Annotated in this window: 108 protein-coding genes, 1 tRNA gene and 2 other RNA genes (1 of these 111 only partly in view); 55 read left to right on the top strand and 56 right to left on the bottom strand. The window is 59.4% G+C overall.

The window, feature by feature from the left end; all coding sequences use genetic code 11:
* Positions 1 to 66 precede the first annotated feature (66 nt).
* Positions 67 to 1,320 carry an NADH:flavin oxidoreductase/NADH oxidase family protein gene (locus tag Q668_RS03765; protein ID WP_036219202.1) on the bottom strand — a complete coding sequence of 418 codons (1,254 nt, stop codon included), beginning with the start codon at positions 1,318 to 1,320 and terminating at the stop codon, positions 67 to 69.
* A gap of 282 nt (positions 1,321 to 1,602) precedes the next feature.
* Here Q668_RS03765 and Q668_RS03770 point away from each other — a divergent pair, with 282 nt between their 5' ends.
* Both Q668_RS03770 and Q668_RS03775 read left to right on the top strand, forming a co-directional pair.
* Positions 1,603 to 1,875, top strand: a complete 273-nt coding sequence (locus Q668_RS03770; protein WP_022988271.1) for a type II toxin-antitoxin system Phd/YefM family antitoxin — start codon at positions 1,603 to 1,605, stop codon at positions 1,873 to 1,875.
* Positions 1,856 to 2,128: a Txe/YoeB family addiction module toxin gene (locus tag Q668_RS03775; protein WP_036219119.1), complete on the top strand. Its 273-nt coding sequence runs from the start codon at positions 1,856 to 1,858 to the stop codon at positions 2,126 to 2,128. Before Q668_RS03770 ends, Q668_RS03775 begins: the two co-directional genes overlap by 20 nt.
* A 92-nt stretch (positions 2,129 to 2,220) precedes the next feature.
* Here the strand turns inward: Q668_RS03775 and aceF are convergent, their stop codons facing one another.
* Positions 2,221 to 3,870: a dihydrolipoyllysine-residue acetyltransferase gene (gene aceF / locus Q668_RS03780; protein WP_022988273.1), complete on the bottom strand. Its 1,650-nt coding sequence runs from the start codon at positions 3,868 to 3,870 to the stop codon at positions 2,221 to 2,223.
* 10 nt (positions 3,871 to 3,880) lie between these two features.
* Positions 3,881 to 6,544, bottom strand: a complete 2,664-nt coding sequence (aceE, locus tag Q668_RS03785) for a pyruvate dehydrogenase (acetyl-transferring), homodimeric type (protein ID WP_022988274.1) — start codon at positions 6,542 to 6,544, stop codon at positions 3,881 to 3,883.
* 488 nt (positions 6,545 to 7,032) lie between these two features.
* Between aceE and Q668_RS03790 the strand changes: the two genes are divergently transcribed.
* Positions 7,033 to 8,397 (top strand): KamA family radical SAM protein, encoded by a 1,365-nt coding sequence (locus tag Q668_RS03790; RefSeq protein WP_022988275.1) that lies wholly within the window; start codon positions 7,033 to 7,035, stop codon positions 8,395 to 8,397.
* 78 nt (positions 8,398 to 8,475) lie between these two features.
* On the opposite strand, the gene Q668_RS03795 is transcribed toward Q668_RS03790, so the two are convergent.
* Together Q668_RS03795 and trxA are read right to left on the bottom strand one after the other, a co-directional pair.
* Positions 8,476 to 8,793 carry a hypothetical protein gene (locus Q668_RS03795; protein WP_036219121.1) on the bottom strand — a complete coding sequence of 106 codons (318 nt, stop codon included), beginning with the start codon at positions 8,791 to 8,793 and terminating at the stop codon, positions 8,476 to 8,478.
* 63 nt (positions 8,794 to 8,856) lie between these two features.
* A complete protein-coding gene (gene trxA / locus Q668_RS03800; protein WP_022988278.1) occupies positions 8,857 to 9,720 on the bottom strand; it encodes a thioredoxin in 864 nt (287 codons plus the stop codon).
* 137 nt (positions 9,721 to 9,857) lie between these two features.
* On the opposite strand from trxA, the gene lon reads away from it, so the two are divergent.
* Complete coding sequence (gene lon / locus Q668_RS03805; protein WP_022988279.1) at positions 9,858 to 12,308, top strand: endopeptidase La; 2,451 nt, start codon at positions 9,858 to 9,860, stop codon at positions 12,306 to 12,308.
* Between the two features lie 253 nt (positions 12,309 to 12,561).
* Here lon and Q668_RS03810 read toward each other — a convergent pair whose 3' ends face one another.
* Positions 12,562 to 13,056, bottom strand: a complete 495-nt coding sequence (locus Q668_RS03810) for a MarR family winged helix-turn-helix transcriptional regulator (RefSeq protein ID WP_022988280.1) — start codon at positions 13,054 to 13,056, stop codon at positions 12,562 to 12,564.
* 203 nt (positions 13,057 to 13,259) lie between these two features.
* Here Q668_RS03810 and Q668_RS03815 point away from each other — a divergent pair, with 203 nt between their 5' ends.
* The 6 genes from Q668_RS03815 (at position 13,260) to Q668_RS03840 (ending at position 19,211) form a co-directional block, all read left to right on the top strand.
* Positions 13,260 to 14,171 (top strand): tetratricopeptide repeat protein, encoded by a 912-nt coding sequence (locus tag Q668_RS03815; RefSeq protein ID WP_022988281.1) that lies wholly within the window; start codon positions 13,260 to 13,262, stop codon positions 14,169 to 14,171.
* Positions 14,172 to 14,333: 162 nt separating this feature from the next.
* On the top strand, positions 14,334 to 15,446 hold the full coding sequence (locus Q668_RS03820) for a branched-chain amino acid ABC transporter substrate-binding protein (protein ID WP_022988282.1): 1,113 nt from the start codon (positions 14,334 to 14,336) through the stop codon (positions 15,444 to 15,446).
* Between the two features lie 98 nt (positions 15,447 to 15,544).
* Positions 15,545 to 16,468, top strand: a complete 924-nt coding sequence (gene livH / locus Q668_RS03825; protein ID WP_022988283.1) for a high-affinity branched-chain amino acid ABC transporter permease LivH — start codon at positions 15,545 to 15,547, stop codon at positions 16,466 to 16,468.
* A complete protein-coding gene (locus Q668_RS03830; protein ID WP_022988284.1) occupies positions 16,468 to 17,739 on the top strand; it encodes a high-affinity branched-chain amino acid ABC transporter permease LivM in 1,272 nt (423 codons plus the stop codon). Before livH ends, Q668_RS03830 begins: the two co-directional genes overlap by 1 nt.
* 5 nt (positions 17,740 to 17,744) lie before the next feature.
* Entirely contained in the window at positions 17,745 to 18,500 is a 756-nt protein-coding gene (gene livG / locus Q668_RS03835) for a high-affinity branched-chain amino acid ABC transporter ATP-binding protein LivG (protein ID WP_022988285.1), read from the top strand.
* A 9-nt stretch (positions 18,501 to 18,509) separates the two neighbouring features.
* Positions 18,510 to 19,211, top strand: a complete 702-nt coding sequence (locus Q668_RS03840) for an ABC transporter ATP-binding protein (protein WP_022988286.1) — start codon at positions 18,510 to 18,512, stop codon at positions 19,209 to 19,211.
* A gap of 72 nt (positions 19,212 to 19,283) precedes the next feature.
* Here Q668_RS03840 and Q668_RS03845 read toward each other — a convergent pair whose 3' ends face one another.
* Entirely contained in the window at positions 19,284 to 19,673 is a 390-nt protein-coding gene (locus tag Q668_RS03845) for a hypothetical protein (RefSeq protein ID WP_022988287.1), read from the bottom strand.
* Positions 19,674 to 20,036: 363 nt separating this feature from the next.
* Between Q668_RS03845 and Q668_RS03850 the strand changes: the two genes are divergently transcribed.
* The 3 genes from Q668_RS03850 (at position 20,037) to Q668_RS03860 (ending at position 23,295) form a co-directional block, all read left to right on the top strand.
* A complete protein-coding gene (locus tag Q668_RS03850) occupies positions 20,037 to 20,501 on the top strand; it encodes a DUF3015 domain-containing protein (protein WP_022988288.1) in 465 nt (154 codons plus the stop codon).
* Positions 20,502 to 20,584: 83 nt separating this feature from the next.
* Positions 20,585 to 22,450 carry a DUF4105 domain-containing protein gene (locus Q668_RS03855; RefSeq protein WP_022988289.1) on the top strand — a complete coding sequence of 622 codons (1,866 nt, stop codon included), beginning with the start codon at positions 20,585 to 20,587 and terminating at the stop codon, positions 22,448 to 22,450.
* Complete coding sequence (locus tag Q668_RS03860) at positions 22,420 to 23,295, top strand: alpha/beta hydrolase (protein WP_022988290.1); 876 nt, start codon at positions 22,420 to 22,422, stop codon at positions 23,293 to 23,295. The genes Q668_RS03855 and Q668_RS03860 overlap by 31 nt, the downstream gene beginning before the upstream one ends.
* A 212-nt stretch (positions 23,296 to 23,507) precedes the next feature.
* Here the strand turns inward: Q668_RS03860 and pnp are convergent, their stop codons facing one another.
* From pnp to ftsH, 13 genes are all read right to left on the bottom strand, one after another.
* Entirely contained in the window at positions 23,508 to 25,622 is a 2,115-nt protein-coding gene (pnp, locus tag Q668_RS03865) for a polyribonucleotide nucleotidyltransferase (RefSeq protein ID WP_227498287.1), read from the bottom strand.
* Positions 25,623 to 25,920: 298 nt separating this feature from the next.
* The gene (gene rpsO, locus Q668_RS03870) at positions 25,921 to 26,190 is read right to left on the bottom strand and encodes a 30S ribosomal protein S15 (RefSeq protein ID WP_011786757.1); all 270 of its coding nucleotides are present in this window, start codon (positions 26,188 to 26,190) and stop codon (positions 25,921 to 25,923) included.
* 78 nt (positions 26,191 to 26,268) lie between these two features.
* Positions 26,269 to 27,192: a tRNA pseudouridine(55) synthase TruB gene (gene truB, locus Q668_RS03875; RefSeq protein ID WP_022988292.1), complete on the bottom strand. Its 924-nt coding sequence runs from the start codon at positions 27,190 to 27,192 to the stop codon at positions 26,269 to 26,271.
* Positions 27,189 to 27,620, bottom strand: a complete 432-nt coding sequence (gene rbfA, locus Q668_RS03880; RefSeq protein WP_022988293.1) for a 30S ribosome-binding factor RbfA — start codon at positions 27,618 to 27,620, stop codon at positions 27,189 to 27,191. Before rbfA ends, truB begins: the two co-directional genes overlap by 4 nt.
* Positions 27,620 to 30,154, bottom strand: a complete 2,535-nt coding sequence (gene infB / locus Q668_RS03885) for a translation initiation factor IF-2 (RefSeq protein WP_022988294.1) — start codon at positions 30,152 to 30,154, stop codon at positions 27,620 to 27,622. The genes rbfA and infB overlap by 1 nt, the downstream gene beginning before the upstream one ends.
* Positions 30,155 to 30,174: 20 nt before the next feature.
* Positions 30,175 to 31,668 carry a transcription termination factor NusA gene (nusA, locus tag Q668_RS03890; protein WP_022988295.1) on the bottom strand — a complete coding sequence of 498 codons (1,494 nt, stop codon included), beginning with the start codon at positions 31,666 to 31,668 and terminating at the stop codon, positions 30,175 to 30,177.
* 54 nt (positions 31,669 to 31,722) lie between these two features.
* Entirely contained in the window at positions 31,723 to 32,184 is a 462-nt protein-coding gene (gene rimP, locus Q668_RS03895) for a ribosome maturation factor RimP (RefSeq protein WP_022988296.1), read from the bottom strand.
* Positions 32,185 to 32,496: 312 nt separating this feature from the next.
* A tRNA-Leu gene (locus tag Q668_RS03900) sits at positions 32,497 to 32,581 on the bottom strand.
* An 8-nt stretch (positions 32,582 to 32,589) separates the two neighbouring features.
* The gene (gene secG, locus Q668_RS03905) at positions 32,590 to 32,973 is read right to left on the bottom strand and encodes a preprotein translocase subunit SecG (protein WP_022988297.1); all 384 of its coding nucleotides are present in this window, start codon (positions 32,971 to 32,973) and stop codon (positions 32,590 to 32,592) included.
* 24 nt (positions 32,974 to 32,997) lie between these two features.
* Positions 32,998 to 33,756 (bottom strand): triose-phosphate isomerase, encoded by a 759-nt coding sequence (gene tpiA, locus Q668_RS03910; RefSeq protein WP_081697549.1) that lies wholly within the window; start codon positions 33,754 to 33,756, stop codon positions 32,998 to 33,000.
* Positions 33,757 to 33,851: 95 nt separating this feature from the next.
* Positions 33,852 to 35,195 (bottom strand): phosphoglucosamine mutase, encoded by a 1,344-nt coding sequence (glmM, locus tag Q668_RS03915; RefSeq protein ID WP_022988299.1) that lies wholly within the window; start codon positions 35,193 to 35,195, stop codon positions 33,852 to 33,854.
* Positions 35,195 to 36,025 carry a dihydropteroate synthase gene (folP, locus tag Q668_RS03920; RefSeq protein WP_022988300.1) on the bottom strand — a complete coding sequence of 277 codons (831 nt, stop codon included), beginning with the start codon at positions 36,023 to 36,025 and terminating at the stop codon, positions 35,195 to 35,197. The genes glmM and folP overlap by 1 nt, the downstream gene beginning before the upstream one ends.
* Positions 36,026 to 36,121: 96 nt before the next feature.
* Entirely contained in the window at positions 36,122 to 38,065 is a 1,944-nt protein-coding gene (gene ftsH, locus Q668_RS03925; RefSeq protein ID WP_022988301.1) for an ATP-dependent zinc metalloprotease FtsH, read from the bottom strand.
* 279 nt (positions 38,066 to 38,344) lie between these two features.
* Between ftsH and yhbY the strand changes: the two genes are divergently transcribed.
* A complete protein-coding gene (yhbY, locus tag Q668_RS03930) occupies positions 38,345 to 38,653 on the top strand; it encodes a ribosome assembly RNA-binding protein YhbY (RefSeq protein ID WP_022988302.1) in 309 nt (102 codons plus the stop codon).
* Positions 38,654 to 38,710: 57 nt separating this feature from the next.
* On the opposite strand, the gene greA is transcribed toward yhbY, so the two are convergent.
* The 7 genes from greA to grpE all read right to left on the bottom strand — a co-directional run bounded on the left by greA (position 38,711) and on the right by grpE (position 48,611).
* Positions 38,711 to 39,190, bottom strand: coding sequence for a transcription elongation factor GreA (gene greA / locus Q668_RS03935; RefSeq protein ID WP_081697550.1), 480 nt, complete (start codon positions 39,188 to 39,190; stop codon positions 38,711 to 38,713).
* Positions 39,191 to 39,194: 4 nt separating this feature from the next.
* Positions 39,195 to 42,413 carry a carbamoyl-phosphate synthase large subunit gene (gene carB, locus Q668_RS03940; RefSeq protein WP_022988304.1) on the bottom strand — a complete coding sequence of 1,073 codons (3,219 nt, stop codon included), beginning with the start codon at positions 42,411 to 42,413 and terminating at the stop codon, positions 39,195 to 39,197.
* Between the two features lie 82 nt (positions 42,414 to 42,495).
* Complete coding sequence (gene carA / locus Q668_RS03945; protein WP_022988305.1) at positions 42,496 to 43,626, bottom strand: glutamine-hydrolyzing carbamoyl-phosphate synthase small subunit; 1,131 nt, start codon at positions 43,624 to 43,626, stop codon at positions 42,496 to 42,498.
* 345 nt (positions 43,627 to 43,971) lie between these two features.
* A complete protein-coding gene (gene dapB / locus Q668_RS03950) occupies positions 43,972 to 44,775 on the bottom strand; it encodes a 4-hydroxy-tetrahydrodipicolinate reductase (RefSeq protein WP_022988306.1) in 804 nt (267 codons plus the stop codon).
* An 11-nt stretch (positions 44,776 to 44,786) separates the two neighbouring features.
* Positions 44,787 to 45,914, bottom strand: coding sequence for a molecular chaperone DnaJ (gene dnaJ, locus Q668_RS03955; protein ID WP_022988307.1), 1,128 nt, complete (start codon positions 45,912 to 45,914; stop codon positions 44,787 to 44,789).
* Positions 45,915 to 45,992: 78 nt separating this feature from the next.
* Entirely contained in the window at positions 45,993 to 47,912 is a 1,920-nt protein-coding gene (gene dnaK, locus Q668_RS03960; protein WP_022988308.1) for a molecular chaperone DnaK, read from the bottom strand.
* A 120-nt stretch (positions 47,913 to 48,032) separates the two neighbouring features.
* Positions 48,033 to 48,611, bottom strand: coding sequence for a nucleotide exchange factor GrpE (grpE, locus tag Q668_RS03965; protein ID WP_022988309.1), 579 nt, complete (start codon positions 48,609 to 48,611; stop codon positions 48,033 to 48,035).
* A 263-nt stretch (positions 48,612 to 48,874) separates the two neighbouring features.
* Between grpE and recN the strand changes: the two genes are divergently transcribed.
* Positions 48,875 to 50,554: a DNA repair protein RecN gene (gene recN, locus Q668_RS03970; protein ID WP_022988310.1), complete on the top strand. Its 1,680-nt coding sequence runs from the start codon at positions 48,875 to 48,877 to the stop codon at positions 50,552 to 50,554.
* Positions 50,555 to 50,618: 64 nt separating this feature from the next.
* Here the strand turns inward: recN and fur are convergent, their stop codons facing one another.
* Complete coding sequence (fur, locus tag Q668_RS03975; RefSeq protein ID WP_022988311.1) at positions 50,619 to 51,038, bottom strand: ferric iron uptake transcriptional regulator; 420 nt, start codon at positions 51,036 to 51,038, stop codon at positions 50,619 to 50,621.
* 123 nt (positions 51,039 to 51,161) lie between these two features.
* Between fur and Q668_RS03980 the strand changes: the two genes are divergently transcribed.
* Entirely contained in the window at positions 51,162 to 51,494 is a 333-nt protein-coding gene (locus Q668_RS03980; RefSeq protein WP_022988312.1) for an outer membrane protein assembly factor BamE, read from the top strand.
* Between the two features lie 3 nt (positions 51,495 to 51,497).
* Here Q668_RS03980 and Q668_RS03985 read toward each other — a convergent pair whose 3' ends face one another.
* The 3 genes from Q668_RS03985 to Q668_RS03995 all read right to left on the bottom strand — a co-directional run bounded on the left by Q668_RS03985 (position 51,498) and on the right by Q668_RS03995 (position 53,783).
* On the bottom strand, positions 51,498 to 51,776 hold the full coding sequence (locus Q668_RS03985; RefSeq protein ID WP_022988313.1) for an RnfH family protein: 279 nt from the start codon (positions 51,774 to 51,776) through the stop codon (positions 51,498 to 51,500).
* Positions 51,776 to 52,222, bottom strand: coding sequence for a type II toxin-antitoxin system RatA family toxin (locus Q668_RS03990; RefSeq protein ID WP_022988314.1), 447 nt, complete (start codon positions 52,220 to 52,222; stop codon positions 51,776 to 51,778). The genes Q668_RS03985 and Q668_RS03990 overlap by 1 nt, the downstream gene beginning before the upstream one ends.
* Before the next feature lie 64 nt (positions 52,223 to 52,286).
* Positions 52,287 to 53,783 carry a sodium-dependent transporter gene (locus tag Q668_RS03995; RefSeq protein WP_022988315.1) on the bottom strand — a complete coding sequence of 499 codons (1,497 nt, stop codon included), beginning with the start codon at positions 53,781 to 53,783 and terminating at the stop codon, positions 52,287 to 52,289.
* Between the two features lie 179 nt (positions 53,784 to 53,962).
* Between Q668_RS03995 and smpB the strand changes: the two genes are divergently transcribed.
* The 4 genes from smpB to Q668_RS04010 all read left to right on the top strand — a co-directional run bounded on the left by smpB (position 53,963) and on the right by Q668_RS04010 (position 56,789).
* Complete coding sequence (gene smpB, locus Q668_RS04000) at positions 53,963 to 54,445, top strand: SsrA-binding protein SmpB (protein ID WP_022988316.1); 483 nt, start codon at positions 53,963 to 53,965, stop codon at positions 54,443 to 54,445.
* 22 nt (positions 54,446 to 54,467) lie between these two features.
* A complete protein-coding gene (locus Q668_RS04005; protein ID WP_036219128.1) occupies positions 54,468 to 55,889 on the top strand; it encodes a WS/DGAT/MGAT family O-acyltransferase in 1,422 nt (473 codons plus the stop codon).
* 82 nt (positions 55,890 to 55,971) lie between these two features.
* Positions 55,972 to 56,336: a transfer-messenger RNA gene (gene ssrA / locus Q668_RS16765) on the top strand.
* Positions 56,337 to 56,543: 207 nt separating this feature from the next.
* Positions 56,544 to 56,789, top strand: a complete 246-nt coding sequence (locus Q668_RS04010; protein ID WP_022988318.1) for a peptidoglycan-associated lipoprotein — start codon at positions 56,544 to 56,546, stop codon at positions 56,787 to 56,789.
* Positions 56,790 to 56,879: 90 nt separating this feature from the next.
* Here Q668_RS04010 and Q668_RS04015 read toward each other — a convergent pair whose 3' ends face one another.
* Both Q668_RS04015 and mqo read right to left on the bottom strand, forming a co-directional pair.
* Positions 56,880 to 58,550 (bottom strand): acetolactate synthase large subunit, encoded by a 1,671-nt coding sequence (locus Q668_RS04015; protein WP_022988319.1) that lies wholly within the window; start codon positions 58,548 to 58,550, stop codon positions 56,880 to 56,882.
* Between the two features lie 158 nt (positions 58,551 to 58,708).
* A complete protein-coding gene (gene mqo, locus Q668_RS04020) occupies positions 58,709 to 60,190 on the bottom strand; it encodes a malate dehydrogenase (quinone) (RefSeq protein ID WP_036219129.1) in 1,482 nt (493 codons plus the stop codon).
* A gap of 405 nt (positions 60,191 to 60,595) precedes the next feature.
* Here mqo and Q668_RS04025 point away from each other — a divergent pair, with 405 nt between their 5' ends.
* Positions 60,596 to 61,570 carry a calcium/sodium antiporter gene (locus Q668_RS04025; protein ID WP_022988321.1) on the top strand — a complete coding sequence of 325 codons (975 nt, stop codon included), beginning with the start codon at positions 60,596 to 60,598 and terminating at the stop codon, positions 61,568 to 61,570.
* Between the two features lie 28 nt (positions 61,571 to 61,598).
* On the opposite strand, the gene Q668_RS04030 is transcribed toward Q668_RS04025, so the two are convergent.
* The 3 genes from Q668_RS04030 to msrA are packed head-to-tail and all read right to left on the bottom strand — an operon-like array spanning position 61,599 to position 63,455.
* Positions 61,599 to 62,363, bottom strand: coding sequence for a lysophospholipid acyltransferase family protein (locus tag Q668_RS04030; protein WP_022988322.1), 765 nt, complete (start codon positions 62,361 to 62,363; stop codon positions 61,599 to 61,601).
* Positions 62,360 to 62,794 (bottom strand): peptide-methionine (R)-S-oxide reductase MsrB, encoded by a 435-nt coding sequence (msrB, locus tag Q668_RS04035; protein WP_022988323.1) that lies wholly within the window; start codon positions 62,792 to 62,794, stop codon positions 62,360 to 62,362. The genes Q668_RS04030 and msrB overlap by 4 nt, the downstream gene beginning before the upstream one ends.
* 10 nt (positions 62,795 to 62,804) lie before the next feature.
* Positions 62,805 to 63,455 (bottom strand): peptide-methionine (S)-S-oxide reductase MsrA, encoded by a 651-nt coding sequence (gene msrA / locus Q668_RS04040; protein ID WP_022988324.1) that lies wholly within the window; start codon positions 63,453 to 63,455, stop codon positions 62,805 to 62,807.
* 173 nt (positions 63,456 to 63,628) lie between these two features.
* On the opposite strand from msrA, the gene Q668_RS04045 reads away from it, so the two are divergent.
* Positions 63,629 to 64,603, top strand: coding sequence for a metallophosphoesterase (locus Q668_RS04045; RefSeq protein ID WP_022988325.1), 975 nt, complete (start codon positions 63,629 to 63,631; stop codon positions 64,601 to 64,603).
* 5 nt (positions 64,604 to 64,608) lie between these two features.
* Here Q668_RS04045 and Q668_RS04050 read toward each other — a convergent pair whose 3' ends face one another.
* From Q668_RS04050 to Q668_RS04070, 5 genes are all read right to left on the bottom strand, one after another.
* On the bottom strand, positions 64,609 to 65,091 hold the full coding sequence (locus Q668_RS04050; protein ID WP_022988326.1) for a CDP-archaeol synthase: 483 nt from the start codon (positions 65,089 to 65,091) through the stop codon (positions 64,609 to 64,611).
* Positions 65,092 to 65,114: 23 nt separating this feature from the next.
* Entirely contained in the window at positions 65,115 to 66,491 is a 1,377-nt protein-coding gene (locus Q668_RS04055; RefSeq protein ID WP_022988327.1) for a class II fumarate hydratase, read from the bottom strand.
* Between the two features lie 44 nt (positions 66,492 to 66,535).
* Positions 66,536 to 67,519, bottom strand: coding sequence for an MDR family oxidoreductase (locus tag Q668_RS04060; RefSeq protein WP_022988328.1), 984 nt, complete (start codon positions 67,517 to 67,519; stop codon positions 66,536 to 66,538).
* A 96-nt stretch (positions 67,520 to 67,615) separates the two neighbouring features.
* The gene (locus Q668_RS04065; protein WP_022988329.1) at positions 67,616 to 69,136 is read right to left on the bottom strand and encodes an aldehyde dehydrogenase family protein; all 1,521 of its coding nucleotides are present in this window, start codon (positions 69,134 to 69,136) and stop codon (positions 67,616 to 67,618) included.
* Positions 69,137 to 69,266: 130 nt separating this feature from the next.
* Positions 69,267 to 70,622: a WS/DGAT domain-containing protein gene (locus Q668_RS04070; RefSeq protein ID WP_022988330.1), complete on the bottom strand. Its 1,356-nt coding sequence runs from the start codon at positions 70,620 to 70,622 to the stop codon at positions 69,267 to 69,269.
* A 339-nt stretch (positions 70,623 to 70,961) separates the two neighbouring features.
* Here Q668_RS04070 and Q668_RS04075 point away from each other — a divergent pair, with 339 nt between their 5' ends.
* Together Q668_RS04075 and Q668_RS04080 are read left to right on the top strand one after the other, a co-directional pair.
* On the top strand, positions 70,962 to 71,885 hold the full coding sequence (locus Q668_RS04075; RefSeq protein ID WP_022988331.1) for a hypothetical protein: 924 nt from the start codon (positions 70,962 to 70,964) through the stop codon (positions 71,883 to 71,885).
* 84 nt (positions 71,886 to 71,969) lie between these two features.
* A complete protein-coding gene (locus Q668_RS04080; protein WP_022988332.1) occupies positions 71,970 to 72,719 on the top strand; it encodes an FFLEELY motif protein in 750 nt (249 codons plus the stop codon).
* Between the two features lie 3 nt (positions 72,720 to 72,722).
* On the opposite strand, the gene Q668_RS04085 is transcribed toward Q668_RS04080, so the two are convergent.
* A complete protein-coding gene (locus tag Q668_RS04085) occupies positions 72,723 to 73,001 on the bottom strand; it encodes a polyhydroxyalkanoic acid system family protein (RefSeq protein WP_022988333.1) in 279 nt (92 codons plus the stop codon).
* A gap of 116 nt (positions 73,002 to 73,117) precedes the next feature.
* On the opposite strand from Q668_RS04085, the gene ubiE reads away from it, so the two are divergent.
* The 9 genes from ubiE (at position 73,118) to Q668_RS04130 (ending at position 79,240) form a co-directional block, all read left to right on the top strand.
* A complete protein-coding gene (gene ubiE / locus Q668_RS04090; protein WP_022988334.1) occupies positions 73,118 to 73,900 on the top strand; it encodes a bifunctional demethylmenaquinone methyltransferase/2-methoxy-6-polyprenyl-1,4-benzoquinol methylase UbiE in 783 nt (260 codons plus the stop codon).
* On the top strand, positions 73,900 to 74,541 hold the full coding sequence (locus Q668_RS04095) for an SCP2 domain-containing protein (protein ID WP_022988335.1): 642 nt from the start codon (positions 73,900 to 73,902) through the stop codon (positions 74,539 to 74,541). Before ubiE ends, Q668_RS04095 begins: the two co-directional genes overlap by 1 nt.
* Positions 74,538 to 76,181, top strand: a complete 1,644-nt coding sequence (gene ubiB / locus Q668_RS04100) for a ubiquinone biosynthesis regulatory protein kinase UbiB (RefSeq protein ID WP_022988336.1) — start codon at positions 74,538 to 74,540, stop codon at positions 76,179 to 76,181. Before Q668_RS04095 ends, ubiB begins: the two co-directional genes overlap by 4 nt.
* Before the next feature lie 27 nt (positions 76,182 to 76,208).
* On the top strand, positions 76,209 to 76,625 hold the full coding sequence (gene hisI / locus Q668_RS04105; protein ID WP_022988337.1) for a phosphoribosyl-AMP cyclohydrolase: 417 nt from the start codon (positions 76,209 to 76,211) through the stop codon (positions 76,623 to 76,625).
* Between the two features lie 12 nt (positions 76,626 to 76,637).
* Complete coding sequence (locus Q668_RS04110; protein ID WP_022988338.1) at positions 76,638 to 76,967, top strand: phosphoribosyl-ATP diphosphatase; 330 nt, start codon at positions 76,638 to 76,640, stop codon at positions 76,965 to 76,967.
* Positions 76,968 to 77,053: 86 nt separating this feature from the next.
* Positions 77,054 to 77,281 (top strand): Sec-independent protein translocase subunit TatA, encoded by a 228-nt coding sequence (gene tatA / locus Q668_RS04115; protein WP_022988339.1) that lies wholly within the window; start codon positions 77,054 to 77,056, stop codon positions 77,279 to 77,281.
* Between the two features lie 11 nt (positions 77,282 to 77,292).
* Positions 77,293 to 77,742, top strand: a complete 450-nt coding sequence (gene tatB / locus Q668_RS04120) for a Sec-independent protein translocase protein TatB (protein WP_022988340.1) — start codon at positions 77,293 to 77,295, stop codon at positions 77,740 to 77,742.
* A complete protein-coding gene (gene tatC / locus Q668_RS04125) occupies positions 77,739 to 78,521 on the top strand; it encodes a twin-arginine translocase subunit TatC (protein ID WP_022988341.1) in 783 nt (260 codons plus the stop codon). The genes tatB and tatC overlap by 4 nt, the downstream gene beginning before the upstream one ends.
* On the top strand, positions 78,521 to 79,240 hold the full coding sequence (locus Q668_RS04130; RefSeq protein WP_022988342.1) for a 16S rRNA (uracil(1498)-N(3))-methyltransferase: 720 nt from the start codon (positions 78,521 to 78,523) through the stop codon (positions 79,238 to 79,240). Before tatC ends, Q668_RS04130 begins: the two co-directional genes overlap by 1 nt.
* A gap of 19 nt (positions 79,241 to 79,259) precedes the next feature.
* Here Q668_RS04130 and Q668_RS04135 read toward each other — a convergent pair whose 3' ends face one another.
* The 5 genes from Q668_RS04135 to Q668_RS04155 all read right to left on the bottom strand — a co-directional run bounded on the left by Q668_RS04135 (position 79,260) and on the right by Q668_RS04155 (position 84,706).
* Complete coding sequence (locus tag Q668_RS04135) at positions 79,260 to 80,174, bottom strand: DUF808 domain-containing protein (RefSeq protein ID WP_022988343.1); 915 nt, start codon at positions 80,172 to 80,174, stop codon at positions 79,260 to 79,262.
* 96 nt (positions 80,175 to 80,270) lie between these two features.
* A complete protein-coding gene (locus Q668_RS04140) occupies positions 80,271 to 81,494 on the bottom strand; it encodes an FAD-dependent monooxygenase (protein ID WP_022988344.1) in 1,224 nt (407 codons plus the stop codon).
* Positions 81,484 to 82,770 (bottom strand): 2-octaprenyl-6-methoxyphenyl hydroxylase, encoded by a 1,287-nt coding sequence (gene ubiH, locus Q668_RS04145; RefSeq protein WP_052009666.1) that lies wholly within the window; start codon positions 82,768 to 82,770, stop codon positions 81,484 to 81,486. Before ubiH ends, Q668_RS04140 begins: the two co-directional genes overlap by 11 nt.
* 4 nt (positions 82,771 to 82,774) lie before the next feature.
* Positions 82,775 to 84,094, bottom strand: a complete 1,320-nt coding sequence (gene pepP, locus Q668_RS04150) for a Xaa-Pro aminopeptidase (RefSeq protein WP_022988346.1) — start codon at positions 84,092 to 84,094, stop codon at positions 82,775 to 82,777.
* A 12-nt stretch (positions 84,095 to 84,106) separates the two neighbouring features.
* Complete coding sequence (locus Q668_RS04155; protein ID WP_036219211.1) at positions 84,107 to 84,706, bottom strand: UPF0149 family protein; 600 nt, start codon at positions 84,704 to 84,706, stop codon at positions 84,107 to 84,109.
* Positions 84,707 to 84,889: 183 nt separating this feature from the next.
* On the opposite strand from Q668_RS04155, the gene Q668_RS04160 reads away from it, so the two are divergent.
* Positions 84,890 to 85,468 carry a ZrgA family zinc uptake protein gene (locus Q668_RS04160; RefSeq protein ID WP_022988348.1) on the top strand — a complete coding sequence of 193 codons (579 nt, stop codon included), beginning with the start codon at positions 84,890 to 84,892 and terminating at the stop codon, positions 85,466 to 85,468.
* 2 nt (positions 85,469 to 85,470) lie between these two features.
* Here the strand turns inward: Q668_RS04160 and Q668_RS04165 are convergent, their stop codons facing one another.
* Positions 85,471 to 85,983, bottom strand: coding sequence for a DUF3299 domain-containing protein (locus Q668_RS04165; protein ID WP_036219131.1), 513 nt, complete (start codon positions 85,981 to 85,983; stop codon positions 85,471 to 85,473).
* Positions 85,984 to 86,052: 69 nt separating this feature from the next.
* On the opposite strand from Q668_RS04165, the gene Q668_RS04170 reads away from it, so the two are divergent.
* From Q668_RS04170 to ssrS, 5 genes are all read left to right on the top strand, one after another.
* A complete protein-coding gene (locus Q668_RS04170) occupies positions 86,053 to 86,754 on the top strand; it encodes an ABC transporter ATP-binding protein (protein WP_022988350.1) in 702 nt (233 codons plus the stop codon).
* A complete protein-coding gene (locus Q668_RS04175) occupies positions 86,751 to 88,028 on the top strand; it encodes an ABC transporter permease (RefSeq protein ID WP_022988351.1) in 1,278 nt (425 codons plus the stop codon). Before Q668_RS04170 ends, Q668_RS04175 begins: the two co-directional genes overlap by 4 nt.
* A 118-nt stretch (positions 88,029 to 88,146) precedes the next feature.
* Complete coding sequence (locus Q668_RS04180; RefSeq protein WP_022988352.1) at positions 88,147 to 88,353, top strand: TIGR02449 family protein; 207 nt, start codon at positions 88,147 to 88,149, stop codon at positions 88,351 to 88,353.
* A complete protein-coding gene (locus Q668_RS04185) occupies positions 88,353 to 88,649 on the top strand; it encodes a cell division protein ZapA (RefSeq protein ID WP_022988353.1) in 297 nt (98 codons plus the stop codon). Before Q668_RS04180 ends, Q668_RS04185 begins: the two co-directional genes overlap by 1 nt.
* Before the next feature lie 61 nt (positions 88,650 to 88,710).
* Positions 88,711 to 88,890: non-coding RNA, 6S RNA (gene ssrS / locus Q668_RS16770), on the top strand.
* A gap of 7 nt (positions 88,891 to 88,897) precedes the next feature.
* On the opposite strand, the gene Q668_RS04190 is transcribed toward ssrS, so the two are convergent.
* Complete coding sequence (locus Q668_RS04190; protein WP_022988354.1) at positions 88,898 to 90,682, bottom strand: tetratricopeptide repeat protein; 1,785 nt, start codon at positions 90,680 to 90,682, stop codon at positions 88,898 to 88,900.
* A 118-nt stretch (positions 90,683 to 90,800) separates the two neighbouring features.
* On the opposite strand from Q668_RS04190, the gene Q668_RS04195 reads away from it, so the two are divergent.
* Positions 90,801 to 91,436, top strand: coding sequence for a 5-formyltetrahydrofolate cyclo-ligase (locus Q668_RS04195; RefSeq protein ID WP_022988355.1), 636 nt, complete (start codon positions 90,801 to 90,803; stop codon positions 91,434 to 91,436).
* Here Q668_RS04195 and Q668_RS17275 read toward each other — a convergent pair.
* Together Q668_RS17275 and ilvA are read right to left on the bottom strand one after the other, a co-directional pair.
* A complete protein-coding gene (locus Q668_RS17275; protein WP_022988356.1) occupies positions 91,418 to 91,582 on the bottom strand; it encodes a hypothetical protein in 165 nt (54 codons plus the stop codon). The two genes, Q668_RS04195 and Q668_RS17275, sit on opposite strands and share 19 nt — an antisense overlap.
* A 354-nt stretch (positions 91,583 to 91,936) precedes the next feature.
* Positions 91,937 to 93,472 (bottom strand): threonine ammonia-lyase, biosynthetic, encoded by a 1,536-nt coding sequence (gene ilvA, locus Q668_RS04200; RefSeq protein ID WP_022988357.1) that lies wholly within the window; start codon positions 93,470 to 93,472, stop codon positions 91,937 to 91,939.
* A 134-nt stretch (positions 93,473 to 93,606) separates the two neighbouring features.
* Between ilvA and rpiA the strand changes: the two genes are divergently transcribed.
* From rpiA to ppa, 3 genes are all read left to right on the top strand, one after another.
* A complete protein-coding gene (rpiA, locus tag Q668_RS04205) occupies positions 93,607 to 94,287 on the top strand; it encodes a ribose-5-phosphate isomerase RpiA (RefSeq protein WP_022988358.1) in 681 nt (226 codons plus the stop codon).
* A 133-nt stretch (positions 94,288 to 94,420) separates the two neighbouring features.
* The gene (locus tag Q668_RS04210; protein ID WP_022988359.1) at positions 94,421 to 95,560 is read left to right on the top strand and encodes an acyl-CoA dehydrogenase family protein; all 1,140 of its coding nucleotides are present in this window, start codon (positions 94,421 to 94,423) and stop codon (positions 95,558 to 95,560) included.
* 97 nt (positions 95,561 to 95,657) lie between these two features.
* Complete coding sequence (gene ppa / locus Q668_RS04215; RefSeq protein ID WP_022988360.1) at positions 95,658 to 96,185, top strand: inorganic diphosphatase; 528 nt, start codon at positions 95,658 to 95,660, stop codon at positions 96,183 to 96,185.
* Positions 96,186 to 96,275: 90 nt separating this feature from the next.
* Here ppa and Q668_RS04220 read toward each other — a convergent pair whose 3' ends face one another.
* Positions 96,276 to 97,328 (bottom strand): DUF2333 family protein, encoded by a 1,053-nt coding sequence (locus tag Q668_RS04220; RefSeq protein ID WP_022988361.1) that lies wholly within the window; start codon positions 97,326 to 97,328, stop codon positions 96,276 to 96,278.
* A 22-nt stretch (positions 97,329 to 97,350) separates the two neighbouring features.
* Positions 97,351 to 99,336: an EAL domain-containing protein gene (locus Q668_RS04225; RefSeq protein ID WP_022988362.1), complete on the bottom strand. Its 1,986-nt coding sequence runs from the start codon at positions 99,334 to 99,336 to the stop codon at positions 97,351 to 97,353.
* A 204-nt stretch (positions 99,337 to 99,540) separates the two neighbouring features.
* Between Q668_RS04225 and Q668_RS04230 the strand changes: the two genes are divergently transcribed.
* Entirely contained in the window at positions 99,541 to 101,151 is a 1,611-nt protein-coding gene (locus Q668_RS04230; RefSeq protein ID WP_022988363.1) for a diguanylate cyclase, read from the top strand.
* Positions 101,152 to 101,272: 121 nt separating this feature from the next.
* Here Q668_RS04230 and Q668_RS04235 read toward each other — a convergent pair whose 3' ends face one another.
* Positions 101,273 to 101,458, bottom strand: coding sequence for a hypothetical protein (locus tag Q668_RS04235; RefSeq protein WP_022988364.1), 186 nt, complete (start codon positions 101,456 to 101,458; stop codon positions 101,273 to 101,275).
* On the opposite strand from Q668_RS04235, the gene aroQ reads away from it, so the two are divergent.
* The 11 genes from aroQ to Q668_RS04290 all read left to right on the top strand — a co-directional run bounded on the left by aroQ (position 101,448) and on the right by Q668_RS04290 (position 113,004).
* Positions 101,448 to 101,888 (top strand): type II 3-dehydroquinate dehydratase, encoded by a 441-nt coding sequence (gene aroQ / locus Q668_RS04240; RefSeq protein ID WP_022988365.1) that lies wholly within the window; start codon positions 101,448 to 101,450, stop codon positions 101,886 to 101,888. The two genes, Q668_RS04235 and aroQ, sit on opposite strands and share 11 nt — an antisense overlap.
* A 26-nt stretch (positions 101,889 to 101,914) precedes the next feature.
* A complete protein-coding gene (gene accB, locus Q668_RS04245; protein WP_022988366.1) occupies positions 101,915 to 102,379 on the top strand; it encodes an acetyl-CoA carboxylase biotin carboxyl carrier protein in 465 nt (154 codons plus the stop codon).
* Between the two features lie 18 nt (positions 102,380 to 102,397).
* Positions 102,398 to 103,744, top strand: coding sequence for an acetyl-CoA carboxylase biotin carboxylase subunit (gene accC / locus Q668_RS04250; RefSeq protein WP_022988367.1), 1,347 nt, complete (start codon positions 102,398 to 102,400; stop codon positions 103,742 to 103,744).
* 2 nt (positions 103,745 to 103,746) lie between these two features.
* Positions 103,747 to 104,643, top strand: coding sequence for a 50S ribosomal protein L11 methyltransferase (gene prmA / locus Q668_RS04255; RefSeq protein WP_036219133.1), 897 nt, complete (start codon positions 103,747 to 103,749; stop codon positions 104,641 to 104,643).
* A gap of 84 nt (positions 104,644 to 104,727) precedes the next feature.
* The gene (locus Q668_RS04260; RefSeq protein WP_022988369.1) at positions 104,728 to 105,882 is read left to right on the top strand and encodes a DUF3426 domain-containing protein; all 1,155 of its coding nucleotides are present in this window, start codon (positions 104,728 to 104,730) and stop codon (positions 105,880 to 105,882) included.
* Between the two features lie 211 nt (positions 105,883 to 106,093).
* On the top strand, positions 106,094 to 107,092 hold the full coding sequence (gene dusB / locus Q668_RS04265; protein WP_022988370.1) for a tRNA dihydrouridine synthase DusB: 999 nt from the start codon (positions 106,094 to 106,096) through the stop codon (positions 107,090 to 107,092).
* Positions 107,089 to 107,406, top strand: a complete 318-nt coding sequence (fis, locus tag Q668_RS04270; RefSeq protein ID WP_022988371.1) for a DNA-binding transcriptional regulator Fis — start codon at positions 107,089 to 107,091, stop codon at positions 107,404 to 107,406. Before dusB ends, fis begins: the two co-directional genes overlap by 4 nt.
* 23 nt (positions 107,407 to 107,429) lie before the next feature.
* On the top strand, positions 107,430 to 109,010 hold the full coding sequence (gene purH / locus Q668_RS04275) for a bifunctional phosphoribosylaminoimidazolecarboxamide formyltransferase/IMP cyclohydrolase (protein WP_022988372.1): 1,581 nt from the start codon (positions 107,430 to 107,432) through the stop codon (positions 109,008 to 109,010).
* 22 nt (positions 109,011 to 109,032) lie between these two features.
* Positions 109,033 to 110,319 (top strand): phosphoribosylamine--glycine ligase, encoded by a 1,287-nt coding sequence (gene purD, locus Q668_RS04280; RefSeq protein ID WP_022988373.1) that lies wholly within the window; start codon positions 109,033 to 109,035, stop codon positions 110,317 to 110,319.
* A gap of 102 nt (positions 110,320 to 110,421) precedes the next feature.
* Complete coding sequence (locus Q668_RS04285) at positions 110,422 to 111,357, top strand: alpha/beta fold hydrolase (RefSeq protein WP_022988374.1); 936 nt, start codon at positions 110,422 to 110,424, stop codon at positions 111,355 to 111,357.
* A gap of 75 nt (positions 111,358 to 111,432) precedes the next feature.
* Positions 111,433 to 113,004: a cation:proton antiporter family protein gene (locus Q668_RS04290; protein ID WP_022988375.1), complete on the top strand. Its 1,572-nt coding sequence runs from the start codon at positions 111,433 to 111,435 to the stop codon at positions 113,002 to 113,004.
* On the opposite strand, the gene senA is transcribed toward Q668_RS04290, so the two are convergent.
* Positions 112,974 to 114,308, bottom strand: a complete 1,335-nt coding sequence (gene senA, locus Q668_RS04295) for a selenoneine synthase SenA (protein ID WP_022988376.1) — start codon at positions 114,306 to 114,308, stop codon at positions 112,974 to 112,976. The genes Q668_RS04290 and senA overlap by 31 nt on opposite strands.
* Positions 114,309 to 114,603: 295 nt before the next feature.
* Positions 114,604 to 114,726, bottom strand: partial view of an efflux RND transporter permease subunit gene (locus tag Q668_RS04300; protein ID WP_022988377.1) — the final stretch only. Its footprint extends 2,988 nt past the window's final position; only the last 123 of its 3,111 coding nucleotides appear in the window; its start codon lies off the right edge, out of view; its stop codon occupies positions 114,604 to 114,606.

The following is a 114,726-nucleotide window of genomic DNA, read 5'->3' on the forward strand; positions in this document are numbered from 1 at the left end:
ATGTACTTCGCGAACTAACCAGGGGACGATGCAGGGCAGGGCCAAAGGCCCCGCCCTGCAAACTGCCTACTCACCCGCCCGGAGCCTGCTACGGACGCTTCGGGTTGTCATCACGCCGAGAACCTCCATCAACGACAGAATCCCCCGGTCATGCTGTTTCGGTGCTTTGCCCCTGGCAATCCGGCCGATCTGCCGGGTGTACCAGCTCACTTCCATCAGGGCCATGTCATCAATCAGTCGAATCCCTGTTTTGATGGGCCTAACCGAGCTGGTCACCTGATCGCCTTTCATAATCCGGTTCGGCAAATCCGGCTCCACCACCAACGGCCTCGCCAGGCCCACCAGGTCCGTGGCGCCGGAAGCCAACGCGTCGGCCATTCCGGTCTCGGTGCGGAAGCCGCCGGTCACCATCAAGGGTACGTCGGTGAGCTTGCGCACTTTCTCGGCGAACTCCAGGAAGTAGGCCTCCCGCGCCAGGGTACTGGCCTTTACTTTGCCATTTTCAGCGCCCTTTGCCATGGCCGGGTTCTCGTAATTGCCACCTGAGATTTCCACCAGATCAATGCCCTCGGCCACCAGGGCCTCAATCACCGCCAGCGATTCCCCTTCGGTAAAACCTCCTCGCTGAAAATCCGCTGAGTTCAGCTTGATGCCAATGTTGAAACTAGCGCCACAAACCTCCCGAATGGCCCGGTACACGGCCAACACAAAGCGCCTGCGGTTCTCCGCCGAACCACCCCACTGATCCGTACGCTGGTTGTGGTGGGGTGACAGGAACTGGCTCACCAGATAACCGTGGGCCCCATGAATTTGCACGCCATCGAACCCGGCTTTTTTGGCGATGGCGGCACTGCGGGCAAAACGCTGGATAACATCCTCAATCTCTGGGCCAGTCAGTGCCCGGGGCGTGGCAAACATACCCCGCAGCTCCTTCTTGAAGGGAATCGCGCTGGGCGAGACCGGGTCCTTGTTCAGCATTTTGGGGCTTTGCTTGCCGGGATGGTTCAGTTGCATCCAGATCTGTTTACCTCCCTTTTGCCCGGCCTTGGCCCAGGCGGTCAGAAGCTCAAGGTCGCCTTCGTCTTCCACCACCACATTCTGTGGCTCTCCGATCTGCCGGCGGTCGATCATCACGTTGCCGGTTATCGACAGCCCTGAACCACCTTCGGCCCAGGCCTGATATAGGGTCGCCAGTGCTTTGGTGGGGTGGTTATCAATGGTTCCCAGGGTCTCGCTCATGGCGGACTTGGCAAAGCGATTGGAAATAACAGAGCCGTTAGGAAGCTTGAGTGGCTGAGAAAGCAGTTCTGCGGGAGTCATAAGGGCCTCAAGGTGGTTTGCGGGTTCCATGAGGCTGATAGTGGATCTGCCCGGCGAACCGGGCATTGGCCGAAGAGACTGATTTTATCAAAAGAAAGCCTGAATGCCGGGCAACACCGAATTCGTCACTGATGCCATTGCCGCCGAGCATGTCGCTGGCCAGCCATAAACGGCGCCCCGACAGGGGCATCCGTCGGAGGCCGAAAGCCAGAACGAGCCTGATGACTGCGCTAGAGCTTGTGATGTATAGTTGTACGGAATATCCGTACATAAAGGTGTTTTATGGACACAATCAGCGTAAACAAGTTTAGAGATAACCTGAAAAATGTTGTTGAGCAGATAGTTAGTCAGCATGAACCGGTCAAGGTTACGCGCCGAGCCGGAGAAGCTTTCGTGGTGATGAGCGCTGAGGACTGGGAGCGAGAGCAGGAAACCCTTCACGTGCTCCAAAGTAAGAGCCTGATGCAGCAAATTGCGGCGTCCCTTGAAACCCACAACCGTGGGGAAGGTTATAAACCGACTGACGAGCAGATGGATGAGATCACTGGTATTTGAGGGCAATACCTGGCAAGCGTATGAGGCCATGCGCGAGAAGGATAAACGATTGCACAAAGCCTTGTGCAAACTGCTGAAAGAAATGCTGCGATCCGAAGGCCCGTCTGCCGGTCTGGGAAAGCCTGAACCGCTCAAGCATAACCTCTATGGACTTTGGTCGAAGCGGATATCACAGAAAGACCGCCTGATATATCGATTCGATGACAAAGCCATTTACATCTTCGCCATTGGCGGCCACTACGATGAGCCCTGAAAGCAAATTGGTAGAGATTTGGCCAGGCTCAACGCAAAGGCAAGAAAGCCGCCCTGCAGCTAAGAAACTACAAGGCGGCTCCCAATTCAGGACTACAGCAGCAGCGTACGAATATCCCCCAGCAGCTGCGTCAGCAGGTTGGTAAACCGGGCGGCATCTGCCCCGTTCACTGCACGGTGGTCGTAAGACAGCGACAGCGGCAGCATCAGCCGCGGCTGGAATTCCTTGCCGTCCCACACTGGCTTCATGGATGCCTTGGAGACACCCAGAATTGCCACTTCCGGCGTGTTCACAATCGGTGTGAACGCGGTGCCGCCAATACCGCCCAGGCTGGTGATGGTAAAGCAGGCACCCTGCATTTCTGCCGGCTTCAGCTGCTTGTCCCTTGCCTTCTGGGCCAGCTCGGCACTTTCCGCTGCCAGCTCCCACAGACCTTTCTGGTCGACATCCCGGATCACCGGAACCATCAGGCCATGAGGCGTATCCACCGCAATACCGATGTGGATGTACTTCTTGCGAACCACCTCTTTGCGCTCCATGTCCAGGGACACATTGAACTGAGGCAGTTCCGCCAGTGCTGCCGCGCAGGCCTTGAGCAGGAACGGCAGCGGGGTCATTTTCACGCCACGCTTTTCGCCGGCTGCTTTCTGGCCTTTGCGGAAGGCTTCCATTTCGGTGATGTCGGCATCGTCGAACTGGGTTACGTGGGGCACGTTCAGCCAGCTGCGCTGCATGTTGGTGGCCGTGGCCGCCATCATGCGGGACATGCCTTCGCGCTCGACCTCACCAAACTGGCTGAAGTCCGGCAGTTTCACGCCCGGAATGCCCGAGCCGACCGCCACGCCGCCACCCTGCTGGGCCTGCTGCAACTGGCTCTTGACGTAGGCGTGCACATCATCCTTGATGATGCGGCCTTTCGGGCCAGAGCCTTTCACTCGGGTCAGGTCTGCACCCAGTTCCCGGGCCAGTTTGCGCACGGCCGGGCCGGCATGCACCTTGGTGCCCGGTGCCGGCGGCTCGTAGGTAGAGCCTTGTGGCTGCGGGGCCGTTTCGGGCTTGCTGTCTTTCTTCTCCGGCTTGCTTTCCTGGCTTTCGGCCTTGGCACTGTCACCGGAATCTTCCGCTTCGCCCTCATCATCACCATCGTCTTCGATGGTCATTTCCAGCAGGTCGGAGCCTTCGGAAAGCTTGTCGCCTTCCTTTACCAGGATCTTGCCAACCTTGCCGGCATAGGGGGACGGAATTTCCATGGTGGCCTTGTCGGACTCCACGGTCACCAGAGGATCATCCTCGCCAATGGTGTCGCCTTCGGCCACGTTGATTTCGATCACAGGCACGTCGTCGAAGCCATCCAGCGAAGGCACCTTCACCACTTCGGTGCGGGAGCCGCCAGACTTTTTCTTCTTCGGTGCAGACTTGCTGTCTTCAGACCTGGCCTCGGATTTCTCCTCGGCCTTTTCTTCAGGCTTGTCCTCTTCCGCATCGTCAGAGCCACCGGCGTCTCCGCTGGCAGACAACATGCCGATAACATCGCCTTCCTTCACCTTATCACCCACCTTCACGGTGATCTTGGTGATCTTGCCAGCCGCCGGGGCTGGCAGTTCTACCGAGGCTTTATCAGACTCAACGGTCAGAATCGGATCTTCTTCTGCAACCGAGTCCCCTTCGCTGACGATGATTTCGATGATCTCGACTTCATCTGCACCGCCGAGATCGGGAACCTTGATTTCCTGTTCACTCATAGCGGTCTCCTTAGCTCAGCACCGGGTTCGGTTTGTTGCGATCGATTCCGTACTTGCGCATAGCTTCGAGAACCTGCTCCTGCTTGATTTCACCGTCTTTGGCCAGGGCTGCCAGCGCGGTTACCGCCACGTAGTAACGATCCACTTCGAAGAAGCTGCGCAGCTTCTCGCGGGTGTCACTGCGGCCGAAACCGTCGGTGCCCAGGGTCATGTAGGTTTTCGGGATGAATGCCCGCAGCTGCTCGGAGTGCAGCTTGATGTAGTCGGTAGACGACACCACCGGGCCCTGCGCATCTTCCATGCACTGGGTCACGTAGGCCTTGCGGGGCTTGTCGTCCGGGTGCAGGTGGTTCCAGCGCTCCACGTGCTGGCCATCACGGGCCAGTTCGTTGTAGCTGGTCACGCTCCACACATCGGAAGCCACACCCCAGTCGTCTTTCAGCATCTGTGCGGCGGCGCGCACTTCATTCATGATCGAGCCGGCGCCCAGCAGCTGAACCCGCGGGCTCTTCTTGCGGCCCTTGGTTTCTACAGACTCGAACTTGTACATGCCCTTGATGATGCCGTCTTCACAGTCTTTCGGCATGGCGGGCTGTTCGTAGTTCTCGTTCTCGATGGTCAGGTAGTAGAAGACGTTCTGGTTGTCTTCAAACATCTCCTTCATACCGTGACGGATCACCACGGCCATTTCATAACCGTAGGCCGGGTCGTAGGCCTTACAGTTCGGAATGGTGTTCGCCAGTACGTGGCTGTGACCGTCCTGGTGCTGCAGGCCTTCGCCGTTCAGGGTGGTACGGCCGGCGGTACCGCCGATCAGGAAGCCACGGGCCTGCATGTCGCCGGAAGCCCAGGCCAGGTCACCCACGCGCTGGAAGCCGAACATGGAATAGAACACGTAGAACGGAATCAGCGGGAAGCTGTTGGTGCTATAGGACGTAGCCGCGGCCATCCAGGTAGACATGGCACCGTCTTCGTTGATGCCTTCCTGAAGGATCTGGCCCTTCTTGTCTTCCCGGTAATACATGATCTGGTCGCGGTCCTGGGGCACGTACTTCTGCCCTTCCGCGGTGTAGATACCCAGCTGGCGGAACATGCCTTCCATACCGAAGGTACGGGCTTCGTCCGGCACGATGGGTACTACACGCTTGCCGATGCGCTTGTCTTTTACCAGCGCGGTCAGGATGCGCACGAACGCCATGGTGGTGGAGATTTCACGGCCACCGGAGCCTTCCAGCACCTGCTTGAAGATATCCAGTTCCGGAATCTGCAGCGGCTGGCAATCCTTGTTGCGCTTGGGATAGAAGCCACCCAGCTCCTGCCTGCGCTTCTTCATGTACACCAGCTCCGGGCTGTCCGGCGCCGGGCGGTAGTATGGGACGTCTTCCAGCTCTTCGTCTTTCAGCGGCACACCGAAGCGATCCCGGAAGGATTTCAGGGTATCGATGTCCAGCTTCTTCAGGGAGTGCGCGGTGTTCTGGGCTTCGCCCGCTGCACCGAAACCATAACCCTTGATGGTGTGGGCCAGAATCACGGTGGGCTTGCCGTTCGCGTGGTTTACCGCCTTGTGGTAGGCCGCATATACCTTGTACGGGTCGTGGCCGCCGCGGTTCAGCTTCTGGATATCTTCGTCAGAAAGGTTTTCCGCCAGCTTGGCCAGTTCCGGATGCTTGCCGAAGAATTCCTTGCGGGTGTAAGCCGGGCCCTTGAAGGTCAGGTTCTGCAGCTCGCCATCACAGATCTCGTCCATGGCCCGTTGCATCACGCCGTCTTCGTCTTTCTCGAACAGCGGATCCCACATACGGCCCCAGACCACCTTGATCACATTCCAGCCGGCACCACGGAACACGCCTTCCAATTCCTGGACAATCTTGCCGTTACCACGCACCGGACCGTCCAGGCGCTGCAGGTTGCAGTTCACCACCCAGATCAGGTTATCCAGCTTCTCGCGGCCGGCCTTGGAGATAGACCCCAGGGTTTCCGGCTCATCGCACTCACCATCGCCCACAAATGCCCACACCTTGCGGCCGTCCATGTCGATCAGCTCGCGGCTGTGCAGATACTTCATTACGTGGGCCTGGTAGATAGACTGGATAGGCCCCAGACCCATGGATACGGTCGGGAACTGCCAGTAATCCGGCATCAGCCAGGGGTGCGGGTAGGAAGACAGACCATCGCCGTCTACTTCTTCACGATACTTGTCCAACTGCGCTTCGCTGAAGCGGCCTTCCAGGAAGGAGCGGGCGTAGATACCGGGCGATGCGTGACCCTGGAAATACACCAGGTCTGACGCGCGTTCGTCGCCACCGCCATGGAAGAAGTAGTTGAAGCCCACATCATAAAGGGTGGCTGCAGAAGAGAAGGTGGAGATATGGCCACCCAGGTCACCCGGGCGCTTGTTGGCCCGCACCACCATGGCCATGGCGTTCCAGCGAATCAGAGAACGGATACGGCGCTCCATGAACAGGTCACCCGGCATCCGGGATTCCTGGGTAACGGGAATGCTGTTGCGGAACGGCGTGGTAATGGAATACGGCAGCTCAGTGCCGTCCCGGCTGGCGCGCTCAGACAAGCGCTCCAGAATATATTTGGCACGGTCGACGCCTTCGTTTTCGATTAACGACTCTAGTGCGTCAAGCCATTCGCTGGTTTCAATGGGATCATCATCGCGGTACATCAAACCCTCCCCCTCGGGAACAATTTAAGCTCTCACAAGCATAGAACAGCTCTGGCATTTTTCCTGCTGAACGACAGAAGAGCATTCAGGAACAAAACTTTCGTACTTTTACTACAAAACTGCGCCCGAAAACAAACAAACAGGCGTTTGAAAGTACTTTAATTAGCATTAGTTACGTAATAATGACCACTTCCGATGACAGGAACAAGACGCTCTCAGACCAATGTCTCACACGTACTTCCAACGATAATTCCATCGCCTGACTAAACACTGACCTTAAAGAATTTTTGACGAAATTAGCCGAAAAACGGCACAAATCCATGCAATTTGACACTTTTAAAGGCACTGATCAGCGCCAGGAATCTCTACTATTAATTAGACCTGAAAATGAATTGCGATTTATGTATACTTGCCTGCCCGATTTTTGACCAGTGAAGGAGGAAAACACCCCTCCTTTTGATTTTCCGACACACAACAGAGGGCGATCTATGAACTCCATCGTCACCTTTCCGAACCGCATCCCGGTTCAGGAATTCGAGGAACGCCGGTTCAAGGTTTTTACTGACCGCCAGCTCGACAAAATTGAGGCGATCCAGAATCTCCCTGAAGACACCCTGTTCGAGATGAAAGTGGTAGCCAGCGTGCTGCCGTTCCGGGTTAACGAATACGTGATCAACGAACTGATCAACTGGGACAAGGTACCAAACGATCCCATTTACCAGCTTGTCTTCCCTCAAAAAGGCATGCTGAAAGACGAACATTACGAGCGCATGGCCAAGCTGCACCGCGAAGGCGCAGAGAAAAAGGACATCCAGGCCGCCGCCAAGGAAATCCGCGACGAGCTGAACCCGCACCCGGCCGGGCAGATGGAAATGAACATGCCGGAGCTGGACGGCGAAGTACTGGACGGCGTGCAGCACAAGTACCGCGAGACCGTGCTGTTTTTCCCGTCCCAGGGCCAGACCTGCCACAGCTACTGCACCTTCTGCTTCCGCTGGGCCCAGTTTGTCGGTGACAAAGACCTGAAAATGGCCAGCACCGATGCCGAGAAACTGCACGGCTACCTGCAGGAACACACCGAAGTGACCGATCTGCTGGTGACCGGTGGCGACCCCATGGTCATGAAAACCAAGAACCTGGTGCAGTACCTGGAGCCGCTGCTACAGCCGGAGTTCGACCACATCCAGACCATCCGCATCGGCACCAAGGCCCTCACCTTCTGGCCGTACCGCTTTGTGACCGATAAAGATGCCGACGAACTGATCGAACTGTTCGCCAAACTGGTTGATGCCGGCAAGCACGTGGCCATCATGGCCCACTACAATCACTGGCAGGAAATCACCACCGACATCGCGGAAGAAGCCATTCGCCGCATCCGCGCCACCGGTGCCGAAATCCGCGCCCAGGGCCCGCTGATCAAGCACGTGAACGACGATGCCGACGCCTGGGCCAAGCTGTGGAAGAAAGAAGTGAAGCTGGGCATCATCCCCTACTACATGTTTGTAGAGCGGGACACCGGCGCCAAGAACTACTTCGAAGTGCCCCTGGCCGAGGCCTACAACATCTACCGCGAAGCCATGAAGCAAGTCAGCGGCCTGGCCCGCACCGCCCGCGGCCCCAGCATGAGCGCAGGCCCCGGTAAGGTGGAAATCCAGGGCGTAACCGAAATCAAAGGCGAAAAGGTGTTCGCGCTGCGCTTCCTGCAAGGCCGCAACCCGGACTGGGTACAGCGCCCGTTCTTTGCCAAGTACAGCGAAACGGCCACCTGGCTGCACGAGCTGGAGCCCGCCTTTGGGGAGGAGAAGTTCTTCTTTGAGGATGAGTTTGAGGCGATGAAGCAGGGGAACGCCTGAATCAGGTGATACTCAGCTAATCCAGAGAGCCGGGCAAATTGCCCGGTTTTTTTGTGCAATACAAATAGATCATGATGATCAGTGGACCTTCGGCACAAACCCCGCCGGCTTCTCCCGAATCCACTCCACGAATCCCCTCAATTCCTCCAGCTCCATCAACTTATCCCGGCCGTTGTAATACAACCCCAGCTCATACTCCGAGCAAGCCTTATGAATCGCGTTATGGCAGGGCCGGCAAACCCAGAGCGTGCGGGTGATCATATCTTCCTTGCTGAACAGCTTCTGGAAGCGTTTCTTTCTGTGCAGGTGCTTGGGAATCAAATGATGGCGGGTGAGCCTGCCAACGGAGCGTTGGCAGAGTTCACAATCGTCGGGCTGGGGCGGGAGTTTGAGCATCTTCAGGTCATTATCAGAGCCAGGCGGTGATGCAACTACCCGGCTCGGTTCCGGCAGACCGGGTCAGTGCATCAAGGTATACAACTTCCTACGGTAAGCCCGCACATCCGGATTGTTATTCCCCAGCTTCTCGAACAGCTCCACCAGCGTAGTTTTAGCGATGCCGTCTTTATAAGCACCGTCTGCCTGCATCAGGCGAATCAGCAGATCCATGGCTTCGGCGTTCTTGTCCTGTAACACCATGTGCAGGGATAACTGGTGCAGAGCCTCCGGGTCTTTCGGATTGGCTTCCAGTTTAGCTTCCAGCTCGGCCTGCGGCGGCAGTTCGCCAGATTGCTTGAGGAACTTCACCCTGGCCGCCAGCTGCTTGGCCTTGTGCTGCAGTTTCTCTTCCGGCGGCAGGCTGTTGAGTACCTGCTCGGCGGTGTCCAGATCGCCCTGCTCGGCTTTCAGCTGGGCCAGGTCGATCAGCACATCCAGGTTTTCCGGGTCTTTCTGGTTCATTTCGGTGAGGATCGCCAGGGCACCGTCTACATCGCCAGCGTCCCACAAGGCGTGGGCCTTTTCATACGGGTCTTCCGCCGGGGCTTCGATGTGCTTTTCCAGTACCTTGCGGATTTCACTTTCCGGCATGGCACCGTTGAAGCCATCCACTGCCTGGCCATCCTTCACCAAAATGACTGTCGGCAGGCTGCGCACACCCAGGGATGCTGTCAGCTCCTGCTGCTCGTCCGCATTCACCTTGGCCAGCTGGAAATTGCCCTGATACTCCTCCGCCAGCTTCTGCAGAATCGGCATCAGCTGCTTACAAGGCGCGCACCATTCGGCCCATACGTCCACCAGGATTGGCGTGGTGGCGGAGGCTTCCATCACTTTCTGCTGAAAGTTGTCGGCGGTGGCGTCGAATATATACGGCGAGTTGCTCATAAGTCGGGAACCTGAACCAGAATGAATAAAATTGCCTAAAGATATGGAGCCGGCAGCAGAAAAATCAAGCCAGCTTGAAAACCTGGCTTTCGTCGTCACATAGGTCTTTAACCACTCAGCCTTGAGAGCAACACGGTATGAATGACGAGAACCGCAAAGACTCCCTGGAAGAATTTGAAGACGACGTTACCGAGTACATCGGCAAAGACGAGAACAGCAAAAGCCTGATCCTGCCGCAGCAGGCCAGGCCGCGGCGTATGTATGTACTGCCGGTGTCTAACCGGCCGTTCTTCCCGGCCCAGGTGCAGCCGGTGGTGGTCAACCAGAATCCCTGGCAGGAGACCCTGAAGCGGGTGGGCGAGACCGAGCACAAGGTGCTGGGTATCTGCTTTGTGGAAGACCCGGAATCCGAAACCGGCATGCCAGCCAGCGACGAGCTGGAAACCATGGGTTGTGCGGTGAAGGTTCACCATGCCCAGAGCGAAGGTGGCAAGGTTCAGTTTATTGCCCAGGGCATGCAGCGGTTCAGGATTGTTCAGTGGCTCCGCCGTCGCCCGCCCTACCTGGTGGAGGTGGAATACCCGGAGGAGCCGGAAGAACCGGCCGATGAACTCAAGGCCTACACCCTGGCCATTATCAGCGCCATCAAGGAGCTACTGCGCACCAACCCGCTATACGGCGAGGAGGTGAAGCAGTATCTGTCCCGCTTTGGCCCGGAAGACAGCTCGCCGCTGGCCGATTTCGGAGCTTCCATGACCAGTGCCCCGGGCCGGGAATTGCAGGATGTACTGGATACCGTGCCCCTGCTCCGGCGCATGGAGAAAGTGTTGCTGCTCATGCGCAAAGAGCAGGAGGTGGCCCGCCTGCAATCCGAGATCAACGAGGAAGTGAACGAGAAGGTACAGAAGCACCAGCGGGAATTCTTCCTGCGCGAGCAGTTAAAGGTCATCCAGCGGGAGCTGGGCATCGCCAAGGACGACAAAACCGCTGACGTGGAGCGCTTTGAAGAGCGCATGGCCAAGCTGAACCCGCCGGAGGCGGTGCAGGAGCGGTTCAAAGACGAAATCCAGAAACTGCAGGTACTGGAACAGGGCTCACCCGAATACGGCGTTACCCGCAATTACCTGGACTGGATTACCCAGGTGCCCTGGGGTTTGCATTCCGAAGACCACTTCGACCTGGCCGAAGCCCGCCGCATTCTGGACCGGGACCACGACGGCCTGGACGATGTAAAAGACCGTATCATCGAGTTTCTGGCCGAAGGCACCTTCAAGGGCGAAGTGAGCGGTTCCATACTCTTACTAGTCGGCCCTCCGGGGGTGGGCAAAACCTCCATCGGCCGTTCGGTTGCCGATGCCCTTGGCCGTGAGTTCTACCGGTTCAGCGTGGGCGGCATGCGCGATGAAGCCGAAATCAAAGGCCACCGCCGCACCTACATTGGCGCCATGCCCGGCAAGTTCGTACAGGCCCTGAAAGACAGCAAAGTGGCCAACCCGGTGATCATGCTGGATGAGATCGACAAAATCGGCAGCTCCTACCAGGGCGATCCCGCCTCTGCCCTGCTGGAAACCCTGGACCCGGAACAGAACAAGGAATTCCTGGACCACTACCTGGACGTGCGCATGGACCTGTCCAAGGTGCTGTTCGTGTGCACCGCCAACCAGCTGGACACCATTCCCCGTCCGTTGCTGGACCGGATGGATGTGATCCGGCTGTCGGGGTACATCGGCGAAGAAAAACTGGCCATCGCCAAGCACCACCTGATGCCGCGGCTGCTGAAACGGGCTGGCTTGCTGAAAAAACAGCTGAACATCACCGATGCGGCCATCCGCCAGGTGATCGAAGGCTACGCCCGGGAAGCCGGCGTGCGGAACCTGGAAAAGCTGCTGCACAAGATCATCCGTAAGGGCATTGTAAAACTGCTGGAAAACCCGGACCAACCGGTAAAAGTGGGCGTTGCCGACCTGCCGGACTACCTGGGCCAGCCCGCCTTCCGCAAAGAGAAGTCCATGAAGGGCACCGGCGTGGTCACCGGCCTGGCCTGGACCGCCATGGGCGGCGCCACCCTGAGCATCGAGGCGTCACAGGTTCACACCAGCCAGCGCGGGTTCAAGCTCACCGGACAGCTGGGGGATGTGATGAAGGAATCGGCAGAGATTGCCTATAGCTTTGTGTCGTCCAACCTGAAACGGTTCAAAGGCGACCCGACCTTCTTCGAAAAATCCTTCGTGCACCTGCACGTACCGGAAGGCGCCACCCCGAAAGATGGACCCAGCGCCGGAGTAACCATGGCCACCGCCCTGCTCTCCATCGCCCGCAAGGAAGCCCCGCAGCAGAACATCGCCATGACCGGGGAGCTGACCTTAACCGGGCAGGTGTTGCCGGTGGGAGGTATTCGCGAAAAGGTGATTGCTGCGCGCAGGCAGAAGATCAATAACCTGATACTTCCGGAGGCGAACCGGGGGGATTATGAGGAATTGCCAGAGTATCTGAAGGAAGGGATTACGGTGAACTTTGCGAAGCACTATAACGATGTGTTTCAGGTTTGCTTTGGGAATAAGCCGAGGAAGGGGGCTTCGGTGCACTGACTTTTTTGCCTCGGACTATAACTCACAAGCCTGCCGGTTGCGGGTGGGGTACAGGTTTTCTGCCGGAAAAAGATGTCTGAGCGAAGCGAGTTGTTTTTCCAAAGAAAACCTGTACCCCGCCCGGAACCAGCCACCATGGGTTTCAGGTTGGGTGCCATGGAGGGGAGCCCGAATAAGCCTTGTGCCATGGGGGTCTGTCCACGTAGGGACAGACCCCTTGCCAGCCCCCTTACCAGACTGCGGGGCTTAGCTTTCAGGCTTTTTCTTTCCAGCCGTCATCTTTGAGGACGGAGCCTACGGTGAGTACCGGCGAGGCGTCGATGTCGTCGGCGTCCATCATATTGGCCACGCGCTGCAGCGAGGCCAGGATCATGGTCTGCTCCCACTCCGCCAGGCTCTGGAACTTCTGGATGAAATCTTCCTGCAGGGGGTTCGGAGCCCGGGCCAGGATCTCAGCGCCGGCTTCGGTCAGGTGGGCGTGCACCTTGCGCTTGTCCTGGGTGCTGCGCACCCGGTACACCAGCTTGCGCAACTCAAGGCGGTCCAGAATGGTGGTCACCGTGGCCTGGCTCAGGCTCACATTCTCGGCAATGGTGCCGATGGTCACCTCACCCAAGTCCCGGATGGTGCGCATAATCAGAAGCTGCGGCCCGGTCAGGCCTGCGTGCTTGCTCAACCGCTTGGAATGCAGATCCGTTGCCCGGATAACCCGCCGAAGTGCTACCAACACCTGCTCGTAATTATTCACACCCTACTCCACTCAGGACCAGTTATTTATACCTCTAATTATTAGAGGTCTTCGCACCACAGAATGCAAGTGGCGGATATTACCTAGCTTGCGTTCTTTAAGCCCGCTGCATTCAACACCCCATGCGGCATTATTTCCGCCAGCCACTATGCTAAGGTCATCACCTGCTAGCCAATACATGCACCAGAAAACGGAAACGGTTGATGATCAGGTACTTTCTAGCGTTCGTCTTTGCACTCGCCTTCGCCACCACACTCCAGGCACAACAGCAGCAACTGGGGCCGGACAAAGAGCTCACCGCAGAAGACGTTGAGGAAAGCATCAAAACCCTCGAAAAGCCCATGTACACTCCCTTTGTGGAGCTGTACCTGCTGGACGAGTCCAAGGCCCTGCGCAAGGAAATGCAGGACACCCGGGCCGAGCTGATCGAAAAGGTGGTAGAGAAAGAACTGTCCGTGGCCGACAAGTCCATGTCTTACGCCACCGATACCGTTACCTACTTCTTCTACCTGATTGCCGGTGCCACCTCCATCCTGGTGGTGATCGGCTGGAACTCCATCCGCGATATGCGCCACCAGCTCACCAGCCTGGCCGAAAAGCGGGTGAACGAACTGGTGGTGGAATACGAACAGCGGCTGAAGTTTATTGAAGAACAGCTTCAGCAGAAATCCGAGATCATCCACCAGAACCAGGCGGAGATTGAGCGCACCAACGAGGTGCACGCGCTCTGGTTGAAGGCAAGCCAGGAAACCTCCCAGCAGAACAAGATCGCTGCCTACGACCAGATTCTGGACCTGCGGCCAGACGACGTAGAGGCCCTGAGCTACAAGGCCGACGCGGTGCTGGAAATACGCGAGCCATTGTGGGCCATCAGCCTGTGCCAGCGGGCGCTGAAACTGGCTCCGGATAACGGCCACGCCCATTACCAGCTGGCCTGCGCCTATGCCGAGATCGGCCGCTGGGAAGATGCGGTGGCCACGCTGGAAAAAGCCATCGACATTTCCGAGGCCTACCGGGATGACGCCTCGGTAGACCCGAGTTTTGAACAGCTGCAGGATCACGAGAGTTTCAGGAACCTGGTCTTTATTGACCAGGACGACAGCACGGACGCGTAATCATCCGGAGACCGGCACGGCGTTTGCTATTTCAACTTCGAATAGCAACGCTGTGTTCCGGAGCAAATGCCTCAGCTCCCATGCTTGACAAGGCTCGGGTGGTGGTGTTTCTTAAGTCTCTGAGAACATAAGAATAACCCTGACACAAACAGGACAAACACGATGAATATCTCCGTAAAGAAACTCGTTACCGCTGTAAGCGCCTCCGTTGCCTTGATGGCTGCCGGCCAGGCTGCTGCTGAAATCAAGATTGGTATTGCAGGCCCCATGACCGGCCCCGTAGCCCAGTATGGCGACATGCAGTTCTCCGGTTCACGCATGGCCATCGAACGCATCAATGCCGCCGGCGGTGTGATGGGTGAAGAACTCGTTGCCGTTGAAGTGGACGACGTGTGCGACCCCAAGCAGGCCGTAACCGTCGCCAACCGACTGGTGAACGAAGGCGTTCAGTATGTGGTGGGTCACCTGTGCTCAAGCTCTACCCAGCCGGCGTCTGACATCTACGAAGACGAAGGCATCCTGATGATTACCCCGGCCTCCACCAGCCCGGAAATCACCCAGCGCGGCTACGAGCTGGTATTCCGGACCATTGGCCTGGACAGCATGCAGGGCCCGGTTGCCGGCAACTACATTGCCGCCCAGAAGCCGGAGCGCGTGGCGGTGGTTCACGACAAGCAGCAATACGGTGAAGGTATTGCCACGGCCGTGCGCGACACCCTGAAAGACGGCGGCATTGAAATCGCCATGTTTGAAGGCATCACCGCCGGCGACAAAGACTTCTCTTCCCTGGTTACCAAGATCAAGCAGGCCGACGTGGACTACGTTTATTACGGCGGCTACCACCCGGAGCTGGGGCTGATCCTGCGCCAGGCGCGCCAGGCCGATGTTGATGCCAAGTTCATGGGGCCTGAAGGTGTGGGCAACAAAGACATCAACACCATTGCCGGCGATGCCGCCGAAGGCCTTCTGGTAACCCTGCCACCGGCGTTCGACCAGAAAGAGGAAAACCAGGAACTGGTGGCGGCCTTCGCCGAGAAAGGTGAAGACCCCTCCGGCCCGTTCGTTCTGCCGTCCTACACCGCGGTTCAGCTGATTGCTGAAGGTATCGAGATGGCGGATTCCAAGGACCCGTTCGAGGTAGCCAGCGCCCTGCGTTCCGGCACCTTTGAAACTCCGATCGGCACCGTACAGTACGACAAGGCCGGCGATCTCAAAGCCTTCGAATTTGTTGTGTACGAGTGGCACGCCGACGGCAGCAAGACTCCGGCAAACTAAGCCAGATTCGTTTAATTGAAATATAAACGAGGGCACCTTCCCGCCGTGATCCGGGGGAAGGTGCCTTTCTGGGCGCTGTTTCTCGGAGCTCCACACCCATGCAAGACCTCCTGTATTTCTTTCAGCAGCTCATTAACGGGCTGACGATCGGGAGCACCTACGCCCTGATCGCCATCGGCTACACGATGGTTTACGGCATCATCGGCATGATCAACTTCGCCCACGGCGAAATCTATATGATCGGCGCCTACACCGCGCTTATTGCCATTACCGGCCTGGCTACCCTCGGCATTGCCTGGCTTCCCCTGATCCTGATTGTCGCGCTGCTGTGCGCCGTGATTGTGTCCAGCTCCATGGGCTGGGCGGTCGAACGGGTTGCCTACCGACCGGTTCGAGGCCGGCACCGGCTGATCCCCCTGATTTCCGCCATCGGCATGTCCATTTTCCTGCAGAACTATGTGCACCTGGCCCAGGGCTCACGCAACATCGGTTTTCCGGCCCTGATGGAAGGCAGCTTCCGCTTCGGTTCGGCAGAGGGCTTCCAGCTTTCATTGTCTTACATGCAAATCACCATTTTTATCACCACCCTGGTGTGCATGACCATCCTCAGCCTGTTTATCTCCCGCTCCCGTATCGGCCGCGCCTGCCGCGCCGTGTCGCAGGATCTGGGCATGGCCAACCTGCTGGGTATCGACACCAACCGCATCATCTCTGCCACCTTTGTGATTGGCGCGGCGCTGGCTGCGGTGGCCGGCCTGTTGCTGGGTATGTACTACGGCTCGGTTGACCCGCTGTTCGGCTTTATTGCCGGCCTGAAGGCCTTTACCGCAGCGGTACTGGGCGGCATTGGCAGCATTCCGGGCGCCATGCTCGGCGGCCTGATTCTGGGTGTGGCAGAAAGCATGACGTCCGGCTACCTCAGTGGTGAATACAAAGACGTGGTGTCGTTCAGCCTGCTGATCCTGATCCTGCTGTTCAAACCCACCGGACTGCTTGGCAAACCGGAGGTTGAGAAGATCTGATGGCCACTCCCAACTTCAAACATGCGCTGTTCTGCGCAATCGTAACACTGATTATTGCCTACCCCATTCTGGGCCTGAACCTGGTGGCCCAGGGCACAAAGGTGGGCCTGGAAGGCGCCCCCACGTCTACCGTGATCTCGGTGGTACTGGCCGCATTCGTGGTGTTTTTCTTCCAGCTGTTCCGCGACAGCATTATGGGTAACCTGGGCAAACTGCCGAAACTGAACCCGCTGAGCGGGCGCGAGCCCATGCCCCAGGCCAAACGGGCAAAGCTGGAATCCTGGGCGCTTACTGCCATTGTGGTATTTGCCCTGTTCTGGCCGTTTCTGGTGTCCCGCGGCTCGGTGGACCTCGCGACGCTGGTGCTGATCTACGTCATGCTCGCACTGGGCCTGAACGTGGTGGTTGGCCTGGCTGGCCTGCTGGACCTGGGCTACGTGGCTTTTTACGCGGTAGGTGCCTACACCTTTGCGCTGCTGTCGCAGTATTTCGGCTTCAGCTTCTGGGCGGCCTTGCCCATTGGTGCCTGCCTGGCGGCCTTGTTCGGCCTGGTGCTGGGTTTTCCGGTACTGCGGTTACGGGGCGATTACCTGGCCATCGTGACCCTCGGCTTCGGGGAAATTATCCGCATCCTCCTGAATAACTGGACGGCGGTCACCGGCGGCCCCAACGGCATTGGCGGCATTCCCGAACCCACCCTGTTCGGCATGGAATTCGGCCGGCGGGTGAAGGAAGAAGGCAATACCTCCTTCCACGAAACCTTTGGCATTGCCTACAGCGGCGAGCACAAGGTGATCTTCCTGTACCTGATTGCCCTGGTGCTGGCGGTGATTACCGCACTGGTAATCCGCCGGCTGATGCGCATGCCCGTTGGCCGGGCCTGGGAAGCCCTGCGGGAAGATGAAATTGCTGCCCGTTCGCTCGGCCTCAGCCGCACGGCGGTGAAGCTCTCCGCCTTCACCATCGGTGCTTTCTTTGCCGGCTTCGCCGGTACGGTGTTTGCCTCCAAGCAGGGCTTTATCAGCCCGGAGTCGTTCGTGTTCCTGGAATCCGCCATCATCCTGGCCATTGTGGTGCTGGGCGGCATGGGCTCGCAGATCGGCGTGATCCTCGCCGCTATTGCGGTCACCATCCTGCCGGAGCTGGCCCGGGAGTTTGCCGATTACCGCATGCTGATCTTCGGTGCTGCCATGGTGCTGATGATGGTCTGGCGGCCGCAGGGGCTGATGCCCATGCGCAGGATTCACATTGAACTGAAACGGCAGGAGTGACAGGCATGCTAGAAGTATCCAATCTGTCCATGCGCTTTGGCGGCCTGCTGGCAGTCGACCAGGTAAGCCTGGACGTACAGGAACGGGAAATCGTATCGATCATCGGCCCGAACGGAGCCGGTAAAACCACGGTGTTCAACTGCATCAGCGGGTTCTACAAGCCGACCGGCGGCAAGATCCTTTTCGAAGGGCGGGAGATTCAGGGCACGCCTGACTACAAGATCTCCCGGCTGGGTATGGTACGCACCTTCCAGCACGTGCGGCTGTTCAACCAGATGACGGTGGTGGAAAACCTGCTGGTGGCCCAGCACCGGCACCTGAACACCAACCTGCTGGCAGGCCTGATTAAAACCCCGAACTACCGGGAGCGGGAACAGAAGTCACTGGACAGGGCCACCTACTGGCTCGACCGGGTAGGCCTGCTGGACCTGGCCAACCGGGAAGCCGGTAACCTGGCCTACGGCCAGCAGCGACGGCTGGAAATTGCCCGCTGCATGGTGACCGAGCCCAAGCTGCTGATGCTTGACGAACCCGCCGCCGGCCTGAACCCGGCCGAAACCAAAGACCTCAACCAGCTGATTGTCAGCCTGAAGTCCGACTACAACGTGTCGGTACTGCTGATCGAGCACGACATGAGCCTGGTTATGGACATTTCCGACCGGATAACCGTGATCAACCAGGGCCGCCCCCTGGCCAGCGGCACCCCGGCAGAAGTCCGCCAGAACGACGATGTGATCAAAGCCTATCTGGGCGAGGCCTGAGGAAACACCATGCTAGTACTGGAAAACGTTCATACCCACTACGGCAAGATCGAGGCCTTGCACGGGGTGTCTGTGGAGGTGAACAAAGGCGAAATTGTCTCCCTGATCGGTGCCAACGGCGCCGGCAAAACCACTCTGCTGATGACCGTCTGCGGAAGCCCGCAGGCCAGCTCCGGGCGGGTAATTCTGGAGGGGCGCGACATTACCAATGAAGCCACCTCCAACATCATGCGCTCCGGCATTGCAATTGTGCCCGAAGGCCGCCGGGTGTTCTCGGGGCTGACGGTGGAAGAGAACCTGCACATGGGGGGGTTCTTCAACACCAAGGCCGAAATCCGCAAAAGTCAGGATCACGTTTACGAGCTGTTCCCGCGCCTGAAAGAGCGGGAGCACCAGAGGGCCGGCACCATGTCGGGCGGTGAACAGCAGATGCTGGCCATCGGCCGGGCACTGATGAGCAAACCCAGAATGATCATTCTGGATGAACCGTCACTGGGTCTGGCGCCGATCATCATCCAGCAGATCTTCGAGATCATCGGTCACCTGCGCGAAGAAGGCATTACAGTCTTCCTGGTGGAGCAGAACGCCCATCAGGCATTGAACCTGGCAGACCGTGGCTATGTACTGGAGACTGGTCTTATTCGCCTGCACGACACCGGCAAAAACCTGCTGGCGAACCCGGAGGTGCGGGAGGCGTATCTGGGGGGTTAAGGCTGCCTGAAAAACACAAAAGCCGGAGAGGTCCTGCCCTGCTCCGGCTTTTTTCTGGCATGGCCAGATCCGTTACTCTACGCTGCGGATCGTGCCCTTATAACCTTCAACGGTTACGTCGATGGTGCCGTAAACAAGATAGTCATTCTTCTTTACGATGTAGCGTGGAGCTACAATCACATCGGCGCCAGAGGTTTTGATGGCATTATAGGCAGCAGCAGACTTCACCGCAGAAACCGGATCCAGGCCACCCAGCCCCAGACCGCTGCCGCCGCCGTTGCCGTAGGTCATGCCATCGGCGTATTCGCTGTCGTCACTCATGGTGAAGAACAGGATCTTGGTTGCGGAGGATTTGCCAGTAATCTTCTCACCCACTTCGATATCGGCCTTGATATCGGTGGTCACGCTGCCATGCAGGGGAACCGGGTTAGAGCTGACATTCAGGGAGGAACAACCGGACATTGCGCCGGCCACCAGAAGGGTAGATGCAATCAGTGCTTTTTTTCACAAAACTTCTCCATGTGTTGTTACTCGGCCGTCATGGCCGCGCGCACTATACTGAAAGTGCCTGCTTATGACAAGATCGGTTAAATTTTGAGAAAACCATCACATTTAGGCATAAGAAACCTCTTCGCCACGCCTCCCCGCCACCCCTTCCCTCTTCCAATACACTGATTTATTTACCCAAGCCAGTTTTGATCTATACTCGTAGTAACGGTCTTCAACCAAACCGGCACCGGCCGGGGCCGTTGTCTTGCAGCCAACCCAGGAAATTCCGGTTGCAGGGTATGCGACGAAGCAAAAAACCACATAAAGGAGTGGATAATGAAAAAACTGATCGCAGGTGCAATTCTTCTTGGCGCATCTTCCATGGCATTCGCCCAGCCTGGCTGTGGTGTTGGCGCCATGATCTGGAAAGGTCAATCCGGTATTGCTCCACACGTACTGGCCGCCACCACCAACGCAACCTTCGGCAACCAGACTTTCGGTATGACCACCGGTACTCTGGGCTGCTCCACCAACCAGTCTGTTCAATCCATGGCTATGTACATGGACAGCAACATCGACAAGGTTGCCCGTGACATGTCCCGTGGTTCCGGCGAAAACCTGGACACCCTGGCCGTTCTGCTGGGTGTAGAAGAAGCCGACCGTGATACCTTCCGCAAAGTACTGCAAGAGAACTTTGCAGCCATTTTCCCGAACTCTGACACCACCTCCGGTGAAGCGGTAGATTCCATCGTTTCCCTGATGGAACAGGACGAGTCTCTGAGCAAGTACGTAGCCGCCTGAACGGCTAAACCCGAAGGATTGAACCCGCGCCATGGATGGCGCACTATCGCCGTACCAATCTAAACCGGACGTAAACAATTCCCATGGGCTACCCCTTGCGCACTGGGCAGGCTGCACTCTGGCTTGCATGTTCACTCGCAACCCCGGCAACCTTTGCCGCCATTCCCGACAACCTTCACGAACATCCGGTATGGCTCACACTTGGCCACTACCACCAGGATGCCCTGGGCTCCGGTTTCACCAGCCAGGCAGACGACCCTGCGTTTTTCCTGAGCGAGAATGGCAAAACCTCACCGGAAGCAGAACTACAGGCAACCCTGGAAGCCATCCGCCAGCCCGGCGGTGGTGATGACCATGCCCGCTGCCGTTTCCCGGCCCGGGATGCCTGGTTGCGGGAACAACTGGATTTACCGAACACCCCGGTAGACTGCCCGGCTTACGACGAATGGGCCGAGACCCTGAACACCGAGAAAGTCACCCTGGTGTTTGCGGCCTCGTACCTGAACAGCCCGTCCTCCATGTTCGGCCACACCTTCCTGCGGCTGGACCCGCCCCAGGACGACGAAGAAACCGATCTGCTGCTGGCCAACACCATTTCCTACGCAGCCGATGCCGCCGAACACGACAGCGAACTGCTGTTTGCGTATCGCGGAATCTTCGGAGGCTATCCGGGCATCACAGCTATCCAGCCATATTACGAAATGATCCGGCTGTACAACGACATCGAACACCGGGACCTGTGGGAATACACCCTGAACCTCACCCAGCCGGAGGTAGACACGCTGCTGGCCCATACCTGGGAGATTCAGGACAAGAACTTTGACTATTACTTCTTCGACGAAAACTGTGCCTACCGCCTGCTGGCACTGATTGACGCCGCCCGCCCGGGCACTGACCTGCTCGACGAAGTAAGCACTCACGCCATCCCCTCTGACACCGTGCGCTGGGTAAGGGATGCCGGGCTTGTGGAAAGCATTCATTACCGCCCCTCCGCCGCCACCTCCGTTGCCCACAGCCTCGACAGCCTGCCTCCTGAACACCGGACCATCGCCGCTGCGGTCGCCAACGGCTATGTGGATGTGAACGGGCCGGAAGTCCGGGAGCTGGAGAAGAACGACCGTGCCCAATTGCTGGACGCGACCTACGACTACGTGCGCTACCAGAGCGAAGCCGAAGGCTGGCCCCGGGAGCATGCGGCACCGCTGTCCCACCAGCTGCTGGTATCCCGCAGCCAGATTGACGGGGCGGAAGAACTGCCCAAGGTACCGGAGCCTGACATCCGCGACGACCAGGGCCATGACACCTTCCGCCTGAGCCTGGGCTCCGGCCAAATGGCCCACAGCGAGTTCACCCAGCTGACTCTCCGGCCCGCCTACCACGATGTGCTGGACCCGCCCGCCGGTTACCGCACCGGTGCGCAGCTGCAATTCCTGCGCCTCGACGCCCGCCTCTACCACGACAACGACGAACTGCAGGTAGAGCAGATCACCGGGGTGGAAATCCGCTCCCTGAGCCCGAGAAACCAGTTCTTCTCGCCAATCTCGTGGCAGGTGGGCTTTGGTGGCCGCCGCACCGATACCGGTGATAACCGCGTGCTCACGCCCTACCTGGAAGGTGGTGCCGGTGGCAGCTGGGGCCTTGGCCAGAATACCCAGGCGTTCGCCATTGCCACCGCCGATGTGGAAATCGATGACGACCTGCGCCGCGGCCACGATTTCGCCCCCGGTGCAGACCTCGGCCTGCTGCACCAGAACAACCGCTTCAGCCTGCTGGCCGGCGCAAAAACCAAGGCCTGGATCATCAGCAGCCAGCACCGGCAAGACCAGCTGTACGCCGAAGGCAACTGGCACATCGGCCGGGAGTTCAGCGTATTCGCCAAATTCACCCGGGAAGACCACTTCGACAGGTACCAAAGCACATGGCAAGCCGGCCTTCACGCCTACTTCTGAACCCCAGGGCGGCCATCGTCGCCCTGCTGGCCATCACCGCACTGCTGCAAACCGGCTGCAGCAGCGTGTTCTTCTACCCGGACAAAACCACCTACATCACCCCGGATCGCCTCAACCTGGACTACCAGGATATCTACCTCGACACTGCAGACGGCGAAACCCTCCACGGCTGGTGGCTCCCGGCCCTCACCGACGAGCCCGCCAAGGGCACGGTTTACTACCTGCACGGCAACGCCCAGAACGTCAGCGCCCACATCCTCAACGCCGCATGGCTGCCAGAACAGGGCTACAACGTATTCACCCTCGACTATCGCGGTTACGGCCAGTCTACTGGTGCACCCGATATCGAAGGCGCTTTACACGACGTAGAAACCGGCCTACGCTGGCTGATCGAACAGGAAGACACACACAACCGCCCGCTTTACCTGCTGGGCCAGAGCCTCGGTGGAGCCCTGGGCGTTGCCCTCGCCAGCGAATGGGTGCAGCGCAACGAACAACCCGAACTCAATGGCCTCATCCTCGACGGCACCTTCTCCGGCTTCCGCTACATCGCCCGGGAGAAGCTCGGCCTGTTCTGGCTCACCTGGCCGTTCCAGTACCCCCTGAGCTGGACCATTCCGGATGACTACGAAGGCACCGACAGGATCGCCGGTGTGTCACCGGTGCCGGTGATGATTATCCACAGCGTGCGTGATGGCATTATTCCGTTCGAGCATGGTGTGCGGTTGTATGAAGCGGCGGAGCAGCCGAAGGAATTTTTGCGAACAGATACTCCCCATGCGGCGACGTTTGTAATTCCGGCGTACAGGGAGGCAGTGCTGGATTTTATGGAAAAAGACTTTTAGAGGCCAGCAGGCCATCTGGCGCAGAGGTTGGGGGAAGTCTTTCCAAAAGTCTTGAGGGCCATGGACGGCCCGAAAGAAGCGCACAAGGATGTGCTCGTAGCGTCTTTTGGAAAGACTTCCCCCAACCTCTGCAGGCTCCAAAGCTACAAGGCCCATAAACGAAAAAACCCGCCTTCTGTGGCGGGTTTTCGTGTTACTGACTAACTGAAAAATCAGTCAGCGAAGTCAGTCGGCTGCTCGCCTTCCTTAACTTCCTTCATGGACAGCTTCACGCGGCCACGGTTGTCGACATCCAGAACCTTAACCAGAACTTCCTGACCTTCGCTCAGCTCATCAGTCACGTTCTCGATGCGGCGCTCGGAGATCTGGGAGATATGTACCAGACCATCCTTACCCGGCAGGATGTTAACGAAGGCACCGAAGTCCACAATGCGCTCAACGCGGCCCTTGTAGATTGCGCCCACTTCGATCTCGGCAGTGATTTCCTTGACCCGGTTTACAGCAGCCTGAGCGGCGGCGGCATCAGCGGCGTAGATTTTCACGTTGCCGTCGTCGTCCAGGTCGATGGACGCACCGGTCTCGTCGCAGATACCACGGATGGTAGCACCACCCTTACCGATAACATCACGGATCTTGTCCGGATGGATCTTGATGGTGGTGATGCTCGGAGCGCGCTCAGACAGCTCGGCGCGGGGCTCGGCGATAACCTTGTTCATCTCGTCCAGGATGTGCAGACGCGCAGCGTTGGCCTGCTCCAGGGCGATTTCCATGATTTCGTCGGTAATACCCTGGATTTTGATATCCATCTGCAGGGCAGTTACGCCGTCTTTGGTACCGGCAACCTTGAAGTCCATGTCGCCCAGGTGGTCTTCGTCACCCAGGATGTCAGTCAGAACGGCAAACTTATCGCCTTCCTTAACCAGACCCATGGCGATACCGGCAACCGGCGCCTTCAGGGGCACACCCGCGTCCATCAGCGCCAGGGAAGAACCACATACGGAAGCCATGGAGCTGGAACCGTTGGATTCAGTGATCTCGGATACCGCACGGATGGCGTACGGGAATTCTTCGATGGTCGGCATAACCGCGGCTACACCACGCTTGGCCAGGCGACCATGACCGATTTCACGACGGCCCGGGCTACCCATACGGCCAGCTTCACCTACGGAGTACGGAGGGAAGTTGTAGTGGAACAGGAACGGGTCTTTGCGCTCACCTTCCAGGGCATCGATGATCTGCACGTCACGGGTGGTACCCAGGGTGGCCGTTACGATGGCCTGGGTCTCGCCACGGGTAAACAGGGCGGAACCGTGAACGGACGGCAGTACACCAACTTCGACCTTGATCGGGCGAACGGTCTTGTTGTCACGGCCATCGATACGCGGCTTGCCTTCGATAACCTGCAGACGAACCACAGACTTCTCGACCTTGCCGAAGTACTTCTTCACTTCCTCTTCGGAAGGCTGGCCTTCTTCTTCACCGGCCAGTTTTTCAACGGCGGCAGATTTGATCTCGCCCAGACGCTCGTAACGGGCCATCTTGTCGCGGATCGCGTAGGCTTCTTCGATGGCACCACCGAATTCGGCCTTGATAGCGTTCAGCAGCTCGGTGTTCTCTGCCTCAGGCTGCCATTCCCAGCGCGGCTTGCCGTTTTCAGCAGCAAATTCCTTGATGGCGTTGATGGCAGTCTGCATTTCCTGGTGGGCGAACAGTACCGCGCCCAGCATCTGGTCTTCAGTCAGGCCCTTGGCCTCGGACTCAACCATCAGTACCGCTTCGTCGGTACCGGCCACAACCATGTCCAGCAGGGAGCTGCCCAGCTCTTCGAAGGTCGGGTTCAGGAAGTAACCTTTCTCGTTGGTGTAACCCACACGGGCAGCACCAATCGGGCCGTCAAACGGGATACCAGAGATGGCCAGGGCTGCAGAGGCAGCCAGCATGGCGGCGATGTCCGGGTCCTGGTTCTTGCTGGACGACATAACCGTCAGCACAACCTGGACTTCGTTCATGTAGCCGCTCGGGAACAGCGGGCGGATCGGACGGTCGATCAGGCGGGAGGTCAGGGTCTCTTTCTCGGACGGACGACCTTCACGCTTGAAGAAGCCACCCGGGATTTTACCGGCTGCGTAGGTTTTTTCCTGGTAGTTCACGGTCAGGGGGAAGAAGCCCTGGCCCGGCTTGGGCTCTTTGGCGCCTACAACGGTGCCCAGAACGGAGATGTCTCCACAGCTGACCAGTACTGCGCCAGTGGCCTGGCGGGCGATGCGGCCAGTTTCCAGGGTGAAGGTTTCGCCACCCATTTCAAACGTTTTAATACGTGGTTGCAGATCCACAATAAACTCCTGCTTTTTCAGTTATGAACTCGGGTTTCAACTGCAGCAGCCTGACCTGTGAACCGAAAGGCAACCCGTCTGAAAGCTAACAGGCTGTTGTAAAACCCCGGCTGGGACTGTGGTTTCCCGACAGCACCCGGGCTTTCAACAACCTGCTATCAATATCGGCTTTCCATTAGACAGAGAAAATCCTTCGGTTTCACTGACAAATCAACTGCAGTAAAAATAACGGGAGAAAAGCGCGGTAAAGGCCGGGACACGCCCGGCCTTTACCTTCAGGTCGAAACCCGGATTAGCGACGCAGACCCAGACGCTGGATGAGTTCCAGGTAACGGTCGGCGTTTTTACGCTTCAGGTAGTCCAGCAGCTTACGACGCTGGTTTACCATCCGGATCAGGCCGCGGCGGGAATGGTGATCCTGCTTGTTGGCCTTGAAGTGATCCTGCAGCTTGTTGATGTTGGCGCTCAGCAGAGCTACCTGAACCTCAGGGGAACCGGTATCACCATCACCTTGCTGAAAATCCTTAACGATCTGAGCTTTCTCACTGGCAGAAAGTGCCATATTACACCTCATAGGTTGCGATGCTGTTAAATCCGGCCGAACCGCGCATCTCTACAGCCCGGCTAAACAACGGAGGGGTTACCTGCCGTTGTTTTTTACCAGCCGGCGCGGCACCAGATTGGTGTCGTCGCCTTCCGGCATAGCTTCAGCCAGCCCCACAAAGGAACGGTCGCCATAAATGCGCACGAAGCCTTCCAGAGACTGACCGGGTATTCTAACCGGTTGTCCGTTCAAGATCGATACCAGCGCAGGCCCCGCCAACCGTTGCTCGGGGAACATGGTCAGGGCGCTTTCCGGCGGCAGCAACAGGCCATCCAGACTCTCGCCCCGCTCACGCATGGCTTCCAGGTCTTTGACATCACGGGCATTTGCCAGGGTGTAACCGGAGGCCAGGGTTCTGCGCAGGGCAGACACATGGGCACCGCATCCCAGGGCTTCGCCGATATCCTCGACCAGTGAGCGAATATACGTACCCTTGGTGCAGGTGACCGCCAGGTCGAGCTCCTGCTCGCGCACCGCCAGCAACTTCAGCTCGTAGATGGTGACAGGCCTGGCCGGCCGGTCAATCACGATGCCTTCGCGGGCGTATTCGTACAGGGGCTTGCCCTGGTGCTTCAGGGCAGAGTACATGGAAGGAACCTGCTGAATATCGCCCCGGAAGTTTTCCAGGACAGCCTCCACCTGCGCTTCGGTCAGCGCCGGCACAGGCTTTTCTTCCACCACCGCACCTTCACTGTCGCCGGTTTCGGTACGAATACCCAACTTCGCAGTGGTGATATAGGCCTTGTCACTGTCCAGCATCATCTGGGAGAACTTGGTGGCCTCCCCGAAGCACAGCGGCAATACGCCGGTGGCGAGCGGATCAAGCGCTCCGGTATGGCCGGCCTTGGCCGCACCATACAGGCGCTTGACCTGCTGCAGGATTCCGTTGGAGGTAACGCCCTGAGGCTTGTCGATCACCAGAATGCCGTTTACATCACGGCCTTTGCGTCTACGGCTCAAGCATCACGCTCCGGGTTGTCGGAAACGGGATCGTCGTTGTCGTCCCGGGGTACGGCCGGCTTGTCGCCTACCGCCTCGCGGATCAGCCGATCCATCTTACGGCTCTGGCCCAGCAGGGTATCGAAGTGAAAGCGCAGGTGGGGAACCACCCGCAGTTTCATCGCACGGCCTACCTGGCCCCGCAAAAAGCCGGAGGCATTGTTCAGCACTGCCAGCGATTCCTTCACCTCGGGCGATTCCTCGGTGAGCTCTTCGGTAGACAGCAGTGAAACATAGATATCGGCGTAGCCCAGGTCACGGCTGACCTTTACGTCGTTCACCGTGACCATACCAACGCGAGGATCTTTCACCTCGCGCTGGATGAGCTGGGCCAGCTCACGCTGCATCTGGTCGCCAATGCGTTCTACGCGACTGTATTCCCGTGCCATCAGGCCCCCGTGGATTCAAGCTGACGTTCAACACGGACGCGATCGAATACTTCGATCTGGTCGCCCACTTTCACGTCGTAGCCTTTAACACCGATACCACATTCCATACCGTTGCGAACTTCCGGCACGTCATCCTTGAAGCGACGCAGGGATTCCAGCTCGCCTTCGAAGATCACCACGTTGTCACGCAGTACGCGGATCGGCTTGTTCCGGTATACGGTACCTTCGGTCACCATACAGCCAGCCACCTGGCCGAACTTCGGTGAACGGAACACGTCACGCACATCGGCGATGCCCACGATATCTTCGCGGAACTCCGGCTTGAGCATGCCAGTCAGGGCCGCTTTCACATCATCGATCAGGTTATAGATGATGCTGTAGTAGCGCAGATCCAGGCCTTCCTGCTCAACCAGGCGCTTGGATGCAGTATCCGCACGCACGTTGAAACCGAAGATAACGGCGTTGGTGGCCATGGCCAGGCTGACGTCGGTCTCGGCAATGCCGCCCACGCCAGAGGACACGATCTTCACCTGAACCTCTTCGTTACCCAGGTCCTGCAGGGCCTTGGTAATGGCTTCCAGGGAACCACGCACGTCGGTCTTGAGCACAACGTTGAGGGTTTTGACCTCGTCTTTGCCCATGTTCTCGAACATGTTTTCAAGCTTGGCCGCCTGCTGGCGCTGCAGACGCTGTTCGCGCTCGCGGGTCTGACGGAATTCAGCCAGTTCCTTAGCCTTCTTCTCGTCGGCTACGGCGAAGAACTCGTCACCGGCATCTGGCGTGCCGTTCAGGCCCAGAATCTCAACCGGGATAGAGGGGCCAGCTTCTTTTACCTGGCGCCCGGCTTCGTCGGTCATGGCGCGAACCTTACCGAAGAAGGAACCCGCCACCACCATGTCGCCCTGGCGCAGGGTACCGTTCTGAACCAGAACAGTGGCTACGGAACCACGGCCACGCTCCAGGCTGGATTCAACCACAACACCTTTGGCAGCCGCATCCGGAGAAGCTTCCAGCTCGAGGATCTCGGCCTGCAGCAGCACCGCTTCCAGCAGGTCGTCGATACCCATACCGGTATGCGCTGAAACCGGCACGAACTGAACGTCGCCGCCCCAGTCTTCCGGAATCACGTCCAGCGCAGACAGCTCGTTCTTGATGCGGTCCGGATCAGCTTCTTCCTTGTCCATCTTGTTGATGGCAACCACCAGGGGTACGCCTGCAGAACGGGCGTGCTGAACGGCTTCCTTGGTTTGCGGCATAACGCCGTCATCGGCCGCCACCACCAGGATAACGATATCAGTACACTGGGCACCGCGAGCACGCATGGCGGTAAACGCCGCGTGGCCCGGGGTATCCAGGAAGGACACCATGCCGTGATCAGTTTCTACGTGGTAGGCACCGATATGCTGGGTAATACCACCGGACTCGCCGGCAGCAACCTTGGCGCGACGGATGTAATCCAGCAGCGAGGTTTTACCGTGGTCAACGTGACCCATCACGCTGACAACCGGTGCCCGCTTGATTTTCTCTTTGCCTGAGTCGTCGCCGGTGATTTCACTCAGCACTTCTTCTTCAAAGGCATCTTCGCTGACAGCCCTGGGCTTGTGGCCCAGCTCTTCGGTTACCAGAACCGCAGTTTCCTGGTCCAGCGCCTGATTGATGGTGGCCATTACGCCCATGCCCATCAGGGTTTTAATAACATCAGCAGCTTTGACAGCCATACGCTGGGCGAGGTCACCTACGGTGATGGTTTCCGGAATCTGTACTTCTCTTACCATGGGCTTGGTTGGCCTCTCGAAAGCATGACGCTTTTCTTTCGGTTTCTTTTTAGCCCGCAGCTGCTTGCGAGGACGGTTTTCTTCATCGTCCTCGGAAATAACAAGAGGTTCTTCAACCGGACGGCTGCGAGGGCCGCGATGACCAGCCTGCTTCTTCTTGGGCTTGCCTTCTTCGATTTCGTCGCCGCGCTCGCGTACCTTTTCTTTTTTCTTCTTGGGCTTGCGATCCCGTCCTTCATCTTCCGGCGGAGGCATGGGAATGTCCTCCGGTGCCGGCTCGGGCTCCTGGGCTTTCTTCGGCTCGGCAGCAGCTTGTTCCTGCTCCGGTGCCGGGGCAGCAGCGGATGTCTCCGGCTGTGCCTGTTCTGCAGTTACCTGCGGTGCCTGTTCCGGCGCTTGCTGTTCCGCTACCGGCTGCTCTGCCACTTCTTCCGGCTTCGGTGCTGCCACCTCCGGCTCGGGCTGCAGTTCCGCACGCTTGATATAGGTGCGGCGCTTGCGTACTTCCACGTTCACGGTTTTTGCCTTGCCGGCCTTCAACGTGGTTGTGGTTTTACGCTTCAGGGTAATCTTGTTCGGCTCTGCCTGAGCTTCACCGTGGGTCTTTCTCAGATAAGCCAGCAACTGCTGCTTCTCATCACTGGTGACAGCGTCGTTCTCACTGCGGGCTTTCAGGCCCGCTTCAACGATCTGCTTCAGCAAACGATCCACGGGAGCGCCTACATCTGCGGCCAGTTGTTTTACCGTTACTTCAGCCATACTGGTCCTCCTCTCCCGAATCAGGCCTGGTCTTCAAACCAGGGTGCGCGTGCGATCATAATCAGCTGACCGGCGCGCTCTTCATCCATACCTTCAATATCAAGCAGATCATCCACAGACTGCTCGGCCAGATCTTCCATGGTACGAACACCCATCCCGGCGAGTTTGAACGCCAGGCCACGGTCCATACCTTCCATATTCAGAAGATCTTCAGCGGGTTCTGCACCCTCCAGGGCTTCTTCACTTGCCAGCGCCTGATTCAGCAGCACGTCTTTGGCACGGCGGCGCAATTCAGAAACGGTGTCTTCGTCAAAGCCCTCGATCGCCAGCATTTCTTCCATCGGTACATAGGCCACTTCTTCGATAGACGTGAAGCCTTCTTCGATCAGAACACCGGCAAACTCTTCATCAACGTCCAGGTGAGCGGTGAAGTGCTCAACCAGGCGGTTGTATTCCTGTTCCTGACGCTCACCGGCTTCTTCTTCGGTCATCACGTTCAGGGTCCAGCCGGTCAGCTCAGTGGCCAGGCGAACGTTCTGGCCATTACGACCAATGGCCTGCGCCAGATTATCTTCAGCGACGGCGACATCCATGGTGTGGCGGTCTTCGTCCATCACAATGGAGGCCACTTCTGCCGGTGCCATGGCGTTGATCACCAGCTGCGCGGGGTTGTCGTCGTACAGCACGATGTCTACACGCTCGCCGCCCAGCTCATTGGAGACCGCCTGCACGCGGGAGCCCCGCATACCAACACAGGCACCCACAGGGTCGATCCGGCGATCGTTGGTCTTCACCGCGATCTTGGCGCGGGAACCGGGATCACGGGCGGCGCCACGGATCTCGATCAGGTCTTCGGCGATTTCCGGAACCTCGATGCGGAACAGTTCGATCAGCATCTGGGCATCGGTACGGCTGAGAATCAGCTGCGGACCGCGATGATCAGTGCGGATTTCCAGCAGCAGGGCCCGTACCCGGTCACCCATGCGGAAGGTTTCCCGCGGGATCAGGTGCTCACGGGGCAGCAGCGCTTCGGCGTTACCACCGAGATCTACAATAACGTTGTCCCGTGTCACCTTCTTGACGGTGCCGGATACCAGCTCACCGATGCGATCACGGTAGCTGTCGACAATCTTCATGCGCTCGGCTTCGCGCACTTTCTGGAAGATGATCTGCTTGGCGGCCTGGGCACCGATGCGCCCGAATGCCACAGATTCCACCTTCTCTTCGTGCATGTCGCCCGGCCGGAGATTGGTATCAATCTCTTCGGCTTCCTGCATGGTCAGCTCGGTGCCCAGTGCCGGAACCGCATCGTTGTCTACCACCAGCCAGCGGCGGAAGGTCTCGTATTCGCCGGTACGGCGATCGATAGCAACCCGGATGTCGGCTTCTTCGTCTTCGTAACGTTTTTTGGCAGCGGTAGCGAGTGCGAGTTCGATCGCCTCGAAAATCACATCCTTCTCGACGCCTTTCTCGTTCGAGACGGATTCCACTACCAGCAAGATCTCTTTACTCATTGGATTGCCCTGCCCTCAAAATAATCGATACATCTACAGATTTGTTCGAATGTGTCATTCAAAAACCGGAATGATGTTGGCCTTTTCAATGCTGTCGTACGGCAACAGGTACTCGTGGTCATCAACCACGACCACAACCTCGTCACCCTCGACGCCCTTGATCAGCCCCTGGAATTTGCGACGACCCTCGAAGGCCATGCGCAGCTTGATCTGTACTTTATGGCCGACAAACGCCTCGTACTGTTCCAGGCGGAACAACGGCCGGTCCATGCCCGGGGATGAAACCTCCAGGGTGTATTCGCTCTGGATGGGGTCTTCCACATCCATCACACCGCTGACCTGCCGACTGACTTTTTCACAGTCTTCAATGCTGATGCCGTTTTCGGCATCATCAATAAACACCCGGAGCATGGACTGATGCCCGCGGGAACGAAATTCAATGCCCCAGAATTCAAATCCGAGCCCTTCCACTACCGGGCGCAGGATGTCTTCCAGTTGTTTAAGCTTGGCTGACAAGTGTCGCCGCCTCCGTATTCAGATTTTCAGGGTACAAAAACAAAAAAAGGGCTGTTAATCAGCCCTTTTATGCACCAGGGCCCTTGCGCCAGGCCCCTTAATCAAAAAGCCCCTGAAAATGGGGCCTTTTGTTGCAAGAATTCGCAGAAAGCTAACCCAACCATGCTCTCTGCCGACAGACACCTGGCCTGCCTGGAAGCCAGAAAAAACACTGACTCCAATAACCGCCGGAGTATAGAGGACACCGCGCGGAGTGGTCAAGGACTGACCAAAAAAAACGGCCTGGGTTTGCCAAGCCGTCTTCTTCAAATATGGTGCCCGGGGCCGGACTCGAACCGGCACAGCTTTCGCTACCACCCCCTCAAGATGGCGTGTCTACCAGTTTCACCACCCGGGCAACACTCTTTACTCGAGGTCAGGGAGATCAGACTCCCCGGCCCCGGCTTCGCTACCTGCGCCTTCGTCAATAGCCGGCGCGCTGCTATCACTTGCAGGGGCCTGGGTAGACTCCTGAACTGTCGGAATACCCGCCTCACCTGCGACTTCAGCACGCTGCTTGGCAAAGATCGCCAGCGAAAAACTTGTCACAAAGAAGACAACCGCCATCAGGGTGGTCATCCTGGTCAGGAAGCTGCCGCTGCCCTGACTACCGAAAACCGTCTGCGAGGCACCGCCACCAAATGCCGCACCGGCATCAGCGCCCTTGCCCTGCTGGATCAGAACCAGGCCCACCAGCGCCACGGCGATCACGACGTGAACTACAACTACCAGTGTTTCCAACCAATCCATACAGACTCTCGTAAACGTTTCGGATTACGCACCCGCCGGGAATGCCCGACAGATACTGATAAACTCATCGGCCTTCAGCGATGCTCCGCCAATAAGACCACCATCGATATCCGGCTCTGAAAACAGAGCGGCCGCATTATCCGCTTTTACGCTGCCGCCGTAAAGTACCGAAATGGATTCGGCAGGTGCTTTCATGCTCGAAAGCACATTGCGGATTTCCGCATGCATAGCCTGGGCGTCCTCTGCGGTTGCGGTTCTGCCCGTGCCAATAGCCCAGACAGGCTCGTAGGCAACAACCACCTGCGACCAGCTTTCACCCTCAACACGGGCCAGCCCGCGTATCACCTGGGTGGCCACAACACGCTCGGCATCACCAGCCTCACGCTGCTCAAGGGTCTCTCCAACGCACAACACCGCCGTCAGACCGCTTTGCAGAACCTGTTCGACCTTGGCTGCAACCGTTTCATCGGTCTCGCCAAACAGCTGGCGACGCTCGGAGTGCCCGACCAGCACGTAGCCGCACCCCATATCACGGGCCATATCGGCGGAAACTTCACCGGTGTAGGCGCCGGACTGCCACTGGCTGACGTTCTGGACACCTGTCGCCAGGTCATCTCCTGCCTCAGCCTGAACAGCACTTACATACAGCGCAGGAGGAATAATCACCACCTTTGCACCGTTATCGAGACGGCCAGCCTGCTCGCGAACCGGGCCAACCAGTTGCTGCACCAGGTCTTTCGACCCGTTCATTTTCCAGTTACCGGCTACAATCCTGCGACGCATACTTATTCTCAGCTATCCCGAAAACCCCGAACAAAAGGGAGCGCGAACTATACAGCAGTCATTTCCTGCACACAACCCGCTCCCCGCACCGCCACTCAGGGGTTTGAACGCTCCACCACCCGGGCCAGCTCTTCGGCCACACGGGTAATTTCTGCGGCATCCCGGCCCTCTGCCATCACCCGGATCAAAGGCTCGGTTCCGGATGCCCGCAACAAGATACGACCGGCATCGCCCAGGCCAGCTTCCGCTTGGCGCACAGCCTCGACAATATCCGCCCGGGAAAACGGATCAAAACGCTGCGCCACCCGCACATTCACCATTTTCTGGGGCAGCTTGCTCATTCCCTGACGCAGCTCGCTCAGGGTTTTACCGGAATGGCGCACGGCCAGTAACACCTGCAGGGCCGACACAATACCATCGCCGGTGCTGGTGCAGTCACGAATAACCATATGGCCGGAGCCTTCGCCCCCGACCACCCAGTTGTTAGCCAGCAACCGCTCCATCACATAGCGGTCGCCCACTTTCGCCCGCTCGAACTGGATGCCGAGTTCACGCAGGGCCAGCTCAACACCCAGGTTGGTCATCAGGGTGCCCACCACGCCGCCTTTGAGGCGCCCTTCGGCCTGGCGCTGGTACGCGAGAATGTACAGCAGCTCATCGCCGTCCACCTCGGAGCCGTCACGGTCAACCATCAGCACCCGGTCACCATCGCCATCGAAGGCAATGCCCAGGTCGGCTTTTTTCTCGGCAACTGTCTGCTTAAGAGCATCCAGGTGGGTGGAACCAACATTCAGGTTGATGTTCAGACCATCGGGCTCGGCACCGATCACGGTAATCTTTGCACCCAACTCCCGGAACACCTTGGGCGCCACGTGGTAGGTGGCACCGTGGGCACAATCCAGGACGATATGCAGGCCATCGAGGGTAAATTCGTTAGGTACGGTGCTCTTGCAGAATTCCACGTAGCGACCGGGCGCGTCATCAATCCGGGTCGCCTTGCCCAGTTCGTTGGGCTCACAGACCTTGATGGGCTGGTCCAGCCAGCGCTCGATTTCAGCTTCCAGGGCATCGTCCAGCTTGGTGCCGGCGGCAGAGAAAAACTTGATGCCGTTGTCATGGTGCGGGTTATGGGACGCACTGATAACGATACCGGCAGAGGCGCGGAAGGTACGGGTGAGGTAGGCAATGGCCGGTGTCGGCATCGGGCCCAGCAGCTTCACATCCACTCCGGCGGCAGACAGGCCGGCCTCCAGGGCCGACTCGAACATATAACCGGACAACCGGGTGTCCTTGCCGATCAGCACACTGTTGCGCTGGCCATCTTTCTTGAACGCCTGGCCGGCAGCCCAACCCAGGTGGAGCATGAACTCCGGGGTAATCGGGCCTTCGCCAACATGGCCGCGAATGCCATCGGTACCAAAATATTTACGTTCGGACATCAGATTGCCTCCTTAACCGCCGCTACTACCTTAACGGCGTCTACCGTTTCCCTTACATCGTGCACCCTGAGGATACTCGCACCTTTCATGGCCGATATTGTCGCGGCCGCAAGGCTTGCGGGCAACCTTTCATTCACATCCCGGCCGGTGATTGCTCCCAGCATGGATTTGCGGGACAGCCCAATCAGCAGCGGATGGCCCAGCATGTGCAACTGCTCCAGGGTCGCCAGCAACTGCACATTGTGCTCGACGGTTTTGCCAAAGCCAAAGCCGGGGTCCAGGATGATCTTGTCCGGGTTCACCCCGGCGGCCTCTGCCACGCGCATGCGCTCGGTCAGAAACGAGCTGACTTCCCGGCGCACATTCCGGTAACGGGGATCGTTCTGCATAGTGTCCGGCTCACCCTGGATGTGCATGATACACACAGGAATATCCGCCTTCGCCGCCACTTCCGGTGCTCCGTCACGCTGCAGGGCACGGACATCATTGATCAGCCCCGCGCCGAGCTTTGCGGTTTCTGCCATTACCGCCGGGTTGCTGGTGTCTACGGAAATAACGGCATCCAGCTCCCGGGCAATGGCCTCGACCACCGGGCACACCCGGTCCAGCTCCTCCTGGGTGGAAACCTCTGCCGCTCCCGGCCGGGTGGATTCACCGCCTACATCAATAAATACTGCACCGTCCGCCACCATCTGGCGGGCGCGGATCATGGCGGATTCCAGCGAATTGAAGCGACCACCGTCCGAAAACGAATCCGGGGTTACATTCAGGATGCCCATTACATGGCACAGGGAGAGATCCAGTTCACGGCCGGCAAAGTTCATTTTCATAGCGAGGATTCCAGGGGCAACACTTTCGGGGAAACAAAAACAAACGCCGCCCGGAGGCCGGGCGGCGCGTTATATCACTCAGGCTTCGGCTGCGAATCAGTGCTCGCCGGCCGGGCGCCCTACTCCGGGCTGGCGCCCGTCGTCAGAGCCTTTCGGCTCCGGAGCCTGCTCCAGCTCTTCAGCCTTTACGCCACCGGCGGGACCACTATCGCCCCAGTTCTTCGGCGGGCGCGGCTCTTTGCCGGCCATGATGTCGTCAATCTGGAAGCGATCGATGGTTTCGTACTTCATCAGCGCTTCCGCCATCATGTCGAGCTTGTCCCGGTTATCAATCAGGATCTGCTTGGCGGTCTCGTAGCAGGTATCAATGATGTTACGGACTTCCTCATCAATACGCTGTGCCGTTTCCGGCGAATACACGGTATGAGACTGCCCGGCAGAACGACCCAGGAACGGCTCTTCGCTGTCGGTATCGTACTGCAGCGGGCCCAGCTTCTCGGACAAACCCCAGCGGGTGACCATATTGCGGGCCAGGCTGGTGGCTCGCTCGATATCGTTGGACGCACCGGTGGTCACACCCTCAAAGCCCAGAGTCAGCTCCTCGGCAATACGACCACCGAACAGGCTGCAAATCGAGCTGGTCAGGTAGCGCTTGGAGTGGCTGTACTTGTCCTCTTCCGGCAGGAACATGGTGACACCCAGTGCCCGACCGCGGGGAATGATACTGACCTTATAGACCGGGTCATGCTCCGGCACCAGTCGACCCACAATCGCATGGCCAGACTCGTGGTACGCGGTGTTCCGCTTCTCTTTCTCACTCATCACCATGGACTTGCGCTCGGCGCCCATCATGATCTTGTCTTTTGCCAGCTCCAACTCTTCCATGGACACCAGGCGCTGGTTACGGCGCGCCGCAAACAGGGCAGCCTCGTTCACCAGGTTGGCCAGGTCTGCACCGGAGAAGCCGGGAGTACCACGGGCAATCACAGCCGGGTCGATGCCATCGGCAAGGGGCACTTTCTTCATGTGCACCTTCAGGATCTGCTCCCGACCCAGGATATCCGGCAAGCTCACCACCACCTGGCGGTCAAAGCGGCCCGGGCGCAACAGCGCAGGGTCCAGCACGTCCGGACGGTTGGTTGCGGCAATGACGATAACACCTTCATTACCCTCAAAGCCGTCCATCTCAACCAGCAACTGGTTCAGGGTCTGCTCACGCTCGTCGTGTCCGCCACCCATACCGGCGCCACGATGGCGACCCACGGCATCGATCTCGTCGATGAAGATGATGCAGGGGCTCTGTTTCTTGGCCTGCTCGAACATGTCGCGAACACGGGAAGCACCCACGCCCACGAACATTTCCACGAAGTCCGAACCAGAGATAGAGAAGAACGGCACCTTGGCTTCACCGGCAATGGCCTTGGCCAGCAGGGTTTTACCGGTACCGGGAGGACCTACCATCAGCACGCCCTTGGGAATGCGGCCACCCAGACGCTGGAACTTGCTCGGATCGCGCAGGAAGTCCACCAGCTCTTTGACGTCTTCCTTCGCTTCGTCGACACCAGCCACGTCAGCAAAGGTGGTCTTGATCTGATCTTCGCTCAGCAGGCGCGCCTTGCTCTTGCCGAACGACATGGGGCCTTTGCCGCCACCGCCGCCCTGCATCTGGCGCATGAAGAAGACAAACAGGGCAATGATGATCAGTATCGGGAATGCGGCCACCAGCAGCTGAGTCCACAGGCTCTGGCGCTCCGGCTCCTTACCGATCACCTCAACCTCATTGGCCAGGAGATCGTCCATCAGCTTGTTATCGGATACCTGCGGGCGGATGGTCTGGAACTGGGAGCCGTCACCACGGACACCCTGCACCTGCAGCCCATCAATCGTCACCTGCCGTACCTGGCCCTGCTGGACCATTTCGACAAACTGGGAATAGTTAACTTGTTGCCCGCTGGTGGTGGGAGTGAAATTCTGAAACACCATCAGCAGCACGGCGGCTATCACTAGCCAGAGAACCAGATTTTTTGCCATATCGTTCAAGGATCATCACCTGTGAATTGCAGGGCTGCCGCGTCGAAGCCGCGAACCCTTTTCCGACACCTTACACTAATTGTACGTTCGTAAACCAGAAACGGCCTAAGGGAAAACGGCCGCACTACCACTTATATTGGGCACTCCGGGGCCGATTGCAACGCCGGTTGTAAGTGAATACGACCATTTGTGGCGGTGCGCTATCTGTTACAATCACGAAATTATACGACGTTGTCAGCCAGTTCGCCGCTGACCTTTTGTTAATTGCACCGATAAAGAGATTACATCATGAGTCTGTCACCGGAACAGCGCCGGGAATACCGGGCCATTGCCCACAATCTGAAGCCCGTCATCATTGTTGGCGACAAAGGCCTGTCCGAGGGGCTCCAGGAAGAACTGGAGCGAGCCCTGAACGACCATGAGCTGATCAAGATCAAGGTAGCCAGCACAGACCGCGAGGCCCGCCAGGATGCTATCCAGGCGTTGTGCGAAAGCTCCGGCGCCGAGCTGGTACAAACCATCGGCAAAATCGCCGTCATCCTGCGCCGAGCCAGGAAGCCTAATCCGAAGCTGTCTAACCTGCTAAGGAATAAGTGATAAAAAAAGCCGGCTCGGGTAACCCCAGCCGGCTTTTTCGTGTGTGCGCGGATTTCGTCAGATGTATTCTACTTCGGAAATCTCGTACTCCACGGTACCCGACGGGATGCGGATGGCCACCACATCGCCTTCGTTTTTGCCCACCAGCGCCCGGGCGATGGGAGACGATACCGACAGTTTGCCGGCTTTGATGTCTGCCTCGTCTTCGCCCACGATCTGGTAAGTCACTTCTTCATCGGTGTCCATATTCACCAGGTGCACTGTGGTGCCGAAGATCACCTTGCCGGTGTTCTCCATGGTGGTTACGTCGATCACCTGAGCCACGGACAGCTTGCCTTCGATTTCCTGGATACGGCCTTCGATGAAGCTCTGCTGTTCACGGGCTGCGTGGTATTCGGCGTTTTCCTTGAGATCTCCGTGTTCACGGGCATCGGCGATAGCCTGGATGACCCGCGGACGATCTTCGGACTTCAGCTTTTTCAGCTCCTCGCGCAGACGGGCTTCGCCAGTCTGCGTCATGGGTACTCTTTCAGCCATAATCTTACTTCCCTGCGTGTAGGTCCTGGAGGCGACGAACGGTGCGCTCCGGGCCAAATTTGATTGCGCGGCAGAAGGCTTCGCCACCCGCCAGCGTCGTTGTGTAAGTTACCTTGGTCTGCAAGGCGGACTGGCGAATCTGCGCCGAGTCGGAAACGGCCTTACGACCTTCGGTGGTGTTAATGATCAGCTGAACCTTGCCGTTCTTGATGGAGTCAACAATGTGCGGCCGGCCTTCACCAACCTTGTTGACCCGCTCAACCTCGACACCCTCGGCTTCCAGAGCCTTGGCTGTACCGGTAGTGGCGACAATCCGGAAGCCGGCATCAACCAGGTCGCGGGCAACCTTAGCCGCCCCCGGCTTGTCGACGTCACGAACCGACATAAAGGCCACACCCTTGGCCGGCAGGCGCTCACCCGCAGCCAGGGATGCCTTGGCGAAGGCTTCGTCGAAGCTGTCACCCAGCCCCATCACCTCACCGGTAGACTTCATTTCCGGGCCGAGAATCGGGTCAACGGCCGGGAACTTGTTGAACGGGAACACGGACTCCTTCACCGCATAGCACGTCGGCACGATTTCCTGGGTGAAGTTCAGTTCTTTCAGGGTCTTGCCGGACATTACGCGGGCCGCTACCGCTGCCAGGGACACACCGATGGCCTTGGATACGAACGGCACGGTACGGGAAGCACGCGGGTTCACTTCGATCACGTAGATCTTGCCGTCCTGCCAGGCCAGCTGGACGTTCATCAGGCCGATAACGTCCAGCTCGATGGCCATTTTCTTAACCGCTTCGCGCATTTCATCCTGAACTTCCTTCGGCAGGCTGTAAGGCGGCAGTGAACAGGCAGAGTCACCGGAGTGAACACCAGCCTGCTCGATGTGCTGCATGATGCCGCCGATAACCACGTCGGTGCCGTCACTGATGGCATCGATATCCACCTCGATGGCGGCATTCAGGAAGTGGTCCAGCAATACCGGACTGTCGTTGGATACCAGAACGGCACTGCGCATGTAACGCACCAGTTCGGTTTCGTCATAGACGATTTCCATGGCACGGCCGCCCAGCACGTAGGACGGACGAACCACCAGCGGATAGCCGATTTCACGGGCCGCCAGGATACCTTCTTCATGGCTGCGCACAGTAGCGTTCTGCGGCTGCTTCAGGCCCAGGCGCTGGATCATCTGCTGGAAACGCTCACGGTCTTCGGCACGGTCAATGGCATCCGGGCTGGTGCCGATAATGGGCACACCGGCAGCTTCCAGGCCACGGGACAGTTTCAGCGGGGTCTGACCGCCGTACTGCACAATGACGCCCTTCGGTTTTTCGACGTTGATGATTTCCAGCACGTCTTCCAGGGTGATCGGCTCGAAGTACAACCGGTCGGAGGTATCGTAGTCGGTCGACACGGTCTCCGGGTTGCAGTTGATCATGATGGTTTCGTAACCGTCTTCACGCATGGCCAGGGCCGCGTGCACACAGCAGTAGTCGAACTCGATGCCCTGGCCGATACGGTTGGGGCCGCCACCGATCACCACGATCTTCTCGCGGTCAGACGGCTCCGCCTCGCACTCCTCCTCGTAAGTGGAGTACATGTAGGCGGTGTCGGATGCAAACTCAGCCGCACAGGTATCTACCCGTTTGTACACCGGGCGAATGCCCAGGTCGTGGCGCAGCTTGCGCAGGCTGACTTCGGAAATACCCAGCAGCTTGGCCAGGCGGGCGTCAGAGAAGCCCTTGCGTTTCAGGCGAAACAGCGTGGCCTTGTCGATATCGGCCTTGCCGGCGGATTTCAGGGCCTGCTCTTCTTTGACCAGGTCTTCAATTTGCACCAGGTACCAGGGGTCAACCTTGGTATGACGGAACACTTCGTCAACCGTCATGCCGGCGCGGAAGGCATCACCGATATACCAGGCACGCTCGGCGCCGGGTACGTTCAGCTCCCGGATCAGGGTTTCGCGGCTGCTGTCTGAATCCAGCTCTTCCAGTTTCTCGTCAAAACCCTCAGAGCCCACTTCCAGGCCACGCAGGGCTTTCTGCATAGACTCCTGGAAGGTACGACCGATGGCCATGACTTCACCCACGGACTTCATCTGGGTGGTCAGGCGGGCGTCGGCCTGGGGGAATTTCTCGAAGGTGAAGCGCGGAATCTTGGTAACCACGTAGTCGATGCTGGGCTCGAACGAGGCCGGGGTTACGCCACCGGTGATTTCATTCTGCAGCTCATCGAGGGTGTAACCGATGGCCAGCTTGGCCGCCACCTTGGCAATCGGGAAACCGGTGGCCTTGGAAGCCAGCGCGGAGGAACGGGATACCCGCGGGTTCATCTCGATCACGACCATACGGCCGGTGTCCGGATTGATACCGAACTGCACGTTGGAACCGCCGGTTTCCACACCAATTTCACGCAGCACCGCCAGTGAGGCGTTCCGCATGATCTGGTATTCCTTGTCGGTGAGGGTCTGGGCCGGGGCCACGGTGATGGAGTCACCGGTGTGCACGCCCATGGCATCGAAGTTCTCGATGGCGCAGACGATGATGCAGTTGTCGTTCTTGTCGCGGACAACTTCCATCTCGTACTCTTTCCAGCCAATCAGGGATTCGTCGATCAGCAGCTCGTTGGTCGGAGACAGGTCCAGGCCACGGGTACAGATTTCCTCGAACTCATCCTTGTTGTAGGCGATACCACCACCGGAGCCGCCCATGGTGAAGGACGGACGGATGATGCAGGGGAAACCGATATCCTCTGACGCTTCCCAGGCTTCCGCCATGGAGTGAACGATCGTCGCACGCGGACATTCGAGGCCAATCTTTCTCATGGCCTTGTCGAAACGGTCCCGGTCCTCGGCCTTGTCGATGGTATCGGCGTTAGCACCGATCATTTCAACACCGTGCTTCTCCAGTACGCCATGCTTTTCCAGGTCCAGCGCACAGTTCAGCGCGGTCTGGCCGCCCATGGTGGGCAGCAGGGCGTCGGGTTTTTCCTTTTCGATAATCTTTTCGACCGTCTTCCAGGTAATCGGCTCGATGTAGGTGGCATCGGCCATGGCCGGGTCGGTCATGATGGTGGCCGGGTTGGAGTTCACCAGGATAACCCGGTAGCCCTCTTCGCGCAGCGCCTTACAGGCCTGGGCTCCGGAGTAGTCGAATTCGCACGCCTGCCCGATCACGATGGGACCAGCGCCCAGGATCAGGATGCTTTGGATGTCTGTACGTTTTGGCATGTCTCGGTAAACCTGTCAGCAACTTTTGAATTCTTGCAGCGCGGTGTTCAGCGCCGGTGAGCTATCGTCGATGGCCTTGCCCTCAGGCAGATCGCACTTCCATCAGCTGGATAAACTCGTCGAACAACGGTGCCACATCGTGGGGGCCGGGGCTGGCTTCCGGGTGACCCTGGAAGCTGTAGGCCGCCTTGTCGGTGCGGCGAATGCCCTGCAGGGTGCCGTCAAACAGCGACTTGTGGGTGGCTTCCACATTGGCCGGCAGGGTTGCTTCGTCTACCGCAAAGCCGTGGTTCTGGCTGGTGATCATCACCGTGCCTTTGGCAATGTCCTGCACCGGGTGGTTGGCGCCGTGGTGGCCGTGGCCCATTTTCATGGTCTTGGCACCGCTGGCCAGGGCCAGGAGCTGGTGACCAAGGCAGATGCCGAATACCGGAATCTCGGTTTCCAGCACTTCCTGGATGGCCTTGATAGCGTAGTCGCACGGCTCGGGGTCGCCAGGGCCGTTGGACAGGAAGATACCGTCCGGGTTCATGGCCAGCACTTCCGAAGCCGGGGTTTGCGCCGGTACCACGGTGATGTCGCAACCGCGGGCAGCAAGCATGCGCAGGATGTTGAACTTTACGCCGTAGTCCCAGGCAACAACCTTGAACTTCGGAGCAGACTGTTCACCGTAGCCATCGGTGATGTCCCACTCGGTCTGGTTCCACTGATAGGTTTTCTCGCTGGTCACTTCCTTGGCCAGGTCCATACCCTTCAGGCCCGGGAAGGCCTTGGCCAGTTCCAGTGCACGCTCGGCGGTGGCATTCTCGCCGGCAACGATGGCGCCGTTCTGGGAACCTTTGTCACGCAGGATACGGGTCAGGCGGCGGGTGTCGATGTCCGCAATGCCAACAATGTTATTGCTTCGCAGGTAGTCATCCAGGCTCTGCTGGTTACGCCAGCTGCTGGCGATCAGCGGCAGGTCACGAATGATCAGGCCGGCGGCGTGGATGCGGTCGGATTCTACGTCTTCGTCGTTCACACCGGTGTTGCCGATGTGCGGATACGTCAGGGTGACGATCTGGCGGGAGTAGGACGGGTCGGTCAGGATTTCCTGATAGCCGGTCATGGCAGTGTTGAACACTACCTCACCGCTGGTTTCTCCGTCTGCGCCGATGGCGGTGCCGTAGAAGAGGCTTCCGTCTGCGAGTGCAAGGATTGCTGGTGTGCTCAAGGCTTGTATCCTCATCGAGTGGCGTAAGTTCGTCACGAACAGGAACGCAAGCGCAAATTCAGGTTGCAAAAAAGCGAGACAGAGTAAAAACCCGGTCCCGCTTTCTTATAAACTTTTCAAAGGTACGCTTGGTGCAGTCAAATCGCCTTATTGTAAGCGATTCTGGCCGTTTTTGTCCACGCCGAATTGCGCCCGCCCTGACTCTAACTCCGGCCACGGGAGCAGGACGCCTTCCCGAAAACCGCTACGAGCACATCCATGTGCGCTTCTCTCCGGCCATCCATGGCCTCCGAAATTTTCGGGAAGGCGTCCTGCTCCCGCGGCCTCTGAGTATGCGGCTCAAGTTCAGCCTTTCAGGTTCAAAACATCCTGCATGTCGTAGAGACCAGCCGCCTTACCCTCAAGCCACAAAGCAGCCCGCATCGCGCCTTTGGCAAAGGTCATCCGGCTACTGGCCTTATGGGTAATCTCGATGCGCTCGCCTTCGGTGGCGAACAGCACGGTGTGGTCGCCCACCACGTCCCCGGCACGGATGGTTTCAAAACCGATTTCCTTGCGGGTGCGTTCGCCGGTGAAGCCTTCGCGGCCGTACACTGCGCACTCTTTCAGGTCGCGCCCCAGGGCATCAGCCACGACTTCGCCCATGCGCAGGGCGGTGCCGGAGGGGGCGTCTTTTTTGTGGCGGTGGTGGGCTTCGATGATTTCCACGTCGTAGTCGTCGCCCAGGGTCGCAGCGGCGGTGCGCAGGAGATTGAGGACGACGTTAACGCCCACGCTCATGTTGGGGGCGAAGACGACCGGGGTGGATTCAGCGGCCAGGGCGAGCTGTTCTTTTTCGGCGTCGGTCATGCCGGTGGTGCCGATGACCAGCATCTTGCCGTTAGCGCTGCAGAATCTTGCGTTTTCCAGGGTTAGATCCGGGAAGGTGAAGTCCACCAGCACGTCGAAGTCGTCTTTGACGTCGTCCAGGCTGCCAGCCATTTTTACGCCGGTTTTGCCAACGCTGGTCATTTCGCCGGCGTCGGCGCCGATCAGGCTGCTGCCCGGCTCGACGATGGCGGCGCCGAGTTCAAGGCCCTCGGTGCCGTCTACCGCTTCGATCAGTACCTTGCCCATGCGCCCGGCGGCGCCGATGATTGCTACCCGCATCTGTTCTGCCCTCAGAATTTCATTTCGTCGAAGAAGTTTTTCACACCCTCAAACCAGGAGGTTTTCTTCGGAGCATGATGGGTGCCGTTGCTGCCGTCCAGCGTTTGCTGGAATTCTTCCAGCAGTTCTTTCTGGCGCTTGGTCAGTTTCACCGGGGTTTCTACCATCACCCGGCACAGCAGGTCACCGGCAGGGCCACCACGCACCGGGCTCACGCCTTTGTTGCGCAGGCGGAAAAGCTTGCCGGTCTGGGTTTCGGCCGGGATTTTCAGTTTTACGCGGCCATCCAGTGTAGGCACTTCCAGCTCACCACCCAGTGCAGCATCCACGATGCTGATGGGCACTTCGCAGTACAGGTTGCGGCCGTCGCGGGTGAAGATGGAGTGTTCACGCACAGCCACCTGAACGTACAGGTCGCCTGGCGGTCCACCATCTACGCCCATTTCCCCTTCGCCAGACAGGCGGATGCGGTCGCCGGTATCCACGCCGGGCGGCACTTTGACCGACAGGGTTTTGTCCTGGCGAACACGACCCTGACCATGACAGGCCTTGCAGGGATCCTTGATGATCTGGCCAGAGCCACGACAGGTCGGACAGGCCTGCTGCACGGTGAAGAAGCCCTGCTGCATGCGTACCTGACCCATGCCCTGACAGGTACCACAGGTTTCCGGCCGGGAGCCTTTTTCGGCGCCGCTGCCTTCACAGACGTCACATTCCTTGTGGCCCGGAATCTTGATTTCGACGGACTTGCCCTTAACGGCTTCTTCAAGGTCCAGCTCGAGGGTGTAGCGCAGGTCTGAGCCACGGGTATTGCGGCCGCGACCGCCACCACCACCGAAGATATCACCAAACACGTCTCCGAAGATGTCGGAGAAGCTGCCGCCACCGCCGAAGCCACCGGCACCGGCCTGGCCGTCTACACCGGCATGACCGAACTGGTCATACGCAGCGCGCTTGCCGGAGTCAGCGAGCACCTCGTAGGCTTCGGTGGCCTCTTTGAATTTACTGTCGGCATCCTGGTCATCCGGGTTACGGTCTGGATGGTATTTCATCGCGAGCTTCCGATATGCCCGCTTTATTTCCTTCTCATCCGCTCCCCGGGCAACCCCGAGTACTTCGTAATAATCGCGCTTGGCCATACTTCAAAACCCTGTTGCTATAACGCGGAAAACGCGGGGCTACCCCCGCGTTTTCCAACTGCCTGATGTACTTCGGATTTACTTCTTGTCGTCGTCTTTGACTTCTTCGAACTCGGCATCAACCGCGTCGTCTGCAGCCTGGGCACCTTCCTGCCCGTCAGCCTGCTGCGCCTGGTCAGCCTGATCCGCGTACATTTTCTGGGCCAGCTCGGAAGAGACTTCAGTCAGCTTCTGGGTCTTGGCTTCGATATCTTCCTTATCGGTACCCTTCAGAGCTTCTTCGAGGTCCTTGATGGCGCCTTCGATGGACTCTTTCTCGGCCTCGGTGACTTTGTCGCCGGCTTCGGTCAGGGTCTTGCGTACAGCGTGAACCATGGCATCGCCCTGGTTACGAGCCTGTACCAGCTCTTCGAACTTGCGATCTTCCTCGGCGTTGGCCTCGGCATCGCGCACCATCTTCTCGATTTCGTCATCGTTCAGGCCGGAAGAGGCCTTGATTACGATGGACTGCTCTTTACCCGTCGCCTTGTCTTTGGCAGACACGTTCAGGATACCGTTGGCGTCAATGTCGAAAGTCACTTCGATCTGCGGCACACCGCGGGGTGCCGGCGGAATGTCGGCCAGGTCGAAACGACCCAGTGACTTGTTCTGTGCCGCCTGCTTGCGCTCACCCTGAACAACGTGGATGGTTACCGCAGTCTGGTTGTCGTCCGCTGTGGAGAAGGTCTGCGATTTCTTGGTCGGAATCGTGGTGTTCTTCTCGATCAGCGGAGTGGCCACACCACCCATGGTTTCGATACCCAGGGTCAGCGGGGTTACGTCCAGCAGCAGTACGTCTTTCACGTCGCCAGACAGTACCGCACCCTGAATGGCAGCACCCATGGCTACGGCTTCATCCGGGTTTACGTCTTTACGCGGCTCTTTGCCGAAGAATTCCTTAACCTTCTCCTGCACCAGCGGCATACGGGTCTGACCACCCACCAGGATAACTTCGTCGATTTCAGAGGCCTTCATGCCAGCGTCCTGCAGAGCCACTTTACAGGGCTCGAGGCTGCGCTGAACCAGCTCTTCTACCAGCGATTCCAGCTTGGCGCGGGTCAGTTTCACGTTCATGTGCTTGGGACCAGACGCATCTGCAGTGATGTACGGCAGGTTTACGTCGGTCTGCTGGCTGCTGGACAGCTCGATCTTGGCCTTTTCGCCGGCTTCCTTCAGGCGCTGCATGGCCAGGGAGTCACCGCGCAGGTCGATGCCGCTGTCTTTCTTGAACTGATCCGCCAGGTATTCGATGACCTTCATGTCGAAGTCTTCACCACCCAGGAAGGTGTCACCGTTGGTAGCCAGTACTTCAAACTGGTGCTCGCCGTCTACGTCGGCAATCTCGATAATGGACAGGTCAAAGGTACCACCGCCCAGATCGTAGACCGCTACGGTACGGTCGCCGCTCTGCTTGTCCATGCCGTAGGCCAGCGCTGCGGCGGTCGGCTCGTTGATGATCCGCTTAACTTCCAGGCCGGCAATCTTGCCTGCATCTTTGGTGGCCTGGCGCTGGCTGTCGTTGAAGTAAGCCGGCACGGTGATAACCGCTTCGGTTACGGTCTCGCCCAGGTAGTCTTCTGCAGTCTTCTTCATTTTCTTGAGGACTTCGGCAGAAACCTGCGGCGGAGCCATCTTCTGGCCTTTCACTTCTACCCAGGCATCGCCATTGTCAGCCTTGGCGATCTTGTACGGCACCATCTTGATGTCTTTCTGAACCACGTCGTCTTCAAAGCGACGACCGATCAGACGCTTGATGGCGTACAGGGTATTTGCCGGGTTGGTGACCGCCTGGCGCTTGGCAGACTGGCCAACCAGTGTTTCGTTATCGTCGGTGTAGGCAATGATGGACGGGGTGGTACGATCACCCTCGGCATTCTCGATTACCTTAACCTTGTCACCATCCATGATGGCCACGCAGGAGTTGGTGGTTCCCAGGTCGATACCAATAATTTTGCTCATTGAATCACTCCAAGATCTTTCTGAATTCTGCTCCGGAGTGAGACCACCCCGGCTGTCGCTGTTTAATCGCTATATTGGCGCTTTCAGCGGCTTTTCAAGCCCCGGCGGCGCCTTTTTTGATCAATTTTCTGCTTTTGCCACTACAACCATGGCCGGACGAACAACACGGCCGTTCAGCAGATAACCCTTCTGCACCACCGCCACCACACTATTGGGCTCGGCGTCCGGGGCCGGCACCATAGACATGGCTTCGTGCTGCTGCGGGTCGAACGGTTCACCCACCGGGTTCACCTGCTCCACGTTGAATTTCTTCAGGCTGTTCATGAACAGGCTGAGGGTCATTTCCGCGCCTTCGCGGATAGAAGCCACCAGTTCGTTGGCGTCTTCCTGCCCTTCCGTGCTTTCCACGGCCTTCTCCAGGCTGTCGGCCACCGGCAGCAATTCCTTGACGAATTTTTCCAGCGCAAACTTGTGCGCCTTTTCCACGTCGATCTCGGCCCGGCGGCGCACGTTCTGCATTTCTGCCTGGGAGCGCAACGCCTGGTCCTGGTACTCCTGTAGCTTGGCCTTCAGGGCATCCAGCTCGGAACCCTCTTGCCCCGCCTCGCCAGCTTCCGGCTCGGCATCAGCCTGTTCCGCCTGTGCGGCTTCGTTCAGCTCTTCTTCTACCTGTTCGTTGCGCTTTTCGTCAGCACTCATGACAACTCCTGATGGATTTTCCCAGGGCCCGAAGGCCTGCGGCTGGTTTAAGCCCCGCCCGTTTCAGGGCAGGAAAATACGACTTTGCGAACGAATATGGGGCCCGCCGGGCGGGTTTCAACCTTCCGGGATGCATTCTTTACAAATTCGGGGCACAGGTTATTTGCAAACAGGAAAAACCCTGTATATATTCACAGCAACTGTATGGAATCACAGTATTCGAAATTTTCAGAGACAACAGACTCTGAACGGAGGTAATCAGCATGCTTATCCAACTGACGGTCTCGAACTACGCCATTGCTGAACGGGTTGAATTGCAGTTCAGCAAGGGCATGACAGCACTCACCGGCGAAACCGGTGCTGGCAAGTCTATCGTTCTGGATGCCCTGGGCCTGGCCATGGGCGGCCGCGCAGACGCCGGAGCTGTGCGCCACGGAGCCGAGCGTGCCGATATCAACGCCAGTTTCGATATCTCGAGAATTCCGGAAGCCCGGCAATGGCTTGAAGCCCACGAACTGGATGACAAGGAAGACTGCATCCTGCGCCGCACCATCCGCAAAGATGGCCGCAGCAAAGCGTTTATTAACGGCCAGCCCTGCCCGCTGTCCCAGCTCAAAGAACTGGGCGGCCTGCTGATGGACATCCACAGCCAGCACCAGCACCAGTCACTGCTGCGCAAAGACACCCACCGCAAACTGCTGGACGAGTTCGCCGGCGCCGAACAACTGGCCGACCAGGCCCGCAATGCCTGGAAAGCCTGGAACGCCACCCGCCAGAAACTGGAACAGCGCCGGCACAATGCCGACGAAACCGAGGCCAGGCTGCAACTGCTTCGCTATCAGGTAGAGGAACTGGACCGGCTGGCACTGGAAGACTGCGAACAGGAGGCCCTTGAGCAGGAGCAGGCCCAGCTGAGCCAGGCGGATGCAGTACTGCACAGCAGTCACCAGGCCGCCCTGCTCTGCACCGAAGATGACACCAGCGCAGCCGCCCTGGTACGCCAGGCCCTGCAGCAACTGGAGCAACTGCCGCTGGAAGTGCCGGCACTGGCCGATACCCTGCAGATGCTGAACGAAGCACAGATCCAGATTTCGGAAGCCGGCGACAACCTGCGCCGGTTTGTCGACGACTATGAAGCCGACCCGGCGCGGTTAGCCGAGGTGGAAGAACGCCTGAGCGCCATTTACCAGATGGCCCGCAAGCACCGGATTACCCCGGAAGAGTTGCCGGAACTGCACCAGCGCCTGGCTGCAGAACTGGCCGAACTGGACGGCGGCGAAGGCAGCCTGGAACAGCTTGAAGCTGAGCTTGAAAACCTGCGTAAACAATTCGATGAGCTGGCAGCACAGCTGTCTGCCAAACGGGAACAGGCCGCCATGGAACTGGACCAGCGGGTTGCCCGGGAACTGGCCCAGCTGAGCATGCCCAACATGCAGTTTGTCACCCACCTGAGCGGCAATACTGACAACGAGCCGGCACCCCATGGCATGGAAGATATCGAATTCCTGGTCAGCGCCAACCCCGGCCAGCCGGCACGCCCACTGGCCAAGGTGGCCTCCGGCGGTGAATTGTCACGGATCAGCCTGGCCATCCAGGTGGTTGTGGCACAAACCTCCACAACACCCACGCTGGTGTTCGATGAAGTGGACGTAGGTATTGGCGGCGGCACTGCCGAAGTGGTGGGCCGACTGCTGCGGTCACTGGGGGATAACGGGCAGGTACTGTGTGTGACTCACTTGCCGCAGGTGGCCGCCCAGTGCCATCAGCACCTGTTTGTCAGCAAGTTTACTGAAAAAGAAGCGACTTACTCGCGCATTGAAGCACTGGATGATCAGGGCAGGATCAGCGAGGTAGCAAGAATGCTGGGTGGCGTGGACATGACCGAGCATACCATTGCCCATGCCCGGGAGATGTTCGTAAAGGGCCAGGCGACCCATCACTAAAATCCCCTCTCGATTCGGAGAGCTTCGGGGCCGGCACTTGCTGGCCCCTTTTTTTATCGTTTGATTACTTCTTACCGGCGTTCAGAGGTTTTACGTACAGGATCAGGCTGTGATCGACAATCTCGTAGCCGTGTTCTGCCGCAATCTTCTGCTGACGCTCTTCGATGACCTCGTCCACAAACTCGATCACTTCACCGGTCTGGGTGCAGACCATGTGGTCGTGGTGATCGTCGCCGGCCATTTCGAACACAGCATGGCCGCCTTCAAAGTTGTGGCGCAATACCAGGCCAGCTGCCTCAAACTGGGTCAGCACCCGGTAAACGGTCGCAAGGCCCACATCGTCACCCTGATCGAGCAACTTCTTGTAGACGTCTTCAGCACTCAGGTGATGCTCCTTGGCGTTCTCCAGAATATTGAAGATTTTCACCCTGGGCAGAGTAACCTTAAGACCGACTTTTCGTAATTCGGCGTTTTCAGATGGCATGCTACTATTCACTCGTTGGTGTGCCTTACGGCTTCCGGTATGATGAAGCCGCCGTTCAACGGTTAAACCCGTTTCACACCTGCCAAAGGCAGGCGATTTCAAGATAGAGGATTTCCCCTGGCGATGCAAAAGCTCACCGCTATCATTCTTATTGGCATTTTATCCTTGTCAGGCTGCGTCTTCCCCGGCGTTTACAAGATCAACGTACAGCAGGGAAACATTGTTACCGACGAAGAGCTGACTGAACTCTCCGAAGGCATGTCACGCAGCCAGGTACACGCGATACTGGGCAGCCCGCTGATGCTGAACCCGGTCGATCCTTCCAGGGAATACTACGTGTACACCTTCCAGCGCCGGGGTGGTGACATCGAAGAACAACGCATCATCGTTTACTATAACGGCGACCAGTACAGCCACTACGAAGCCCAGCTGCTGGAAGAAACCCCGGCCTACTAAGCTTCAGGCTTTCTTTTTGGCCCGGTTCAGGCGCGCCTGTTTCGGGTCTATCTTGAGCGGCCGGTAAAGCTCTACCCGGTCGCCTTCCCGCAACTCGTGGCTGGCCGAATCTTTGATCACCTTGCCGAACACGCCCATATCAATCGTGTCCGGCTCGATTTCCGGAAAGATATCCACAATACCCGAAAGCTTTACCGCCTCCAGCGCCGTGGTTCCCTCCGGAACCTTGACCGGCACAATCTGCTGCTTGTCGGGCCGGGCGTATGCCACCTCTACCTGCATTACACCAATCCTCCGCGATAGATTTCATCTGCGCGACGGCAGAAGGCGTCCACCATGGTGTTGGCAGCCTGGTTGAAGACCGGGCCGAAGGTCATTCGGGACAACGAGCCGCCAAACTCAAACTCCAGCGTGAGGATAACCTTGCAGGCATTGTCGTCCAGCGACCGGAAATGCCAACGACCGGTCAGGTTCTTGAGCGGGCCATCCACCAGCTTCATTTCGATGCTTTCCGGCATCAGCAGCTGGTTGCGTGTAGTCAGGCGATGTCGCACACCACCCTTGGCGATTTCCAGTGACGCCATAATCTCGGCATCGGTACGCTCGTGCACTTCCGCCCCGGCGCACCAGGGCAGAAACTCGGGATAACGCGCCACGTCGTTGACCAGGTGGAACATGCGTTCGGCCGAATGCATAACCAGCGCGGTTTTATCAATCTGATGAGCCATGTAAAACGGAATTCCTGCGCTTTTTTGCTACTACTGACACCAACCGCTGTCACCGGCCGATGGGTCATTCACCATGATACTGGATATCCGGCCCGTTTGGGGCGTTTTCCACCGGTGCCGAAGCTTCGGCAACCGGCGTACCCGGCCCGCACCAGATCGCATCGTTGCCGTTATCACAAAGATTGGACAGTGAAAAAATGGTGTACTGGATACCTATCCACAACGCCACAACCGGCAGCACCAGCCGCATCACCCAATACCAGAGCTTGCGGAAAAACGCCGGGGCATCGCCCAGAATCTGCGCGCTGTAGCGGCGAGTCAGACACCAGCCGGCGAAGGTGGCAACAAGCATGGCAACCACCGGAATCAGGATGCCGCCGGTCACCAGCTCCAGCCACCGGTAAACCGTGGCTCCTGCCAGCTGATAGTCGGCCCAGACGTTGAAAGAAAACAGCGAGGCCAGGCCCGCCAGCCACACCGCCAGGCCCACACACACCACAGACCATCCCCTTGGCGCGCCGAGCCATTCCCGCAACCAGCCCACCACGGGCTCCAGCAGGGAGATAGACGTCGCCCAGACAATCAGCACCACCAGCAGGAATACCGCGGTGATCACCACCTGGCTGAACGGCACCTGGGCCAGTGCCACCGGCAGAGAGACAAACAACAGGCTGAAGCCTCGCTCGCCATCCAGGCTGGTGCCGTCAAGCGCAATGGAAAACATCATCACACCGGCAACGATTGCCACCAGGGTATCCATCAGCACCACCGCCAGAATAGATCGTTTCAGGCGGGTTTCCGCCGTGGTGTAGGCACCAAAGATCGCCCAAACCCCGACCCCGAGCCCCAGGGTGTAAAAGGCATGGAAGAAGGCTGCCTTGATGCTGTCGAGGCTCAACTGTTCCGGCCGGAAGGTCAGAATGTGATCAACCCCGGATTCCAGCCGCCCATGCCCGGCGGACAGGGCAAACAACATCGCCAGCAACACTAACGTGCAAGGCACAACAATGCGCAGCGAACGCTCCAATCCCTTCACGACACCCCGTGCCGACACCGCCAGTACCAGTAGCAGGAAGAACCCGTGCCAGGCCATAAACTCCCGGTAACGCTCCGGGCTTGAAACCAGCTCGGTCAGCACCGCCGAAGCGGAAGTTGTGGTCGCACTGCTGAACTGGCCGGAAGCACCGGCAAACACATAGGCCAGCACAATGCCGCCAAACACTGCGGTGAATGACAGTACCAGGAAGGCTGCAATCACACTCAGGGGACCGGTCAGGTGCCACAAGCGGTGGCTGCCGGCGTTGCGCACAAAGCCATCCATGGCGAGCACGATCCCGTGCCGGGAGTGCCGCCCGAACACCGCCTCTGTCACCATCAGGGGCAACGCCACCAGCAAAAGGCACGCCAGGTACAACAGGATAAACAGGCCGCCACCGTGAATGCTGGCCAGGTAAGGAAACTGCCACAGGTTGGCAAGGCCCACGGTTGCACCAACCGAGGCCCAGAAGAAGCTGGATTTACGGGTAAACGACCCTATGGATGTCTGGTACTTGTGCGGCATTCCGGCCCCTGAGAAGCTATAGCCGCTTATTGTAGCCGATGCCGGTGGCGGCAAACGACCATTGTGGCACCCCGGCGGCGAAATCGTGACCCGTCTGGCAGACCTGAGCTACAATGCCCGCTTTGCCGGCCCTCTGTTAACCGCCGGCCAAGTCATTCTTCCGATCCCGGACAGGATTCATGAGCAAGAAGAAAGCAAGCGGACCAACCAGTAACACCATTGCCCTGAACAAGAAGGCAAAGCACGAATACCACATCGAGGAACGCTTCGAAGCGGGCCTGGCCCTGCTTGGCTGGGAAGTGAAGTCTCTGCGTGCCGGCAAGGCGCAACTGGTGGATGCCTATGTCCTGCTCAAAGACGGCGAAGCCTGGCTGCTTGGCGCCCACATTACGCCGCTCAACACGGCGTCTACCCATGTGATTGCCGACCCCACCCGCACCCGGAAACTGCTGCTGCACGCCAAGGAAATTGCAAAGATTATCGGCCAGGTCAACCAGGCCGGGCACACATGTATCCCGCTGGCGCTATACTGGAAAGGCAACAAAGTGAAGTGCGAGATCGCCCTGGTAAAAGGCAAGAAGCTGTTCGACAAGCGGGCGACAGAAAAAGAGCGGGACTGGAACCGGCAGAAGCAGCGAATTATGCGCGAAGCCAACACCTGAGGCTGAGACACAAGGAGGGGGTATGTCACCACAACGGGCAGCCATGTCGTCGGTAGACCGGTCGTGGCTGCGCATGGACACCCCGGAAAACCCCATGATGATTTCGGCGGTGTTGATGTTCGAAAAACCGATCGACATCAATCGCCTGAAGCGTACCCTGGAGGAGCGCTTCCTTAAGTTCCGGCGCTTCCGCCAGCGCATCGTAGATAAAGGCGACAGGGTTTACTGGGAAGACGACCCGCTGTTCGATCTCGACAACCACCTGCACCGCATTGCCCTGCCCGGCAAAGCCGGCAAGGATGAACTCCAGTCGCTGGCCAGCGACTTCAACAGCAGCGCCCTGGATTTCCGGCGCCCGCTCTGGCAAATCCACTATATCGACAATTTTAACGGCGGCTGCGCGCTGCTGGTTCGCATTCACCACTGCATAGCAGACGGCATCTCCCTGGTTCGGGTACTGCTTTCCCTTACGGATAAATCTCCCGAAGCCAGGCTGAAAAAAATCTCCAGCAAACCGAAACCTGCCAAAAAACCGGAAGGCACGGCCGCCTCCCGCTTCCTGCACCGCTTGGTAGACAGCAGCCAGGCAGGATGGCAGCAGGCGAGACTGTTCCTGGACTCCGTCCGTGAAGAACCCAACTACCCGCTCAAGCTCGCCACCACGGCCGGCGGCATTGCTGCGGACCTGGTAAAACTCGGGCTGGCTCCCTTCGAACCAAAAACCAGCCTGAAACAACAACTGGTTGGCCGCAAACAGGTCGCCTGGGCCGAACCGCTCGACCTTGATGACGTCAAAGCCTGCGCCAAAATACTCGGCGGCACCGTTAACGATGTTCTGTTGTGCGCCGCCACCGGTGCCCTGAGCCGGCACTTCACCGAACAACACCAGACCATCCCGGACTGCGGCATTCGGGTAGCAGTGCCTTTCAACCTGCGCCCGCTGGACCAGCCGATCGAGACCCTGGGCAACCAGTTCGGCCTGGTACTGGTGGGCCTGCCGGTTGAAGTTACCGACCCTCTCATGTGCTTCCGCCAGGTGCAGGAAAACATGAACCGGCTAAAGCGTTCCTACCAGGCCCAGGTCACCTACAGCCTGCTTGATCTGTTCGGTCGCGGCCCCGATATCCTGGAACGACGGGCACTGGACCTGCTCAGCAACAAAGCCTCTGCGGTTCTGACCAACGTGCCCGGCCCCCGGCACGCCGTGTACCTGGCCGGCAGCAAACTGGTTCAGCCCATGTTCTGGGTACCTCAAAGCGGCAACATCGGTATTGGCATGAGCATTTTCAGCTACGCCGGCACCGTACAGTTCGGAATTACCATCGACAAAGGCATCCCGGCAGACCCGGTTGCGGTGATGGAATACTTCCGCGACAGCTTCCGGAATCTGTACCAGGCCGCAAAGGCCAAGGGCTCGACAGGGGATCTTCGCGCTGCGTCGTGATACGGATAGGTACAAATAACCGCCACGATAGTGAAACACCCCTTGAAGTATCGGGAGCCGCCCACATATACTCCAAGTAAGAGGGGACGACATGGCTTCGACGCTGGTGGCGAACCCTTGGGTGCATGTCGAGATGGCAGCCAATCTCGTTAATCCAAAGCTGCAACGCAATAGTCGCAAACGACGAAAACTACGCACTAGCAGCGTAAGCTGCTAGTCGTCCTGACCGGGTCGCCCGTAGCTCGGAAGCAACATCTCAGGACGTCATCGCTTACGGGATGCTCCTTTATCCAGAGCTCACTGGCTAAAGGCTAAGATTTAAAGAGCTCGCCTCTTGCACCCTGGCCTTCGGGTCGCTTGAGGTTAAAACAATAGAAGGACACTAAGCATGTAGATCTCAAGGCCTAGTGCTGGCGGACGCGGGTTCAATTCCCGCCGTCTCCACCACCTTCCAGAGAAAAGCCCCGGACTTCCGGGGTTTTTTTCGTTTCAGCCCCACCAAAACAACCAGCCCAATATTTGCACAACTCCGAACCCTGTGCTTGGATAAAACCGATAGGCCAGTTGGATGGCACAGCCTTTCGCCCCCCATATCCGGCGCACCCACACTGGCTGCCCGGGTATCGAATCCTTGAAAACGGAGTTGGTGTTGTTATGGCTTACGAAACGATAGACGGACAAAAATACGAAAAAGAACTGCTCGATCTGGCCCGCAAGCACACAACCGGGCGTGGTGAAGGCAAGTTATCGAAGGATGAGGTTGCCGATTTATTCGAGTCCGCCCAGGACGGCCCCGGCGTAACCGATACCGAAAAGGCCACGCTGGCCTACATTCGCAAGAGCTTTGAATTTACCGATGCGGCCGCAAAGGACTTTGATGCCGCCTTTGCCAAACTCTAACCATTTTCCACAAAGGCTCCCGGTGCCGGGAGCCTTACCCTGCCCTGAGCAAACTGGCTTCCGCCAGCCGGCATTCGCAGCGACACAACACTAAAGCTGCCGGGTCAGTTCCGCCAGTTCCTCGTCGAACACCCGACGGTTCTCACTGTAATCCACGGGTACATCCACCAGATGCACGCCACCAGCGGCGAGGGCACGTTCCAGGGTGGGGCGCAGATCCTCGGTGCGGACAACCCGGTGACCGGTGGCGCCATAGGATTCGGCGTATTTCACAAAGTCCGGATTGCGGTAATCCAGCCCGAAATCCGCCAGCCCTTCCTGGGCTTGCTTCCACTTGATCATGCCGTAGGCGCTGTCGTTGATGATCAGCACCACCAGGTTGAGGTCCAGCCGGACCGCTGTCTCCAGCTCCTGGCTGTTCATCATGAATCCGCCATCGCCGCAGATAGCCATCACCTTCAGGTCCGGGTACAGCATGGATGCCATCATGGCACTGGGCAGTCCGGCGCCCATGGAAGCCAGTGCGTTGTCCAGCAGCACGGTGTTGTTGTCGTAGGCCGGATAGTTACGGGCGAACCAGAGCTTGTACATACCGTTATCCAGGGCAATGATGCCGTCCTCCGGCATCATTGCCCGTACGTCGTGAACAATGCGCTGGGGAATCACCGGGAAGCGATCATCCTCGGCCTTGTCCCGGAGGTGCCGGTCGACGGCAGCCTTCACTTCCATGAAACGGGTGAAGTCGTGGTTGTGGCAGATGCCACAGTTCTCCGCCATGTACTCGACACTGTTGGCGATGTCCCCGACCACCTCATGCTGGGGGAAGTACACCGGGTCCACGTCGGCCCCGGAGAAGTTCACATGGATGACCTTCTTGCCTCCCGGCTGCATGAAGAACGGCGGCTTCTCCACCACATCGTGACCGACGTTGATCACCAGGTCGGCATGGTCGATGGCCCGGTGCACAAAGTCTCCGGCCGACAGGGCGGCGTTGCCCAGGTAACGGGGATGGCGCTCGTCGACCACGCCCTTGCCCATCTGGGTGGTAAAGAACGGGATGTTGGTGGTGTTCACCAGGTGAATCAGTGCCTGGGAGACCCGCTTACGGTTGGCACCGGCCCCGATCATGATCAGCGGGTGCTTCGCCTCACGGAGCATGTCGCAAGCGATCTCCAGACTCTTCTGGCTGGCCGAGGGGCGCCGGGCATCACTGGGCGCGAAGATGTGGGTGTCCGGTGCCGGCACTTCGGCGGCGATGTCCTCCGGCAGTTCCAGGTGCACGGCGCCGGGGCGCTCCTCGGAGGCCAACCGGAACGCTTCCCGGACTTTGGCCGGAATGGTATTGGCGTTGGAGATCTGGCGGGTGTACTTGGTGAGCGGCCGCATCAGGTCCACCACATCGAGGATCTGGAACAGCCCCTGCTTGGAGGATTTGATCGGCTTCTGCCCGGAAATCATCATCATGGGCATACCACCGAGCTGGGCATAGGCCGCGGCCGTGACCAGGTTGGTGGCGCCGGGCCCCAGGGTGGACAGGCAGACCCCGACCCGGCCGGTCAGACGGCCAAAGGTGGCGGCCATGAAACCTGCCGCCTGCTCATGGCGGTTGAGGATCAACCGGATGTCGCTCTTCCGGAGCGCCTCCAGCAGATCCAGGTTCTCCTCGCCCGGTACTGCGAAGATGTACTTTACGCCCTCGTTCTCGAGGGCCCGGACGAACAGTTCTGCGCCATTACGCGGCGTGGCTTGCGCGTTGGTCATACTCTGCTTCCCCGTCAGGCCAATTTGCCTCCGAGCATAGCATTCTTTCCAACGCTGTCGGCAATCAGTCGGTACCGGGAGACTCAGCTTGAAGGCGGACAGCGGGTTATCCCCACTGTCCTCTGCACTTTCGGCGCTGCCGATACTGATTGGTTATATCAAGCGAGATTCAGGGTTGAGAGCGTGCGCTCACGCACCTTGTTCAGCAGCTGCTCATCTTCCACCAGAGTCTGGCCATAAGACGGCACCAGCTCTTTCATGCGCTCCTGCCACTCAGCAGACTGCATCTTCTCGGGGAAACAGCGCTCCAGCACATTCAGCATGGCATTGGCTGCGGTAGACGCGCCCGGTGATGCACCCAGCAGTGCCGCCAGCGAGCCGTCTTTGGCCGCCACAATCTCGGTACCGAACTCCAGCTTGCCACCGCCTTCGGCAGTCTGCTTGATGATCTGCACTCGCTGGCCAGCCATCTGCAGGGCCCAGTCGTCTTCCTGGGCATCCGGGAAGAAGTTGCGCAGGGATTCCACACGGTCAGTGTGGGACTGGAACACTTCGCCGATCAGGTACCGGGTCAGGTCCATGTTGCTCTTGCTCACCGACAGCATTGGCCGCAGGTTGGTCGCCCGTACCGAACCGAACAGGTCAAACACCGAGCCCTGCTTCAGGAAGCGGGTGGTGAAACCGGCAAACGGCCCGAACAGCAGCGCCGGCTCACCGTTGATGATCCGGGTGTCCAGGTGCGGAACCGACATGGGCGGCGCGCCAATCGGCGCCTTGCCGTAAACCTTGGAATGGTGGGCTTTGACCACATCCGGCTTCTGGCACACCAGCCACTGGCCACTGACCGGGAAACCACCGTAACCACGGGCTTCGTCAATACCGGACTTCTGCAGCAGCGGCAACGCGCCACCACCGGCACCCAGGAATACAAAACCGGCTTCCAGCTTGGTCAGCTCGCCGGTTTTCTGGTTCTTCACCCGGACTTTCCAGCGGCCGTTGTCACGCTGGTCGATGTAGTGCACCGGGCAGCTCAGCATCAGTTCGAAGTTGGGCTGGGTTTCCAGCCACTTCACCATGCTGCGGGTCAGTGAACCGAAGTCCACATCAGAACCGTGCTTGATGCGGGTAGCGGCAACTTTCTGCATCGGGTCCCGATTGCTGACAACCAGTGGCATCCACTCAGCCAGGTCTTCCGGGTTTTCGGTGTATTCCATTTCCCGGAACAGGTGGTGGGCTTTCAGCTTCTGGAAACGGCGCTTGAGGAAGGCAACGTCTTTCTCGCCCCAGACAAAACTCTGGTGCGGCGTGCGGTTAATGAAGGAGGACGGCTCGGGCAGAATGCCCTGCTCTACCAGGTAAGACCAGAACTGCAGGGAAACCTCGAACTGCGCGTTAATCTGTAACGCCCGGGCAATTTCAACATCGCCGTTTTCGGTTTCGGGGGTGTAGTTCAGTTCGCAGTAGCCGGCGTGGCCGGTGCCTGCATTATTCCATCCATCGGTGCTTTCATGGGCAACGTGGTCAAGACGCTCCACCATGACGATGTCCAGAGACGGATCCAGCTGCCTGAGCATCATGCCGAGAGTGGCGCTCATGACGCCCCCTCCGACCAGCACTACGTCTGCCTGTCTTACGGCCATTGGTTTTCACCCTAGCTTAGTGTTGAAGCCTGATGCCACTCCACGATCAGCAAAGCGGCCTGTCGGAAGCCGGTCGGGCGCGAGGTAGACGGCGCTGCCGTATGCTTCCGGTATGAGATTGAGCGCGATTATCCCGATTTTTATCGGAATAATAAATTGCGATTGTCAATCGACGTGTGTCGGGCAAACTATGTTGTTTGCGACCATTCTCGCCTGTTTTGTTAACAATATCAGCGCCACTTTAGTCTGATACCAGCGAGGGGCCAATGCGGATCACCCCGTATAGCGGTATTTCCGATAGCCCGGGGGCTGACCTGAAACGCCCACTTACTGTATCTTTGTGCGCCAACTGTGACCTCGCCTGCGTAACCTGCGGCGACAACCTGAACCTAACGAGGTCTTCCTATGTTAATGGCTATAGGTGCCATTATTGCCGGGCTGGTACTGCTGGTCTGGAGTGCAGACAAATTTGTGGAAGGTGCGGCCGCCACGGCCAAGCACCTGGGCATGCCTACCTTGCTGATTGGCATGGTGATTATCGGCTTCGGCACCTCCGCACCGGAACTGGCGGTCTCTGCCATGGCGGCTTCAGATGGTAACCCCGGGCTCGCCCTGGGTAACGGCTACGGTTCGAACATTACCAACATTGCCCTGATTGTCGGCCTGACCGCCATCATCGCGCCCATTGCCGTGCATTCCCAGGTTATCCGCAAGGAACTGCCGCTGCTGCTGGTGCTGACCCTGATTGCCGGTGCACAGCTGCTGGACGGCGAACTGTCACGGCTTGATGGTTGGGTGCTGCTGGCTGTTTTTGCGGCCGTTATGGGCTGGTCTATCTACCAGGGTTATCAGGGCAAGGAAGATCCGCTGGCCGGGGACACCGAAACCGAGATGATCGCTCACCCCATGCCCCTGAAAAGCGCCATCACCTGGCTGGTGGTCGGCCTGGTTCTGTTGATTGCCAGCTCCCGGATCCTGGTCTGGGGCGCGGTAACCATCGCCCAGAGCCTGGGCATCAGCGACCTGATTATCGGGTTGACCATCGTCGCGATCGGTACCTCCTTGCCGGAACTGGCATCGGCACTGGCCGCAGTAAAGAAGAACGAGCACGACCTGATCCTTGGCAACATTCTGGGTTCCGGGATTTTCAACACCCTGGCCGTGGTGGGCCTTGCCGCGGTTATTGAGCCGCTGTCGGTCGCCCCGGAAGTACTCTACCGCGACTGGACCCTGATGTTCGGGCTGACACTGGCCTTGCTGGTGATGGGCTTCGGCCTGACCGGCTGGCGCAAGCTGATATCAAGGGTAGATGGTGCCCTGTTGCTGCTGGTGTACGTTGGTTACACCGGTTATTTGTTCTCCACCATGGCAGCAAGCTGAACCACTTGCCGTCCGCGAGGCTGGCGCATCAGCCAGCCTCGCCATCCCCCAGTAACTCTTCCAGCCGCTGGCGCACTTCTTCCATGACCCCGGCCAGGTCTTCCTTGGACTTTCCTGCCGTATCGATGGGCGTTCCTACCCGAACATCGACTGGCTGCCCGAGGTTAATCTGCATGCTCCGGGCGGGCAGCACCCGGTGAATACCCCGGATGGCCACAGGAACAATCACCGCTTCGGTCTCCAGCGCCAGGTGGAAACACCCCTTCTTGAAGGGCAGCAAGTTACCATCCGGTGACCGGGTACCTTCAGGCGCCGCCCACAGCACTATCCCGCTCTCCATCATCGCCCGTGCCCGATCCAGGTCACGCACGGCATTTTGCCGGTTGGAACGGTCTATGGACGGAAACTCGGCGGCCGCCATGGCCTGGCCTAACAAAGGGATCTTGAACAGCTCTTTCTTCGCGAGCATACGAATGGAGCCGGGCAGCGAAACAAAGCTGACCGGAATATCGTAGTGACTGGCATGGGTGCTCATGATGATATACCGCCGGCCGTCATTGAAGTCCGGAACCTCGCCGCGAACAGTCAGGCTGGTTCGTACCAGTTTCAGCAACGCGGTAGACCACTCCCGGCAATACTTGTCGACAATCCGACGGTCCAGTTTGCCGAACAACGCCCGTAACAACACCAGTAACGAATAAAGCGCCGTCAGCCCCACAGACCCCAGCACCACAGCCGCGCGCCGCAGCAGGGTTGCCGATTCAGTTAACGGGCTCAAGTTCAGTCGTTTCATGCTGAATGCTCTGTCTCCCGGAACACCAGAGACACCGAGTTCAGGCAATACCGCTGCCCGGTGGGTGGCGGACCATCCGGGAATACGTGGCCCTGGTGGCTGTCGCAGCGGGCACAGCGGATCTCCGTCCGCACCATGCCAAAGCTGGTGTCCTCAATGTAGCGGATATGTTCCGGGTCAAACGGCTGGAAGAAGCTCGGCCAGCCGGTGCCGGAATCAAACTTGGCATCGGAGCTGAACAACGGCAGGTCACACAGCCGGCAGTGGTATACCCCGGTCTTCTTGTTGTCCAGCAGGGTGCCGCAGAACGGGTGCTCGGTGCCGTGGTGCAGCAATACCCGTCGCTCTTCTGCGCTCAGTGCGCTGGCCTTGTCTTCAATGTCCGCTTCGCTCAGCGGGGTCAGGTCATAGCCTGATGCCGATACACTCATTGCATTCTCCTCAGGCCAGGTCCTGGTCGTCCTGGCTGAATTCGGGTTTCAGTCGGTCCGGCCATGCGCTGGCCAGCTTTTCCATCTTCGGGGCGGCTACGGCCATGATATAGGGCTGGTACGGATTACGGGCCGCAAAGTTCTGGTGGTGTGCCTCGGCCGGGTAAAACGCCGTCAGCGGCTCCAGGGTGGTAACCACCGGTGCCGGGTAAACGCCGGACTCATCCAGTTGCCGGATGTAGGCCTGCACCAGCTGCTTCTGGGCATCGTTTTCATAGAATACGGCAGACCGATACTGGCTGCCGATGTCGTTGCCCTGCCGGTTCAGCTGGGTCGGGTCATGGGCCACCGAGAAAAACACCCGCAGCAGTTCGCCGAAACCGACCTTTTCCGGGTTGTAGTGCACATCTACCACTTCAGCATGGCCGGTGCTGCCGGAACAGACCGCCTCATAATTTGCCGTGTCAGCCGAACCGCCGGCATAGCCGGATTCAACCCGGGTAACTCCGTCGATAGCCAGGAACACCGCTTCCACGCACCAGAAGCAACCACCGGCCAGCACCACATGGGCTTCGCTGCCGGTTTCAGGCAGTTCCTGTTCCGGGGTCGGGAACCGGCTGCGCGGCACATTCAGATCCGGAATATTGCAGCTTTCGGTCATAGTTTGTCTCCAGTTTCTGGTTGCACAGGTTATACCCGTGTATACGACCACCGATGATAAACAGACACAACCGCAACATGAAATTATGTCAGGGCGGTTGCACATGCCCTGTCAGCCACCATAATGAAAACAGGGGCCAGCGATAAGACCCCGCTCGGCATCAGGGAAACAGCATGACAGCAAAAGTCCGCGAACCGGAAGATCAGGACGAGCTTCTCCATTACCGCCTAAGCCTTCGGCTGGGGCCGGTACACGCCCGCCAGCGCCTGGGCATCGAGCAGGAATCCGAAGCCCTGGTTCTGGGCCGCGACAAGCGATCATTTCACCTGGAAAACCTCGCCAATGCGCCGGGTTTCATCCGTTTTTGCCTGCAGTCGGTCGGTCTGTTTAACCGGGCCCAGAGCAACAGCCGCAAACTGCGAACCGCCCACAACAGCTTCGTGCTGCCAGACCTGCCCGAGGCCTTTGAAGGTTTCAGGATACTGCACCTGACCGACCTGCACGTGGATATGGACGAGCAGAACCTGCAAGCCGTCATCCGCCAGATTGAACCACTGGACTACGACCTGTGCGTACTGACCGGCGATTATCGCCAGCGCACCTGGGGCCCGGTAGAGGCCGCCCTGGCGGGCATGGAAAAGCTCCGGGAGGCGATCCGGGGAGACACCTACGCGGTGCTGGGCAACCACGACAGCGTGCGCATGGTTCCGGCACTGGAAGACATGGGCTACCGGTTGCTGATGAATGAAATGGTGCCACTGGAACGGGAACAGGCCAGGATTTACCTGGCCGGAGTAGACGACGCCCATTACTACAAAGTGCACAACCTGCACCGGGCCGGCGACGACATTCCCGCAGGCGGTATCAGCCTGCTGCTCAGCCACACGCCTGAAATCTGGCGCGAAGCGGCCCACGCGGGCTATGACATGTTTTTATGCGGCCACACCCACGGGGGGCAGATCTGCCTGCCCGGCGGCATTCCGGTCACCCTCGACTCCGACTGTCCCCGCAGGCTCGGCAAGGGCTCCTGGCAGGTGAACGGTATGCAGGGGTATACCTCGCCGGGGGCGGGAACCTCGGTGCTGAATGTGCGGCTGAACTGCCCGCCGGAAGTGACCCTGCATACCCTCACCCGGGGCCCGGCCTGAGGCCCTCAGTGAGGCTGCTTGCGGATACCCAGCCGGAACAGCAGCGGCGACACCACCACGTTGGCAATGGCAAACAGCACAGCCACCACAACCGCCTGCCATAACGCCAGCGGCAACCAGTACCAGGCCATCAGCATGGGCAACAGGGCTTCCGGCAGCTGATCCAGCCACAGGGCGCGGGAACTGGACACCAGCCCTGCGCGGCGCTTGATAAAACTGCTGAGCAAATCCCCCAGCAACGACAGGAAGCCGAACAGCGCACCGAAAATCCATCCCAGCCCCAGCCAGGCCGCGAATAACAGACAGGACAGCACACCGGAGGCCAGCCCGCGCCAGGTTTTGCTGTGGCCAAACACCGGCCGGCCGTCACGCCATAGCCGGTCACCATCTACCGGCCAGTCCCAGCGATTGTGCAACAGCCGGGCCACCACCACCGGAGAACCGTTGGCCAGAACCAGCATGACAAACAACTCCAGCGACAACAGCACGGGCTACCTCCGGCGGGACTGGCTCAGGCGAGCCCTCCACGGGTCAGCTTGAGCGGATCCATCAGTTCTTCCAAACGCTGACGGCTCAGGCCACTGCGTTCTTCCGCCACATCAATCACCGGCCGGCCTGTGCGATAGGCTTCCTTGGCAATGTCCGCCGCCAGCGCATAGCCGATCTCCGGGTTCAGGGCCGTCACCAGCACCGGGTTGCGCCCCACACCGGCATTCAGGTTATCGGCATTGACCGTAAAGCCCTGAATGGCCTTGTCGGCCAGCATGGTTGTGGCATTGGCCAGCAGGCCGGTCATATCCAGCAGGTTGGCGCCCACCAGCGGCAGCATCACGTTCAGCTGGAAATTGCCGGACTGGCCGGCCATGGCCACGGCGTTATCCAGCCCCATCACCTGGGCTCCGACCATGGCCACCGATTCCGGAATGACCGGGTTCACCTTGCCGGGCATGATACTGCTGCCCGGCTGCAGCGCCGGCAAGCTGATCTCTGATAAGCCATGAATGGGGCCGCTGTTCATCCAGCGCAGATCGTTGGCGATCTTGGTCAGTACCACCGCAAGCCCCCTGAGCTGGGCCGACAGTGCCACCGGCGCGTCCACCGCACTCTGGGCTACGAACTTGTGGTTGAGGGATCGAAAACTGTAGCCACTGTTTATTTTCAGGAACTTGATGAACTGCCCGGCAAACTCGGAAGCGGCATTTACCCCGGTGCCTACCGCCGTTCCACCCTGGGGCAGGTCTGCCAGCTCGTCCATCGACGCTTCAAGCCGTTTTTCAACTGCTGCCAGCTGCTCCCGCCAGGTTTTCAGTTCCTGGCCGAGGGTAACGGGCATGGCATCCATCAGGTGGGTTCTGCCGGTTTTCACCTGCCCTGCCAGCTCACCCTCGCGCTGGTAAATCACCCCGCGAAGGTGCGAGATGGCTGGCAACAACTTGTTCTTTACCGCCAGCACCGAGCTGATGTGAATGGCCGTGGGGATCACATCGTTCGAGCTCTGGCTCATGTTCACGTGATCGTTCGGGTTTACATCCACCCCTTGTTGCCGGGCGATAGCGGCCACCACCTCGTTCACGTTCATATTGGTACTGGTGCCAGACCCGGTCTGGTAGCGGTCAACCGGAAACTGGTCGGCAAACTCGCCCATGCTCAGCCGACCGCAGGCCTGCACAATGGCGTCCCGACAGGGCGCATCCAGCAAGCCCAGGGAAGCATTAGCCTGGGCGGCAGACCATTTCACCAGCACCACCGCCTTGATGAAATCGGCCGGCATGGGCTGGCCGCTGACCGGAAAGTTGTCGATGGCCCTTTGAGTCTGGGCGCCCCAGAGGGCCTCTGCGGGTACTGCCACTTCGCCCAGACTGTCCTGTTCGGTTCTGTAGTCGGTCACTTGATCTCCCTGCTCCGTTGCTCTTGCGTCCGACCAGTATAAAGCTAACCGGCCACCGGAATCACAATGCGACCTCGGATCTTGCCATCCATCAGCCGGCCAGCGGCGTCGATGGCATCATCAAAGGCCACTTCGGTGATCATGCTGTCCAGCAGTTCCGGAGACAGATCCTCGGCCAGGCGCTTCCAGGCATACACCCGGTCCGATTTCGGGGCCATCACACTGTCGATGCCACACAGGGTCACGCCACGCAGGATGAACGGCGCCACGGTTGCCGGAAAATCCATGCCGGCTGCCAGGCCACACGCGGCCACTACCCCGTGATACTTCATGCCCGCACACACATTGGCCAGTACCTGGCCGCCGGCCACATCCACAGCACCTGCCCAGGTTTCCCGGGCCAGCGGTTTGCCCGGCTCACTCAATTCGGCCCGGTCCAGAATCTGTTTGGCGCCCAGGGATTTCAGGTAAGCTTCCTCTTCCGGCCTGCCCGTTACCGCAGTCACCGAGTAGCCCAGCTTGGCCAGAATGGCCACCGCCACGCTGCCAACACCACCTGTAGCACCGGTTACCAGGATGTCGCCGGATTCTGGATTAACGCCGTGTTTCTCCAGAGCGATGACACACAGCATGGCGGTGTAACCCGCGGTGCCGATGGCCATGGCCTGGCGGGCCGTGAACGGCGCCTGCAGCGGGATCAGCCAGTCACCCGAAAGCCGGGCTTTCTGGGCCAGGCCGCCCCAGTGTTTCTCACCCACTCCCCAGCCATTGAGCACCACTTCGTCTCCGGCCTTGAAGTCGGGGTTGGACGATTCAGTCACCACACCAGCAAGGTCAATGCCCGGAACCATCGGATAGGTCTTGGCGATGGGCGCACGGCCGGTGATAGCCAAGCCGTCCTTGTAGTTCAGGGTGCTGTACGCCACATCCACGGTCACATCGCCTTCCGGCAACTGCGCTTCATCGACGGATTTGAGAGAGACCTGCTGGTCACCCCGACTGCCTTCAATCAGGATTGCTTTGAACATTCGGATTCAGCCCTCCAGGGGTTAATGACATCTGTTGAACCGGGTATACCAGAAATACCGGGCCGCGGAAAACCGCGGCCCGGAAATGAGGAGCAATCAGAAGAACCCGAGAGGGTTGGTGTCGTAGCTGGTCAACATACACTTGGTCTGCTGATAGTGTTCCAGCGCCATCTTGTGGGTCTCGCGGCCAACACCGGACTTCTTGTAACCACCGAAGGCCGCGTGGGCAGGGTATGCGTGGTAGCAGTTCATCCAGACCCGACCGGCCTGGATATTGCGGCCCATGCGGTACGCAAGATTGGTGTCGCGGGTCCACACGCCGGCACCCAGACCAAACTCGGTGTCGTTGGCGATGGCCAGGGCTTCTTCCTCGGTTTTGAAGGTGGTGACCCCCACCACCGGGCCGAAGATTTCTTCCTGGAACACCCGCATCTTGTTGTCGCCCTTGAACAGGGTCGGCTGGATGTAGAAACCGTTGTTGAACTCGCCTTCCAGGTGCTCGCGGTCACCACCGGTCAGCACAACCGCGCCTTCCTGACGACCAATTTCCATGTACGACATGATTTTGTCGAACTGTTCCTTGGACGCCTGAGCACCAACCTGAACGTCGGTATCCAACGGGTTGCCACGCTTGATGGCCTTGGTGCGCTCAACCACTTTCTGCATGAACTCTTCGAACATATCTTCCTGAACCAGCGCCCGTGACGGGCAGGTGCAGACTTCGCCCTGGTTGAAGAACGCCAGAACCAGGCCTTCCACGCACTTGTCGACAAACTCAGGCTCAGCCTTCATCACGTCGGAGAAGTAGATATTCGGGGACTTGCCACCCAGCTCAACCGTGGACGGAATAATGTTTTCGGCTGCACACTTGAGGATGTGCGAGCCCACCGGGGTGGAGCCGGTGAAGGCAATCTTGGCAATACGCTTGCTGGTAGCCAGGGCCTGGCCGGCTTCCGGGCCATAGCCATTGACGATGTTAAGCACGCCCGGCGGCAGCAGGTCGCCGATGATTTCCATCAGCACCAGGATGCTGGCCGGGGTCTGCTCGGCGGGTTTAAGCACGGTGCAGTTACCGGCGGCCAGGCAGGGGCCCAGCTTCCAGGCCGCCATCAGCAGCGGGAAGTTCCAGGGGATGATCTGGCCGACCACGCCCAGCGGCTCGTGGAAATGGTACGCCACGGTGTTGTGGTCAATCTCGCCCATGTGACCTTCCTGGGCACGGATACAGCCGGCGAAATAACGGAAGTGGTCAGCCGCCAGCGGGATGTCGGCATTCAATGTTTCACGAACGGCCTTACCGTTGTCCCAGGTCTCCGCCACCGCCAGCTTTTCGAGATTGGCCTCGATACGATCGGCAATTTTCAGCAGGATGTTGGAACGCTCTGTAGGGGATGTTTTGCCCCAGGCCGGTGCGGCCTTGTGGGCGGCGTCCAGAGCCAGGTCGATATCCTCGGCAGTCGAACGGGGTACTTCACAGAACACAGCGCCGGTGACCGGGGTGATGTTGTCGAAGTACTGGCCTTTTACAGGCGCCACCCACTCGCCGCCAATGTAGTTTTCGTAGCGGGATTTGAAGGAAACAACGGAGCCTTCTTGTCCGGGTTGTGCATAGATCATGACTTCTGCCTCTTTGTTGTGATTGTCGCAGGGCAACGCAGCCTTTTGCGTTAACACAACAAAGGTAGACCCAATCCGGAAGGTTTGTAGGCAGACGCAGCAAGAATCGGCTAAGCCAATGGTCGTATGGTCAGTCCAGCTGATCCAGTTCCGCCAGGCAATCCTCCAGAAACGCCGCAGGATCCGCCATCACCGCCTCATCCGCCACAACGCCAAACTGCACCTGCCCGGCATAGCTGACAATGCTCACACCCAGGCCGATATTCCCGGCCTGGGGCACCCAGAACATCTGCTCGGTAATGGGGCAACCGGCCAGGTAACGGGTTTCCGGAGTGCCCGGTACGTTGGAAACCACGGCCGAGGCCTTGCGAAAGAATAGATCGGCCAGGGGTTTGCGGCCGATGTCTGGCAGCAGGGAGGCACAGGCAGTCAGGCCCCAGGCCAGGCCCGGTTGCCAGCTCTTCTTGAGTTTGCGGGTTTCATGCTTGATGCGGAACAACCGCTCCAGGGCGCTTTCGCCATCTACCGGCAGTGGCACAAACACGGTACCGAAGCAGTTGCCGGGCTCGCCGGCTTCGGGCTTGATGCCTTCGGGCAAGCGGGTGCGGATGTCTACCGGCACGGCGGCGTGCATCACCGCATCGTCCAGCTGTTCCGGTGTCATGCCCAGCCGCGGGCGTACCGCTGCAGCCACGCAGGCCAGCAGCACATCGTTGATGGTGGTGCGGGTTTGGTGGGCAATGGCGCGAAAGCGCTCCAGCGGCACCGGAGCCGACCACCGGCAATTGCGCTGGCCGGCCAGCGGTTGCTTGAGATCAGACGGGGAATCTTCTTCCTCGGCCAGGAATTCGCTCAGCTCATGCACCAGTCGCGCCCCGTTCTGTACGGTGCGGGCCGCAAGGGTTTGCTCCAGGCCGGTCTCCGGCTTTTCTGCATCAGTCTGTGTGGTGGCGCCGTAGCGGGCAAGCTGTGAGCCCAGCCATTGCTGGGCGGTTTCCAGCCAGCGCCCTACCCGGGGCTGCTCCGGGGCGCCGTATACCGCCGGGTATTGCCGGGGCGAGGCCGGGCACAACTGGTCGAAAATACTCAAAAGCGACAAACCATCGGCATAGCAATGGTGCAATCGCAGCAGCAGGGCAGCGCCGCCTTCGGCGTTAGGGGCCAGCCAGAATTTCCAGGCCGGGCGATAAAGCGGCAGGGGCTCATTCAGTCGGGCAGACACCCAGTCCTGCAGCTGGTGCTGGTCAAACCGGTCCAGCGCCACATCCAGGTGGTGCGCCACATTAAAGGTAGCGTCTGGCTGCCAGTACCAGGCCGGGGCTTTCCACACCGGGCGGCAACCAAAGCGTTCCCAGGCCGACCAGTAAACCTCAAGAAACTCCCGGAAACGGCCGGCGGTCAGCCCGTCCACCCGGAGCATGATGGTGATAGTCATGGGGTTGTCCGGCCGTTCCAAAGCCAGCCAGGCCGAATCCGAAGGCAGCATGAGATGCGAGTGCTCTTGGTTCAAACCTGAAGGTCCCCGGTCAGTAAACTGGTGAAAAGCCAATCCAGCATTGTGCCAGAGTCGTTCATCCGGCTCCATCGTGTGGATACCGCGCACAGGCTTACAAAAAGTTACACGCGATTAACTGTTCGCTTCTATACTCGCTACATGGCTTGATGCAATGGTTATAAACTGAACGACGCAAAGCCTGATTGGCCCCGAATCACCAAAAATCCGGGCACTGGTGCCACTACACCCGCACGCCGATCGGGGTACAAAAGCTAAACCGGCTATCCAATTCCAAACAAAGCCTGAAGCTGTGACGGGGGGAGATGAACAATGAAAGCCAGTCATGTTCGCAAGCTGATCAAACCCATCGAAAACGCCTATTCGGAAATGTTTTCCGGCCGGGTATTCCGGGTTGGCAAGGGCGCTGTGTCTGTGCGGAACCACAGCGGCGCGGCAGAACAGACCGTGATCGGCGTACACGGCTTTCTGGAAAACCACTGCTACTTCACCCAGGCCTACGACGCCCCCACAACCGAACTGATCCTGCTCACTTGCAGCAACTACCACATACCGGTGAATGGCGTAACGCCTGAAACTCCGGACTGGGAAGTGCCCATCAAACACCTTGAAGGCACCATCGAATACGATGCCTGCATCCTGAACCAGGCCCTTCAGAACCTGCCCACCACCCGCAACATCCGGGTGCACGGCCATTCCCGGGGTGGCGCGGTTATTCTGGAAGCCATACGCCAGTGGCCGGAACTCTATGAAGACGCGGAAGTCGTGCTGGAAGCCCCGGTACTGCCCCAGGGTAAACTGCACGCCCTGGTCACCACGCTTCTGGAACCGGTCAGCCACGGTATGTGGCCCTGGTTGATCCGCCTGATCAACAGTGCCCCGCAGTCGGCCTATGGCCAGACCTTCTTCGGCAAGATGAACCCGCGCAAGCGCCAGCTTCTGGGCAAACTGTTCTACGCCACCAAGGATCACCTCACCATTGTTCGCAACATCGAGAACATCATGGAGTGGATGGCCCGAACAGACAGCTCCGTGTACCAGCACGTACGCCACGGCACCTTCCTGATTCCCGGCACCGACCGCATTCTGGACCGCACCGCCATGCTGGCCAGCGCCCGCACCAGCCCCACCACCATGCGGATTGTTGAAACCGGGGCACCCAGCCACTTCATCACCCTGGACAGCAAGGAATGGGTACCGGGCTTTGAAACCCTGCCTGCCGCCGCACAAGGCTGAATTCCTGGCCCCGATTCCGGGTGCACCGGCTGCGGGGCTCCGTTAAACTGCGCGGTTTCAGGTTCAGTGTGATGGAGTCCCGGCATGTATCGTGAGCGCCTGGTCGCAACGGAAGTGCAGTCAGAAAACGCCCACAGGCTCAAGCGCCTGTTGCTTGAGTACCACGACTTCCGGCAACTGAAAGCTGCCAGCCCGCTGCTGGACGACACCCGCCGGATTGCCGACTGGCAGGCCGAGCGCCTGAAAACTACCCACCAGGACCTGTACCGCCACCCCGGCTATCACACCGGCCTGGAATTCCTGCTGACCGACCTCTACGCCCCGGCCGGCATGACCCGCCGCGATGACAACATCGACCGTGTATTCCCGAAAATGGTGAAGTGGCTGCCCGACCACCTGCTGGCCACCTTTGCCGGCCTGGTCGAATTGAACCTGCTGACCCAGAGCCTGGACCTGGAACTGGCCGAATGGTTTGACCGGCAAGGCCTGGATACCGGCTCGATCACCGCCGCAGCCTGGTGCGAAGGCTACCGGGCCAGCGGGCAACTTCCGGCACGGCACCGGCAGCTGGAACTGGTGTCCGATACCGGCCAGCAGCTCGACCGCTATGTACGCAACCGCACACTGGGCTGGCTGCTGTCGATGACCCGGGGACCGGCGGAAATGGCGGAACTGGGCGATTTGCACAGCTTTTTGCACCGGGGTTACAGCGCTTTCCGGAAAATGGACAAGGTAGATCTGTTGATCGAGCGGCTTATCAGCCGGGAAAGGCAGGTAATGGAGAACATACTGAAAGGCCACCCGGAGCCGTTTACGCTGCCGGGCGACCTGTAGCGATCAGGCCTGGATGATCTGGTCCAGCTGGGAATGAATTTCCTGCTCGATGCGGGATTTGAACGGTCGCAGCATCATGCCCAGTTCAAGGCGGATATGCAGGTCGCTCTCGGCAATGTCCAGCTGGCCTTTCACGCCGCTGCGCTTGAATTTAAGCAGGTCGCCTTCCCACTGATAGTTAACGTCGAACTGCCGGGACAAGTCCTTGGCCAGGGTTTCGGCGGCCTCTCGGGCATGGGCCTTGTCCAGGGAATGGGCGCGATGGATATCGATAACAGACATGAATCAGTTTTCTCGGTGATTTGGAAACGGTTTTACAGTGTAAGCCGGCAATAAACTTGTAGCCAACCCCTCAAAGGTTAGAATACCAACCTTAGATTCTGACAGGACGAACACCCATGAGCGAGCAGCAAGCACCGGGCACTCCCGGCAACGGCCAGGACGACGTCACCCATTTCGGGTTCCGCGATGTACCGAAGAGCCAGAAAGCCAGCCAGGTAGCCCAGGTTTTCCATAGCGTGGCCGGCAAATACGACCTCATGAACGACCTGATGTCGATGGGCATCCACCGCCTGTGGAAGCGCTTCACCATCGAGCTCAGCGGTGTTCGCCCCGGCCACCAGGTACTCGACATTGCCGGTGGCACCGGCGACCTGACCATGAAATTCTCAGACCTGGTAGGCCCGTCCGGCAAAGTAGTGCTGGCCGATATCAACGCCTCTATGCTGCAGGTAGGCCGCAGTCGCCTGACCGACCGGGGCTATGCCGGCAACATCGAATACGTCCAGGCCGATGCCGAACACCTGCCGTTCCCGGACAACAATTTCCAGGCGGTTTCCATTGCCTTCGGCCTGCGTAACGTCACCGACAAAGACCAGGCCCTGCGCGACATGGCCCGGGTACTGAAGCCCGGCGGCAAGCTGATGGTGCTGGAATTCTCCAAGCCCACCAACCCGCTGCTGAGCAAGGCCTACGACACCTACTCCTTCACGGCCCTGCCCCTGATGGGCCAGCTGATTGCCGGTGACAGCGAGAGCTACAAGTACCTGGCCGAGTCCATCCGCATGCACCCGGACCAGGACACCCTGAAGGGCATGATGGAAAACGCCGGCCTGGTGAACTGCAAGTACTACAACATGACCGGCGGCATCGTGGCCCTGCACGTGGGAATCAAGCCCTGATGTTTCCCGGCCCTACCCTGCTGTCTGCCATCAGCGCCATTATTGAAGCCGCGCTGAACCGGGCCCTGGAGCTGGATCCTGCCGGCCACAAGGCCCTGATGCAGGCACTGGCAGGGCCGGTTCAGTTCAGCCTGACCGCGCCGGTGGCCATGAGCTGGACCCTGGAACCCGTGGCCGACAGAGTACAGGTACGCAGCCAGCCGGCAGACGACCCTGCACTGGAGATCAGCGGCCGGCCGGTTGCCTTCGCCGCCCTGGCGCTGGGTGATGACCGGGTCTTTGCCGACGAGCGCCTGCAAGTACAGGGCGACACTGCCCTGGCCCACCAGTTCCAGCGGGCCCTGAACCAGCTGCAGCCCGACTGGGAAGCCGCCATGGCCCGGCACATCGGCGATGTGCCCGCGCACTTTCTGGGCCAGCGCATCAGGAATGCCGCGAAATGGAGCCGGCAGGCGGTCAGCACCATGAACGCCAACGTGGAGGAATACATCCACGAAGAAAGCCGCACCCTGCCCGGCCGGCGCGAACTGGAAGCCACCTTTCAGGACATCGACGAGCTGAACCTGCGCACCGAGCGGCTGGAAGCTCGCCTGAACCAGCTGGCAGTACCCGGTAGCATTAACGATACGGAGACCCTGTGACCCGCCTGCAACGCCTGTTCCGAATTGCCTGGGTATTCTGCCGCTACCGGCTGGACACGTTTCTGCCCCTGTCGGAACTGCCCACGCCCCTGAAGGTCTTTTTCCTGCTGGCGCCCTGGCACCTGTTTCCGCAACCGAAGCTGAGCCGCGGCGACCGCCTGCGCCTGGCGCTGGAAGAGCTGGGGCCGGTATTCGTCAAGTTCGGCCAGATTCTCTCCACCCGCCGGGACCTGTTGCCCGATGACATGGCCGAATCCCTGAAACAGCTGCAAGACCGGGTGCCGCCCTTCCCCAGCGACCAGGCCCGGGGCATTATCGAGAAATCCCTGGGCGCACCGGTGTCAGAACTGTTTGCGGAATTCAGCCCGGACCCGATGGCCTCGGCCTCGGTAGCCCAGGTGCACGCCGCCACCCTGCCCAATGGCCAGAAGGTGGTGGTAAAAGTGCTGCGCCCCGGCATCGAAAGGGTTATCCGCCAGGACCTGGGCCTGATGTACCTGATGGCCGGGCTGCTGGAAAAGTACTGGTCTGAAGGCAAGCGCCTGCACCCGGTGGATGTGGTGGCCGACTACGATGCCACCATCCACGACGAACTGGACCTGCAGCGCGAAGCCGCCAACGCCAGCCAGCTGCGCCGCAACTTCGAAAACTCCAAGCTGATTTACATCCCTTTCATCGACTGGGATTACACCAGCAAGTCCGTACTGGTGATGGAGCGCATCCACGGCATTCCCATTGCCGATGTGGATACCCTGAGAAACGCCGGCGTGAACATGAAAGTTCTGGCTGAGAAAGGCGTCGAGATCTTTTTCACCCAGGTGTTCCGGGACAGTTTCTTTCACGCCGACATGCACCCGGGCAATATCTTTGTGGACATCTCCAACCCGGCAGACCCGAAATACATTGCTATAGATTTCGGCATTGTCGGCACCCTGGCCCCGGACGATCAAAGCTACCTGGCCCGCAACCTGCTGGCGTTCTTCCGCCGGGATTACCGCCAGGTGGCGCAGTTGCACATCCAGTCCGGCTGGGTACCGCCGGATACCCGGGTGAACGAATTCGAAGCCGCCATCCGTACTGTGTGTGAGCCTATTTTCGAGCGGCCACTGAAAGACATCTCCTTCGGCCACTTCCTGTTGCGCCTGTTCCAGACCGCGCGCCGCTTCAACATGGAAGTGCAGCCGCAGCTGGTGCTGCTGCAGAAAACCCTGCTGAACGTGGAGGGCCTGGGCCGCCAGCTGTATCCGGAACTGGATCTGTGGAGCACTGCCCAGCCGTTCCTTGAGGACTGGATGCGCAAACGCATCGGCCCGGCCGGGCTGGTCAAGTCACTGCAAACGCACCTGCCGTCCTGGCTGGAGCAGTCTCCGGAGATGCCGCAACTGGTGCACGATGCCCTGTTACAGCTGCGCGGCAGCGGCCCGACCGAAGAGCAGAACCGGGCAACACTGGAGCTGATGAAGCAACAGCAACTGCGCAGTGAACGGCGCTGGCGCCGGGGCTTTATCGCCGCCGTACTGGCCGTGATTGCCGTGGGCAGCAGCCATCCGCAAGCACAGCAACTGGTGACCGACATGCCGGTGTGGAGCTGGGCATTGCTTGCCGCAGCCGCAGGCGTCATGCTCCGGGGTAGCCGGTGAACACAAAGATTTTCAGGATTCACACAAATGCAAGATTCCCCCGATAACGTCTTACAGCCTGGCTGGCTGGACGACATCAAATGGACAGACGACGGCCTGATACCGGCCATCGCCCAGGACGCCGGCAACGGCGACATCCTGATGATGGCCTGGATGAACCGGGAGTCCCTGGCATTGACCGTTCAGGAAGGCCAGGCGGTGTACTGGTCCCGTTCCCGCGGCAAACTCTGGCGCAAAGGCGAAAGCTCCGGGCACCAGCAGGTGCTCAGGGATATCCGCCTGGACTGTGATGCCGATGTAATCCTGCTGAAAGTGGAACAAAAAGGTGGCATTGCCTGCCATACTGGCCGGCGCAGCTGTTTTTACCGGACCCTGAAAGATGGCCAGTGGGTAAGTGCCGAACCGGTACTGAAAGACCCGAACGCCATCTACGGCAGCAACTGAGGAGCAGACACCGTGAGCGATGTACTGGAGCGCCTGGCGCATGTACTGGAAGCCCGAAAAGAGGCAGACCCGAACACCTCCTATGTGGCCAGCCTGCATGCCAAGGGCCTGAACAAGATTCTGGAGAAGGTTGGCGAGGAGTGCACGGAAACCCTGCTGGCCGCCAAGGATGCCGAACATTCCGGACAAACCCGGGATGTGGTATACGAGACGGCAGACCTGTGGTTCCACAGCATGGTCATGCTGTCGAGCCTGGGCCTGGGCCCGCAGGATATCCTGGATGAGCTGGCCAACCGGTTCGACCTCTCCGGCCTGGAAGAAAAAGCGTCACGGCAATCCTGAGGGAGTACCCCTAACGGGGATTTCCGCCTGAGGTAATCGTTGGCGTACAATGTCACGTAACAGAAACAATTGAACGAGGAACCCTCATGGGTATCAGTATCTGGCAACTTCTTATCGTACTCGGCATCGTTATCCTGTTGTTCGGAACCAAGAAACTGCGCAATATCGGCTCCGATCTCGGCGGTGCTATTCGTGGCTTCAAGAAGTCCATGAGCGACGAAGAAGAAAAGAAGCAGGCTGACCAGGATAACCTGGAGGGCCAGCAAGCCGAACAGGCCCAGGCCGAAGAAAAGCCCAAGGAAAAGCAGAGCTGAGCAACCACTGAATGTTCGATATCGGCTTCATTGAGCTGCTGATCTGCGGCATTATTGCCCTGCTGGTGCTGGGCCCTGAACGGCTGCCCGGCGCTGCACGGGCGGCTGGCCGCTGGATTGGCGGCGCCCGGCGCATGGTTGGCCAGTTCACCTCGGAGCTGGACCGCGAGCTGAAAGCCGAAGAGTTGCGCAAGGAGCTGAAAAAAGCCGGCGATGTCGGCCTGGATGATGTGCAGAAGACGGTCAAAGGCGCCCTGGATGAGGCCAAGAAGTACGAGCACATGATCCTGGACGACGGCTCCAGGAAAACCCGCCCGGCTCCCGCTACCCGCCGGGTTAACAAGCCGGAGGAAAGCAGCCCGGATTCGGCGACAGCCCCGGCGGATCAGGGAAACACCACATCCAGCGCCGACGCCGAGCCCGGCCCATCGACTGAGAGTTCACCGGATCATCGTTCATGAATGCCAAGCCAGACGGCAATCAAGCGTCTTCTGAACAACAGGAGATGCCCCTGATCGAGCATTTGCTCGAGCTGCGTAACCGATTACTGAAAATGGTGCTGGCAGTGATTATCTGCTTCGCCGTTATCTACCCATTTGCCAACGATCTCTACCTGCTGTTGTCCCAGCCCCTGAGGGAGTTGTTGCCGGTGGGCCAGATGATGATCGCCACCGACATCACCTCGCCGTTCTTTGCGCCCCTGAAACTGGCCCTGGTGCTGGCAGTGTTTGCCGCCATCCCGGTCATCCTGTACCAGCTCTGGAGTTTTGTGGCGCCGGGCCTGTACGCCCATGAAAAGCGGCTGGCATTCCCGCTGCTGTTCACCTCGGTCATCCTGTTCTATGCCGGTGCCGCCTTCGCCTACTTCGTGGTGTTTCCGCTGGTGTTCGGTTTCTTTACCGCCATCGGCCCGGAAGGCATCGTGGAACTGCCGGACATCACCAGCTACCTGAACTTCGTGCTGAAGATGTTTTTCGCCTTTGGTGTGGCGTTCGAGATTCCCATTGCTACCGTACTGTTGATCCTCACCGGCGCCACCACGCCGCAGGATCTCGCGGCCAAGCGTCCCTACGTGGTCGTCGGCTGCTTCATCATCGGCATGCTGCTGACCCCGCCAGACATCATTTCCCAGACTCTGCTGGCGGTGCCTATGTGGATTCTGTTCGAGTTTGGCATCATCTTTGGCCGCCTGGCCTATCGCGAGCGTGAACAGGCCGCCGAAGACGAACCGGAAGCCTGATGAACCTGGCCCTGCTGCTGGACGAAGACTTCGTCAGCCCGGACCGTGCCCGGCTTCAGGGTCGCCGGCTGCAACACCTGAAAACCGTACTCAAGGCCAGTGCCGGCGACCGCATTCCGGTGGGCCGGGTCAACGGCCTGATGGGGTACGGTGAAGTCCTCAAGCTGAACGACTCCGAAGCGGAACTGCAGCTAACGCTGGACACCCCGCCACCGGCCGCCCTGCCGCTGACCCTGATCCTTGCCATGCCACGCCCCAAGATGTTCCGCCGGGTACTGCAAACCTGCGCCTCTCTGGGCGTGAAAGATATCTGGCTGATCAACAGCTACAAGGTGGAAAAGAGCTTCTGGCAAACGCCCTGGTTGTCAGACGACAACCTGAGGGAAAACCTCACACTGGGCCTGGAACAGTCAAAGGACACGGTGATGCCACAGGTGCATATCCGCAAACTGTTCAAACCCTTCGTGGAAGACGAATTACCGGCATTGCTGGAAGGAAAACGGGCACTGGTCGCCCACCCCGGCATGGCAGCCCCCTGCCCCACCCACCTGAACGAACCCGCCGCCCTGTGCATCGGCCCGGAAGGCGGCTTCACCGACTACGAAGTGGGTAAACTCGAAGAAGCCGGCTGCCAGAGCGTGCACCTCGGCCCCCGTATCCTGCGGGTAGAAACCGCTGTACCGGTGCTGGTCAGCCGGTTGTTTGACGCCTGCCTGTGAACTGGCAGGCGTGAGAAGGTTACGCCGCCTTGCGCTGCCAAAGCTTCGAAAGCGGTGTAATAACCAGTACCAGAACAGCCCCCGCCAGCAATCCGAACAGGCCATCCCCCAGCGTGGTGACCAGCACCTCCGGCACCGATGAGACCATACCGGCCACATGGTGAATGGCGTCGTACACCGCCGGAATGCCGTGGGTCAGAATACCGCCACCCACCAGGAACATGGCAATGGTGCCCAGTACCGACAGAGTTTTCATCATCCAGGGCGCCAGCCAGAGTATGCCGTGCCCCACTTTCTGCGCCATGGCGCTCGCTTTCTGGCTCAGGTAGAGACCGGCATCGTCCAGTTTCACAATACCCGCCACCAGGCCATAAACTCCAACGGTGACCATCAGCGCCACCACCGTCAGCACCGCAAACTGCATTCCGAAACCCTTGCCCGCCACGGTGCCAAGCGTGATGGCGATGATTTCTGCGGAGAGGATAAAGTCGGTGCGAACCGCGCCTTTGATCTTGTCTTTCTCGACTGTTTTCAGGTCCACTTCCGGCTTCTTCAGCGCTTCCCGGAGTTCTTCCCGGTGCTTCTGTTCTTCTTCCTTGTGCAGGAATTTATGCACCAGCTTTTCGAAACCTTCATAGCACAGAAAAGCGCCGCCAAGCATCAGTAACGGGGTGATCAGCCAGGGCACGAAGAAGCTGATGGCCAGTGCCGCCGGTACCAGGATCGCCTTGTTGATAAACGAACCCTTGGCCACCGCCCAAACCACAGGTATTTCACGGGCCGGCTTTACGCCGGTTACCTGCTGGGCGTTCAGGGCCAGGTCGTCCCCGAGCACACCTACGGTCTTCTTGGTGGCGGCCTTGGTCATGACCGCGACATCGTCCAGGACGGTCGCAATGTCATCGATTAAAACGAGCAGGCTGGAGCCGGCCATAAACAGTTCCTTTGTTAATTCGACAAGAAGGGAAAGACCGAAGTTTACGAAAACCCGGAGCTGTAAAACAGTTCCGGGTACCCAGAACCGGACACGTCAGGCATCAATGCCCATCGCCTCCGCGGCAATGCGGTTTTTCAGCGGCGCCAGCTGGTTCAGCCAGCGCATGCCGGTGTTCCGAAGCCAGCGCACGGGTAATTCATCCCGGGCGAACAGCTGCTTGAAACCTTCCATCGCCGCCATCATGGCCAGGTTCTCACCCTTGCGCCGGCGCTGATAACGGGCCAGCACGGAGGCATCATCCGGAGCAAGGCCAAGTGCCCTGGCTCGCCCAAGCTCCTCCAGCAACGCACGCACGTCGCCATAGCCCAGGTTTGCACCCTGCCCGGCCAGCGGGTGGATGGTATGGGCGGCGTCGCCCACCAAGGCCAGGCCATCGGCGATGTAATCCTTGGCGTGGCGCTGGCGCAGGGGAAAGGCAAAGCGCCGGGAAACCGCCAGCACCTCACCCAGCTCCCGCTCGATGGCAGCTTCCAGCTCCTTCCGGAAACTCTCGGTCCCCAGCGCCATCAGACGGCGGGCTTCCAATGTGTCCTGGGACCAGACAATGGAGCAGAAGTGTTCATCCCCAGCTTCATTCAGTAACGGCAGGAAGGCCAGTGGCCCGGTTGGAGAAAACCGCTGCCACGCCGTGTAGCGATGGTTCTGGCTGGTGCGGACGGTACACACGATGGCCTGCTGGTCGTAATCCCATTCCCGGGTTGCCAGGCCGCTCCACTGGCGTAAGCGCGAAAGCGCGCCATCTGCGCCCACCACCAGCCTGGCAACCAGGCGCCGGCCGTCTTCCAGCTCTACACCCTGCTCCCGGCTCCAGGCTTTCACCCGCACGCCATCCAGCAACTGTACCGAGCTGTCTGAAAGGCTTTCGAACAGGGCGCGAACGATGTTCCGGTTCTCGACGATGGTGCCAAGGCTGCGGGCGTGCAGTTCGGCGGCGTCAAAATGAATCCGGCCAGTGCCGTCACCGTCCCACACCGTCATTTCCCGATAGCCACAGTGGCGGCTGGCCTGTACCTTCGGCCAGGCTCCCAGCTCTTCCAGCAAGCGCTGGCTGGCCAGTGAAATCGCGCTGACCCGGGGCTCGAAGTCGTCAACCGAGTTGGCGGGTTCGGCCGGCGCCATCAGGCTTGCGGCCGGGGCACCTTCAATCAGGCCCACCTGCCAGCCTTGGCGGGACAAGCCCAGGGCCAGTGCGGAGCCGATCATGCCGCCACCGACGATCAGGATATCGAATTGCTGTGTTGGGGCATCAGCGGTCATGGTGTTCGGACTCCTGCAAAGACTCAGCGGCTGAAATCACCGGCTTGCGGCCACCGGTACCCATAGCCTTGCGGGCAAACCAGCGCTTGGCTCCGGGCACCAGGTCCAGCCCGACCAGGCCGGCATCCCGGGCAGCAGCCAGCGGTGGCAGGGATTGCCCGAAAACACGGATCAGGGAATCGGAGAACTGCACTGTCTGCTGCCAGTCCTGGCGATGCAGGCGCTGGTATTCACCCAGTACAGACAGGTCACCGATCGACACACCGGCATCCACCGCCTTGCGGAACTGTTCCACCAGCGTCACCAGCCCACGCAGGGCCAGGTTGAAGCCTTGCCCGGCCACCGGATGCAGGGCATGGGCGGCGTTGCCCACCAGGGCCACGCCGGGGCGCACGGCTTCGTCTACAGTCACCAGCTTCAGCGGATAATGATTGCACTGCCCGATGCGGGTAAAGCGCCCGAGACGCCAGCCGAACCGCTCCTGCAGCTGCCGGCATTTTTCATCGTCAGACAGCGACAGTATGTGTTCCAGCGCGCTGTCAGTCAGCGTCCACACCAGCGCAGACTGGTTCTCGGCCCGCACCGGCGAACCATGGGGCAACAGGGCCATGGGGCCGGAATCAGTAAAACGCTCGAACGCTGTGTACCCGTGCGAATCACTGGTCGACACGTTGGCAATCAATGCATTCTGGCCATAGTCCTCGGTTCGGGTCACAAAGCCCAACTGTTCCCGAAGTCCGGAACGGCCGCCATCAGCCACCACCAGGCACTGGCCGGTCAGGGTTTGTTCTTCACCCTCTTTACGGATGCTGACCTTCACACCACCGACAATCGGCGTCATGCCAACCACTTCCGCCGGCGCCTGCCAGCTTACCGGGGTTTCCAGCAGCGCCCGCATCAGGCAAAGCCCCATCCAGCGGTTGTCCGCCACATAACCCAGGGCAGGCTGGCCATGGTCGGCAGCATCCAGGCGGGTGGCGCCGAACCGGCCCCGGTCAGATACATGAATATTCCGGATGGGCGTCGCGTGTTCAGATAGCGCTGCCCACAAACCCAGCTCTTCGAAGATCAGCCGGGAGCCCCAGGCCAGCGCCGTGGAACGGGCGTCATAGCTGGGCTGGTAGTCGTCCGGCAGGGCATCGGGCGAGAGCGGAAAACTTTCCACCACGGTCACCCGCAATTCCGGTACCACTCGGGCCAGGGCCAGCGCCAGTGTGGCGCCGGCAAGGCCGCCACCGGCAATAATCAGGTCGGTATCCATCCGGGGTTCGGTCACAGGCTCAGTCCGCCATCAGGGCTTCAATATCGGCCACGGTTTTCGGCACCGCGTCGGTCAGCACGCGGCAGCCGTCTTTGGTTACCACCACATCGTCTTCGATGCGAATGCCGATACCGCGCCATTTTTCCTCTACGTTCTCGTTATCCGGCGCAATGTACAAGCCGGGTTCTACGGTTAACGCCATACCCGGTTCCAGCTGCCGCCAGGCATCGCCTACCTTGTAGTCGCCCACATCGTGCACATCCAGCCCCAGCCAGTGGCCGGTGCGGTGCATGAAAAACGGTTTGTAGGCCTCACTGGCAATGGCATCGTCCAGGCTGCCGGACAGCAGCCCCAGATCTATCAGGCCCTGGGTCAGCACGTTCAATGCCGCTTCGTGGGGATGATTCCAGTGGTTACCGGGGCGGACCGCATCAATGGCGGCGTACTGGGCATCCAGAACCACGTTATACAGGGCTTTCTGTTCCGGGCTGAACTTGCCGCTGACCGGGAAGGTGCGGGTAATGTCGGAGGCATAGCAGTCCAGCTCACAACCGGCATCGATCAGCACCAGGTCGCCCTCTTTCAGCGGCGCGCTGTTCTCGATGTAGTGCAGGATGCAGCCGTTGGCACCACCACCCACGATGGAAGGATAGGCCGTGGAGCGGGCACCGTGTTCCATGAAAGTGTGGATCAGCTCGGCCTCCAGGTTGTACTCATAGCCACCCTTGCGGGCCCGCTTCATAGCCCGGCAATGGGCCTCGGCGCTGATTTTCCCGGCCCTGGCCATCACTTTCACTTCGGCCGCGCTCTTGTACAGGCGCATGTCGTGCAGCAGGTGTTCAAGGGCCACCAGCTCACCCGGCGGATGGGCTCCGGCCCGCACTTTACTCCGGATGACCTTCACCCAGTCCATCACCCGGTTATCGAAGACAGGGTCTTTGCCAAGCGGGTAATACACCCGGCTGCGGCCTTCAATCATGCCGGGCAGGATGTCGTCGATATCGCCGATCGGGAAGGCATCGTCCAGGCCATAGCGCTCGATGGCCCCCTCGGGCCCCACCAGGAAACCGTCCCAGAGTTCTTTCTCCGGATTGCGCTCCTTGCAAAACAGCACGGTCTCGCCGTGTTCCCGGCCCGGAATCAATACCAGTACCGCTTCCGGCTCGCCAAACCCGGTCAGGTACTGAAAGTCGCTGTCCTGGCGGAACGGATGCAGAACGTCCCGGTTACGCACACGCTCCGGCGCTGCCGGCAGAATGGCGATGCTGTCCGGAGCCATCCGGTCCATCAGCTTTCGGCGGCGGTCGGCAAATTCTTTCATCGGAATCATTGAGGCCATGCTGTCTCCTGATCAGTGCAGGGTGGGCGTTGCGCCAGCCGGCTTCTCCGGCTCATTGAATTCGGTAAACACCGCCAGGGCACCCAAGCGGACGTATTCGGTAATTTCCAGCAGCTGCTGCTCGCTTTCGTCGTCGGACTCTTCGTCTTCCGACAGCTGGCTGATGGCAACCATGTCTTCAATCAGTTCACGGATTTCATCCGGAGCCTGCCCCAGCGAAGCGCCGGCCGCCAGGGCCATGCCCTCGAGGAAACCTCGCACCCAGGCGATCAGGGCTTCCAGGCGCTGCTCAATGGCATAGTCGTCATCCGGCAACAGGGGCTGGAAGGTCATCTCACTGGACTGCAGCTGCGCCAGGGTTTTCTCGTAGGCACCGTACATAAACGGCGCCAGGTCATCCGACTCTTCCATGGCCTGATCCGCCAGCCCCATGTGCTCGCACACCATGGCCAGCCACTGCTGTTCTTCAATACGGGTGCCGGCCGCCAGCCGACCACAGAGAACACCGTGCAGTTCGGAGGGGTGGCTGAAGGCCTTGTGGGCCGTGAAGACGTTAGCCCAACGTTCGAATTCGGCAGCGCGGGCGGCACCTGAAGTATCGCTTTCAGACATGAAAAAACCGGTTCCTGTTTCGGGGGAGACTGCCGGGGCCATTGCCCGGCCGCTCCGTCTGTTTGAGGTGTCTATCCTAGCATTACGGCGCTGTGCTGGCACGGGCCGGCCAGATCGGCACTTGCTTTTACCGGGCCAAAGTAGAAAAATGTTATAACATATCAAAACACCGGAGATCCCCCGATGCGAAAGCGCCCGCCCTTGTCCGCTTCCCCCAGACTGATCCTGGCCCTTGGCCTGGCAACCGTTACGGCACCTGCCATGGCACAGGACAACCCGGCCGCTCACCAGCATGGCCATGCCGAACTCCAGATTGCCTTTGCCGGTGAACAGATTGACCTGTTGCTGGAGTCGCCGGCCTGGAACCTGCTAGGCTTCGAACACCAGCCCCGCACAAAGGAACAGCGGCAGAAACTGGACGGTTTGCGCGAATGGGTGGCCGCGAATGCCCTGATCAACACCGAAGGAGGCAACTGCCGGGTGACCACTTCGGAACTGCATACCGGCTGGGAAGGGCACGAAGCTCACGATGACCAAGTGCATGACCACGGCCATGACCAGGACGCCCACGCAAACCATTCCGACCTGGAAATCACCCAGAGCCTGCGGTGCGCCGCCTTGCCAGATGCTTCCGCCTTTACCGCCCCCATACTGGACGCCTTCCCGGCCTTGGAGCACCTGGATGTGCAATGGGTTTCGGCACAGGGCCAGGGTGGCACCCGGCTGACCCAGTCCGACAACCGTTTCCGGCCGGGGCAGTAAACTTACTCGGTATAACGCTCTACAGACTCCGCCACCATGGAATAAGACGAAGTACCCAGGTCGTTTTCGGTACGCTCAATCACCAGCTTGCCTTCGATCCAGACCGGATCGTACAGGGCTTCCAGGGTGAAGCCTTCGCTGTACTTCACATGGATAATCTGGTTCGGCGGTGGTGGCGGTACGTGGATACAGGCGCCGTAGTAGGGCACCAGGAAGAACTCGAGAATGCGCATGTCACTGGTGGTTTTCAGGGGTACCACAAAGCCCGGAATACGGCCTTCGACATCGCCCATTTCCGGCACAACCCGGCCCGTCATGATCTCGTCGGGCAACAAAACCGGGCCGTCGCCTTCGTGCTCCACCTCAGGCATGCTTTCCAGCAATGCCAGGTCTTCGGCCGGCATCAGTTCCAGCCAGTCGATTTCCCGGAGCTCGGCCCGGGCTGACAATGACAGCAGCAACATCAGCGGCAAAAGGCAGGCAAACAATGCCCGGGACTTCGGATACACTGGCATGGACGGCATCTCCAATCGGGGTGATTCACAACACGGCCCACATCATACAACGCAACCGACCAGACCGACATGAACAGCAGTACAGCAACCGCCAGATCGGCCTGCCCGGCCATAGAGACCCGAGACCTGATGTTTCGCTGGCCAGGCCGGGAACAGCCGCTCGTTTTTCCTGACATGTCCCTGGCCGCAGGCGAACACCTGTTTCTGCACGGGCCCAGTGGCACCGGCAAAAGCACGTTGCTGGGCCTGCTGGCCGGGATGCAGACGCCGCAAACCGGTTCGGTCAGCCTGCTGGGGCAGCAAACCAGTGCCATGAGGGCCGGCGCCCGGGATCGCTTCCGGGCTGACCATATGGGCGTCATCTTCCAGCAGTTCAACCTGGTGCCTTACCTGAGTGCGCTGGCCAATGTGACCCTGCCCTGCCGGTTATCGGCGCTGCGCCGGGCCCGCGCCGACCGTCACCCGGATACCGCTGCCAGCGAACTGCTGAAGGAACTTGGCATCCCCGAGAGCCACTGGCACCACGGAGTTACCGAGCTGTCCATCGGCCAGCAGCAGCGAGTCGCCGCCGCGCGGGCGCTGATCGGCGCGCCGGAAATCATTCTGGCCGACGAGCCAACCTCCGCCCTGGACACCGACAACCGCGACCGCTTTCTGGATCTGCTGCTGACGCTGGCCAGGGAACGGCAATGCTCGGTGGTGTTTGTCAGCCACGACAGGAGCCTGGCCAGCCACTTCCACCATCAGCTGGCCCTGGGAGGTACGCCGTGAGCAAGGTTCGACTGGCACTCGCCCTGGCAACGGCCAGCCTGTGGTACCGGCGCAAGGTGTTGGCGCTGGTTTGCCTCACCCTTACCCTGAGCGTCACGCTACTGCTCGGAATCCAGTATCTTCGCACTGAAGTCCGGCAGTCATTTACCAGCACCATCAGCGGAACAGACCTGATTGTTGGTGCCCGCAGCGGCCAGCTGAACCTGCTGCTGTATTCGGTCTTCCATATTGGCGATGCCACCAACAACATCCGCTGGTCCACTTACCAGAAGCTGGCACAGGACAAGCGTATAGACTGGGTGGTTCCGGTCTCACTGGGCGACAGCTACCGGGGCTACCGGGTAGTAAGCACTAACGCACAGTTCATCGAGCGCTTCCGATATGGCAACGACCAGCCCCTGGAGCTGGCAACCGGCCACTGGTTTACTGGCCTGTTCGATGTGGTGCTGGGCGCGGGCGTGGCCCGCCAGCTCAACCACCAGACTGGCGACAGCGTTGTGCTGTCCCACGGGGGTGGGCGCACCAGCTTTGCCAACCATACCGACCTGCCGTTTACGGTGTCCGGCATTCTGGCACCTACCGGCACACCGGTAGACCAGGCGGTTTACATTAGCCTGGAAGCCATGGAAGCCATCCACGTGGGCTGGGAATCCGGCATTGCCCTGCCCGGCCGAACCCTGACAGAAGAGAAGGCAAAGACCCGCTCCTTCGAGCCAGACGCCATTACCGCAGCGTTTATCGGGCTGGACAAGCCGATACTCACCTTCCAGCTGCAACGGGAGCTGAACCAGTATCGCGAGGAGCCCTTGTCCGCCATTCTGCCGGGCGTTGCCCTGAGCGAACTGTGGCGCATGATGGGCCAGTTTGAAAAAGCCTTGCTGGGCATCAGCGCCTTTGTGGTCATTACCAGCCTGACCGGCCTGATTGCGGTTCTGCTGACCATCCAGGCCCAGCGCCAGCAGGAAGTGGCGGTGTTGCGGGCTACCGGGGCCCCGCCCATCCTGATTTCCTCGCTGTACAGCTTTGAGTGTGTGGTACTGGCCCTGGCGGCCTGTGCCCTGGCGCTGCTGCTGGGCGCCGGCGCCATTGCCGGCCTGGGCCCCTGGCTTCTGGACCAGTACGGCATACAGATCGGACTTCGCGGCCTGAACCGGGCAGAATGGCTCCTGCTGGGCTCGGTACTGGTGGCGGCATTCGTGGTTTCGTTACTCCCGGCCTTGCGCAGCTGGCAAAAGAGCCGCAAGCTGGGATTTGCCGGATCCGGCGGCAGCTGACCTGCCGCTGAAAGTGACAGTCTTCACGGCGCCGGCACCATGACAATGCGGTAAATTGACCGTTATGGTGCGGGCACTTATAGTTACCGACATCCAAATTACTCATATTGGGCACGTCATGGAACAGTCCGAAGTACAGGCATTAGCGGACAAGCTGGACACACTGATTGAACGCTGCAAAAAGCTCGAGAAGGATAACGCCCTGCTGCGCGAGCTGCAGGACGACTGGAACCGGGAACGGGCCCAGCTGATGCACAAGAACGATCTTGCCAAAAACAAGATTGAAGCCATGATCGGCCGCCTGAGAGCGCTGGAGCACCACTGATGTCACAGCAGTCAACCACCGTTGAAGTCCGGATTCTCGACAAGGAATACCTGGTGGCCTGCCCGCTGGAAGAGCAGGAGGCCCTGCTGCGCGCAGCCCGGCACCTGGACAGCAAAATGCGGGAAATCCGGGCCAGCGGCAAAGTGTTCGGCACCGAGCGCATTGCCGTCATGGCTGCCCTGAATATTACTCACGAACTGCTGGAGCGTGACACCATGTCTGACGCCACCAGCAGCCTCCTGAAAGCCATGGACAACCGCCTGGACGAAGCCCTTGGGGGCAGTTCCGGCAACTGATTCCGGAAACTTTCCGGAATGGGGTTGCAATCGGCCCCGGCCCTGCCCGTATAATGGACTCAACTTCCTGGGCTGTTCGCTGGTCGGGTACGTCCTCGAGCCGATGCGCACTACCCAGGTGGCTACTTCAGGGCATTGTGAGCATGTCCCCCACGGGGGAAAGCCTGATATGTCACAGCGGCCACCGACCTTGAACTTTGGGTTCAAGGGCTACATCCGATAACGGCAGCCCGGGAAGCTTTTCACCGTTACTCCGATTGCGACTTCCTGAATCTCAAGTGCAGCAAAGCGTCCTGAACCTCCTGGTTACCGAACCGCTCATCGAACAACAGTCCAGACCACACTGAGTCGTCCGACCTGGCCTGATCCTTTCGTTGCTGGTACAGCGAATCCCAGCGTTCCAGGTACTGATAGGCCAGCTCATCATCCGGGGCCACCTGCTCACCCCGGTAGTACATCAGCCCGAGGTACGCCAGGGCGGCCATGTTCTCCTCCTCCGCCGCCATCTCCAGAAGCTGTCGAACTTCTTCTGCATGAACCTCAGCCTGACCGGCGTAATACATTGCCTGTCTATAGCGCGCATTTGAGACAGCTTGACGCAGATTATCCGGCACATCGGCAACCGGCATAAACACAAACCGCTCGCGAGCTTTCGCAGCGCTCTCATCCCGGCCATCCTGCTGCAACTCTCGCGCCAAAAGCAGCTGTGCGGGCAGGTGGCCCTTATCAGCGGCGCGCCTCAGCCAACCTACAGCATCCACCAGACTGGGCGGAATACTGGCCAGCCCCTGACTGTAGATCGCACCAAGTTTGTAGGCCGCCTCCGCATCCCGGTAAGCCATGCTTTCCAACAGATCCAAGGCTCGGCGATGCTGTTCTTCGGCCATACCCGGCAGGCTCGAGAGATAGATATCGGCCAGCAAGTGCTTGGCCCGATCGTCTTCCCGTTCTATCTGTTCGAGACGCGCAACGGCCAGACCCACCTGCATCGAGCGCCCGTCTTCGGGATTCAGATACAGGTGAGCCAACCAGAGATTCGCCTCTTTCTCGCCCCGGTCGGCCGCACGCTCCAGCTGATCGAGCGCCTCAAGATAATCAGCCTCGGAACGCTGCTTTCCGCGAGCCAGCGCCACACCTCGGGCCAGCAGTGCTTTCGGGTAGTTCTGATCGGCAGACCGTTGCAGCCATTGCTCTGCTTCGGCAGGGTTAAACCAAGGTGAATCTGGCGCTCCGTATATTTGGGCTATCATGTACTGGGCGCGGGCGCTGCCTTTATCTCCGGCATACCGGTACCACGCTACCCGGCGTTGCGCACTGGGATCCACCAGGGCCGGATACAATGTAGCCAGGTAGCGCATGGTGCCTGCATCGGTGTCCGGACGACTTGCGCGCCATACCTCGTCTGCACTCTGGAGAATAAACTCGCCTTCCTCATCCAGACAGGCCCAGGCAGGTACCCTGTCCCGGGTGTCGGGGCCGCAGTATTCAGCCAGAGCCCGGTGATGAAACAGATTCGAAGCATTATCTAGCTCACCGATTTCGGGGATCAGTGCCACCGCCTGTTTGCGATCCTGCTCGACCAGCTCCCCGGACCAATAGATCATCGCGAGATCAATCAAGGCTCGCGGATAGTCCGCCGCACGGAGAAGCACTAACGACCTGGACACATCACGGTTCTCTGCCTGCCCTCGCCGATAGATCTCGGCCAACAAATGCCGCGCTTCGCGCTCGTAGACCGAAAACGGTTTCTGAAGCTCTCGCTCCAGCAACTCGGCAGCTGCCCGCTCATCCGCTGGCCCGCCCAGGCCAAGATACGTCAAGCGAGCCAGTTCATAGCGCGCCCGACTGCTTTCATAACTCTCGGTCTCACCGTCAAGGTAACTCTGGAGATGGTGGCGGGCACCGGAATATTCAGCAGAAGCCAACGCACGAACACCCACCTGGTAAACCTCGGGGGATCCGGTCGCGCAACCAGACAAAGCAACAATCAAAACCGCAGGAAGCAACAGGCGAGCGTATCGGGGGAAATCCATGGCAGAATACAGCCTCTGAAAAAACAACGGACTGCAGACTAGCAGAATTTTAACGGGGCGTTATTGATGTGATACAACATAGGCCGAATTCACGACGCAGCAGCAGGTAATCGCCATCTTGAATCCGCATCATCAAGCAAGGACGTTTGACTCCGGCAATGATCGGGCCTCGCGCCGCCAGCTCCGCCAAGCTCTTCGCCAGAAACGGAGAAGCCTGTCGTTTGAAGAACAGCGACAAGCTTCCGAACGTCTCGCCCTTAACCTGCTGAGGCACCCCGACCTGCACCGGGCACGCCACATTGGCATCTACCTGGCCAACGACGGCGAAATTGACCCGTCCCTGTACATTGATCTGGCTCGCAAAAAAGGCACCCGGTTCTACCTGCCCATTCTGCACCCGATCTACCCGGGCAAGCTGGTTTTCAGCCCCTATTATGATGGAGTGCAACTGACGGCAAACCGCTTCGGCATTCCAGAACCCCCGTTCCCGCGTTCAAGACGCAAGCCGGCCTGGGCACTGGATGCGGTGCTGTTTCCATTGGTAGGGTTTGACGAAACCGGAGGGCGACTGGGTATGGGCGGCGGCTTCTACGACCGAACCTTCGCGTTCAGCCGAGTCAGGCCCTGCATGGCACCAAAGCTGGTTGGCCTGGCCCACGATTTTCAGCGCGTGGAACAGTTGCCAATTGAGCCCTGGGATGTGCCTTTACACGGTGTGGTAACGGATAAGCGTCGTTACCGGTTCAAGCCCTGACTGGCTGGCTGTACGAAGCTGGTCACAGGAACGTCTCTGGCAGAGCGTTTGTCTTCTGAAGCCTGAAGTGACGTAAACCCGGTAATGACAAGGCCGACCGCAAAGATCAGTACGATGGTGCGGATGATGTCTGGCTTGCCTCTCATTTCACGTGGTCCCGTTTTTTCTTGGTTCTAATTGGCTGGAAAATCAGGTAGCTATTCTCGACTTGGAGAATTAGACGAAAGACTAACACGTAACTTCGATTTTACAATTATTGACGGATTACGATTACGTAAGGGTATGCCGGCCGAAACCGGGCGACCTGCACCGGAGCAAGACGGCCGAATCAGTTGTGGGGCACCTTTCCGGGAACCGCTACGAGCACATCCATGTGCGCTTCTCTCCGGCCATCCATGGCCTTCGAAATTCCCGGAAAGGTGCCCCACAACTGCTTCTACTTCTGCTTCTACTTCTGCTTCTGCTTCTGCTTCTGCTTCTGCTTCTGCTTCTGACCGGGCCTACTTCTGGTTTCCGTTACCCGCACCCAGGAACAACCGGTAGGCCTCGTTATCGGTCATGTTTTCGTAGCGGAAGCCCACTTTCTCCAGCATCTTCTCGAAATCCGGAATTTCCGCTTCGTTAACCTGGGCACCCAGCAAAACGCGGCTGTAGGCTGCGCCGTGGTTGCGGTAGTGGAACAGGGAGATGTTCCAGCGGGTGCCGAGGGACATGAGGAATTTCAGCAAAGCGCCCGGGCGTTCGGGGAATTCGAACTGGTAGATGACTTCGTTGCTGACCGACGGGGCGTGGCCACCGACCATGTGGCGGATGTGTTGCTTGGCCAGGTCGCTGTCGGTGAGGTCGATGACGGAGTAGCCGCTTTCGCGCAGTTCCTGCACCAGTTCTTCGCGGCCCAGGCCGCCGGCCTGGATCTGGATGCCAACGAAGATGACGGCTTCGCTGGCATCGGCGTAGCGGTAGTTGAATTCGGTGATGCTGCGTTTGTGCAGGGCGTTGATGAAGGTTTTGAACGCGCCTGGTTTTTCCGGGATGGTGACGGCCAGGATGGCTTCGCGTTTTTCGCCGATTTCGGTGCGTTCGGAGATGTAGCGCAAGCGGTCGAAGTTCATGTTGGCGCCGCTGAGCACGCCGGCCAGGTTTTCGCCTTCAAGCTGTTCCCGCTCGATGTACTTTTTCATGCCGGCCACCGACAGTGCGCCGGCTGGTTCGGCGATGGAGCGGGTGTCTTCGAATACGTCTTTGATGGCAGCGCAGATTTCGTCAGTCGAAACGGTGATGACTTCATCGACGGCGTCTTTACAGATGTTCCAGGGTTCTTCCCCGATCTGTTTAACCGCCACACCGTCTGCAAAGATGCCTACTTCGTCCAGTATCACCCGCTCACCGGCAGCCATGGCGGCTTGCAGGCAGTTGGAGTCTTCCGGTTCCACGCCGATCACTTTGATGTCCGGGCGCAGGTATTTGATGTACGCCGCCATGCCGGCGATCAGGCCGCCGCCGCCCACGGGGATGAATACCGCGTGCATGGGCTGGGAAAATTGCCACATCATTTCCATGGCTACGGTGCCCTGTCCGGCGATGACGTCCGGGTCGTCATAGGGCGGGATGTAGGTGTAGCCGTGTTTTTTGATCAGTTCCTGGGCATGGGCGGCAGCTTCGTCGAAGGCGTCGCCTTTGAGTACTACCCGGGCGCCCCGGTCCCGCACCGACTTCACTTTGATGTCAGGCGTGGTCTGGGGCATCACGATCACGGCCTTGATGCCCAGTTGCCTGGCCGACAACGCCACGCCCTGGGCATGGTTGCCGGCGGAGGCACAGATCACGCCCTTGGCTTTCTGCTCTTCGGAGAGCTGGGCAATCCGGTTGTATGCGCCACGAATCTTGAAGGAGAACACCGGCTGAAGGTCTTCACGCTTGAGCATAATATTGTTGCCAAAGCGCTTGGACAGGCTGCGGGCTTCAGTCAGCGGTGTTTCGATGGCGATGTCGTAAACCCGCGCATCGAGTATCTTCTTGATATAGCGTTGCGGCATGATGGTTCCGGTTGCTGGTGAGTGATCAGGAAAAACCCACAGTGTAGAAAGTTTGCACGCTTGCCGTCTATAAGCAGAGTTGCTGCAGGCGTATAATAGCGCCCAAATTCAACGCAAACCTCCGGGAGCCCCCCATGACCCAGGACGAACTGAAACAAGCCGTTGCCAAAGCTGCAGTGGATCACATCGCCCCTCACCTGGAACCGAGCAGCATTGTCGGGGTGGGCACCGGCAGCACCGCCAACTTTTTCATCGACTACCTGGCGGAATACCGCAACGACTTCGACGGCGCCGTCGCAAGCTCCGAGGCAACCGCCGAACGACTGAAAAAGCACGGCATCCCGGTATACGACCTCAACGCCGTTAACGAAATCGAGTTTTACGTCGACGGTGCCGACGAAACCAACGAGAGCCTGGAACTGATCAAGGGCGGCGGCGGGGCCCTGACCCGGGAAAAGATTGTGGCTGCCGTCGCCAAGACGTTTATCTGTATTGCCGACGAGTCCAAGATGGTGGGCATTCTGGGTGAATTCCCGCTGCCGGTGGAAGTGATTCCCATGGCTCGCAGCCATGTGGGCCGGGAAATCGTCAAACTCGGTGGCGACCCGGTTTACCGGGACGGTTTTGTCACTGACAACGGCAACATCATCATCGACATCCACAACATGGACATCTCCCGCCCGATCCAGGTGGAAGAGCGGCTCAACAACATTGTCGGCGTGGTTACCAACGGCCTGTTCGCGCGGCGCCCGGCGGACTTGCTGCTGCTGGGCACCAGCGAAGGCGTGAAGAGCATTGCCCGCCCCGGTGCCTGAACCAGAAGCACCAACCAAGCCGGCCAGCAGCGCCGGCTTTTTCTGGCCCATACGCACAAACCAAGCGCTTGCTTGGTGCAGAAATTTAAGAGACACTCCGGACAACGCCAACAAGAACGCAGGAAGCCCGATTGTGTCTGACTACTTCAACGAAACCCACGAACAGGTTCGTCTGACCGCCCGTAAATTTATCGAAACCCACGTACTGCCCCATATCGAAGACTGGGAAGAAGCCGGCGAATTCCCCCGGGAAATCTACCAGAAGGCAGGCGACGCAGGGCTGCTGGGCATTGGTTTCCCGGAAGCGCTTGGTGGCGTTGGTGAAGGCGATACCTTCATGAAAGTAGCCGTGTCCGAAGAGCTGATGCGCTCCACCTCCGGCGGTTTTGTCGCCAGCATCGGTTCCCTGGATATCGGCCTGCCACCGGTGGCCAAGTGGGCTAAAAAAGAAATACGCGATCAGATCGTACCGCCGGTGCTCCGGGGCGAAAAAATTGCCGCCTTGGCGGTCACCGAACCCGGCGGCGGCTCTGACGTCGCCAACCTGAAAACCCGAGCTGTAAAAGACGGCGACCATTACATCGTCAACGGCAGCAAAACCTTCATCACCAGCGGCACCCGTGCCGACCACTACACCGTGGCTGTGCGCACCGGCGGCGAAGGCCACGCCGGCATCAGCCTGCTGCTGATCGACCGCGACATGCCAGGCTTCAGCACCGGCACCAAGTTGCGCAAGATGGGCTGGTGGGCCAGCGACACCGCCGAACTCTTCTTCGAAGACTGCCGGGTACCGGCCGACCGCCTGATCGGCGCCGAAAACGCCGGCTTCATTGCCATCATGAGCAACTTCCTGGCCGAACGCCTGAGCCTGTCCATCATGGCCTACATGACCGCCCAGCTGGCCTATGAAGCCGCGATGCATTACGTCAAGGAACGCAAGGCCTTCGGCCGCCCGGTCTCCGGCTTCCAGGTAACCCGCCACAAGCTGGTGGACATGGCCACCCAGATCGACATCGCCCGGGAATACACCTATCGCTGCGCGGCGCTGATGCAGGCCGGCAAAAACCCGATCAAACAGGTGGCCATGGCCAAGAACTTCTCCGTCGACGTGTGCGAAAAAGTCACCCGCGAGGCGGTGCAGCTGTTCGGCGGCATGGGCTTCATGCGGGAATCGGTGGTGGAGCGCCTGTACCGGGATGCCAAAATCCTGTCGATCGGCGGCGGCACCACGGAAATCATGAAGGAGCTGATTGCCAAACAGATCCGGCTGTGACCAAGGTTTAGTTTCGAATGGCAGGAGACTTCCGTATAATTGCGCCCAATTTTCCACCGCAGTTAAACGAACACTAACGTAGCAGGAAGGATCGCACATGCAATTCGACAACATCCCCGCTGGCAAGAACCCGCCGGAAGACATCTACGTAGCCATCGAAATCCCGGCTAACAGCTCCCCGGTCAAGTACGAACTGGACAAAGACATGGGCGCCCTGCTGGTTGACCGTTTCATGGCTACCCCCATGTTCTACCCGGCCAACTACGGTTTCATCCCGCACACCCTGGCTGACGACGGCGACCCGCTGGACGTGCTGGTAGTAACCCCGTACCCGATCCAGGCAGGTTCCGTTATTCGCTGCCGTCCGGTAGGCGTGCTGAACATGGAAGACGAAGCCGGTGGCGACGCCAAGCTGGTTGCGGTTCCCCACGACAAGCTGACCACCACTTACCACGACGTTAAAGAAATCGACGACCTGCCCGAGCTGCTGCGCGACCAGATCCGTCACTTCTTCGAGAATTACAAGACTCTCGAGCCGGGCAAGTGGGTAAAGGTGCAGGGCTGGGACAACGCCGCCGCTGCCAAGCAAGCCATTGTTGATGCCGTGAACGCCTACAAAGGCTGATCACGCATCAGGCACAAAAAACCGGGCAGCCCTAACAGCTCCCCGGTTTTTTGTGTCTGCGTTACCCTCCCGGGTAACGCATATCCGTTGTTATCCCCGTGACAACAGGTCCCGCATGTCACTGATTGCTGCATTGGCCCGTGACAGGTAAGCGGCCATGGTCAGGGAGTGGTTAGCCAGCAGGCCAAAGCCACTGCCATTCAGGATCACCGGGCTCCACATGGATTCCTGGGTGCCTTCCAGCTCGATAATGATCTGCTTCACACTGGCCATGGCGTTCTTGTCCACAATCACCTTGCGGAAGTCCACTTCAATGGCCCGGAAGATGTGCAGCAGGGCCCAGGCACTGCCGCGGGCTTCGTAGAACACATCGTCAATCCTGGTCCAGTCGGTTTTCACATCCTCGCCGCCGATGTCTTCAGACAGCGGATCGTCCGGATCAAGGTTGGCAACCGCATCGGACACCGAGGCCTTGCCCACACTCTCGCTCAGGGTGCGGGACAGGCTGCCCAGGCGGGTTTCCAGGTCTGCCAGCCAGTTACCCAGGTTGTCCGCTCGGGCAAAGAACTGGGCATCGGCCTGGGCGGGGTCCGACAACCGGTTCAGGTAGCGCTTGAGGGCATTGATACCGCGACGGTACTCGGCCTCGGTGGAGGGTATCGCCCAGCTCTCGCTGTCGAAGTGCAACTGGGGCTCGGCAATGGTCAGGTCCGGGTCTTCAGCCGATTGGCTCTGGGAACGGCTGATGTCTTTACGCATGGCCCGGGACAGGTCCCGCAGCTGCACCAGCGCGCCGTACTCCCAGTTGGGCATGTTGTCCAGCCACAATCCCGGGGGGAAGATGTCGTTGGAGATGTATCCGCCCGGCTTGTCCAGCAGGGTTTCGGCAATCCGGATCATGGTGGCGGTGGTGGCAAACCCGGTTACCGGCTCCCGCTCCATGGTGTTGGCCAGGGTTCGGGTATGGTCACGCACAGAGAAGGTATCCGGCTCGCTGCTCCAGTACATGCCGAGCACAATCGTAACCAGCAGGTATACCACCAGCACCGCCAGTACAAATTTACCGATTACACCACTGCCTCCGGTGTAATCCTGTACGTCTTCCTTTTTGTCCCTGAAGTACTGTCTGATCTTGCCCGACATAAGTCTCCCGTTCTCCCGTTGCTTATTCGTCTGCCCCGAAGGGCCTGCCCAGATGGTATCCCATGGCGCCATCAATACCCAGCTTACAGACTACCGAGTATTCCGCTTCGGTTTCCACTCCGGTGGCGAACACCCGCACGCCGCGGCTGTGCGCAATGCCGATCACCGACTCCACCCAGAACCGGTTCTCGCTGTGGCTGTCCAGGTCGTGGATAAAGCTGTTGTCGATACGAATGCCCCGGAAAGGCAGATTTCTCAGATAGCTGAACGGCACCCCGCCAACGCCGAAACGATCCACCATCACCGGCACGCCAATTTTCGCCAGCGCCCGAACCAGCCGGCCAGCCTTTTTGCGATGATGGTTCAGGGCCAGTTCGGGAATGCCTACCCACAGCCTGGCCACCCGGTTCCCGGCCCGGATCAGCGCTTCCAGCAGGTCTTCACAGAAGCGGTCATCACCAACGGAGGAGACCCCCAGCGATATGGCCAGGGTTTGGTCCGGCGTCTGTTCCAGCATCGCCAGCACCCGGGCCAGCAACAACCGGTCAATGCCGGCAATCAGGCCCAGGCGTTCGGCCACGGGCAGAAACACCCCGGCCTTGATGTCGCCCTCCGGCGCGGGAATGCGCGAAAACGCCTGGTAATGGGCCAGGGCACCGTCTTCACAGGTCACCATTGGCTGCAGCGACAATGACAGGCTCCCGGATTCAATGGCGCCGGCCAGCAGGTCGCGCCAGGATTCCATGGTGAGATGGCTGTCCGCCCCGGCCTGCTCCAGGCAGCAACCGGATTCGCACTTCTCCTGGGCCGCCCGCAAGCCTTCATCCGCCGCCGCCAGCAGGTCACGAACCCCGGCCCCGGGCAAAGCCACCGCCAGCCCTCCGTGCACGGCCGTGTCCATGGGCGAGGCCAGGTCGCAATAGATACTGTCCAGTTCCTGGATTAACCGCTCAAGCCAGTTCCGGGCGTCGGCTGCCGGCGCTCCTGGCAGAAACACCACAAACTCCGCGCCGGTGCGCCGCCCGGCAAAGGATTGCGGGTGGCGGGCAGTAAATCCGGCCAGGCTTCCGGCCACCTGGCGCAGTAACTGGTCGCCCTCTTCACGGCCATAGGCCATGTTGTAATCGGCAAAGCCCGCCAGGCGGATCATGGCCAACACACCGGGAGCCGACTTTTCTTCCGACATGATTTCCGCTTTCAGGCGCTGGTCAAAGGAACTGCGGCTGGCCAGCCCGGTTACCGGGTCTTCACTATTCACTTTGCGCAAATGCTGGATAAGCCGGCCCTGACCGACAAACAAACGCTCCAGGTCGTCCGCCATCTGGTTCATGGCTTCGGTTACGCGGTTCAGCTCACGGGTGGAGCGGGTGCGCACCCGGTTCCGGAAATCCCGCTGGCCCCAGGCCCGGGCCTGCTGCTCCAGCGCCGACAGTGGCCGCAGTAACCGGCGCACCAACAGAAACAGGGCCACCAGACCCGCACCGCCGATCACCAGCACGCTAACCAGCAAGCCCAGGGTTATACGCCACAGATCGTCGTAGGCGCGGCCCGGATGGCTGACCACCCTGACCTTGCCCAGGCGCGACCAGCCCCGTACCACTTCCGCTTCCGCCTGCGGCAACGGCAGCTCCGCCAGGCGAATAAACCAGCCGGGAGCGGCCGCACCCTTCAACGGCATACGCCGGCCCGCAATCACCTGTCCGTCATGGCCGATGTATTCCACCGACAGGTAACGGCCGCTGTCAAAAACCGCATCCACCAGCGATGCCGAGGCCACAGGGTCTGAGCCGTCAATCGCGTTGGAGAGGGAAAGCCCGGTAGCGGTCGCTCCGTCAAGGGCGTGGTCGGTGAGCTGGTCCACCACGTAGTCCCGGAAGTACCCGAAACTGGTGATAAACGAGGCGGCAAGAATGATCACCAACAAACCGCTGGTGAACAGGATCAGCAGGCTGCTCAGGGAGATTTCACCCTGCTGGGCTGCGAACGTGTTTGTGTGCTTCCTTGCCATGATTTCCCGGCCCCGGCCATGCTGGCCTGAACGATTCCAGTGATCACCGGCCCGTGACCGGTGCCGCAGAGTTGACAAACATTTACAGTGTGCAATCTACGCCGACAACATTAAACACTATAGACTCTGAAAACCGACTAAGGTTAGAAAGTTACCCCTGCGGATCGGGTGCATCTTCATAAAAAGGACACAGGCCGGAGCCCCATGAACGACGAGAGCCAGAAAGAAAAACTCAGGCAACACTTCGCCCGCCGTGTAACCACCCAGGCCCGGGTGGTACTGGATACCTGGCAGAAGATCAGCGAGAACCCGGGCCAGGCCGAAAGCCTCCGCGAGCTGTTTGCCGCAGACACCGACAAACTGGTGCGCTACGCCCTGCGCTTCGAGATGAATGACCACGCCGTTGCCGGCAAGCGCATCCTGCAACTGCTGGCAAGCTGGGCGCCGGGCTCAGCCCTGGATGACAACCTGGCTGCGCAATTACAGGAAGCCACCGGCAGCCTGTGCCAGAGCACCCAGCGCCGCTCCGACCAGGCCACGGGTCAGGCACCGCAGCAATACCGTCGCACCCCGGTCTACATTGCCCTGGACAACAGTGAAACCGCCAACCGGCTGATCCGCCAGCTGGAATTTTTCGGGTTCCGGGCCGCCGCCTTCGCCACCGCCCGGGAGCTGGTCGAGGCCTGCAACCAGAGCAAGCCGGAAACCATCCTGATGGATGTGAACTTCGGCGGATCCGCCCTGGCGGGTATCAGCACCGTAGAGCAGTTACAGGCCCGGCACGAGACTCCCATCCCGATTATCTTCGTCAGCGAAGACGATGGCACCATTGAAACCCGGTTGCGGGCATCCCGCTGTGGCGGAGAGGAATTCTTTTACCCGGCCGTAGACCCGGGCCAGCTGATCGAGAAAATCGAAACCTACTGCAACGGCAATTCCAGCGAGCCCTACAAGGTGCTGGTACTGGACGACTCCCGGGCCCAGGCGAAATTCATGGAGACGGTGCTCAAGCGGGCCGGCATGAACGCCCATGTCATCACCGACCCGATGCAGATCATCAATGCCCTGGACGAGTTCTCTCCGGAGATCATCATTCTCGACATGTATATGCCCGGCTGCACCGGCACCGAGATCGCCCGGGTTATCCGCCAGCAGGACAAGTTCCACAGCGTGCCGATCATCTACCTGTCAGCCGAGGAAGACGTTAACAAGCAACTGCAGGCCATGAGCCTGGGCGGCGACGATTTTCTGACCAAGCCGATTGACCCGAAACACCTGGTGGCAACCATCCACAACCGGGGCCGCCGGGCCCGCTCGCTGCTGGCACTGATGATTCGCGACAGCCTGACCGGCCTGTACAACCACACCCACACCCTTTACCTGCTGGAACAGGAAATTGTCAGGGCGAGACAAAAAGACCAGCCGCTGGCCTTTGCCATGATCGATATTGACGAGTTCAAGAAGGTCAACGACACCTACGGCCACCCCATCGGCGACCGCATACTGCGCAGCCTGTCCATGTTCCTGAAACAGCGCCTGCGCAAAACCGACCACATCGGCCGCTACGGCGGTGAGGAGTTTGCGGTGATCCTGCCCAACACCTCCGCCCGGGATGCGCAGAACGTGCTCGACGAAATCCGCCAGCGCTTCTCCGAGCTGCAGCAGCAGGCCGGCGAACAGGAGTTCCGGGTGTCGTTCAGCTGCGGCGTTGCCGACTGGCAGGGCGACAGTGCCCAGACACTGTGCGAACGGGCCGACAAGGCCCTGTATCGCTCGAAAGAACACGGCCGCAACCAGATCAGCCTGGCCTCCTGAGCCCTCCCTCCAGGCTGGAGAATCGCTCCAGCCTCTGAACTTCCGGGCCGGGCGCCCTGCCCGGCCCATGAAACCAATGTCGAATAGCCGCTTTGGCAACCATGGCCGACAATTGAGGCCATCAACGAAATGTCATCGCACCGCCGGTCATTGCTGTGTAAGCTTTTTTCAGGATCAATCCGGCAGCAGGAAGATTGTCAAAAAGTGTTGATCCGAGGCTAACAAGCACGCACCATTCCGGTAACGTGCCGTTATCTTCGGCGATCCTGTTCAAATAACACCAAGGCAAAATTACCATGTCGACCATACTTGTGCTCCATGGCCCCAACCTCAACATGCTCGGCACCCGTGAGCCCGAGGTATATGGCTATGAGACCCTGGCCGATATCGATGACCGGTTGCGCGAGAAAGCGGCAGACAAGGGCCATCATCTCCTGCACCTGCAATCGAACGCGGAATATGAGCTGATCGAGCGGGTGCACGAAGCCCGGGCCGAAGGCGTGGATTTCATCATTATCAATCCGGCCGCCTTCACCCACACCAGCGTGGCGCTGCGTGACGCCATGCTGGCATCCGGGATTCCGTTTATTGAAGTGCATCTTTCCAACGTGCATGCGCGGGAGCCTTTCCGCCATCACTCGTACTTTTCGGATATCGCCGTAGGCGTTATCTGCGGGCTGGGCAGCCAGGGCTATGACCTGGCACTGCAGGCTGCCCTGCAACGAATTCACCGATAGACCAGTAAAACGGGACTGAAACAGTTATGGATATTCGCAAAATCAAGAAACTGATCGAGCTGCTCGAAGAGTCTGATGTCGAAGAGCTGGAGATTCACGAAGGCGACGACTCGGTACGCATTTCCCGCCGTCGCGAGCAGGCAGCTGCCGGTGGCCATTATGTAAGCCACTACGCCGCACCGCAGGCGCCCCAGGCACCGGCGCCCGTAGCTGAAGCAGCACCGGCTGCAGAAGCTGCTGCCCCGGCTGCACCGAGAGGCCATACCGTGAAGTCTCCGATGGTTGGCACCTTCTATCGTTCACCCTCACCCACGGCTGCTGCATTCGTTGAAGTGGGCCAGACCGTGAATGCTGGCGACGTGATTTGCATCGTTGAAGCCATGAAGATGATGAACCAGATCGAAGCCGACAAGGCCGGTACCATTACCGAAATCCTGGTCGAAAATGGCCAGCCGGTTGAGTTTGACCAGCCCCTGGTCGTCATTTCCTGAATTCGGTGATTGCTAACCATGGCCATGTTAGAAAAAGTTCTGATCGCAAACCGCGGTGAAATTGCCCTGCGCATTCTCCGCGCGTGCAAGGAGCTGGGCATCAAGACGGTTGCCGTGCACTCGCAGGTCGACCGCGACCTGATGCACGTGCGCCTTGCAGACGAATCTGTCTGCATTGGCCCGAACAGCCCCACAGAAAGCTACCTGAACATTCCCACCATCATCAGCGCTGCTGAGGTGACCGATTCCGTGGGCATCCACCCGGGCTACGGCTTTTTGGCGGAGAACGCCGACTTTGCCGAGCAGGTCGAGAAAAGCGGCTTCCGCTTCATCGGCCCCCGGGCGGAAACCATTCGCCTGATGGGTAACAAGGTCTCCGCCATCGAAGCCATGAAGAAGGCAGGCGTACCAACCGTACCCGGCTCCGACGGCCCGCTGACGGACGACGACGAGCGTACCCTCAAGCTGGCGAAGCAGATCGGCTACCCGGTGATGATCAAGGCCGCTTCCGGCGGTGGTGGTCGCGGCATGCAGGTGGTGCACTCTGAAGCCGCCCTGCTGAAAGCGGTGCAGATTACCCAGACCGAAGCCAAGAACGCCTTCGGCGATCCCACCGTCTATCTGGAGAAGTTCCTGGAAACTCCACGCCACGTGGAAGTCCAGGTACTGGCGGATATGCACGGTAACGTGATTCACCTGGGCGACCGGGACTGCTCCATGCAGCGCCGCAACCAGAAGGTGATCGAGGAAGCACCGGCTCCGAACATCAACCCGGAATCCCGGGAGCGCACCCTCAAGGCCTGCGTGGATGCCTGTAAGGAAATCGGTTACGTGGGCGCCGGCACCTTCGAGTTCCTGTACCAGGACGGCGAGTTCTATTTCATTGAAATGAACACCCGGGTACAGGTTGAGCATCCGGTTTCCGAGATGGTCACCGGCGTGGATATCGTGCGTGAGCAGCTGCGCATTGCCAGCGGCCTGCCGCTGCAGTACAGCCAGGACGAAATCCATATTTCCGGCCACGCCATCGAGTGCCGGATCAATGCCGAAGACCCGCAAACCTTCGTGCCCAGCCCGGGCAAGGTGAAACACTTCCACGCTCCCGGCGGCAACGGCATCCGTGTGGATTCGCACCTGTACAGCGGCTACACCGTACCGCCGTACTACGATTCCCTGGTGGCCAAGCTGATCACCTGGGGCGACGACCGGGAAATCGCCCGCCGGCGTATGAAGAACGCGCTGGACGAAATGCTGGTCGAGGGCATCAAGACCAATCAACCCCTGCATCGAAAACTGGTACGCGATGGTGGCTTTAAACAGGTAGACTTCACCATCCACTACCTCGAGAAACTGATGCGGGATTAACCATGCCCTGGATACAACTCCAGATTCCAGCTGATCCGGATACTGCGGATCAGCTGGAGGATCTGTTAATGGAAATGGGCGCAGACGCCGTTTCCATGGAAGACGCAGCCGACCAGCCCCTGTACGAGCCCGATCCGGGCACCACTCCCCTCTGGAGCCAGACCACCGTTACCGGCCTGTTCCAGTCTGATCGCAACATCGAACAGCTGTTAGCGGATATCCGCGACGCCTGGCACCAGCAAACCCAGCAGTCCCTGGCCGAGATTGAAGTCACACTGGTGGAAGACAAGGACTGGGAACGGGCCTGGATGGACGATTTCCACCCGCTGCAGTTCGGTGAACGCCTGTGGATTGTGCCCAGCTGGCACGAGGCGCCAGACCCCGATGCCGCCAACCTGTTGCTGGACCCCGGCCTGGCCTTCGGCACCGGCACCCACCCCACCACCGCCCTGTGCCTGGAATGGCTCGACGGCCAGGATGTTGCCGGCAAACAGGTAACCGACTACGGCTGTGGCTCCGGCATCCTGGGCCTGGCCGCCCTGCTGCTGGGTGCGGACCATGTGATTGGCGTGGATACAGACCCGCAAGCCCTGGAAGCCAGCCGCGACAACGCCCGCCGTAACGGCGTGGAAGACAACCGCCTGGACCTCTACCTGCCCGGACAGGACCCCGACACCCAGGCGGACGTAATGCTGGCCAACATCCTGGCCCAGCCGCTGATTGGCCTGGCGCCGAGGCTGGCAGAACTGACCAGGCCCGGTGGCCACCTGGTACTGTCCGGCATTCTGTTCAACCAGGCCCGGGAAGTGATGGACGCCTACGAGCCCTGGTTCATCATGGACGAGCCGGAACAGAAAGAAGACTGGATACGCCTCACAGGACGGCGCAGGGACAGATGACGGCCCAGGCGTTTATGACTAAACTGCCTGACTCGTACTGACCCAAATGCAATGACCTAGCGATCCCGCTTTCAGGACCGAAGCATGACCCAGAGCAGCCTGCAGACCCAGTGCCCCCAATGCGAAACCCGTTTCCGGGTAACCGACGAACAGCTCGGCGTAGCCGGGGGCAAGGTACGTTGCGGCAGCTGCATGAACGTGTTCAACGCCCTGGAACACCGGGTGACTGAAAGCGGGACGATTGCCACGCCCCCCGAGGAAAAGCCGCAAGAACCCGCAGATGTCGGTTTTGGCGAAGACGAGTTTGTGTTTGCCGACAACCCCGAAGAAGACGCCACTGAAGGCCGCTACGCCGGCAGCAAGCTCACCTTCGATGAGGACGAGCTCAGCGACAGCTTCCGGGATGTGGATGAACCCGATGCCCCGGGCTTCCGGGACGACTCAGACGATCACGACAACCACCAGGTAGACGAAAGCTGGGCAGAAGCCATGCTTGAAGAGGTGGAGCCCGGGCAGGAAGGCAAGCCTGAAACCGAACCGGAGCCTGAACCTGAACCTGAACCTGAACCTGAACTTCTGAAAGTTGAGCCGGAGCCCGAACCGGCGCAACCCCGGGCCGATGATGAACCGCCGCTGACTGCCGATGACGACCGGGTGGGCGATCCTGTCACCAGCCGCCCGGCCAAACCGTTCCAGCCGGACAACCTGTACCAGGACCTGCGCCGAGACCCGGTATCCGTGGGTGGTGGCCGTGGCGGCCTGCGCACAGCCCTTTGGACACTGGTGGTACTGGTGCTGATTGGCGTTCTGGTGGCCCAGGTTACCTGGTTCCAGTTTGACCGACTGTCTGCCATCCCCCAGTTGCGCCCGTTCTACGAGAAAGGCTGTGAACTTGCCGGCTGCCAGCTCAAGCCCCTGGTGGATGTGGACGCCATCCAGAGCCGGAAGCTGGTGGTACGCACCGATCCGGAAAACCGGACCCAGCTGATTGTCGATGCGGTTATCCTCAACCGGGCAGGCTTTGAACAGCCGTTCCCGGCCATCGCCCTGACCTTCTCGAACCTTAACGGCGACGTGGTGGCCCAGAGTGTGTTTTCCCCCGATGAATACCTGGCCGGCGAAGCCTCCGGGCTGAATGCCATGCCAGTGGAAACACCGGTTCGCATCGCCATCAGCATTCGCGACCCCGGCCGCGACGCGGTTAACTACAATCTGGGTTTCCGGCCGGCATCCCCCTGACAGCGCCGGACAACCGCCATGCCGACGCACAGTTGACAGCGCAAAAGTCAACCAGAAAGCACGAAAAATAATCAATTTTTTCCTGCTTTCGCCCCTTCAATCGATGTGCCCCCGGCGGTATCATTACCGCCCTTCGGAGACCGGAGCGGTCAGAAATTAACCAACCGCTCCACCGAACCTTGCTTAACCCGCTGTGACACGGACTCAGATCATGCTGCCAACGGCAAAAATCGGGCCGTACACCCTGCCCAACCCGCTTATTGTTGCGCCCATGGCCGGCGTAACGGATCGCCCTTTCCGGCAGCTTTGCCGCCGAATGGGAGCTGGTCTGGCGGTATCGGAAATGGTCATAGCAGACAGCAAGCTCTGGCATACGCGCAAATCGCGCACCCGCCTGAACCATCAGGGTGAACCGGAACCCCGCTCGGTACAGATCGCCGGCGGCGACCCTGAGATGCTGGCGGATGCCGCCCGGCAAAATGCCGAGTTTGGTGCCCAGATCATCGACATCAACATGGGCTGCCCGGCCAAAAAGGTCTGTAACAAGGCCGCCGGTTCTGCCCTGATGAAAGATGAAAAACTGGTGCGGGAAATCCTCGAGGCCGTTGTGGCCGCCGTGGATATACCGGTCACCCTGAAAATGCGCACCGGCTGGGACCGGGACAACCGCAACGCACCGGTGATCGCCCGCATGGCCGAAGACGCCGGCATCCAGGCACTGGCGGTGCATGGCCGCACCCGGGCAGACAAATACAACGGAAACGCCGAATACGACACCATCGCCGCGGTAAAAGCCAGCGTGGGTATTCCGGTGTTCGCCAACGGCGACATCACCACGCCGGAAAAAGCCCGGCAGGTGCTCGCGCACACCGGCGCAGACGGCCTGCTGATTGGCCGTGGGGCACAGGGCCGGCCATGGATCTTCCGGGAGATTCTGCACTACCTGGAAACCGGCACACACCTGGCTGAGCCACCGCTGGATGAAGTCGAGCAGATTCTGTCGGAGCACCTGGCCGAACTGCACAGCTTCTACGGCGAGAAAATGGGTGTGCGTATCGCCAGAAAGCATGTGGGCTGGTATCTGCAGTCCCACGACGAGAACAAACAGTTCCGAACACGCTTCAACGGCATCGAAGATGCGCTGGAGCAGAAAGACAGCATCGAACAGTACTTTGCAGGCTTACGAAATGGAGAGGTATTCGCAGCATGACCGCTGAGACTTTGGCAAACGACAACCTGGGCACCCCGGCCAACGATGATGTCCATCAGTTGCACACGGTAAATAATAGCGGCAACAGTGTCACCCTGCGTGACAGCGTGGAAGTGGCCCTGAAAAACTACTTCACGCAGCTGGACGGCGCACCGGTTTCTGACGTGTACCAGCTGGTGCTGTCAGAAGTGGAAGCGCCCCTGCTGGAGCAGGTAATGAAGTACACCCGCAACAACCAGACCAAGGCCTCCACCATGCTTGGCCTGAACCGCGGCACCCTGCGCAAGAAACTCAAGCAGTACGGTCTGCTTTAATCTGATAAAGGAAGGCAGTCACCATGGCAAACCAGGCAAACACCCCCGTCCGTCGCGCCCTGATCAGCGTAAGTGATAAAACCGGCATCGTCGATTTCGGCCGAGCCCTGACTGAACGCGGCGTTGAGCTGCTGTCCACCGGCGGTACCTTCCGCCTGCTTCAGGAAAACAACGTACCGGTCACCGAAGTGTCCGACTACACCGGTTTTCCCGAGATGATGGATGGCCGGGTAAAAACCCTGCACCCGAAGATTCACGGTGGCATTCTGGGCCGTCGCGGCACCGATGATGCCATCATGGGCGAACACGGCATCAACCCCATCGACATGGTGGTGGTGAACCTGTATCCGTTCGAAGAGACCGTGGCGAATCCGGACTGTGACCTGCCGACTGCCATCGAGAACATCGACATCGGCGGCCCCACCATGGTTCGCGCTGCGGCCAAGAACCACAACGATGTGGCCATCGTGGTGAACGCTTCCGACTACAGCCGGGTTCTGAAAGAACTGGACGGCAACGACGGCCAGCTGACCTACAGCACCCGCTTCGACCTGGCGGTAAAAGCCTTCGAGCACACCGCCGGTTACGACGGTGCCATCGCCAATTACCTGGGCGGCCGTACCCCGGACAACGACAACACCGACTTCCCCCGCACCTTCAACGCCCAGTTCGTGAAGGTTCAGGACATGCGTTACGGCGAGAACCCGCACCAGCGCGCCGCCTTCTACGCCGAGCGCAACCCGAAAGAAGCCTGCGTGGCCACCGCCAAGCAGTTGCAGGGCAAGGAACTGAGTTACAACAACGTGGCCGACACCGACGCCGCCCTGGAATGCGTCAAACCGTTCGCCGACCCGGCCTGTGTCATCGTCAAGCACGCCAACCCCTGTGGTGTGGCCATCGGTGCCGACATCCTGCAGGCCTACGACCTGGCCTTTGCCACCGACCCCACGTCCGCCTTTGGCGGCATCATCGCCTTTAACCGGGAACTGGATGCGGCGACTGCCAAGGCCATCGTGGATCGCCAGTTTGTGGAAGTCATCATTGCCCCGAGCGTGGCTCCGGAAGCGGTCGAGATTGTTGCTGCCAAGAAGAACGTACGCCTTCTGGCCTGCGGCGAATTCGACGGCGAACGCGCCCAGACCATGGACTACAAGCGCGTAACCGGCGGCCTGCTGGTCCAGGACCGTGACCTGGGCATGGTCGCTATGGAAGACGTGAAAGTGGTTACCGAGCGCCAGCCCACCGAAGAAGAGCTGAACGACCTGCTGTTCGCCTGGGAAGTGGCCAAGTACGTGAAATCCAACGCCATCGTCTACGCCAGGGCAGGCCGCACCATCGGCGTGGGCGCAGGCCAGATGAGTCGCGTCTACAGTGCGAAGATTGCCGGTATCAAGGCGGCGGACGAAAGCCTGGAAGTGAAGGGTTCCGTGATGGCCTCAGACGCGTTCTTCCCGTTCCGTGATGGCATTGATGCGGCAGCTGAAGCCGGTATTACTGCGGTCATCCAGCCGGGCGGTTCCATGCGCGACCAGGAAGTGATCGACGCCGCCAACGAGCATGGCATTGCCATGGTCTTCACCGGCATGCGCCATTTCCGTCACTGATCAACGTATTCAGGAGCAGCACATGAACATTCTGGTTATTGGCAGTGGCGGGCGCGAACACGCCCTGGCGTGGAAAGCAGCCCAGTCTCCGCAGGCAGACAAGGTGTTTGTTGCACCGGGTAACGCCGGTACCGCCCGGGAACCGAACCTGGAGAACGTCGACCTGGACGTGATGGACCTGGACGGCCTGGCCAACTTTGCCGAGCAAAACAACGTCGGCCTGACCATCGTCGGCCCGGAAGCGCCGCTGGTGGCAGGCGTGGTCGACAAGTTTGAAGCCCGCGGCCTGCGCATCTTCGGCCCCAGTGCCGGTGCGGCCCAGCTGGAAGGCTCCAAGGCCTTCACCAAGGACTTCCTGGCCCGCCAGAAGATCCCGACCGCCGACTACGCCAACTTCACCGATGTAGACGAAGCCCTCGCCTACGTGCGTGAAAAGGGTGCGCCAATTGTGGTCAAGGCCGACGGCCTGGCCGCCGGTAAAGGCGTGATCGTGGCCATGACCCTGGAAGAAGCCGAAGATGCTATCCGCGATATGCTCGCGGGCAATGCCTTCGGTGATGCCGGCAGCCGCGTGGTGGTGGAAGAATTCCTGGACGGCGAAGAAGCCTCGTTCATCGTGATGGTCGACGGCAAGAACGTGCTGGCCATGGCTACCTCCCAGGACCACAAGCGCGTAGGCGACGGCGACACCGGCCCCAACACCGGCGGCATGGGTGCCTACTCTCCTGCCCCGGTGGTCACGGCCGATGTGCACCAGCGCATCATGGACGAGGTGATCTACCCCACCGTCAACGGCATGGCGGCTGAAGGTCATCCCTACAAGGGCTTCCTGTATGCCGGCCTGATGATCGATGCCAACGGTGCGCCGAAGGTGATCGAGTTCAACTGCCGCTTCGGCGACCCGGAAACCCAGCCGATCATGCTGCGCATGAAGTCTGACATGGTTGAGCTGTGCCAGGCGGCCGTGGATGGCAAGCTGGATGCGTGCAATTCCGAGTGGGACGACCGCGCCTCTGTGGGCATCGTGCTGGCTGCCGGCGGCTACCCTGCCGACTACAGCAAGGGTGATGTGATCTCTGGCCTGCCGGAAAGTGAAACCGAAGGCGAGAAGGTGTTCCACGCCGGCACCAAGCTTAACGGCGACGACGTTGTCACCGCCGGCGGCCGCGTACTCTGCGCCACCGCCTTGGGCAACACTGTGACCGAAGCCCAGCAACGGGCCTATGCGCTGGCGAAGAAAATCAGCTGGAACGGCATGTTCTACCGTAACGACATTGCCTACCGGGCCATTGCCCGGGAGCAAGGCTGAGTTTCAGGCTTTGCCCGTTAAAGCTGTCAGCCCGGTCATTGACCGGGCTTTTTATGAGTTAGTGTTAGGCCATCAACCCGAAACCATGAAAAGGAGTTCACTGTGCCCCGTAACGCACTCAACCTTGTTCTGTTGCTTGCTACCACCCTTCTGATCAGCGCTTGCTCGAAACAGGGTATCTACGACAGCGCCATCGGCTGGGAGCGCTCCAGCGCCGGGCTGGAAACCGAACAGGTCGCAGTCGGGGAACTGGATATCACCTATCTGCGCAGCAAAGAGCCGGTGGACGGCGACACACTGGTCCTGATTCACGGCTTCGGCGCCAACAAGGACAACTGGACCCGGCTGGCTAAGGAATTCAAAGGCGAGTTCAACATCTACGCCTTCGACCTGCCCGGCCATGGCGACAGCAGCAAGCCCATGGACATCGGCTACCGCTTTGAAGACCAGGTGGGCTACCTGAACCAGGCGCTGGCGAAGCTGGGCGTGGAGCGGTTCCACATGATGGGCAACTCCATGGGCGGCGCCATCACCGCGCTCTATTCCGCGACTCATCCCGACCAGGTACAAACGGCGGTGCTGTTTGACCCGGCAGGCATCTTCGAATACGAGAGCGAACTGGTCGGCCTGGTACTGGAAGGCGACAACCCGCTGATCCCCAAGCAAGAAGGGGACTTCGACAAGCTGCTGGATTTCGCCCTGGAGAAGCGCCCGCTCGTTCCCTGGCCGATTTTCGACGTAATGGAAGAAAAGGCCATCGCCAACCGGGAAGTCAACGAAGTCATCTTTGCCGCCATCCGCGACACCGGCTTTGAGCCGGATTTCCGCAATGCCATCACCAACATCCAGGCGCCGGTTCTGGTGGTGTGGGGCAAGCTGGACCGGGTGATCGACTACCGCAACGCCGACGTCTTCGTTGACGCCATCCCCAATGCCCGCAAAGCCATTCTGGATGACATCGGCCACGCTCCCATGGTGGAAGCCCCGGAGCAGTCTGCAGAACTGTTCCGGCGGTTTCTTGCAGAGCAGCAGCCCTGACACCAACGGCCACTACATTTACGGTTAAAAAAACGGTAAGGTTTCGGGCCTGTTTTCCCGTCAAAAGAACGCGCCATGCCTGAAGCCATCTGGATCAGTTTCGCCTTTGTTATCGGCCTGCTTGTTAAAGGCATCGGCCTGCCGCCACTCGTCGGTTACCTGGCCGCGGGCTTTGTGCTCAGCGGCCTGGCCGCCAACACCAGCATTACCGCTGAGCCCACCGATGTGTTGGCTCACATCGCCCACCTGGGTGTTCTGCTGCTGTTGTTTACCGTTGGCCTAAAACTCAAGCTGCGCTCGATCGTCAGCCCGGAAGTGATCGGCGGCAGCCTGCTGCACTTTGCTATCACCTGCGTGGTGTTTGCCCCCGGCCTGTACCTGCTGTTTGACCTGGACTGGACCACCGCCCTGATGCTGGCCATTGCCCTGTCCTTTTCCAGCACCGTGCTGGCGGCCAAAGTACTCGAAAGCAAGCGGGAACTGCGGGCGTTCCACGGTAGGGTAGCCATCGGCATATTGATCATGCAGGACCTGATCGCCCTGGTGGTGATGAGCCTGGCCGCCGGCAAAACCCCTTCCGAGTGGGCGCTGATTGTCTTTGGCCTGCCCCTGCTGCGGCCCCTGCTCTACAAGCTGCTGGATGCCAGCGGTCACGACGAACTGCTGGTGCTGCTGGGGCTTCTACTGGCCCTGGTGGTTGGCGGCCTGGGGTTTGAGGCCGTTGGCCTGAGTTCGGAACTGGGCGCCCTGGTGTTCGGCGCCATGCTGGCCAACCACCCCCGCTCCCAGGAACTGGCCAAGTCCCTGTGGAGCGTGAAGGAAATCTTCCTGGTGGGTTTCTTCCTGCAGATCGGCATTGGCGGCCTGCCGGACCAGCAAGCCTTGATCTTTGCCATCGTAGCCGCCCTGCTGCTGCCGCTCAAAGGCATACTGTTCTACTTCCTGCTGCTGGGTTTCCGCCTGCGTGCCCGCAGCAGTTTCCTGACCTCCCTGTCGCTGACCAACTACAGCGAATTCGGCCTGATTGTCGCCAGCATCGCCCTGCCTGAATGGCTGATTCCGCTGGCCATTACCGTGTCGCTGTCCTTCGTGATCTCCGCACCCCTGAACCGGTTTGCCCACAGCCTGTTCGAAAAGCTGGCACCACGCATCGTCCGCTTCGAGAGCAAGAAACGACACCCGGACGAACAGCCGATTTCCCTGGGCGATACCCGCGTACTGGTGATGGGTATGGGCCGCACCGGCACCGCCACGTACGACTGGCTTCAACCCCACGAACCCAAAATCATGGGCCTGGACTCCGACCCGGCGAAAATGGAAAAGCACCAGCAGGAAGGCCGGAACGTAGTCTTTGCCGATGCCGAAGACAACACCTTCTGGCAGGGCCTGCATATGCCTGCGCTGCAGTCGGTGGTGCTGGCGATGAATGATATTGAAGGCAAGCTCATCGCCGCCCGGATGCTGCGCAAGCTCGGTTTTGAAGGCTATATCGTGGCCCACACCATGTACGCCGACGAAGCCGAGAAAATCCGCATCGCCGGCGCAGACGAAGCCTACCTCACCATGAGCGAGACCGGCGTAGCCCTCGCCAGCCACCTCATGGACAAATCAGGGCTTCAGACCGCGCAGGTGCGGAACCCGGTATAAACATCACCGCGGAACGGCAGGTACGCCTGCCGGTAAGTGCCACGAACCAGGTTGGATGACGTGGCACAGCTACCCCCCTTGGTCACCTTGTGAGTGGCAAACTGCAGGCTCGACATGAATGGATACATATCCACCTTGAAGCCGTCATAAGGCAGAAACTCGTTGCTGGTCCACTCCCAGACCGAGCCAATCATCTGCCGGCAGCCGAACGGACTGTCCCCTGACGGATAATCCGACACAGGATTACGCGCCATGGACCGGCCGTCCATATCCGCCCGCGAGGCATCTGGCACGTCATTGCCCCAGGGATACCGACGGAAAGGCTCACCGGGCTTGTTACCCAGCGCCGCCACCTCCCACTCATACTCCGTCGGCAACCGCCGCCCGGCCCATGTGCAGAACGCCTCCGCCTCCCAATACGTCACATGAGTGACCGGCGCATCTGGCTCCAGCGGCAGCCACTGGTCAAACACCCGCTCCTGCCAGTGCCCCTCATGCCAGCGCCAATACAGCGGATGCCGTGGCACCGCCATCCGGGGCTCCGCAACCCCGTGCACCAGCGCCACATCCACTTCAGTCTCCAGCCACTTCCGGCCCCCGAACGACCAAAGCTCAGGGCGCTTATAGCCATCGTCCTCAACAAACGCCTGAAACTCCCGGTTACTCACCAGGGTACGACTGATCGCAAACGCCGGCAGCTCCACCTCAAAACGTGGTTTTTCGGCATCAAACGCAAAGTCCTCGGTCGCATACTGTTCAGACTCACCCGGCATCCCGATCACCCAACGCCCGGCCGGAATCTGCGCATCACCGCTCACCGGCTCGCCCGGAGCCGGCCGGTCGCCCTTGTAATCCACCGGCGCCGGATAACCCACCGTCTGCCGGCACCAGATCAGCGACTCGATGTGCATGTTCTGGTGGTAAATAGCGTATCGGTAGAGATACAGCTCTTTATCGGTCAGCTCCCGACCCTTGATGCGTTCGGCAACCCGGTCGTAGATGATGTTGAAATACCTGAGAGTTTCTTCCCGGCCCGGAAACAGGTCCCGACTCCAACGATCCTTGTGATCAACATGGAAAGAGTCCCACAGGTCATCCATGGAAGGATCGTAGCTGGGCGTACCGTCCAGCAGGTTGAAGACAAAGACCTCGTAGAAGAACGCTGAGTGGCCCATTTCCCAGAGCGGTGGATTCACGCCCGGGTGATACGGAACATCCAGTTTCTCTTCGGCCAAAGTAACAATCAGCTGTTCTGTCCGGCTGCGAGCCAGCTCAAGTTCAGCCAGAAGCGCTTTCTTGTTCATGTTTAGACCTAATATCCCCTAGCCTGAAACCTCGGTGCAGGAGCAAGTTCGGAGAGGCTTTCCAAAAACCGCTCCTGGCGGCACATCCATGTGTCGCTTCTGTTCCGCCATCCCTGGCTCCACAAATTTTTGGAAAGCCTCTCCGAACTCGCTCTTCATACGCCATGAATAAACGAGAGTACCAAACAAAAAACCGCCGCCGGTAGTCACCGACGGCGGTTTTCAGATTATAACTACGATAGCCAGCGCCGATTCAGCTCACTCACAGGCGGCAATCAGCAGGCTATCGCGGCGATCAGGCAGCTTTGCGCTTACGCCGCCAATCGGCCAGATCTTCGATGAGCTTGTAGAACAAGGGCACGAAGAACAGCGCCAGGGTACTGGCCGCCAGCATACCGCCGACCACCACGGTGCCGAT

The sequence above is a fragment of the Marinobacter sp. ES-1 genome (genome assembly GCF_000475255.1).
Classification (GTDB): domain Bacteria; phylum Pseudomonadota; class Gammaproteobacteria; order Pseudomonadales; family Oleiphilaceae; genus Marinobacter; species Marinobacter vinifirmus.

Bases quoted from the DNA above. Each gene is read 5' to 3' on its own strand.
- msrB (WP_022988323.1), bottom strand. From the start codon at position 62,794: ATGAGTGTATCGGCATCAGGCTATGACCTGACCCCGCTGAGCGAAGCG.
- livH (WP_022988283.1), top strand. From the start codon at position 15,545: ATGCAAGACCTCCTGTATTTCTTTCAGCAGCTCATTAACGGGCTGACG.
- Q668_RS04170 (WP_022988350.1), top strand. From the start codon at position 86,053: ATGAACAGCAGTACAGCAACCGCCAGATCGGCCTGCCCGGCCATAGAG.
- Q668_RS04010 (WP_022988318.1), top strand. From the start codon at position 56,544: ATGGCTTACGAAACGATAGACGGACAAAAATACGAAAAAGAACTGCTC.
- Q668_RS03840 (WP_022988286.1), top strand. From the start codon at position 18,510: ATGCTAGTACTGGAAAACGTTCATACCCACTACGGCAAGATCGAGGCC.
- fur (WP_022988311.1), bottom strand. From the start codon at position 51,038: ATGCCATCTGAAAACGCCGAATTACGAAAAGTCGGTCTTAAGGTTACT.
- smpB (WP_022988316.1), top strand. From the start codon at position 53,963: ATGAGCAAGAAGAAAGCAAGCGGACCAACCAGTAACACCATTGCCCTG.
- Q668_RS04130 (WP_022988342.1), top strand. From the start codon at position 78,521: ATGAACCTGGCCCTGCTGCTGGACGAAGACTTCGTCAGCCCGGACCGT.
- tatA (WP_022988339.1), top strand. From the start codon at position 77,054: ATGGGTATCAGTATCTGGCAACTTCTTATCGTACTCGGCATCGTTATC.
- aceE (WP_022988274.1), bottom strand. From the start codon at position 6,544: ATGTACCGCGATGATGATCCCATTGAAACCAGCGAATGGCTTGACGCA.
- Q668_RS04220 (WP_022988361.1), bottom strand. From the start codon at position 97,328: ATGTCGGGCAAGATCAGACAGTACTTCAGGGACAAAAAGGAAGACGTA.
- glmM (WP_022988299.1), bottom strand. From the start codon at position 35,195: ATGTCCGAACGTAAATATTTTGGTACCGATGGCATTCGCGGCCATGTT.
- Q668_RS04165 (WP_036219131.1), bottom strand. From the start codon at position 85,983: ATGCCAGTGTATCCGAAGTCCCGGGCATTGTTTGCCTGCCTTTTGCCG.
- Q668_RS03995 (WP_022988315.1), bottom strand. From the start codon at position 53,783: ATGCCGCACAAGTACCAGACATCCATAGGGTCGTTTACCCGTAAATCC.
- Q668_RS03770 (WP_022988271.1), top strand. From the start codon at position 1,603: ATGGACACAATCAGCGTAAACAAGTTTAGAGATAACCTGAAAAATGTT.
- Q668_RS04230 (WP_022988363.1), top strand. From the start codon at position 99,541: ATGAACGACGAGAGCCAGAAAGAAAAACTCAGGCAACACTTCGCCCGC.
- Q668_RS04225 (WP_022988362.1), bottom strand. From the start codon at position 99,336: ATGGCAAGGAAGCACACAAACACGTTCGCAGCCCAGCAGGGTGAAATC.
- Q668_RS03845 (WP_022988287.1), bottom strand. From the start codon at position 19,673: ATGTCCGGTTGTTCCTCCCTGAATGTCAGCTCTAACCCGGTTCCCCTG.
- pepP (WP_022988346.1), bottom strand. From the start codon at position 84,094: ATGGCCTCAATGATTCCGATGAAAGAATTTGCCGACCGCCGCCGAAAG.
- msrA (WP_022988324.1), bottom strand. From the start codon at position 63,455: ATGACCGAAAGCTGCAATATTCCGGATCTGAATGTGCCGCGCAGCCGG.
- purH (WP_022988372.1), top strand. From the start codon at position 107,430: ATGGCAAACCAGGCAAACACCCCCGTCCGTCGCGCCCTGATCAGCGTA.
- nusA (WP_022988295.1), bottom strand. From the start codon at position 31,668: ATGAGTAAAGAGATCTTGCTGGTAGTGGAATCCGTCTCGAACGAGAAA.
- Q668_RS04135 (WP_022988343.1), bottom strand. From the start codon at position 80,174: ATGGCCGGCTCCAGCCTGCTCGTTTTAATCGATGACATTGCGACCGTC.
- fis (WP_022988371.1), top strand. From the start codon at position 107,089: ATGACCGCTGAGACTTTGGCAAACGACAACCTGGGCACCCCGGCCAAC.
- ubiE (WP_022988334.1), top strand. From the start codon at position 73,118: ATGAGCGAGCAGCAAGCACCGGGCACTCCCGGCAACGGCCAGGACGAC.
- dusB (WP_022988370.1), top strand. From the start codon at position 106,094: ATGCTGCCAACGGCAAAAATCGGGCCGTACACCCTGCCCAACCCGCTT.
- tatC (WP_022988341.1), top strand. From the start codon at position 77,739: ATGAATGCCAAGCCAGACGGCAATCAAGCGTCTTCTGAACAACAGGAG.
- grpE (WP_022988309.1), bottom strand. From the start codon at position 48,611: ATGAGTGCTGACGAAAAGCGCAACGAACAGGTAGAAGAAGAGCTGAAC.
- Q668_RS03790 (WP_022988275.1), top strand. From the start codon at position 7,033: ATGAACTCCATCGTCACCTTTCCGAACCGCATCCCGGTTCAGGAATTC.
- aceF (WP_022988273.1), bottom strand. From the start codon at position 3,870: ATGAGTGAACAGGAAATCAAGGTTCCCGATCTCGGCGGTGCAGATGAA.
- prmA (WP_036219133.1), top strand. From the start codon at position 103,747: ATGCCCTGGATACAACTCCAGATTCCAGCTGATCCGGATACTGCGGAT.
- folP (WP_022988300.1), bottom strand. From the start codon at position 36,025: ATGAAAATGAACTTTGCCGGCCGTGAACTGGATCTCTCCCTGTGCCAT.
- greA (WP_081697550.1), bottom strand. From the start codon at position 39,190: ATGGCTGAAAGAGTACCCATGACGCAGACTGGCGAAGCCCGTCTGCGC.
- yhbY (WP_022988302.1), top strand. From the start codon at position 38,345: ATGAGTCTGTCACCGGAACAGCGCCGGGAATACCGGGCCATTGCCCAC.
- Q668_RS03765 (WP_036219202.1), bottom strand. From the start codon at position 1,320: ATGACTCCCGCAGAACTGCTTTCTCAGCCACTCAAGCTTCCTAACGGC.
- Q668_RS03830 (WP_022988284.1), top strand. From the start codon at position 16,468: ATGGCCACTCCCAACTTCAAACATGCGCTGTTCTGCGCAATCGTAACA.
- Q668_RS03985 (WP_022988313.1), bottom strand. From the start codon at position 51,776: ATGCAGGTAGAGGTGGCATACGCCCGGCCCGACAAGCAGCAGATTGTG.
- rpiA (WP_022988358.1), top strand. From the start codon at position 93,607: ATGACCCAGGACGAACTGAAACAAGCCGTTGCCAAAGCTGCAGTGGAT.
- Q668_RS04005 (WP_036219128.1), top strand. From the start codon at position 54,468: ATGTCACCACAACGGGCAGCCATGTCGTCGGTAGACCGGTCGTGGCTG.
- aroQ (WP_022988365.1), top strand. From the start codon at position 101,448: ATGTCGACCATACTTGTGCTCCATGGCCCCAACCTCAACATGCTCGGC.
- Q668_RS04085 (WP_022988333.1), bottom strand. From the start codon at position 73,001: ATGTCTGTTATCGATATCCATCGCGCCCATTCCCTGGACAAGGCCCAT.
- tpiA (WP_081697549.1), bottom strand. From the start codon at position 33,756: ATGCGTCGCAGGATTGTAGCCGGTAACTGGAAAATGAACGGGTCGAAA.
- Q668_RS03795 (WP_036219121.1), bottom strand. From the start codon at position 8,793: ATGCTCAAACTCCCGCCCCAGCCCGACGATTGTGAACTCTGCCAACGC.
- Q668_RS04095 (WP_022988335.1), top strand. From the start codon at position 73,900: ATGTTTCCCGGCCCTACCCTGCTGTCTGCCATCAGCGCCATTATTGAA.
- Q668_RS03980 (WP_022988312.1), top strand. From the start codon at position 51,162: ATGCAAAAGCTCACCGCTATCATTCTTATTGGCATTTTATCCTTGTCA.
- mqo (WP_036219129.1), bottom strand. From the start codon at position 60,190: ATGGCCGTAAGACAGGCAGACGTAGTGCTGGTCGGAGGGGGCGTCATG.
- Q668_RS03850 (WP_022988288.1), top strand. From the start codon at position 20,037: ATGAAAAAACTGATCGCAGGTGCAATTCTTCTTGGCGCATCTTCCATG.
- Q668_RS04075 (WP_022988331.1), top strand. From the start codon at position 70,962: ATGAAAGCCAGTCATGTTCGCAAGCTGATCAAACCCATCGAAAACGCC.
- Q668_RS04160 (WP_022988348.1), top strand. From the start codon at position 84,890: ATGCGAAAGCGCCCGCCCTTGTCCGCTTCCCCCAGACTGATCCTGGCC.
- Q668_RS03815 (WP_022988281.1), top strand. From the start codon at position 13,260: ATGATCAGGTACTTTCTAGCGTTCGTCTTTGCACTCGCCTTCGCCACC.
- Q668_RS04190 (WP_022988354.1), bottom strand. From the start codon at position 90,682: ATGGATTTCCCCCGATACGCTCGCCTGTTGCTTCCTGCGGTTTTGATT.
- Q668_RS03775 (WP_036219119.1), top strand. From the start codon at position 1,856: ATGAGATCACTGGTATTTGAGGGCAATACCTGGCAAGCGTATGAGGCC.
- infB (WP_022988294.1), bottom strand. From the start codon at position 30,154: ATGGCTGAAGTAACGGTAAAACAACTGGCCGCAGATGTAGGCGCTCCC.
- Q668_RS04045 (WP_022988325.1), top strand. From the start codon at position 63,629: ATGACAGCAAAAGTCCGCGAACCGGAAGATCAGGACGAGCTTCTCCAT.
- recN (WP_022988310.1), top strand. From the start codon at position 48,875: ATGCTTATCCAACTGACGGTCTCGAACTACGCCATTGCTGAACGGGTT.
- Q668_RS04025 (WP_022988321.1), top strand. From the start codon at position 60,596: ATGTTAATGGCTATAGGTGCCATTATTGCCGGGCTGGTACTGCTGGTC.
- Q668_RS03860 (WP_022988290.1), top strand. From the start codon at position 22,420: ATGGCAAGCCGGCCTTCACGCCTACTTCTGAACCCCAGGGCGGCCATC.
- accB (WP_022988366.1), top strand. From the start codon at position 101,915: ATGGATATTCGCAAAATCAAGAAACTGATCGAGCTGCTCGAAGAGTCT.
- Q668_RS04015 (WP_022988319.1), bottom strand. From the start codon at position 58,550: ATGACCAACGCGCAAGCCACGCCGCGTAATGGCGCAGAACTGTTCGTC.
- senA (WP_022988376.1), bottom strand. From the start codon at position 114,308: ATGAACAAGAAAGCGCTTCTGGCTGAACTTGAGCTGGCTCGCAGCCGG.
- Q668_RS03820 (WP_022988282.1), top strand. From the start codon at position 14,334: ATGAATATCTCCGTAAAGAAACTCGTTACCGCTGTAAGCGCCTCCGTT.
- Q668_RS04260 (WP_022988369.1), top strand. From the start codon at position 104,728: ATGACCCAGAGCAGCCTGCAGACCCAGTGCCCCCAATGCGAAACCCGT.
- dapB (WP_022988306.1), bottom strand. From the start codon at position 44,775: ATGCGGGTAGCAATCATCGGCGCCGCCGGGCGCATGGGCAAGGTACTG.
- Q668_RS04070 (WP_022988330.1), bottom strand. From the start codon at position 70,622: ATGCTGCCTTCGGATTCGGCCTGGCTGGCTTTGGAACGGCCGGACAAC.
- Q668_RS03855 (WP_022988289.1), top strand. From the start codon at position 20,585: ATGGGCTACCCCTTGCGCACTGGGCAGGCTGCACTCTGGCTTGCATGT.
- Q668_RS04290 (WP_022988375.1), top strand. From the start codon at position 111,433: ATGCCTGAAGCCATCTGGATCAGTTTCGCCTTTGTTATCGGCCTGCTT.
- Q668_RS04180 (WP_022988352.1), top strand. From the start codon at position 88,147: ATGGAACAGTCCGAAGTACAGGCATTAGCGGACAAGCTGGACACACTG.
- Q668_RS04235 (WP_022988364.1), bottom strand. From the start codon at position 101,458: ATGGTCGACATGGTAATTTTGCCTTGGTGTTATTTGAACAGGATCGCC.
- purD (WP_022988373.1), top strand. From the start codon at position 109,033: ATGAACATTCTGGTTATTGGCAGTGGCGGGCGCGAACACGCCCTGGCG.
- carB (WP_022988304.1), bottom strand. From the start codon at position 42,413: ATGCCAAAACGTACAGACATCCAAAGCATCCTGATCCTGGGCGCTGGT.
- hisI (WP_022988337.1), top strand. From the start codon at position 76,209: ATGCAAGATTCCCCCGATAACGTCTTACAGCCTGGCTGGCTGGACGAC.
- ppa (WP_022988360.1), top strand. From the start codon at position 95,658: ATGCAATTCGACAACATCCCCGCTGGCAAGAACCCGCCGGAAGACATC.
- accC (WP_022988367.1), top strand. From the start codon at position 102,398: ATGGCCATGTTAGAAAAAGTTCTGATCGCAAACCGCGGTGAAATTGCC.
- Q668_RS04060 (WP_022988328.1), bottom strand. From the start codon at position 67,519: ATGTTCAAAGCAATCCTGATTGAAGGCAGTCGGGGTGACCAGCAGGTC.
- Q668_RS04140 (WP_022988344.1), bottom strand. From the start codon at position 81,494: ATGACCGCTGATGCCCCAACACAGCAATTCGATATCCTGATCGTCGGT.
- dnaK (WP_022988308.1), bottom strand. From the start codon at position 47,912: ATGAGCAAAATTATTGGTATCGACCTGGGAACCACCAACTCCTGCGTG.
- secG (WP_022988297.1), bottom strand. From the start codon at position 32,973: ATGGATTGGTTGGAAACACTGGTAGTTGTAGTTCACGTCGTGATCGCC.
- dnaJ (WP_022988307.1), bottom strand. From the start codon at position 45,914: ATGGCCAAGCGCGATTATTACGAAGTACTCGGGGTTGCCCGGGGAGCG.
- tatB (WP_022988340.1), top strand. From the start codon at position 77,293: ATGTTCGATATCGGCTTCATTGAGCTGCTGATCTGCGGCATTATTGCC.
- Q668_RS03990 (WP_022988314.1), bottom strand. From the start codon at position 52,222: ATGGCTCATCAGATTGATAAAACCGCGCTGGTTATGCATTCGGCCGAA.
- trxA (WP_022988278.1), bottom strand. From the start codon at position 9,720: ATGAGCAACTCGCCGTATATATTCGACGCCACCGCCGACAACTTTCAG.
- ilvA (WP_022988357.1), bottom strand. From the start codon at position 93,472: ATGCCGCAACGCTATATCAAGAAGATACTCGATGCGCGGGTTTACGAC.
- Q668_RS04080 (WP_022988332.1), top strand. From the start codon at position 71,970: ATGTATCGTGAGCGCCTGGTCGCAACGGAAGTGCAGTCAGAAAACGCC.
- lon (WP_022988279.1), top strand. From the start codon at position 9,858: ATGAATGACGAGAACCGCAAAGACTCCCTGGAAGAATTTGAAGACGAC.
- Q668_RS04065 (WP_022988329.1), bottom strand. From the start codon at position 69,136: ATGATCTATGCACAACCCGGACAAGAAGGCTCCGTTGTTTCCTTCAAA.
- Q668_RS04155 (WP_036219211.1), bottom strand. From the start codon at position 84,706: ATGTCTGAAAGCGATACTTCAGGTGCCGCCCGCGCTGCCGAATTCGAA.
- rbfA (WP_022988293.1), bottom strand. From the start codon at position 27,620: ATGGCACGGGAATACAGTCGCGTAGAACGCATTGGCGACCAGATGCAG.
- Q668_RS04030 (WP_022988322.1), bottom strand. From the start codon at position 62,363: ATGAAACGACTGAACTTGAGCCCGTTAACTGAATCGGCAACCCTGCTG.
- rpsO (WP_011786757.1), bottom strand. From the start codon at position 26,190: ATGGCACTTTCTGCCAGTGAGAAAGCTCAGATCGTTAAGGATTTTCAG.
- Q668_RS04185 (WP_022988353.1), top strand. From the start codon at position 88,353: ATGTCACAGCAGTCAACCACCGTTGAAGTCCGGATTCTCGACAAGGAA.
- livG (WP_022988285.1), top strand. From the start codon at position 17,745: ATGCTAGAAGTATCCAATCTGTCCATGCGCTTTGGCGGCCTGCTGGCA.
- Q668_RS17275 (WP_022988356.1), bottom strand. From the start codon at position 91,582: ATGAGAGGCAAGCCAGACATCATCCGCACCATCGTACTGATCTTTGCG.